Below are 115,343 nucleotides of genomic sequence, written 5' to 3'. Positions count from 1 at the left end.
ACACCGGATGTCAACGGTATCGAAGGCTTCCTTCCCAATAAAAATGACGGGGTATGGCCGATCTATCCGGCGGTTGCACCGGAGGGCATGAAGTCGGATGACGCCTTCTTCAAATATATGCTCAATGGCGGCGATCTGAAGGCGGTCATCGCGGATTTGAACAAGCGTTATAATGCTGCGCTGGACAGCGCCATTGCCAATGACGGAATCAAGGCTGAGCCGGATGCAGGCTTTGATCCGGCCGGCCTGGGCGGCAAGTTCGCCAAGTAACCGGAAGGCGAAACATAGAGAAACAGGTCAGATGACGGGGATGGGGAAGCTGCGTTCTCCACCCCTCTGCTCTGACCGTAAGGGAAAGGAGCCGGAAGAAATCAGATGAATAAAACAAAAAATGCCTTATTCTCATACAGCTTTATCTTTCCAAGCGCCCTTCTGACTATTGTGCTCGGAATCTACCCGATTGCCTGGGCGTTCCGCTACATGTTCTATGACTATAAGGGTTATGGAACGGCCCGGTTTACCGGTCTGGACAATTTCAGCCGCATTCTGAAGGATACCCAATTCTGGGATTCGGTGGTGAATACCTTTGTCTATGCAGGCGGCAAGCTGTTGATCACGATTCCGCTGGCTCTGCTGCTGGCCGCAATCCTGAACCGGGGGCTGCGGGGCAGACAGCTGCTGCGGGGGATTTTTTTCATGCCGACCGTCATCAGTACAGCCGTTATGGCTGTCGTTTTTTTTACCATTTTTAACTCGTATAACGGGATTCTCAATCAGTTCCTGATCAAACTCGGTCTAAGCGATTCCGGGATTGACTGGCTGGGTCCGAAGTATGCCATGCTCACCGTCATTCTGGTTGCGGCCTGGGGCGCGGTCGGGAACTATATGCTGCTCTTCCTCGCCGGTCTGCAGAATATTCCTGAGGATGTGTATGAAGCCTCTGCCCTGGACGGGGCAAGCAAAATCCAGCAGTTCCGCTACGTGACGCTGCCGATGCTCGGACCTGTAATGCAGATGGTTATTATGCTGGCGATCATTACCGCCCTGAAGGGCTACGAGAGCATTATGGTTCTGACCGAAGGCGGCCCGGTAGGCAAGACGGAAGTAATGTTCCTGTATTTATACAAATTATTCTTCCCTATAGGCGGGGGGAGTGCCGGAGTTCAGGTACAGGAGTTCGGATATGGAAGTGCGGTCGCCTTTGTGTCCGCGATAATCGTCGGGATCATATCACTCATTTATTTCTACGCCTCCCGGCGGATGAATCAGACCGATTGAGGAGAGACGCGAGATGCGAATAAGAACCATATTGGGCAACACTGTACTGTGGATTTTTCTGCTGGCCTTTGCTTTTATCACCCTGATTCCGGTCGTCATCACCGTGCTGGGCTCCTTCAAAACGAATGCCGAGCTGACCACCGGAGCGACCTTCCTGCCAAGCAGCTGGCACTTCTCTAACTATGCTGAAGCCTGGCAACAGGCGAATTTCTCCAAATATACGCTAAACAGCCTGATTATTTCACTGTCGGCGGTAGTAGGCACTTTACTGGTTTCTTCCATGGCAGCTTATGTGGTGGACCGGATGGACTTTTTCGGCAAAAAAATATATATCGGCCTGCAATCCTTCACCATGTTCGTGGCCGTGGGGGCGGTGGTGCTGCGTCCGCAATTCGATCTGATGGTTAAGCTTCATCTGCACAGCAGCCTCTGGGGCGTAATTCTGATCCTGATCTCCGCACACGCGTCGATATTCTTCATTCTGTTCAGCTTCATGAAGGGAATTCCCCGGGAGCTGGACGAGGCGGCGCTGATCGACGGCAGTTCGCTCGGCCGGACCTTCTGGCGGATTATTCTGCCGCTGCTCGGACCCGGACTCGGCGTAGGTGCGCTGTTCACCTTCCGCGGCGCGTGGAATGAATATCTGCTGCCGCTCGTGTTCACGATGACGAAGCCGGAGCTGCAGACGCTGACTGTCGGGCTGGCGAACCTGAAATACGGGATTTCGGCCGCTTCCCAGACCCACTATATGATGGCGGGCGCCTGCTTGTCCATTCTGCCGATTCTCGTGGCCTATCTGTTCGCCAACAAATCCTTCATGCAGATGACGGCCGGTTCCCTCAAAGGGTAGCGGTCCGGACCTGCGCAACCCATATTCCATATTTAACATTCAAGGAGGTTCACCCCATGACTCAACACGCTCCGGCAATTCTGCAATCTGCCCCGTTCATCCGGCGGTATCCGGGCAATCCTGTGCTGGATGCAACGAAGGTTCCTTACCCCACCGCACTGGTATTCAATGCAGGTGTAACGAAATTTAACGGCAAGTATGTGATGATCTTCCGTAATGATTACGGCTCACTGGTCGATCAGACGCTTGAGCCGCACCACACCACGGATCTCGGCATTGCTTACAGTGACGATGGGCTGAGCTGGACCGCCGGCCCGAAGCCAGTGTTCAAAATGCATGACGAGGAAATTATCCGCGCCTACGACCCGCGCCTGACCGTGATCGGCGGCCGTTGTTATATGTGTTTTGCCGTGGATACGCACCATGGCATTCGCGGCGGAATTGCCGTTACCGATGATCTGGAACACTTCGAGGTGCTCAGCCTGTCTACACCGGACCTGCGCAATATGGTACTGTTTCCCGAGCCCATCGGCGGCAAGTATGTCCGGCTGGAGCGTCCCTTCACGGTATACAGCCGCGGCGGCCGGGACCGCTTCGATGCCTGGATCTCCGAGTCGCCGGACCTGAAGCATTGGGGCAACTCCAGCCTGCTGCTCGCCGTCGAGCAGGTGCCGTTTGCCAATGACAAGGTTGGCCCGGCCGCACCTCCGGTCCGGACGGATAAGGGCTGGCTGACCACCTTCCATGCGGTGGATGTGGACCCGGCCAGAGGCAAGCAAGGTTGGGAGGACACCTGGAAGAAGCGCTATACCGCCGGAATTATGCTGCTGGATCTGGAGGACCCCCGCAAGGTGATCGGCATGAGCAAGCATCCGCTGCTGGCACCGGAGACAGACTATGAGATTGGCGGGGGATTCCGCAATCATGTGATTTTTCCGGGAGGGATGATTCTAGAGGATGACGGCGAGGTCAAGATCTATTACGGCTCTGCGGATACGGTGGAATGTCTGGCAACGGCCCATGTGGACGATCTGCTCCGGCTCTGTCTGGAGCCGGAGCATAGATAAGAGTGTTTTCTAAAAAATATGAAAGAGGTGTTCATTTATGCTAAAAAAGTTAAAATTATTAAGTTTAATTGTTTGTATGCTCGCCAGTCTTTTAGCTGTCGTTCCTTTGACAGCAAGTGCAGCGGGTACAATTGTAAGTTATCCGTTACCGTCGATATATACCACGACCAATCAATACACGGTAACAGCAGACTCTACCAATATACCGGTAATCGACACTTCGGAGGTATTTGTAAACTATAATTATTGTAATTTCTCTTTTTCAGGTACGACTACAATCACAATTACAGCAAGCGAGCCAATCAATACCTATAATATTTCCCCCAAAGCTTTGGGAATCACTGCAGCCAAGAGCGGAAATACACTTACCTTTACACTTTCATCACCAACCTATCTTATCGTTAAAATCAATAACCTGAAAGATCTGGTGATTGCGGCAGATGCTCTTGAAACCAATGTTCCGGCTTCATCCGGTACAGGGATATACAATGTTAAAACCGGGTACGGTGCCGACAGTACCGGTGCCACTTTGGCTACAACTGCCATACAAAACGCCATTAATGCGGCTAACGCAGCAGGCGGCGGTATAGTATACGTTCCAGCCGGCGTGTACAAGAGCGGTAACATTGTTCTAAAAAGCAATGTTTCGGTTTATCTGGAGGGTGGTTCTGTGATAAGGGGTTCAGGAAATCCAAGCGATTACACTACCCATTTCCATAAGAATTCTCTGAATAAGGATGGAACCTGGTTTATTTATACCGAAACCAATGCCAACAATATTAAGATATACGGCAGGGGAACGATTGACGGCAATGGCCATTATATGAGAAATACAAACAATTATTTGAACAATATTCTTGTACCCTTGCAGTGCAGCAACTTCACGGTTGACGGCATAACCATCAGAGACAGTGGTGGCTGGGCTACAATCGTTACAAGATCTAATAACGTAACCTTCCAGAATACCAAGCACTTCAACAACAATGAACTTGATTATGAGAATGATGCAATAGACATTCAAGAGAGCCAGAATGTACTCATTAAGCACACTGTAGCAGTATCGGAGGATGACACATACTCATTTAAGACATGGGATGTAGCCACTACGGATATCGCTGCAAACTGGCCGGGAACTCCTGAAAACCAGTCAAATGTAGTTGTCGATGATGCTTTGGCTTGGAGCAGATGTGGAGCATTCAAGGTTGGAGATGGAGTGAAACAGCTTCAGGATGGCATAGTTGTTAAAAACTCTTATGTATACAGATGCTGGCGCGCTTTAGCAGTCGGTCATCTCTATGGGACTCCAGCAGCACAAAACATCGTATTTGACAATATAGATGTAGAAGGCTTCTGGCCAAGATCCGGTGTTCACTCCAGATGGTTGGATCTTTCGGCAAAAACCGGTCCGATCAAAAATGTGGTTTATAATAATATCAATTTACGCGCTTTAGGTGAAGTTTCAATAATGAAGGGTTGGAGTGACACATCTACGGTCTCCGGAGTGACATTAAACAATGTTCGCGTCGGTGGAGTTGCGGTAAATAATTTGACAGATTTGAAAATAACAGATACGAACAGCTATGCTGCAGAGCCAAAATTCAACACATTGAAATTTGAAGCGGAAGGCTATAACCTTAGTTCAGGTGTTATGTCCTATGAGTCAAGCACGGACGGCGGGCTGGATGTGGGTGGAGGCAGTAATGGCGACTATATAGCATTTAAAAATGTAGACTTTGGCAGTACAGCTAAAACAAGTATTGATATGAAGGTTGCATCCGCTAATTCCGGCGGAAGGATCGAATTCCACTTGGATAGCCCTACAGGCACTATGCTGGGTTATTGGACGGCCGAAAGCACAGGCGGATGGCAGACATGGTCCCTCAAGAATATCCCGCTTAATGCCGGGACAGCGGTAGGAACCCATACGGTATATGTTACTTTTGTGAAGTCAGACTCAACCACAGTTGCAAATTTAACTTGGTTCCAGTTCAAATAGACCAACTAACACAAAAAACAGCAAGTCTCCTAAGTGAAGTGAAATAGGGACTTGCTGCAGGCATCCAAGTGGAATACACAATATGAGGTTGAATTCTGTATTAATCCTGGAATTTGTATAGAGGCCATCTTTTCCAACAGTCGTAAGCTCAGTTCTACAGATACGCAGTTACTGAACTAACGAAGAACGAGCAGTGATACAAAATGACGAGGGATTCTAACGTCGAACAACTTAAACAAAGGATAACGAAAGACGTTACAGAATATATAATCCATCATCTGTGGCAGGTTGAAGAGGTTGAAGATATCATCGGGGTAATGGAGTTAAGGGAGAAAGCTGGAATCTACGAGAACCCGTATCATTTAACAGTGCTCTATTGCTTAACAGGTGATTTGGAACAAGCACAGGCACGTATGACCAAAGTGTATAACGAACTGAAATTGGATTCTCAAAAAGAATTCTCCGCAGGATTGGCTCTGCGGTTAGGGCTGCATGTGTAAACATGGCTATAGCTGGGGGAACAGTCGAAGAACTAGCCAGAAGCATACAAGAAATATTTTCTTCCAGTTATGGCGAACCCTTTGGGTATGAGGAATGCTTTAATGTAGCAAAGCAGATATGGAAAGTAAAATAAGGTTTTTTATTTATAAGGTATTAAATTGAAGTAGTGGTGCCAATAAAAAAGCTCATGGTGATAGCCAATGAGCTTTTTTCTATGAGCCGGAACGTTGTCTTAGCGTAAGCCGCAGATTCTTAATATTCATCAACCAACGAGTGTATAGATGAGATGAATCATTTTGAATCCTACAGCATCTACGCTTTATTCTAATTTTCTAATTTAACTTTTGGAGTAAGGTTTCTTTTGGTTCGTTCGATTAAGCAAATAGTCAGTACTCGTCATATGAAAGTCTGCCAGCTTGATAAGAATCGCCGTGGGGATATCGACATCACCGCGTTCATAATTACTATAGATTCGCTGGCTGCATTGCAAATACTCCGCCATTTGAGTTTGCGTCAAATCCTTATCTTCGCGTAAATCCCGGATACGTTGATACATATCGAACACCTCCAACGCAAGCATATCTTAGCGAATTATTCGCTATTGATTTTTAGCGAAAAACTCGCTAAAATAATCAAGAAGATGATGATTTGGGAGGGGGTATAAGTGAGTCTTTTAGAGGACTGCTGCCTATACTCTTGGCTTCATAATGGGAGCAGCGATGCTCGTAGAAGTATTGGAACATGAGGCAGAACTTATACAGACTAAGGAGAAGTTGATTTTGGAATAAATAAAGTCGGATAGGAGAGAGTTATGAGACTTCTAATTCTAAGTTGCCTATGTTGATAGACGAGCTTCTTCAGGCAGAAAGTTGGGGCACTGTTCAAGAGAGGTGGATTCCTGCTATTAAGGAAGCTATTGCCTTGGCAGAGGTTGAAAAGCTGATTGAGCTTAGAGGTAGGTTTCCATATTCTTTCGAGAATTCATTAAAGCAATTGAAAAAAGCGGAGCGGGAATTTGTTCGAAATAGCCTGAAATAAAACAAGCCGGTGCGTGAGTGGTTATACGCATCGGCTTGTTTTTATTTTGTTAAGATTCAGGCTTGTCTTGTGTAGAATAGTTTGATTTGGGGAGAGGTATGTCCATTTCGGCCTCGTTTTGGTTGTTTCGGCTAATGAGTTCAGCAACATGTTCATGGAATTCTCTTAATGCCCCTATAGGCTATATGAAGAGGTGGCTTCAGGGGAAAAGATCGAGGCCCGGAAGGAAATGCAGAAGTTATTTCGGCATGTCGAAGACAAATTATATGATGGTGTGGTCGTCATGGATATTGACCGTCTAGGCCGTGGAGAAAATAAGGATTGGGCACTCATTAAAGATACATTTTTGAACTCGGAGACAGTGATCATTACACCAAGCAAGATATACGATCTGGAAGTGGACAATGACGATGTATCGTTTGATTTTATGTCTATCTTCGCCAGAATCGAGTATAAAACGATTAAGCACAGAATGAAGCAAGGGAAAGAAGCAGGAGCCAAGAAAGGCATGTGGACGAACGGTAAGCCACCATTTCCCTATTATTATGATAAGAACACAAAATCGGTACGGGTGGATGAAGGCAAGCGCCCTATTTATCGAGCCATAGTTGAATAATATCGGAGTGGAATCAATCTTGGGCATATTGCGATATGGTTAACGGATAACAAGATACCTACGCCATACAACATTAAGCCGGATGGAAGGGACAAGGGATGGTCCAATGTGACTGTGCAGAGGCTGCTTTTGAGCGAGATTCATCTTGGCTACATCACCTACGGAAAAACACGAACAAAACGTGGTCAAGTGGAGATTGTCCCTGAAGAGGAACGAATCAAGGTCATGGGAACACATGAGAAATTGAAGACCCAGGAAGAACATGATGCCATTGTAGAACGTTTAGTGAAGAACAGGCTGATGAATCCCAATATCGAAGAAATATATTTCCCCTTTCGGGATTGCTCTACTGTGAAAAGTGTGGCTGTAGAATGCAGTTCAGAGTGGCCAAAGCAAGAAGCAAGGTCAATACTGGAGCGCGTTATGCTATCACCATTATAAGGATGGCAGCAAATGTGAGCAGAAGGGCAAGGTGCTGGACGAAGAATTTTTTGATGCTTTATATGAGCGGATTATTAATGTAGACCAGAACATGTTGCAGGAGATCGAGCTGCAAGGTCGTGGTTATAACGATACGAAGACGATGATTTCCGTGAAGGAGCAGGAGCTGCAAAAGCATAAACGGGCATTAGATAAATTACATGAATCCATTGAAGAGGACATTATTACGAAGCAGGTATTTATGGAGCGAAAGGTGGTTAGAACAAGACAGATTCAGAAACTGGAGGAAGAATTGCTGAATTTGCGAAAGGTGGTAGTATATGAAGGAAATTATCCTACGATGGAGCAGATCGTTGAGCGGATTGGGCAGTTTAGGGAGTTGTGGAGTGAAGCGGTGACTAGTGAAGAGAAGAATTGGGCGTTGAAGAAGTTGGTGGAGCGGGTTGTGTATAATCGGGAAGGGAATCGGGTGGAGTTGACGGTTTGTTATAAATAGTATGCTTCCTTTTTAAGCAACAACCCTTATGTTAAATTCACATGAAGGTTGTTGCTTTTCCATAATTATTATTTTGATGACAAGAAATGACAGTAATCGACATGAGTCTTTGTTTATAATGAATATAAGTCTGAGGAATTAGTATGGGCAATAAGACGTATTCTTTTTACTATATCTGTGACATTTGGGTGAGGGTCGAATATGAGTGCAATTGAATTTATTCAGAAAAATAATAATAGAAATCTTGTTTTATTTGTTCATGGTTTTACTGGGAGCAATGAAACGTGGATCAATGACTTTGGGCAAGAATTCCCTAGAATGTTGCTTGAAGATAGTCAAATATCCGATAATTATGATTTTGCTTATATTAGTTATTATACAACTCTAGTTGATATGTATGGTCTAAAAGTGAAAACAAATTTTTTGAAAAGAATGTTTAATCTTGAAACTGAGGTTGCGAGGAAAAACTTAGGGATTAATCAATTAGGGGAATTTATTCAGTCAGTAATTCAATTCAATTGCGATCACTATGAGAATATAATCATTATTGCACATAGTATGGGTGGACTTGTTACCAAATCATTTATTTTAAATGAGATTAATAAAGATGTGCCATCAAATAAAGTGAAGTTGTTTCTTTCATTAGCCGTACCTCACAATGGTACTGAATGGGGGAAATTAGGTGAAAAGTTATTTAGTAATGTGCAGGCAATTGATCTAAAACCTCTAAGTCCAGTGCTCTCACAAATCAATCAAAATTGGGTGCATTGTAAATCATTACCTCGGACAGTCTGCTTTTATGGACAATATGATGAAATAGTTGATGAGAGTAGTGCTTTACTTTTTCAAGCTGAGAAACCAGAAAAGGTGCCTTGTGATGACAATCATAATACTATCACTCGTCCAAAAGATAAAAGTAGGCATGTTTACGTAGCTATTCAATCAATTCTCCGGAAGTTTGCACAAGAAGTTTTGTTAGGTGAACCATTTCAAGTTAGGCCTTTTATTGATCAAGGACAACTTGATGATGAAATTTTTGTTTTAAGGCTCCTCATTGCAGATGTACATAATATTCATATTAACAGTGCAAAACAAACTTTCTTTAATGCAGAATATATGAGGAAAGTTTTAGTGAATCAAGGCGAACATGCAATAGCCACTCTTTCAGATTTATACTCAAGAATAGAAACGTTTTATTCTATTGCGTTTGGGAAATTAATGAGCGGTGAATTAAACGATAGCAACCACTTGGTAACACATGTCCATGAAAAATTAACTAATGAAACAGATTTTTTAAAGAGTGCAATTCCTTTACTCGGAGGATTTCAAAAGATGGGAATGCTTCATCAGTTAATGAATATGATGGAAAAAGATTTATGGTGGGCCCAGCAACAAAATATACAAACAATAGAACAATTCAGAAAGGCCAGAGGGATATGAATACACTTCCTTTTATTGTTCCAGAGAATGAGTCTAACGTAAGGTTAGCAAGATTGTTGATTCTTATTCAGTCCTTAGGTGTGAGCAAAAAAGGAAAGTTGCTGCTCAATATAGAGAAATTATCCATATATGATTATTTAGTGAGAAATCCTGTTTTACTACAAAGACTGCTTGAAACTGAAGACCAAGGTAAGCTGATGGATTTGCAGGAAAAAGAGATTGATTCAATTGAATCGTTATTTCCCAATAGAGCTTCTTTATATGACTATAGTACTATAAGAAAAATAACTTACACTTTGATTTATAATGAGTACATTTCTGTTGAACATAATAAAGAAGGTCATATTTTTTATTTTGCTACTGAAAGTGGTATTGAGTTTGTTGAACAATTAGAATCAATATATTTTAACAGGATTAAAGAACTCAGCAAGGTACTTATCCCATTGCAGAAATTCTCTGCTTCTCAGTTACTAAAAACATTAAAAACAATTAATTATGGAGTGGTATATAAATGAAAAAAAACAAGTCTCCTCGATTAATATTAAAAAAACTTATACTGGTGGGTAGAGAGAAAAATTACATAGTTCCATTTAATTTGGGATTAAACATTATATATGGAGATTCAGATACAGGGAAATCTAGTATTCTCAATATAATTGATTATCTACTTGGTGCAAGTGAGGTTTACTTATATGATGAAATAGAGGTTCATGGAAAATATGGATTATTGGAACTAGAATTAAACGGTGATATTTATACAATCAAAAGAGATATTTTTAATCCAAGGTCTCATATCGAAGTTTACCATTCAAGTATTGAGCAAATGGAAGGTGTCTTCCCAAAAGAATACAGCTCTAGTTTTGCGAAGGAAGGTCCAGCTGGCTTCTTTTCTGATTTTATGTTAGAAGCTTTGAATATCTCATTAGTAAAATTAAAGCAAGCACCTTCCAAAGCAGATTCAAAAATGTCCTCATTAAGCTTTCGGGATATTTTAAAATTTTGTTTTTTAGATCAAGACGATGTGGGGAATAAAGATATTTTAGATCAGAAAAATCCTGTAGTATTTGTGAAAAATAAGGAGACATTTAAATTTCTGCATAATCTATTGGATAGTCAAATTACTGAATTGCAAGAGGATATTGCAGAAAAGACTCGAATTAAAAATGGGATTATTCAACAATTTACTATTATTTCTTCTTTCCTAAGGGAAGCTCAACTGGAAACAACAGAATCCTTAGAAGGGAAATCCCAAAAATTGTCTGAAGAGTTGAAAGCAATTGATACCGAAATATTTCAGTTAACACATAGCATGAAATCGAATTCGGATCATGATAATGAACTCAGAGAGATAATTGTTACTAAACAGAGTCATCTCGATAATCTAACCTTAAATAAAATGTATAAAGAAACACAACTTGATCAGAATTTACGGTTGAAGAGGGATTATCAACAAGACATTGATAAATTATTGGCATCAGTTGAGGTGATAAAAAAGCTCCCAAATCATGAAGGTCACTATGTTAACTGTCCTGTTTGCGATAATGAACTAAACGCATCTAAGTTTAATGAACTTTTTAGCCAATATGACTCAAGTTCAATTGAACTGGAAATAAAAAGCCTGAAAAACCGATTTAAAGAAGTGTCTTTATTGATAGAAAGAGATAGGGAAAGTATTTTAGGAATAATTGAAGAAATAACTTCGCTTAGTGCAGAAATAATAAGAGCAAAAGATATGTTAGATTTAAAAACTCGTGAATTTGTTTCTCCATTTATGTCGCAAAGGGATTTGCTCAACACAAGGAGAGGAGAGCTAAACGAGGAAAACAAACGTATTGATTATTTGCTTAAGCTTCGAAATCAACTGAATGAATTAACTAAGAGAACTGATGTATTAACCGAACAGATTTCTCAATTAAATAGTAGAATGATAACCCTAGTTGAGGGGGCACCATCTGTTGATGGTGTTTTGGGAAGTATTGCGGATTGGCTAAATGAATTCCTTACTTTTATACCAATACGTAACCCGTATGGAATTAAAATTAGTGATAAAACATTCTTGCCAGTAGTCAGAGATAGAGACTACTCAAAACTGACTTCTGGTGGCTTGAGAACCTTAGTGTCCATAGGTTACTTGTTTAGCTTGTTGAGGAATAGTTTGAATACAGATACTAATTATCCTAGCTTAGTTATGATTGATACTGTAGGTAAATACATTGGTAAAACTAAGGCTAAGTATTTGGAGAATACTAATCAATCAGATGATAAATTAGAAGGTATTAACGATCCTAAAAAGTATAAAAATATATATAGTTATTTGAGTTTATTAAGCGATGAGTTGGTTGAAAATTATGATTTTCAGGTGATTGTAGTAGATAATGACCTACCTGAGTCAATGGAATCCCAATTGGATAAATATATCGTTAAGAAATTTAGTGCGGACGAAAGAGAAGGGTTTGAAATTGGTTTTATAAATAATGCTTCACCTAGGGTTTGAAAATTTTCATCTGTTTTTAATACGAAATACTTATTAAGGTAACTCTGATGTTCGGGGTTACCTTTTTGATTCACTATGACTGTAAGTCCTTTTAGGTAATTTTTCTTAATTTCTCTTGTGGAGAGGGGCATAAGTAATGAATTCAAATTGGTTAAAGAGAGTGGAAGGCAACATTTTTCCAGTGAGTTTTGAGCAGAATGACGTAAGAAGAGCATTAAATGAGTGGGTCTATCAAGGTAATATGTATGATGTAGAAGATGCTGATGAGACATGCGAGTTGTGTGATCAACCACACATTAGATATCAATTTGAAATATTTAATATTATAAATGCAAATACACTTCAAATAGGTTCAGAATGTATTAAAAGATTTAAAATTGGAGTTATGGATAATCGAGGCCACATTTTGTCAAATGAATTAGCTAGAAAGAAAGTTAATAAGGACAGGAATAAGCTTATAACTGATGCAAAAATAAAGAGTGTGATAAACTCTTTAATAAACTTGGCACGAATAGATGATAGTTTCGAGATCGAGAGTTTTATTAAATTTTTTAAAGACAATAAAACTTTTACTCCAAAACAATTGACTATATTAATTTGGAGACTGGATAAGTATAAAGTAGAACATAATAAATCCCATTTTAAAATGACTATCAAGAAAAATAAAGACAAAGAACAATTACTTCAAATGGAAGAATGGAAAGTACAAAAAATATGGGGTTGTTTGTCTAAAACACAGAAAGAGTATTATAAAGATAATAAATGAAAAAAATCCTGAAATATAAAAGAAAATGAGAAAGTGTTTAAGATACAGTTTTAAAATTTTATATGAAGATATTATAGTGAATATTAAGATGTTTAATTATGTTTGAGCCCTCCTCCACCTTTTTGGGTAAACTAACCCTAAGCAGTACTTTACCCAAATTAGCCGAAACGAGGTGATGCCCCATGACAACTCACAAAGTACCCAATAGATTAGCCAAGGAAAAGTCGCCGTATCTGCTGCAACACGCGCATAACCCGGTGAACTGGTTCCCTTGGTCGGAGGAGGCTTTTGAAGTCGCCAAGCGCGACAACAAGCCTGTCTTCTTATCTATTGGGTATAGCTAGTTGTTGATTCACACGTACTTGCCATTGGTGTCACGTAATGGAACGCGAATCCTTCGAAGATTCAGAAGTCGCGCAGCTTCTCAACAACAACTACGTAGCCATCAAAGTCGACCGCGAGGAGCGGCCGGATATAGATGCGCTGTATATGTCGGTCTGTCAGGCGCTGACGGGGAGCGGGGGATGGCCGCTGACGGTGCTGCTGACGCCGGAGAAGAAGCCGTTCTATGCCGGAACGTATTTCCCAAAGCGGCAGATGTTTGGCCGGATCGGGCTGATGGATGTGCTGGAGCAGATCCATACGAAGTGGGAGCAGGACGGCGAGGCACTGAATAAGCTGGGCGATGATCTGCTTGAAGAGCTGCATACGCTCGATCGTAAGAATGCGTATAACTCGGCTGATGTAGACGGCGGTATCCCGGGCGATGAGCTGCTGCATGAGGCGTATGAGCAGTACCGGCGCCAGTTCGATGAGGAATATGGCGGGTTCGGCAATGCACCGAAGTTCCCTTCGCCGCATAATTTGTCTTTCCTGCTGGCCTACAGCCAGGTGCACAATCAGCCGGAAGCGCTCCGCATGGTGGAGAAGACGCTGGAGTCGATGTACCGGGGCGGCATGTACGACCATGTGGGCTTCGGGTTCTCGCGCTATTCCACGGACCGGGAGTGGCTGGTTCCGCATTTTGAGAAAATGCTCTACGATAACGCACTCCTGGCGAACGTCTATCTGGAAGCCTTCCAGATTACCGGGAAACCGCTGTATGCGGAGATTGCACAGCAGATCTTCACCTATGTGCTGCGCGATATGACTTCGCCCGAAGGCGCTTTCTACTCTGCGGAGGATGCGGATTCGGAAGGCGTGGAAGGGAAGTTCTACGTCTTCTCCCGTGATGAGATTGAGGAGGCCCTGGGGCTGGAAGACATGCATTCGTATTGCCATGTCTACGGGATTACCCCGGAAGGCAACTTCGAGGGTGCCAATATCCCGAATCTGCTGCAGGGACTGCCGGAAGAAATGGCGGAGCGCATGGGCATGAACCCGCTGGGTCTGCGGACCCGGATGGAGGAATGGCGCGGGAAGCTGTTTGAGTACCGGGAGCAGCGCATTCATCCGCTCAAGGATGACAAGGTGCTTACCTCGTGGAACGGGCTGATGATCGCGGCGCTGGCTCAAGGAGCCAAAGCGCTGCAAAAGCCTGAATATGCCAAGGCCGCCGAAGCGGCAGCAAACTTCATCTGGGACAAGCTGCGGCGCGAGGATGGCCGGCTGCTGGCACGTTACCGTGACGGGGAGTCGGCGATTCCCGCTTATGTGGATGATTATGCCTTCCTGATCTGGGGAATGAGCGAACTATATGAGGCAACGGGTCAGGCTGTCTATCTTGAACGTGCTCTGATTCTTAAGGATGGTCTCCTGGAGCTGTTCCACGATTCCGATGGCGGCGGCTTCTTCTTCACCGGCCATGACGGGGAAGAGCTGCCTATCCGCTCGAAGGAATTGTATGACGGGGCTATTCCATCCGGGAATTCGGTAGCGGCGAAGCTGCTCTGGAAGCTGTCGGTGATTGCCCAGGACGTGGAGCTCAAAGGCATCGCCGAGCGTACCGCTGCGGTGCTCTCCTCTGCAGCAGCGGAGTATCCGCCGGGTTATGCGATGTATTTGCAGGCCCATCTGGCGATGACCTCGGGCGGCAGGGAATGGGTGCTCTCCGGCAAAAAAGAGGACCCGGCGCTGCACGGCATGCTGGCTCAGGTGCAGCAGGCCTATCTGCCTGACGCTGCGCTAATCGTCAATTGGGATGGGGATAGCGAAGGCATTCTCCGACTCCTGCCTCATTTGGCGGACAAACCGGCGGTCCGCGGCGATGCGACAGCCTATGTGTGCCGTAACTTTGCCTGCCGTGCGCCGGTTACGAATATGGAGGCGGTCCGGGAGCTTTTGGCCTCCGGTAATCGCGAAGGGTAGTATATAACACAAAGAGCAGCCTGCGGTTTGGGCTGCTCTTTGTGTTAAGCATTCTTCCAAGATCATCTTATCTGACGAAAGGGGCATAGAAAGAATCCGCAGGAATGGCCTGTGCGGCTCTACGCATATGCTCGTTCATTGCGGCGATGATCACTTTACCCGGCCAATGGTCCGGCAGCAGCTCATCCGGGAGATAGGGATCGGCCATAAACAGCCCGCTTAATTCCTCACCCATCTGCAAATATAGCAGGAATAGCTGTAGAGGCTGCCCCGCCTGAAGTGCCTCCAGCAAGGACGGAACATACTCCTCCTGCAGCCAGTCCGATTTCTTCTGATATAAGGCTTCGATTTCATCCAGCTGCCAGATCGCTTGTGCTTTCTGTGGCGTAATGGAGCCTTCCTGGAATTGGCCTTGCAGGATGGACACCTTGCCTTCCAGCTCCAGCTTCTGGATATATGCTGCGACTTCATCGCGATAGTTCCATGGTGAAATGTACACACTGTTATATAGAAGACCATAGCCCAGCTGGCCGAGCGCCGTACGGAACTGGTCGCGCTTCTTGCGTTCAGACTCAGGAACCTCCAGCATGACCACATCCCAGGTGTGATCCCACTGCTCCTGATACCGGGCGGGCTTGCTGTTAATCGCCTTAATGTAGGCGAGGCCCTCGGCAGTAACGTTGTACCAGGAGCGTGACGGGGAAGCGATATAGCCTTCTTTTTTCAGACGGGACAGGGCATTGCGGATATAGGTGGAGGTGTACCCCCTTTGCTCGTAAATCTCAACAAACTGCTGGGCGCCCATCTGCTCCACCTTGGACAACAGGAACAGCATGGTTTTCTCAACGGACAGCAATGTTCTTCACACCTCTCTTGACAGCTGGCAGAAATGAATATATCATAAAAACTAACGAACGTATTATAATTTGTTATATTGTAAAAATTCACTAGCATGTCTGGTTTCAGAGCAGCTTGGTGTCATTGTAACGTAAACTTTGGGTTTTTGCACGATTTCAATCCCTGAAGGCCCATTGAAATTAACAGCGAAGAGGAGAGAAAATCAATGAAAATTATCTACCATGGCCATTCCTGTGTTCAAATCGAGGTGGGCGGCAAATCGCTGATTATCGATCCTTTCATTAGCGGCAATGCTGCAGCGGTGACGAAGGTTGAAGATATTAAGACAGATGCGGTGCTGCTGACTCATGCCCATATGGATCACATTCTGGATGCCGCGCCGATTGCCAAAAGTAATAATGTTCCGATTGTAGCTATTGTGGAGTTAGCCTCCTACCTGGAGGGTAAGGGCGCCCAGACGATTGGCATGAACATCGGGGGGACGGTGGTTCTTGGTTTTGCCAAAGCGACGATGATCCATGCCTTCCACACCTCAAGTATTACACTTGAAGATGGACAGAGTATCTACGGCGGGACGCCTGCGGGCTTCATTATTGAAGCTGAGGGACGCACCATTCTGCATGCAGGGGACACCGGACTGTTCGGAGACCTGAAAATGTTCGGGGAGCTGTACGAGATTGATCTGGCTATTCTGCCGATCGGCGGACATTTCACCATGGGGCCTGAGCATGCACTCATCGCCGCTAAGTGGCTGGGAGCGAGACATGTACTTCCGGTACACTACAATACCTTCCCGCCGATCCGTCAGGATGCAGGTGCTTTCGTTCAGGCGCTGGAAGAAGCGGGAATCAGAGGCTCGGCGCTTGGCTATGGTGAGACGCTGGAGCTGTAAGGTTGTATACAGAAGGATTAAGGATGAACTAACGGATACGTGATTTAAAATGTAAAATGACTAAACAGCCGTTTTTTTGCTTCCGCAAAGAAACGGCTGTTGTTATATGGCGGATGATTACTTGGCGAACCGGGACAGCTCCAGGTTGAATTTGTCGCGTTCGTCATAGAATAATCCGTGTCCGCTATTCTCGAAGGGGATCAGTACCGAATTGCGGATACCTTGATGCTGTGCCTCGGCCAGCGGGAAGAAGCATACCTGATCATGAATACCGTGCAGAATCAGCGTAGGCACCTGTATCCGTGGGAGGTCATTAAACAACTCTTCCTCGAGCCAAGCCTTGGAGACAGCGATGGTAGACCAGCTTGCGGCCTCAAGCCCTAATTGGAAGAACCAGTCTGAGAACGGCTGGGATACTTTTTGATAGAAAAATATATCGCCGAAATCATGCAGCATCTTGGGCCGGTCCTTATAGGTAGCCTCAATGATCTGCTCAATAGCTTCTCTGGTCGTCCCGTAAGGGAAGCCCGGCCGCTGAATCAGACTGGGGGCTGCCGAAGCGAATAGCGCAAGCTTGGAGACACCATATCCCTGGTGCCGGGTCATATATCGGATCGCCACGGCTCCGCCGGTTGAGTGTCCGCCGAGTATAATATCCTGCAGTCCGAGTGCCCCGATCACACAGCGGATATCATCAGCTAAGCGGTTATAATCGTACCGGCCCAGCGGTTTATCCGAATTGCCGAATCCCCGCATGTCCATCCCGATGCAACGGTAGCCCATAGGCACCAGCTGGTTGTACTGATATTCGAACATCTGGTGGTTAGCAGGCCAGCCATGGACGAAGAGAATCGTTCTGCTGCCCAGCGGGTTGATATCATTAACATAAATCTTCACGTTCGGTTCGACTCTGATCCAATGTTCCATATAGCTTCCCTCATTTATCCGTTGTATGGTTTAATTGGTTTATATTATTCAGGTATCTGAGGAAAGTGCCTAGAATACAAGCAATTGGATTGACAGCAGCTGCATAATGACAAGCGAACAAGAATCAGTCAACGGAAAGGAAGATTCATAACCATGAATAATGTTCTAAGCAATATCCGCTGGAAAGAGCAAAGTGCGGAATATGAGGCGATTCTGCAAAGGGCAGATGCGGCGGTCATAACCCCGCTAGAGGGCGGGCTAGAAGCCGAGGTATACAGAGTTACACTGCCGGATACAGAGCTTGTGTTCAAAATATGGAACCGGGATTCCCGCCCGGATATCTCTATCCAATATAAAGTGCTGGAGCAGATGTACCGGCAGGGCCGTGCGGTTTCGCTGCCTTATGCCTGGGGCTTGGACCCCGGGGACAATCAGGTGCTGTTAACCAGCTTTGACGGTGTGCCTCTCACGGAAGCGAATACCTCCGTTCTTACAGCCATAGCAGAAAATCTGCTGGATATACATAGGCTTCCAATTGATTCCATAAGCGGTATAGAAGTACCCGCATATGATTTCGCAGATTACTTCTTCCCGGAGTGGGGAGGTCAGCCTGAGATCAGAAGGCTGGCGCTAGGGCTGGCGGACAAGGCTGGAATAACCTCGCATCATCTGATCCATGGAGACTATCATGCGGGCAATATCCTGGAGGCAGCCGGAGCCTACACCATTATAGACTGGACGAATGTCCAGCTGGGCGATCCGAGATATGATATAGCGTGGTCTATTCTAATTATCCGGGTCTATGCGGGGGAGCATTATGCAGAAGTCTACCGTTCAGCATTTCTTGCAAAGAGCAGTTACACTGCAGCAGAGCTTGAACTATTCGAGGCGCTGGCTTGTCTGCGCTGGCTCCAGCTGTATAGAACTACTGGTATTCCGCTGCAGCCGGATACGCTTGCGATGATGCAGGCTATTCTGGAGCGCAACGGGCATTTGCCGGAAGGTTTGCTCTAAAGGTGCCGTAAATGATATTGGAATTTGACTGTGGTATGATCAGGGCAGACAAGGTATCAATTTCAAATCGGGAGGCGGAAGCAGGGAATGAATACTAGAATGCTAGGCGGTAAACTGCAGGTGTCTGCACTTGGACTCGGCTGCATGGGGATGTCCGATTTCTATAGCGGCCGGGATGAAGCGGAGTCCATCCGCACGATTCACCGGGCCATGGACCTGGGAGTTACTTTTCTGGATACGGCAGATATGTATGGTGTGGGACGGAATGAAGAGCTGGTCGGCAAAGCTGTCAAAGGCAAACGGAACGATCTTGTGCTGGCGACCAAATTCGGCAATGTACGCAGTCCGGAAGGGCAGATGCTCGGCATAAATGGCCGTCCGGAATATGTGAAGTCGGCTTGCGACGCCAGTCTCCTGCGGCTTGGCGTAGATCATATTGATCTATACTATCAGCACAGGGTAGATCCGAACACGCCAATTGAAGAAACCGTTGGTGCGATGGCCGATCTCGTTGCAGCAGGCAAAATCCGCTACATAGGGCTGTCTGAGGCAGGGCCCACTACCATCCGCCGCGCTCATGCCATTCATCCGGTAACGGCGCTGCAGACCGAATATTCCCTGTGGAGCCGTGAGGTGGAGGACGAAATTCTGCCGCTTGTCCGCGAGCTGGGCATTGGCTTCGTTCCGTACAGTCCTCTGGGGCGCGGTTTCCTGACCGGGCAGATTCAGAGCTTCGAGGATCTGGCCGAGGATGATTACCGCCGCAACTCCCCCCGTTTCCAGGGGGATAATTTCAAGAAGAATCTGGATCTGGTGGAACGTATCAAGCAGATTGCTGCCGGGAAGGGCTGCGAGCCCTCTCAGCTTGCGCTGGCCTGGCTGCTGAAGCAAGGGGAGGACATCGTGCCGATCCCGGGAACGAAACGGACGAAGTATCTGGAAGAGAACGTAGGTGCACTGGACATAGAGCTGACCGCTGAGGAGCTGCAGCAGATTGATGAGGCTGCGCCTCAAGGGGCTGCCTCCGGCATGCGTTATCCGGAGCAAAGTATGCGAAGCTTGAATCTGTAGCAGCTGCACTTAGAGAACCAGCTAAGAATGTGCGTTGTATGATAAAAGAGGAGCCGCGTAAGGTATGCGGCTCCTCTTTTTTTGGATGCGGTAATGTTCAGCTGCTGCCCATTAAGGGCAAGCTACTTATTGCGTTCAGGGTTCTGCGGCTTCACGCGGGCGGGTCTGGATACCCAATTGCTGCGGTTCATCGGTTTCACCGTATCAATCCGCGGATTCGGAGTTTCCTCAGCACTGATGCTCTCTGCCGCAGCCGTCTCTGCTGTACCTTCGGATTCTACGTTAGCGGGGGTCTTTTTGGACAGGCCGGCACCATTATGTTTGCCTCTGTTCCACACTTTGTTCTTGCTCATCGTTACACTCCATTTCTATTCACTTATGCATAAACCATATCATAAGACGGGAAGTTAAGAAAGAACCTGATGCAGCTATTAATAGTCGCAGAGAGTAACAATCCTTCAGGCAGAATAGTCTGCTGAGCTGTGAAAAATAGCACTAAGCACAAAAAAACGCTTTTGACAAGTTATAAATTGTACTATTGGTTTACATAAAAGGTGACTATACTAGTATAGAATTGAAAGGAGAGCACTCTGATGCCCATCAAGATTATAACGGATAGCGGTTCCGATTTACCCCCAGATTACGTAGAGCAGTACGACATTTCTATTGTCCATTTGCCGGTTCATTTCGGACATGAACTCATGCCTTATGATACGGACGCGAAGACTTTTTATGCGAAGATGCATGAAGCGAAGGAATTGCCGACTACAGCTAGCCCAAGTCCGCAGGTATTCCTGGACAATTTCAAACAAGTGGAAGCAGGCACTGACATTATGGTCATTTGCATGTCCTCCAATATCAGCAGTACTTATCAGACCGCAATGATTGCCAAGGAGATGTACGAGGAAGAAGGACATCCGAATGCGATTGAAATTATAGATTCTAAGCTTTTTTCAGGCGGACTGACACTGATTGTGGCTATGGCAGCGAAATGGTCGCTGACGGCAGCAAGTCTGGCTGAATTGAAAGATAAAGTGATGCACAAGGTTGAAGAGACCACCGCTTATTTCACACTGGATACTCTGGAGAATGTGATCAAAGGCGGGCGGCTGAGCCGGATCTCCGGTGCCGTGGCTTCTGTACTGAACATTAAGCTGCTGCTGAAGATCAGCGATGAGGGAACTGTTGAAGTGGTCGAGAAGACCCGGGGACTTCCTAAGGCACTGAGTCATCTGCTGGCCAAGCTGGATCAGAAGCAGCATGATTATGAACAGGCGGTCATCGCCATCGTCCATAGCAATTGCGAGATGCTGGCGCTGGAAATTAAGGAGCGTATTCTGGAGAAGCATCCCTTCAAAGAAATTCTGCTGTCCACCATGGGACCTGTGATGGGTACATATGCAGGACAGGGCGGAATCGGCGTTGCTTTTTAGGCTGCTGCAGCAGATTTAATGGAGAATAATTGAATAACTAAGCCGTATACAAGGACTTTCCGGTGTACGGCTTTTTAGTTTGCTTTTGTATAGAGGCGGAGGAATTACAGCAAGCGGGGTGGAGGATGGCAGCGGGCTAGGCACCCTGGGCTGGGCATGTGCATAGAATGTAGCAAATCCATTCATACGGAGGTTAAACATTCATGTCGACATATCATAGTGGCCCGCAAACAGCGGTTATCTATCAGGCTGACCCTGCGGTGGTCCAGCATCTGCACGGTGTCCGCGATTCTCTGCACCAGTCCTGCAAGCCTTATTTGAACCATAATGTGAAGGTACAGACCATCGATGGACAGATGCATGAAGGCACCATTGCCGGCATGGACAGCAAACATCTGTACCTCACGGTGACTATAACTACAGAAACGGGACGCGGATACTACAATCCGTATTACAAGCCTTATCCAGGTCCAGGTTATCCGTATCCGGGGCCGGTGAATAATAATGTCATCCTGCCGCTGGTATTATTCGAACTGCTGGCAATTTCGTTAATCTGAGCCGGGTGCGGGCCGGAGAGTTGCCCGGATGCGTGCTTGACCGCTGCGGCTATTGTAATAAGTAGAGTAAGTAGAGGGAATAACCTGCTCATGCAAAAATAACCGGATCAGCATCTTGCCGATCCGGTTTTGTGATGCGGTTTCTGCAGCCCCATGCTTTGTGCGGGTGCTGCATGTAATAAGCTGCCGGATGATTTATCTGGCAGTTGAAGTGCTGCTGACCGGCTTCAGCGCAGAACCTGATGTGAGGTCAGGCTGGAGCCTGCAGGGTGGAATGCTGCGAAGTTCCCGGCAGTATTACTTATTTGCTGCCGGAATCACCGCTGCTGAGGCTGATGCTATCGGCTTGAGCTGTGCCTGATTTCAGCGTGTACTGGATGATGTCGCCTGCCTTGAGCGTGGACAAGGCGATCGTAGCCTCTGTACGCTTGCCATCGGTAAAAGTAATAGAGATAAGCTTCGTATCCGATGTCACCGTAATAACGGTGGTCTCTTCCGAGAAGCTCATCTGCGCGCCGCCCTGTCTCTGGGGCCTGCCGCCTTGACCGCCACTGCCCTGGCCGCCTCCGGCTCCCGGCTCGGCGCTTGGTCTGCCCGAAGGCTCCGCACCTTGCGGGCCTCCCGCGTCCGCTGCTCCATCCTGCGGAGCAGCGGATGGCGCTTCGGCTGTATACAGAGTAATCTTGCTGCCGCTGATACTCTTGATCTTGCCGAAGCTCATGGCGGCGCCGGGAGTCCTCCCGCCGCTGCCACCACCATCTGCGGCAGCTGGCTTCGCGCCAGCTGCCGGAGTTGCCGCGGGCTTCGCGTCCGCGGCAGGCTTGCTGCTAGCGCCCGCGCTGGCGCTGGGCGCAGGGGAAGTGCTGGCCGCAGGCTTCGCGCCAGCGGCCGGGGTTGCTGCCGGCTTCGCGCCCGCGGCAGCCCCCGGCTTGTCCGGCGCGCCTGCGGGAGCGCCGCCAGCACTGCCCGGAGCAGCGCCGCCCGCTGCTCCGCCTCTGGCACCCGCAGGCGCGTCGCCCCCGGGTGCTCCGCCTGCAGGCCCGCCGTCTGGGCCTCCGGCGGGCCGTTCGCCCGCCTTGCCGTCCTGCGGCGGGGCAGCCTGTCCGTCCGGGTGCCCAGCCGGAGTCTGCTGCGGCTTCACGTCATCTCCCGGGCCGGGCAGCGGGAGAGGGCTGGCGCTGGCATCCGGCGCCGCCGTCAGCCCGCCCCCACCGGCAACAAATCCGCTCTGCAGCTCAATCCTTGAAGCAGTTAACGTACCTTCGGTCAGCGTGACTGTAAGGACGTCACCTGCTTGCAGATCTGCCAGAGTCAAAGCACCGGCAGCTGCTTCAGAAGAGGAGCCGGTTTCTCCGGTGCCGGACTTGACCACGTATTCCGTATTCTCATCCACTGTAATAACCACTGTCTCGTCAGTAAACTGGAGAGCGGGCGAAGAAGTACTGCTGCCTGCGCCACCGGCCTCACCCTCACCTGCGGCAGAACCGTCCACTTCATCTGCCGCATTACTCCCGCTACCCGTGTTACTGCCAGCTGTACCACCAGTACTCCCGTCCGCCGCCGAAGTTGCAGCATTACTACTCCCGCCAGTTGTACCACTAGTACTCCCAGCCGAAGAACTTTCCCCAGCACTGTTCCCGCTACCCGCCGTATCCACCCCGGCCGGATCAGCTTCAGCAACTCCGGGCTCTTGGATACCGCCTGATTGAGCCTTATAGAGCGTAATTTCGTTTCCGCTGATGCTGATGATTTTTCCGGTGAAGCTCTGGACAGCGGTAGTTTCTGCACTATCCGGACTGGCTACCGGAATAGTCTCTTCCTGCGCCTTGTTGCCGCAGCCTGACAAGAGCAGTGCAGACAGCAGCATGCCTGTGCACAGGCATTTTGTTAATCTCGACATGATCTCTGGTCCTCCTAGACATAATGTGAGCCCAAGCCTGAATATATGTATTCGTACAAAGTTGCTTCAGGGCTATAGACTCTCAGTTTGTGAGCTTTTGCAGTGCCATCAAGCTTCGCTCATACCCTGCGTCATTAGCTGTGACTTCTCCGGCAAGCAAATGTTCTGAGATAATATACCAGCTGTTCCTGAAAGAAAAATGAAAGGTGCATGCTCACTGATTCGCTGATAACAGAAGTCTCGGGATTTCTCTCCAGAGCAATGATAGTTGGAAATAAGGCACTTATTACTCACGTCTCATGCTTTTTGCAGACTGTAGATGGAAATAAGGCACTTAATTCAACACATATTCCGATAATTACGATTTTGCATATCATTAAGTGTTGTTTTTCCAACTATTCCGGCGATAATAATGACTTCGCCAGTAATAGATGCTGTTTTTCCACTTAGTCCCAAATCAAGCTTCAGCGCGAACCCCAACCCCAACCCCAATCCCAACCCGCCAGCACAAAAAAACCGCCCGCTGAATGCATCAGCGGACGGCGTATGAGTTTTACATAGTGACAACAGCGGTGATTTCTTCGTCCAGCTCCAGGCGTACATTTTCACGGTAAGCGCGGATACCGTATTCGCTGTGCAGATAACGCAGAATCGATTCAATCAAATTGGATTCGACCAGGAACTGGCTGCGGCCCTGAACCCAGACCTCTGCGGTGTAACCGGTGTCTTCATCCCAGCTAAGCTCCACCCGGACTTCCTCCACCCGTACAGCTTTGCGTTCAGCCATATGCAGGCAGATTGCATTGATAATCTCGTCCATACTGAGTACGGTAACACTCATTAGTAGCGCCCGTCTCTTTCCTGCATTCTGCGCCGTTCCTGTCTGCGCCGGAAGAAGGACATGATCATCATAACGACAAGATAAATGGCCAGCATGTTAATAAAGAGGCCGATGATATTGCCGAAAGCGCCCATGCCGGAGAACATTCCGCCGAAGAGGAAGCCGGCGATCCCGCCGATCATCAGGCCTTTCATCAGGCTGCCGCCGCTGAAGAATCCGCGGTTTGCATTCGTTGTACTTCCGGCTGTGGTGCCTTTGGTGCTATCACTTTGTTTCACATTGTTTGTTGTTGATTTCTTCGGGGTAGTGGTGAATCCCCGGCTACCCGATTTGAAGCCGCCGCCACGGCGGGCATCTGCAAAGTCAGGAGCAGTTACGGCAAAGAACAGAGTGAAGGCCATGACGATCATCATTACACGTTTCATTGATTTCATTTAGTACGAGAACCTCCCAGAAGTGTGGTAAATACAGACATTCCAGAATCTGCAGCGGACAAAACCATTCTTTTAACGATTAGCATCCGTCTTGTTCACATTAGTTTCTGTGTGTCTGCCCGGTAATACGCAGGTTATCCTCAGGAGGTTTCAATTTTTAATAATCACAAATAGAAATGTTAACTGGCTTCAAGGTTCCGGCAGGCAAAAAAAAGTGCGTGGATCCAGGATCCACGCAAACAGCAGTTTCAGAGAGTTGCCTTATGCTCCGCGTATCCATCCGAGACAAGCTCAAGCGCTCCGGTTGCCGGATCGATGATCATGCCGTGAATAGGTACGTTTGGGGGGAGTAAGGGATGGCGCTTGATCAGCTCCACAGTCTGAATTACCCCTTCCTCCACATTGTCAAACCCGCGCAGCCATTTGGTCAGCTTAATTCCCGAATTCTCCAAAGTATCGAGCACCTGCTCCGAAACGCCGCGTTCCTTAATAGAATTGATCATCCGGTCCGCATTCAGGGAGGCCATGCCGCATTCATAATGCCCGACGACGATAACTTCATCCGCATCCAGCTCATACAGCGCAACCATTACGCTGCGCATTACGCTTCCGAACGGCTGGGAGATGACGGCTCCGGCATTTTTGATGATTTTGACATCGCCGTTCTTGAAATTCATCGCTTTGGGCAGAAGCTCAACTAACCGGGTATCCATGCAGGTGATGATCAGCATTTTTTTATCCGGAAAGCGGCTGGTCAGATAGGCTTCGTATTCTTTTTCCTCAACAAAATGCTTGTTAAATTTCATAATTTCTGTGACCTGACTCATGAGCATGCTGCCTCCTCAAAGTTAAATGATAATAGACTTCTTCTGAAATCCCCTCGTACAGCTCCCCCTTGGGAAGCTTACGCAATAAGTTGTTATTCATTCTACATCTTCTTGCCGCGAACTTAAAGTCAGTAATCAGAATTCCCCGGGTTCACGGTATTCATTAGAATATAAGTATTTCAAATTGAAGATGTCTATTCTGAATTTGATTATAGCCATTAATAAAAGTATCATCAAGAGGAGTGGATAAATTAGACAAGGGCAGGTGCTCAACCAATGGAACAATTGGTCAAAGAAGAATGGGATAAATTTAAAGAGCTATTATCCAAAATCAGAGGCTATTATGAAGCTATTGGGCTCCTGGGCTGGGATTTGCGTACAGGTGCGCCGCGTAAAGGTGTGGAGATGCGATCAGCTACGCTTGGCATGCTGAGTGCAGAAGCGTTCAAACTGCAGGTATCGGAGGAGATCGGTGCTTTTACCGAATTCTTCAGCCGTCCGGAAGTGATGAGCCAGTTAAGCGATAATGAGAACAAGATCGTGAAGGATACCCGCAAAGAGTACAGCCGCAGTAAGAGCATTCCTTCCAAAAAATTCGAGGAGTACTCTGTCCTGACCGCCCATGCCCAGACCATCTGGGAAGAAGCCAAGGATAACAATGATTTTGCCTCCTTCGAGCCTTACCTGACCAAGATTGTTGAGTTCAAACAGGAGTTCATCGATTATTGGGGAGTAGAAGGCTCACGTTATGATACGCTGCTGGATATGTATGAACCGGATCTGACGGTGGCCAAAGTGGACGACATCTTCAGCCGTCTGCGCAGCCGTCTTGTTCCTCTTGCCGAAGCGATCAGCGCGTCGCCGAACAAGCCGGATACGGAATTCCTGAGTCAGATTTTCCCCAAAGAGCAGCAGGAGAAGTTCGGCCTCTTCCTGCTTGAGCAAATGGGCTACGACTTTGAGGCAGGACGTCTGGATGAAAGTGTACATCCGTTCGCTACGGGCCTGAATCCCGGCGATGTACGCATCACAACAAACTATTTGCTGGATAATGTGACGAGCTCGATCTTCAGCTCATTGCATGAGGGCGGACATGCCCTGTACGAGCAGAATTTCGGTGAAAAGATTATCGGTACACCGCTGGCTCAAGGCGCATCCATGGGGATTCACGAGTCCCAGTCCAGACTATGGGAGAATATGATCGGCCGCAGCCGGGCCTTCTGGCAGCGTTACTACGGCGATCTGCAGCAGCATTTCCCGGAACAGCTTGCTAATGTGGAAATGGAGGATTTCTACCGCGCCATCAACAGTGTAGGCAATTCCTTCATCCGCATCGAAGCCGATGAGCTGACTTATAACCTGCATATTATTGTACGCTACGAAATCGAGAAGCTTATTTTCAACGAAGGGCTTGAAGTGAAGGATCTGCCGAAGACCTGGAACGCGAAGTATCAGGAATATCTCGGTATAACCCCTCCTACGGATGCGCTTGGCGTACTGCAGGATGTTCACTGGTCGGGAGGAGACTTCGGATATTTCGCTTCTTATTCACTGGGCAACATGTACGCGGCCCAAATGCTGAATACGCTGCGCAAGGAGCTGCCGGAGTTCGAGGAGCTGATTGCTGCCGGGAACCTGCTGCCGATCAAAGAATGGCTTACCGACAAAATCTACCGCTACGGTCAGAGCCTGACACCCTCGCAGATTATCGAGCAGGTAACAGGGGAACCGCTGAACCCGGATTATCTGGCGGATTATCTGGAAGCGAAGTACACTGACCTGTACAAGCTGTAACCGGAGAAGTAATCCTTGCGGCTGCCGTAAGCTGGAAGGACCTCAGGGAAGGAGCTATAATAGAAGGAAACCGCAAATGGAAGGAATAGTGGGATGGCTAATACTCACACTTACAGCCGCAAGGAAGAGGTTGCGAACGCGATTACACACGGGATTGGTGCAGTATTAAGTATTGCTGCTCTGGTTCTGCTGGTCGTATATGCTGTCCAGAATGGTACGGCCTGGCATGTTGTCAGTTTCTCCATATATGGGGTAACTATGCTGTTGCTGTATTTTAATTCAACAATGGTGCATAGTCTCAGGGACGGCAAGGCGAAGGACTTCTTTGAATTCCTCGACCACTCTTCAATTTATTTGTTTATCGCCGGAACGTATACACCTTTTATGCTGGTGGCGATCCGGGGGCCGCTGGGCTGGACTTTATTCGGAATCGCCTGGGGAGTAGCGGTATTCGGCGTCTTTTTCAAAGCGTTTTTCGTCAAAAAGTTCCTGTTCATGTCGACCATATTCTACATCGCCATGGGCTGGATGATCGTGATCGCCTGGAGCCCTCTGTCTGAGGTTGTAGCCAGCGGCGGCATGACTCTGTTGATGGTAGGCGGTCTGCTGTACACGCTTGGCACAGTTTTTTATGTGTGGCGCGGCTTCCCGTACCATCATGCCATCTGGCATTTGTTCGTGCTTGCAGGGACGATTCTTCACTTCTTCGTTGTATTCTTATACATCCTGCCGATTCACTAAGCAGGCCGGAATTTACCTCCGAAATGCCGGTTTCGGGCAAAGAAAAAGATGACAAGCAAAAAGGCTTGACATCTTTCTTTGTTTTCGGTATCATAAGGGACGTTGTGAAGCTGTAAAGTGTTTTTCCTTGACGAAGGGAGTGCCCTTAATGAGTCAGGAGAATAGGCTCGAGAAAACCAACCGGATCAACCTGCTATTTGCTTTCTACGAACGGCTGCTTACTGACAAGCAGCAAACGTTTCTCAAATATTATTTCCACGATGATTTCTCCCTGGGAGAGATTGCTGCGGAATTTGAAATCAGCCGTCAAGCTGTGTATGAGCATATTAAGCGGGCGGAGCAAGTTCTTGAGAATTATGAAGAGAAGCTTGGACTGCTGTCCAAGCATGAAGACCGCAACAGATATTTAGAAGAACTGCGCAGACTGCCGGACAATGGGATGCTGCCTGAGCAATATAAACTGCGGTTCACGGACATCGTGGATCGTTTGCAGAGATTAGAGTAGCATGAAGGGAGCAAGCCGCATATGGCATTTGAAGGTTTAACCGGAAGATTGCAGAATGTGTTCAGCAAACTGCGCGGCAAAGGGAAAGTATCCGAAGAAGACGTAAACGAAGCCATGCGCGAAGTGCGGCTGGCCCTTCTGGAAGCCGATGTTAACTTCAAAGTCGTCAAGGACTTCGTGTCCAAGGTGAAAGAGAAGTCCGTCGGCAAGGAAGTGATGGACAGCTTCACGCCAGGCATGGTCATTATCGACATCGTTAACAAGGAACTGACTGAGCTGATGGGCGGAAGCCAGGCGAAGCTGGCGAAGTCGAACAAGCCGCCGACCGTCATTATGATGACGGGTCTGCAAGGTGCGGGTAAGACAACCACTTCGGGTAAGCTGGCGAAGCTGCTGCAGAAGGGCAATCACCGCCCGCTGCTCGTAGCGGCTGACATCTACCGTCCTGCGGCGATCAAGCAGCTGCAGGTGCTGGGAGAGCAAATCAAGGTTCCGGTCTTCTCGCTGGGTGATCAGACAAGTCCGGTGGAAATCGCCAGACAAGGTGTTCAGCATGCGAAGGACAATAACCTCGATTATGTCATTATCGATACTGCAGGCCGCCTGCATATTGATGAAGAGCTGATGGAAGAGCTGAAGCAGATACATAACGTCGTAACTCCTGACGAAGTGCTGCTTGTAGTCGATGCCATGACCGGTCAGGATGCCGTGAATGTGGCTGACAGCTTCAACAAGCAGCTGGAGCTTACTGGCGTAGTGCTGACGAAGCTTGATGGTGACACCCGTGGTGGTGCCGCGTTGTCCGTTAAGGCCGTAACCGGCTGCCCGATCAAATTCGCCGCTCTTGGCGAGAAGATCGACGCGCTGGAGCCGTTCCATCCGGAACGTATGGCATCGCGGATACTCGGCATGGGCGACATGCTGTCGCTGATCGAGAAGGCTCAGGCCAATATCGATACCGAGAAAGCGAAGGAAATGGAACGTAAGATGCGTAATGCGGAATTTACGTTCGATGATTTCCTGGAGCAGATGGATCAGGTCAAGAAGCTTGGCCCGATCGACCAGATTCTTGATATGCTGCCTGGCATGAACAAAGCCAAGGGCATGAAGGATCTGAAGGTTGACGATAAGCAGATGGGACGCGTCGAAGCCATTGTTCATTCCATGACCAAGGCCGAGAAAGCCCAGCCTGAGATCATCAACCACAACCGCCGCAAGCGTATCGCTGCCGGCAGCGGTACCAACGTCGCCGAGGTTAACCGGCTCATCAAGCAGTTCGATGAAATGCGCAAGATGATGAAGCAGTTCTCCGGCATGATGGGCGGCGGAGGCAAGGGCGGCAAGAAGAACGCCATGAAGCAGCTTAAAGGCCTTGGCGGCAAGGGCGGTATGAAGTTCCCTTTCCGTTGATCTCTAGTCTCTAATCTTTGATTTTTTAAGTTTCTTATCCTTTATGGTTTACCATAGATCAGATATAGTACAACATCAGATGATCGAGAATGGTTTTGATCTTAATCTTTTGACGTAGTCCTTAAATCTCTTCCCTGTATCAAGGTAACGCCGCAGTTAAGCGTATCCCGCAGGGAGGAAAAGCGGTCTTACCCCGAACAACTCCAGGTCCCGCCAGTCTGAACGCCTACGCTAGTTGCACTTAGACGGGTGTCCAGAGGGCAGAGCCCTTGGGGCCCTCCCTTGGAAGGGAGGGTTTGGGAGGGATCGAAAAAGGTTTGTCCCAAAGGTTAATAATAATTCCGATATTCTTATAAGGAGGTGAATTTCGTGGCAGTACGTATTCGTTTGAAAAGAATGGGAGCACATAAAGCGCCTTTCTACCGTGTAGTGGTTTCCGATTCCCGGTCCCCTCGTGACGGTCGTTTTATCGAGGAAATCGGTTATTATAATCCGATTGAAGTACCGGCAGTCGTTAAGATTGATGAGGAAAAAGCTCTTAAATGGCTTCAAACAGGTGCACAAGCATCTGATACCGTCCGCAACCTGCTTTCTAAGGCTGGCGTGATGAAGAAGTTCCATGAGCTGAAGCAACAGAAATAATGACTGATTGCGAGGGTCCTCTATGGAAGAATTAGTTGGTGTTATTGCTAAGGCTTTAGTGGATCATCCAGAGGATGTGACCGTACGGACCGTGGAGAAGGATCACCTGATTGTCTATGAGCTCTCCGTACATCCTGATGATGTCGGTAAGGTCATCGGCAAGCAGGGGCGGATCGCCAAAGCGCTTCGTACCGTAGTTACATCTGCAGCAGTCAAGAGCGATAAACGCGTTACCGTAGATATTTTATCTTAAGTGTGCGTACAATGAGGGGCTAGGGATAGTATATCCCGGCTCCTTTTTGTTGAAATATATAGATATTCGAAACTTGTCAAAGGAGAGGATCACATGACGGAAGAGTTAACAGTAGGCAGACTGGTGAATACCCACGGTATCCGCGGAGAGGTCAAAATCCTGTCGCATACCGATTTCCCAGAAGTGCGCTTTGCACCCGGCAAAAAGCTGCTGCTGATTCCGGCGGACGGAAGCCCGAGATTCGAGGTGACGGTAGAATCCGCGAAAGAACACAAAGGTATGTATATAGCCAAGCTGAAGGGCTATACCAATATTAATGAGGTTGAGAAATATAAGGGCAGTATGCTTAAAGTGCCAAGCGATGACCTGGTGGAACTGCCGGAGAATGAATATTATTTCCACCAAATCGTTGGCTGTGAAGTGTACACCGATGAAGACGCCAGCCAGCCGCTGGGTACAATCACGGAGATTCTGCAGCCGGGTGCCAATGATGTCTGGGTGGTGAAGCCGGCCAAAGGCCAGGATATTCTGATTCCGGTCATCAATGATGTAGTGCTTGACGTAGATATCGAGGCCAAAAAAATCACGGTGCACATTATGGAGGGGCTGCTTCCATGATCCGGATTGATGTGCTGACACTCTTTCCGGAAATGTGTGAAGGTGTATTCGGCACAAGCATACTCGGCAAAGCCCGTGACAAAGGCATCGTATCACTGAATGCGGTGAACTTCCGTGATTTCTCAGGAAACAAGCATAACAGCGTGGATGATACGCCGTATGGCGGAGGCGGAGGGATGGTGCTTAAGCCAGACCCGATCTTTGCGGCGGTAGAGCATGTGCTGGCCGAGACCAGCGCTGAAGCAGGTACGGCTGAATCCGCTATAGACCCGCCGGTGAAGCCGCGGATTATTCTCATGTGTCCGCAGGGCCAGACGTATAATCAGCAGATCGCCGAGGAGCTGGCGCAGGAGCAGCATCTCATCTTCATCTGCGGCCATTATGAAGGCTATGATGAGCGGATCCGCGAGCATCTGGTGACGGACGAGCTATCGATTGGCGACTATGTACTGACCGGCGGTGAATTGCCTGCCCTGACCGTCATTGACTCGGTAGTGCGGCTGCAGCCGGGGGCGCTGGGTAACGAGACCTCTGCAGTAACCGACTCCTTCAGCACGGGGCTGCTGGAATATCCGCATTATACCCGTCCTGCAGAATTCCGCGGCTGGAAAGTGCCGGATATGCTTCTGAGCGGACATCATGCCAACATTGAGGTGTGGCGGCGTGAGCAGGCGCTGCAGCGCACACTTGAGCGCAGACCGGACCTGCTGGAGACAGCAGAGCTTTCTGCGAAAGACAAGCTGACACTGAAGCGGCTGCAGGAGCAGACAAGCCTGAATAACAAATAAATGAAATTTGGGCCCGGAGAAGAGTCATAGATAGCGTCTTTTTAACGTATATTACGTTAGGGAGGCGTTTTTTGCTATGTGCTGAGAAGTGGAGACTGATCAAATCCATAGAATAAATTAGCAGACACAGAAGATTCACACAAAAATAAGAGCGGATGTGCGTTAATGCCCTTTTTTTAGGGTAATGAATAGAGGTGCCGCGATCATACATGCAGCTTTAGACGCAGCTAGCTTAATTATCGAAAGGAATGACTGAAAGTGACTACGAATACGCATGAACCCTTCAAGCCAGCCGTGGACACTGTCCACAAGGAGGCGGAGCCGCTCCGCACAGTAAGCGATATTATTGATTTCTATAAGAATCGTAAATCGTAATCCTCTAACTCAAGGAATGAACAAGACCCTGGCAGCAGGTTCCATAGGCTCAGTGATACTGTAGCAGAGCACACAAATAACCGCTAAAGACAGACGGACCTAAGGTACGCTGGCTTTAGCGGTTATTTATTTCGTGATGGAGTGTAGAGAAACAGATCTATAGACATAAACAAACCCGTCTACGTTCTGATCCCATAAAAAAAGACCGTCCGTAGACGGTCTTTCTACCCGAGGCGCTAGTTTGTTACTTTGATCCGTATCCCGCGCCACCAGGGCCAGTGATTCAGCCGTTGGTCCGGGTAAGGGATACGTTCAGCATGTCATGCTTGATGTGAACGCACCTCCTTTCCTTGTGCCAAGAGTATAGCATAGCTTATATGAAAAATCCATAAAATTTGAATAATAGTTTAAAATAAATATATAATGTACTTCTGCGGTATATATAAAATATAACCAGGAAGTAACCGCTTTCCGGCATAATGTTAAAAGAAGGCGCGTATCTTATTTCGAAGGCAGGCATACATAGATGTCGGGGTATAGCGCAGCCAGGTAGCGCGCATCCTTGGGGTGGATGAGGCCGCAGGTTCGAATCCTGTTACTCCGATCAAAAAACACTTCCGTCAGGGCCGTAAGCTCTGTGGAAGTGTTTTTAACTTTTATACGAATAACGCCGGTTAAGCTCTGCCCCTGTCCCTATCCTGGCGGGTAAGCATGATGATCCCGGTGACCAGCGAATATACAGCAACAACCATAAGCAGTACAATAGCCCAAGTGTAATTGCGCACCGTGTAGGTGAGCGATGTGAATATGATGAACCAGGCGATACGAAGTACTCCTTCATTAATGAAACGTCTGCCTGCTGTGCTCATGATTCCTGCCTCCTTATGAATTGTAGATTATTGTTCACAATCGTAAGCGCTTCAATTCGTATTATTATCTTAATAATACCCCTTTTCTTCGAAAAATGATACACAATGTTCACAAGTTCTTGATTTCACAGCTAAAATAATTATAGACATTTGCCGCGTGGCGATTGCCGTTACCGGCTTATCCCTCCCGTCATAAGATACAGAAACACGATTGAGGAGGAATCAGCAGATGGAAGCTTATTATAACTGTCTCCATTGCAAAAATAAGCGGGTGCGTATTATGACCAATGACGGCAAACGTCATGAAGGAATTATTGTAGATGTGGACCAGAACAATGTGTACCTGAAAACAAAAGGCAACGGCAAAATGAAAACTTCGGCATTTTATCCGGGAGGCTCGGGGAATTATTATGGAGGGTACTTCGGCTATGGCAGCGAAATCCTTACACTCAGCCTGTTTACATTGCTGGCCATTGCGCTGATCTGATAAGAGCACAATTTAAAAAAAAGTGGGCTCCTGGAAAACAGGAACGCCCACTTTTCTAATTATTAACGGATATTGCTCCAATCTGGGTAGTTAGCGTTACCAGCGGACCGCCGCCGTTATAATCCTGCTTGCCGCCTGCAGCACCGGTTATATGCCCCAGCTCACTCTCAGCTTCCACAGTACATTGAACTGAACTGGCGAGATCGGCGGATATTTTACCTATATCGCTTGTCGCCTTAAGACTGCTGCCGCTATCCATTCCGGATATACCAAGCTCGATACTTCCTGTATTAGACTTAATAGAAGATTTGCCTGTGAAAACAGTATCCTGAAGGATGATGCTTCCGACATTGCTGACGATATCAAAGGTACCCTGCAGACCGCGGAGCTGTGTGGAGCCTACATTATTATTGATCTCAACATAGTTCACTGTATCCGGAAGCTCAACTACATAATTAATACTGAAGTCTGAATGCCCGTATTCCTTCTGTGACCAGTCCCAAAGATTCTTCTTCGGGCTATCCTCTCCGTGAGTGGAAACGGTCAGCACGCCACTTTTATGTTCAATCGATACTTCAGCGTGGTCAAGTACCTCGGAGGCGGCGTTATACGAACGATCATGGACAACAATGGTGGCTTTGACAACAATCTCGTCCCCGGAAGCGGGAACTAAGCTGACTTCACCCAGAACATTATCAAGCTTAAATTCAGAGGCTGAACCTGCCGGCAGGGAGGTGGAGAATTCTCTGCTGATACCCTCATCATTAATCTTTTGTTCAATCCTTTCCGTTGTCGTCTGGACTGCATCTCCTAGCGTGACGGTTGCCTTGCCGATGCTCTGCTTAACCGCCTCTGCGGCTTCCTGCTGGAAGCTTCCGGACAGACGCTGCTCCAGCTGATGATCTGCCGCCTCTTTGCCGGGAAGCTCCTTGCATCCTGCCAGTAAAGCGATGGAGAAGACGGCTACTGCTGCAATAATTGCGGTGTTGTGATTTTTCTTCAATATATATACCCTCCTGAAGGTTAGTGATTTGCTTATGTATATTTAATATTATATATTATGGAAAATATATGGATAACGGGCTGGCGGCGGGTTGCTGTACTGGACCATAGTCCAGTAAGCCTGTTGACTACATTTTGATGAAGCAATATGTTAAACTAGCGTTAGATCTAAAGACCGGAATAATCAATCCTGGCAGCTGGAACAGACCGGCATAGAAGGTAAGGCGGAACCAGGTCTGTTTACTATTTTGACTGATGAAGTCAGAGGAGCGGATGAGCCAAATGCAATATGCGGCGGTCTTCATTATTTTGTTGGTTGGTGCAGTTGTTTATGTAATTTCCCGCAACCGGATGAACAGGGAGCAGCCTGAGGCACCAAGAACGGTTAAAGCCAGCAACGTAATATCTATGGAAGGGCACCGCAAAGCTAAGCAGAATGCTGCAGATCAGCTTTGTTCTTCCTGTAAGAAGAAAAACGGCAAGCTGGTTTTTTATGCCCAGGATAACGGAAGTGTGGTCGGACTCTGCAAGGATTGCAAGGTCAAAGCGAAGAAAAGGGATATGCTGCCACTCTAAACAAGTAGAAACGCTATGTCGTCCTTAACAGGACGGTACCGTTTCAGCGAGAACTAGAAGGGGAATTTATAGTGCGAAGCATATATATTCTTCTATTTCGGATTTTATACTTGTCTTTATTTCTGCCGTGTGGTAATATTATTTCTGTTGTGTGGAATACGGTGGTCCTCTGCGGATAATGAGGGAGAGCAATGGCTCTCCGGAAGAGGCAAGAACACCTGTACGGAAGGAGGAAGTCCTAAATGAATATCCTACAAGCAATTACGCAAGAGCAACTTCGCAAAGATATCCCGAGTTTTCGCCCGGGTGACACTTTGAAGGTGCATGTAAAAGTTATCGAAGGAACTCGTGAACGGATCCAGTTGTTCGAAGGCGTTGTAATCAAACGTCGCGGCGGTGGTATCGGTGAGACTTTTACAGTTCGTAAAATCTCTTATGGTGTTGGTGTGGAAAGAACATTCCCAATCAACTCCCCTAAGCTCGAGAAAATCGAAGTGGCTCGCCGTGGTAAAGTTCGTCGTGCGAAGCTGTACTATCTTCGTGAACTTCGCGGTAAAGCTGCAAGAATTAAAGAAATCCGTCGCTAGAATAGCGGCAAGTGAAAGGGGCTTGAATTCAAGCCCCTTTCGTTTATTCTTACTATGTAATCAAAACATTCAACTAAGAAATATGTGCCTTAGGAACAGCTTCTCCGAAAAGGCCTCCTGAAGGAGTAATCGCGGGGGAGTTTTTGGCAGGAGTTTTTTTGTATTGTATAGTGGAGATAACAACATATGGAGAGGACGGTGAACTATGCAGCAGGATTTGCAGCCAGGGCAAGGCGAGATTACAGAATCTAACAGCCAGAGCCCCCAGAAGCCTAAGAATGAAGTCCTGGAATGGATTAAAGCGATTGCGATTGCATTGGTTCTGGTTATTCTAATACGCTGGCTTTTGTTCAAACCGTTTATCGTGGACGGACCTTCCATGCAGCCTAACTTCCATACTGGCGAACGGGTTATTGTTAATGAAATTCTCTATGATATTCGTACACCTCAGCGTGGTGAAGTCATTGTATTCCATGTGCCGTCTGAAGGCAGAGACTTCATTAAACGTGTCATCGGTGTAGCGGGCGATACGGTAAAAGTTGAAGGGGATGTCGTAACTGTGAACGGCGAACCGGTAAATGAAACGTATATCCAGGGCGCAATTGATGATGCGCATAATAACAACTCTTTGTACAACAATAAGAACTTCCCGAATGAAGACTTTACGGATGGCACAGTGCCCGAAGGACATGTGTTTGTGATGGGGGACAACCGCTCAGACAGTACAGACAGCCGGATGATCGGTTATGTGCCGCTGGGTGATATTGTCGGCCGTGCGGACCTTATTTTCTGGCCGGTCAAAGATATTACATTAATTAACCATTAAGCTGACAGAAGTCAAAGGAGGTGACGGCAATGGCCATTCAATGGTTTCCTGGTCATATGACGAAGGCTAGACGGCAAATTGAGGATAAGCTGAAGCTGATTGATATTGCAATAGAACTGCTTGATTCCCGTCTGCCGCTTTCCAGCCGCAATCCGATGATTGACGATATTTTGCGGGATAAGCCAAGGCTGATTATTCTGAATAAAGCGGATCTGGCCGATCCGGAAGCAACGCGCAAGTGGCTTGCTTACTTCAAGGAACAGGGCCATGTTGCCTATCCTGTGGATGCTTCTACCGGGACAGGCATTAAGGAGATTCCTGAGCAGGTCAAGCTGCTGCTGAAGGAAAAGATTGACCGGCAGATTTCCAGGGGAATTAACCCGCGGGCAATGCGCGCATTGATCGTCGGCATTCCCAACGTAGGCAAATCGACACTCATTAACCGGATGGCGGGCAGAAGTATCGCGATTACCGGAGACCGTCCAGGGGTCACCAAGGGCCAGCAATGGATAAAGACAGGCGGGAATCTGGAGCTTCTGGATACCCCGGGTATCCTGTGGCCGAAATTCGAGGACCAGGTTGTAGGCTATAAGCTGGCGGTAACCGGAGCGATCAAGGAAGAAATCCTGAACATTGAGGATATCGCGTTCTATGCGGTGAAATATCTGGTGAAGGATTACGGCAGCCGGTTCCAGGAGCGTTTTGGTATCGACAAGCTGCCTGAGGATCTTGAGAACCCGGACGAAATCGTTGCCGTGATGGAAGCGGTAGGACGTAAACGGGGCTGTCTGCTCAGCGGCGGACGCGTAGATCTGGAGAAAGCTTCACGCGCACTCCTGCATGAACTGCGCGCCGGCAAGCTTGGACGCTTTACGCTGGAGACGCCTTAACGTGTAACTTAAGAATGAATTGTGGAATGGAAGAGCCATCCGTGTTTGTGGACTGGCTCTTTTTTGCGTGGCAGCACGGGGAGTTGACGATGAGGGTGAATGCGGAGAAATGTTGTACTTAATGCAACTTTGGGTTATGCACAACTGGGTATTCTGCTGGATTGTTGTAGGAAATACAACAATAATCCCGTTAAGTCGCTTGGAGGAGGGAAAATGCTGCAATTTATACAACATTTGTGGTGTGGAGCGGAAATAATGAAGGGAATGTTGTATTTCGTGCAGGATTGTTAGGTGGGAGACTGTTACGATGCAGCGGCTAACCCGGCTATTTAATGGCAAGCAAGGCTAGATAGCAACGCAAAAGAATAACGAAAGCGAAAAGAAGTGTTTTGGACTTGCAGGAGCGACAGCGAGCAATTGTGTTAACCAGTTTCAACTGCGGATAGAGGATTAGATCAAGTAAACCTGTGTTACCAAGCGGCCGGAAATTCAAATATTCACCGCAGGGACGATTGAGCTTCAAGTCAAAAAATCATTATAATGACGGATGACCATAATGGCCGCTTATGTTAAGCTGGCTAGTAGAGGAACCGGATAAATTGTTGATTGGCAGGTGGATGAAGTGAGCACGATAGATATGCTGTTGTATGAAAAAGAAGGCTGGGAATTGTCTTACCAGCACATTGCCGGTGTCGATGAAGTGGGCCGGGGCTGCTTGTTTGGGGATGTGGTGGCTGCTGCGGTAATTTTGCCGGCCGGGCTGATTATTGAGGGTGTGGATGATTCCAAGAAGCTGACGGCTAAGAAGCGTGACGCCTTGTATGAGATTATTATGGATCAGGCACTGGCGGTAAGTGTGGGGCATGTAGAATCGACGGTGATCGATGAAATAAATATTAAGCAGGCTTCTCGTCTAGCTATGCGCAAGGCGGTTGAAGGATTAATCCAGCAGCCCGACTATATACTGATTGATGCAGAGAAAGTGGACTTGCCCTTGCCGCAGCGTTCGATCATCAAGGGGGATGCCAGCAGCCAGTCGATTGCTGCCGCCTCGATTGTAGCTAAGGTTACACGCGACCGGCTCTGTGAAGGCTTGTGGGAGGAATTATACCCGGATTACGGGATCAAATTACATAAAGGATATGCAACCAAGCTGCACCGGGAACAGATCAAGACGCTGGGTGTAACGCCTATGCACCGGCGCAGCTTCATCGGTAATATTCTTGCCGAGCAGCAGACATTGTTCTAAGGACATACGCAGTTATCAAAAGGACAGATAATTCCGATATTATATAGAAAAGACAGGAGGCGGACAACATGAATATCGGATCACTTATTCGCGGCTTGCTCGGAGACAGCAAGGCGGGAGAGCCTAAATCTGTAGAGCTCAAGGAAGGTCAGGTTGTTCGCGGCGTTGTACTCAGCGTGTCTGATTCGGGCAAGGAAGCCATGGTGCAGATTCAGGGGACGCCTGTCCGTGCTGAACTGGAAACACCGCTTACGCCTGGACAGACCCTGAACCTGCAAGTGGGTACACCTGGTGAGAACGGATTGCCGGTGCTGAAGCCCGTCTCTCTTGGTGAAGCGGCCCTCGCCTCACCGCAGAGTATGGGGGAAGCTATTGAATCGCTTGGCCTTACGAATTCGAAGGCAGGGCGGGAGATTGTTCAGGCGATGCAGTCCGGCGGATTGGCATTGACCAAAGAGACGGCGGCGAAGCTGGATGCCGTCATGAATGCCAAGCCGCCTGGTGTGCCAGCCTCGGAATGGCTGGAAGCGGCCGTCATCTCTGTGAAGCGCGGATTGCCGGTTACGGCTGAGACGGTGAAGGGGCTGCAGCAGGCGGTATTCGGTCCGAAGCTGCACCAGCTGCTGGCCACGCTGGAATCGGAGCTGAACGTGTGGGCTCAGCAAGGTGATGCTGGTAAGAGTGCAGAGTCGGCAGGAGGAAATAAACCTGCGGCAGGAGTGCTCACAGGCGGCACCACAGCTCCTCTGACCGGAAATACGGTAACGGCTGGTGTGCTGCCGGGAGCCAATACAGATGCTGATCTTCCGGCATCGAAAGCTGGCGCAACAGGTAATAATGCTCCTTCGGGGGCAGCCGGTTCTGTAGAGACCCAGTCTGGATCAGGAATGGTAAGTAACACTGGGAGTAATAATGGTAACGTCAATGCTGGCAATACTCAAGCAATTGGAAGTGCTGGACAGGCTGCAGCAGCTTTGAATGCAGATTCTGCAGCAGAGGGGGAAGTGCCTGGAGGCCTGGCGCAGAAACTGCCGTTGTCCGAGGCGGCGTCCGCCAATAAGGCTGTGTCCGCAGGAGATGCAGAGCCTGCTGGTGCCGCGCCTGCTGGAGCAGGAGCTGCCAAAGGAAGCGGCAGCACTGACCCGGCAGGCTCCCGCGCTGCTGCGGCTGGTCAGAATGAGGCCGCAGCAGCACGGGAGGGCTCGGGAGCCGCTGCGGCTGGCCGGACCGAGGCCGCAGGAGCTCGGGAAGGTGCGGGTGCTGCCGCGCCGGTAAACAGTGCTCTGCAGCCGCAGAGCACTGCCTCGGGGACCGCCCTGCTCGCGAAGCTGCAGGGCGTGCTCACCGAGCTGCGCGGCACGCTGCCGCAGCTCGCTACAGCTCCGCCCGCCTCCGGCGCGGCGGGCGAAGGCCCTGCGGCCGCGCAGCCGCCGCAGGGCAATGCCGCCCCGCCAGCACCGGCGGGGCAAGGGCAAGTCCCCGCTGCGCCGCGCGGGGACGCCTCTGCTGCGGCTGCGCAGCCGCAGCAGGGCACGGCGCCCGCCCCCGACACGGAGTCGTGGGTGGGGCGGGTGCTGAAGCTGCTCGGTGCGGAGCACGAGCAGCAGGCCGTGCGCGGCGGCGTTGCCGCGGCTGCGCACGGGCGTGAGGCAGCGCTGCCGGCTGCGGCGCTGCAAGGGGCGTCCGGCGGCGCGGAGGATGCCGCCGGTACGCTCAAGGGCGTGCTGCTGCAGGTTCTCGGCAGCAGCGAGGTCCCGCCCGCGGTCAAGGAAGCCGCGGGCCAGCTGGTGCAGCAGCTGACTGGCCAGCAGCTGCTGCTGAATACAGACCGCACCGCGCCGTTCGCGCAGGTGACGATGTTCCTGCCGCTGCGGGGGCAGGACGGCCAGGAGACGGCTTCCGTCCATATCCAGTCCCGGCGCGGCCGCAAAGGCGAGCTGGATGCGGCGAACTGCCGCCTGTGGTTTGATCTGGATATGAAGCAGCTCGGCCAGACTATGGTAGACGTACAGGTCGTTGACCGGATTGTCAGCCTTAAGCTGCATAATAATGAACCCTGGGTGCTGGAGCTGCTGGAAGGGCGCCGTGAGGACATTAAGACAGCGGTTGAATCTATAGGGTATCAGCTGTCCAGCCTGCGCACGGAGCCGTTGCCCGAGCTGAGTACGGCTGCAGCTCCTGCCAAACAGTCCGATTATGTTCCCGATTCCTACAAAGGAGTCGATTACCGCATATGAGTGAGTCTGAACATAAGGTTTCACAGAACCTCAAAAAGGCGGTTGCCCTTAAATATATCCCCGGCCAAAGCGAAGCCCCGGTTGTTGTTGCCAAAGGACAAGGCTCGGTAGCCGATATCATTCTGCAAAAAGCCAAGGAAAACGGGGTTGCTGTGCAGGAGGATGCCGCGCTGGTGGAGGTCCTCTCTAAGCTGGATCTGGATCAGCAGATTCCGCCTCAGCTATACCAGCTGGTCGCGGAGATTCTGAGTTATGTATATCAGAGTGACCGTTCTGCCGGGGAACGGAGACCGAAGTGAGTCACGGGGCGGACAGGACGAATTATACCCGCAGGCAAAAAGGGACTGCTGCCGAGCAGGCGGCAAGTCTGTATCTGTCCTCCCGGGGATACATAATCAGGGAGTGCAACTGGCGCTGCCGCAGCGGAGAGCTTGATATTATTGCAGAATATGAAGAGGGGATTGTCTTCATTGAAGTGCGCAGCCGGAGCGGGGCTGGTGTGCAGGGAACCCCGGAGGAGTCAGTGGATGAACGCAAAATCCGCCAGGTGAGAAATACAGCCCAGGTGTATTTACATATGCGGGGTCTGAATAACCCGGTGATTTCGTTTGATGTAATCGCCGTACAGCTAAATAGAGATTTAAGTATTGCTTCATTACGGCATATCCGTGAGGCATTTTAGCTCTTTTTTTGCCTGTGTTCAACGATTTTGCTTATTTATCCTTGACATATCATGGGCTCCATGGGTCATTTCTCGAAAGAAATGGGTAAACATTAGTGTAACTTTTAATGTCACCATGAGGAGGGCTGTCCGAGTGAGAAATCAACCGATTGATATACAGGTAAGTTTTACTTGCCAGCATTGCGAGCACAGAGTCGTAGCGGAATTGGGCGGAGAGCCTCTGTCCGTTGTCTGCTGCAGCAATTGTAATAAGACATTTACCGTTATGCGGCCTGCAATAGCGGAAGAGATATTAATTGACTGGGAGCATGAGGCTTTATTCCATAAAATGCGTGCGGAAAAAACAGAAAGCAGCAACAGCAGCCTGTTGTCACTGGTCATCAATGTCATCGAACTGCTTACCTGGAAGGATAAGGGGAACGGTCAGGTAGAGGCCATTAAGGAAATGCGTCAATGGCTGATCGAGCATGAGGAAACCCCTCCTTTGGCCGAATTGATTCAGGTTGACGTGAATCGGCGTCCGTCCAAGAGAAACTGGAATAAATGAACCATTCCTGAAGTACTTGAAATGGGGGTGCTGTTTTGACTAATGTCTTTTTCACCTCGGATCATCATTTTGGCCACAAGCTGATCATAGATTTCGAATCCCGTCCCTTTGGCAGTGCCGCGGAGATGGACCAGTCGATGATTGCCAGCTGGAACGCTGTGGTGGGTAAAGGGGATAAGGTATTTCATCTGGGGGATTTCTCCTTCTTGAATCAGGAGGCTACCCGGAATATTATTTCTGCGCTGAACGGCTACAAAATCCTGATTCTCGGCAATCATGACCGCGGACGCGGGCGTAATTGGTGGCTGGAAGCCGGATTTGACGAGGTAAGTGAATACCCGATCATTTATAAAGAGTTTTTTATGCTCTCCCATGAACCTATGTATATGAACAAGCATATGCCTTACGTAAATGTGCATGGCCATATTCATGGACAGAAATATGAAGGCAAAAGCCATTTTAACATTTGTGTAGAGCATTGGAATTATGCGCCGTTGTCCTTTGAACAGATCAGGGATGCCGTTGTGGCCAGTGAGGAAGGCTGAACAAATTGATTCTCTAGTCATAGATGCACAATTATGCAAGACGGATGGGAATTGGGATTTGTGCAGCAGCTTGTGCGTAATAGTCCTTGCATGATAGCAGGGGCTATAGGTATACTCAACATAATAAAGCTAACGGAAAAAAGAGGAAGCACCCTTTTTCTTGGAAATAAGCGCCCGTTCCGGGCGTATTTCAGGAGGAGAGGTGTTTTTTTGTGTACGGAAAGATGCATAGTGCATGTTTGTATGGGATTGAAGGCGTAATGATCGGCGTGGAAATTGATCTGGCGAACGGGCTTCCGCAGACGATAATCATCGGATTGCCGGATTCTGCTGTGAGGGAAGCGGTAGAGAGAGTCCGGGCTGCGGTTAAAAACTGCGGCTACAGCTATCCTCAGCAGCGCGTTACAATCAATCTGGCACCTGCAGATCTGCGCAAGGAGGGATCGGCGTTCGATCTGGCCATCGCCCTGGGGATTCTGACAACAAGCGGCCAGCTTATTATGCCGGATGCCGGGAAAATGCTGCTCATCGGAGAATTGGCGCTGGACGGCAGTCTGCGTCCGGTTAATGGGGTGTTACCTATGGTTGAGGCAGCGCGCCGGGCAGGCTTTCAGGCAGTCCTCGTACCACCGGGAAATGCTGCCGAAGCAGCGCTGATTACGGGAATCCGTGTATATACAGCCGGACATTTGCGCGAGTTGTCACCGTCAGCAGCCGGTGTTCCGGCTTCTCTGTTTGCGGAAGAGCCAGCTCCAGGACTGGAGCCGCGATTACCTACAGAAGTGCCTGATTCAGCCGTTCCGGAACTATCCACGCCGCAGACAGAGCTGCCGTTTCCGGTATCGGTTAGCAATGAGCCGTCCCCGAGGAACCGCCCGCCAGTTCAGGTGCTGACGCTGGACCATCTGAGATATCAGCCGGAAGGGAACAAGGTTATTGCCCCGAGCCGGGAGGATTATCTGATGAAGGAGGATTACAGTGATGTCATTGGACAGAATCACGTGAAGCGCGCGCTCACTATTGCCGCTGCCGGAATGCATAACATCCTCTTGATTGGCCCTCCGGGGACAGGCAAAACGATGCTGATTAAACGACTTCCCGGCATTCTCCCAGACCTGAGCGATGATGAATCGCTTGAAGTGATGAAGATATTCAGTGCCGCCGGTAAGCTGAGGGACAGCAATGGAGGCCTGATGCGCCTCCGCCCGTTTCGTTCCCCGCATCACACGATTTCGGCTGCCGGACTGATTGGTGGAGGGGGAATACCGAAGCCGGGTGAAGTCAGCCTGGCACACCGCGGAATTCTGTTTCTGGACGAGCTGCCTGAATTCTCCCGCACGGTTCTTGAGGTTCTCCGCCAGCCGCTGGAGGACGGGGTAGTGACCATCAGCCGGGCCAGGGCGTCGTTTACCTTCCCGGCCCAGTTTCTGCTCGCCTGCTCTATGAACCCCTGCATGTGCGGATTTCTCGGGAACGGCAGCTCACAGCAGCGATGTACCTGCAGTCCGGCACGAATCGCCCAGTACCGGGCCAAAATCTCAGGACCGCTGCTGGACCGGATGGACATGCAGGTTGATGTTCCCCGCCCGAAAGAATGGGACCGGAATGTGCCGGCATTGTCTACAGCGCGGATGCGTGAGGACGTTCTGCGGGCTCAGGCTATTCAAGCTAAGCGTTACCGGCACCTGCCGATCTCCTGGAACAGTGAGCTTTCCGGAGCAGCGTTACGCCGTTACGCAGTTCTGAGGCATGAAGAAAATTTGCTGCTGAACCGGATTCTGGAGAGTCTTGGCCTCAGCATGCGGGCGCATGACCGGATCATTAAGCTGGCCCGCACCATCGCCGATCTGGAAGGGGCAGAGGAGATTGGTTCTGCGCATCTTGCCGAAGCTGTCCAGTACCGTAATCTGGACCGCCAGGTGACGGCAGAGGAGGAATACTAAGTGAGCGTTATCTTGTTCATTCGAGCCCGAAATGATCGGGAACTGGTCATCTAAAGGATTCTGAGTCTGTTTGACATACAAATCTGCCGTATCTGCATATATAAAGGAATTTCACTCCATCAGCTGGTAGTCACCCAAGAGTCGTGCTGAGTTTCCGCCGGGAAACGCACATCAGTAACTCTTTTGAAAGTTAATTGTAGTGCGGGTTAGATAGAATAATCGAAGACAAATGGATAGATTAACACGGGACCCAAAGCATAAAGTTTGCCGATCAACGGCAAACACCCTGCCCGGGGCCGCCGGACAGGGCGTTTACTTTAAAGAAAGTATGGCTATATAAAGGGCAGGCTGGGGATAGAACATGTATACCCGGTCTTGTAATTATACTGAGCAGTATGTCTTACAGCACATTCAGTTCAACTTCAATATTGCCGCGGGTTGCGCGGGAGTAAGGGCATGCGCCGTGAGCCGCTTCTACCAGCTGGACTGCAGTTTCGTGATCTACGCCTTTGACCAGAACGTCCATCTTCACGGCAATGCCGAAGCCGCCGTCTTCGACTTTGCCAAAGCTTACCGTTGCTGTTACTTCACTGCCCTCGATCTTGATTTTACCCATACGGGCAACCATATTCAGTGCGCTGTCGAAACACGCGGAGTAGCCTGCTGCGAACAGCTGCTCAGGGTTAGTGCCTTCACCGCCGGCGCCGCCCATTTCGCGTGGTGTGCTGATGGTAAGGTTTAGCTTAGGACTTTCAGATTCGATATATCCTTGTCTTCCGCCAACCGCTTTTACTGTAGTTTCATACATTTTCTGTTGAATAGTCATCATTATAAATCGCTCCCGTTCGTTTTCATATTGTATTGTACACAACTTAATTTAACACAATTAAAATAAAAGTCAATATATTTTCCGCTATTAACATGATATTGTGAATGAATTGTGTTAAACTAATGTCACAAAGGCAGGTGAAGATGATATGCAAGAAGAAACTATGACTCCTCCGGAGCTAATGCTCGAGAACCAGCTCTGCTTTACGATTTATGCCTGTTCGCGTGAATTTACGAAGCTGTACCAGCCTCACCTGGACAAGATCGGATTAACGTATTCGCAGTACCTGGTTATGCTTGTCCTCTGGGAGAGACGGCAATGTACGGTCAAGGAGCTTGGTGAAGCTCTGTTCCTGGACTCCGGTACGCTGACTCCGCTGCTCAAGAGACTGCAGGCTGCAGGCCTGATTCTGCGCGAACGTTCTTTGCAGGACGAGCGGAAGGTGTTAATTTCATTAACCGCACAAGGTTTGGCACTGCAGCAGGATGCGATGTGCATTCCCGGCAAAATGGCCGAAGGCACCATGCTCTCCCCCGAGGAGTTTGTTGGACTGCTTGGCCAGTTCAAAGACCTGCTTGCCCGTGTTCATGAGAGCAATATTAGCAATTCGAAATAGTCTATCAGCACAAAGTCAATGCAATCGTTCGCATTCCGGCATGAAATCGAGCGAAAATGTATGTATAAATAGTGAAAGTTTTTAAGGAAAGCGCTTATAAAACATGTTACAATATTCTGGGTTTCACATTCTGGCATATAGGTAATTATAGATATCACTCTGTAATATGTTCTATATGCCACTAGCAGAAAACTGTACCGTTTGCGGATTTAATATTCAGGCGGCGGTTTTCTGCATGTGCCGGGATATTGCCAGTTTTCACCGGTCTGGACCCGGCTTTGGACAATCAAAACGGAATGCGGAATGGCCGCAGGCTGCCTGCACAGGTCACCGCAACACTTTAGGAGGCTTCCGGTATGAATATCCACGAGTATCAGGGAAAAGAAGTACTTAAGAAGTACGGCGTAGCCGTACCGAACGGAAAAGTAGCTTATACAGTGGAGGAAGCAGTGGAAGCTGCCGCAGCGCTGAGTACACCGGTAGTTGTAGTCAAAGCTCAGATTCATGCAGGCGGACGCGGTAAAGCCGGAGGCGTCAAGGTGGCGAAGAACAGTGATGAGGTTCGTGCCTATGCGGCTGAAATCCTCGGCAAGACGCTGGTCACCCACCAGACGGGACCCGAAGGCAAGGTAGTGAAGCGGCTGCTGATTGAAGAGGGCTGCCAGATTGTTAAAGAGTATTATATCGGACTGGTTGTAGACCGTGGTTCCGGGCGGGTAGTCATGATGGCTTCCGAGGAAGGCGGTACAGAGATCGAAGAGGTGGCGGCCACACATCCGGAGAAGATTTTCAAGGAAATCATTGATCCGGCAGTGGGACTGCAGACCTTCCAGGCGCGTAAACTGGCTTACAGCATAGCCATACCTTCAGAGCTGGTAAATAAAGCGGTCAAGTTCATGCAAGCGCTATATCTGGCTTTTGTGGATAAAGATTGCTCCATCGCGGAGATTAATCCGCTGGTTGTAACGGCTGACGGAAATGTGATGGCGCTTGATGCCAAGCTGAATTTCGATTCTAATGCGCTGTTCCGGCATAAGGATATTCTGGAGCTCCGTGACCTGGACGAAGAGGATACCAAAGAGATTGAAGCTTCCAAATACGATCTTAGCTATATCGCGCTTGACGGCAACATCGGCTGTATGGTGAATGGGGCGGGGCTTGCGATGGCTACCATGGATATTATTAAATATTACGGCGGAGAGCCGGCCAACTTCCTGGATGTAGGGGGCGGCGCAACCACAGAGAAGGTAACCGAAGCTTTCAAAATCATCCTCTCGGATGATAAGGTAAGCGGGATTTTTGTTAATATTTTCGGCGGAATCATGCGCTGTGATGTCATTGCTACCGGTGTAGTTGAGGCAGCAAGACAGCTCGGGTTAACGAAGCCGCTGGTTGTACGTCTTGAAGGCACGAATGTAGCACTGGGCAAAGAAATTCTCGCCGGATCGGGACTGAATATTGTTGCTGCCGATTCCATGGCTGACGGTGCCCGTAAAATTGTTGCTCTGGTGTAATATTCGACAATAAAAGTGAGGATGTGACCTGACGCATGAGCATTCTTGTAGATAAACATACAAAAGTCATCACACAGGGAATTACGGGCGCTACGGGCTTATTTCATACTAAAGGGGCACTGGATTACGGCACCCAGATGGTAGGCGGGGTAACCCCGGGCAAGGGAGGAACCTTTGTTCAGATCACTCTTGAAAATGGCACGGAAGCCAGTCTTCCGGTATTTGATACGGTCGTTGCCGCCAAAGCTGCCACGGGTGCAACCGCGAGTGTGATTTATGTTCCGCCGGCTTTTGCTGCAGATTCGATTATGGAAGCTGTGGATGCTGAAATGGAGCTCGTCATTTGTATCACAGAAGGCATTCCCGTGCTGGATATGGTTAAAGTATCAAGATATATGGAGGGACGTTCTACTGTATTAATCGGTCCCAACTGTCCGGGGGTAATCACGCCTGGAGAATGTAAAATCGGGATTATGCCGGGTTATATTCATATGCCGGGTTATGTAGGGGTTGTCTCGCGGAGCGGAACCCTGACCTATGAAGCTGTACATCAGCTGACGGAGCGTGGTATCGGCCAGTCTTCGGCTGTAGGTATCGGCGGAGATCCGGTCAAGGGATCGGAGTTCATAGATATTCTGAAGCTGTTTAATGATGACCCGGGCACCAAAGCTGTCATCATGATCGGAGAGATCGGCGGGACAGCGGAGGAAGAGGCGGCTGAGTGGATTAAAGAGAATATGACAAAGCCTGTAGTCGGCTTTATCGGGGGCGTTACTGCACCTCCCGGCAAACGGATGGGCCATGCCGGGGCGATTATTTCAGGCGGCAAAGGAACGGCCAGCGAGAAGATCGCTGTGCTGGAGTCCTGCGGGATCAAGGTCGCGCCAACGCCTGCGGAGATGGGCTCTACACTCGTCAGTGTGCTTGAGGAACGCGGCATTCTGAATGCTTTCACCACTCACTAGAGCTCAGCCTGCAGAATCACACAAAGATCACTGCTTTTACCGCTGATTCATGTATAATCATTTTAAAGGTAAGCAACCTTTTGTCCCGGAGTACCGGGGTGAAGGGTTGCTTTTTTTGTCTTTTTTCGGCAGTTTATGTAATCATTAAGGAAGGCTGGCCCTTCCGTATAGGAGAGAATGCATATGGAAACGCGGGATCTGCTGTTCGGTTTAAATGAAGTAGAAGGCATTGGATGGAAAAGTATGGACAGAATACGCCAGGCGGGACTTTTGACGAATGAAGCTTTGTCCTGTTCCGTTACTGATTGGGAGCGGGCCGGAATCAGCGGCAAAATGTCGGCCAGGCTTAACGCTGTCTTTAATGAAGAATGGATTCTGCAGCGCCGCTCTTTAATGGAAGCAAGCGGTGTTTCGATGGTGACTTTGCTGGATGAAGGGTACCCTGTCCAGTTAAAGGAAACCCCCCAGCCGCCTTGGGTTTTATATTATCGCGGCCGTCTGGAGCTGGCTTCCCGTCCTTCTGTAGCTATGGTTGGAACCCGTGTGCCTACTGCCTATGGACGCAAGATTGGTGAAATGCTGGCTGAACAGCTCAGTGCGGCCGGTCTCACGGTTATAAGCGGCCTAGCGAGAGGGATTGACAGTGTCTGCCACGAAGCAGCATTATCGGGAGCCGGAAGTACCATTGCTGTGGTCGCAACGGGGCTGGATAAGGTCTATCCGCCTGAGAACCGTGAGCTGGAGCAGCAGATTTCACGTGTCGGGCTTGTGATTAGTGAATATCCGCTCGGTACCCCGAGCCATCCCGGATTATTTCCGCAGCGCAACCGGATTATCGCCGGACTGTCGCTCGGCACGGTGGTGGTCGAAGCAGACAGCCGCAGCGGTTCCCTGATTACCGCCGACGCTGCGCTAGAAGCAGGAAGGGATGTGTTTGCTGTCCCGGGTCCGCTCACCTCGCCCAAGAGCAGAGGCGCATTAGAGCTGATTAAACAAGGTGCGAAGGTGGTGACAAGCTCCGCGGATATCGTGGAAGAATACATAGCTTATCTGCCTGGAAAGGGTACTTCAGGGACTCCGGCAAGCGGTTCCGGGCCTTCCGATGGAGATGGCTTAATCGAAAAGAAATTGACAAGTGAGGAGTTGCACCTTTACCATATACTGCATCAAGGCCCCTTTACACTCGATGAGCTCCTGGCGTCCACGAGGTGGGATTTTGGACATTTGCATTCAGTTCTGTTATCTTTAATCATAAAAAAAGCGGTAACACAATTGCCGGGTGCAATTTATAAGGTAATTTAATATAGAAGTAACCGTGTTAAGCATAGACTCTTGATTTCCGCCGGGCCTGAGGGCAGGTTCAGGAGGATGTATGCTTACAAACTTTTGGGAGGAAAACCTATGGCAGATGCGTTGGTTATTGTAGAGTCACCGGCAAAAGCAAAAACGATTGGTAAATATCTGGGCAGTAAATATATTGTAAAGGCATCAATGGGACATATCAGAGATTTGCCGAAAAGTCAGATTGGTGTGGAAGTGGAGAATGATTTCAACCCCAAATATATAACGATCCGCGGCAAAGGCTCTATCTTGAAGGAACTCAAGGATGCCAGCAAAAAAGTAAAAAAAGTCTATCTCGCAGCTGACCCGGACCGCGAAGGTGAAGCTATTGCCTGGCATTTGGCGCATGCGCTGGATTTGGACAACACACAGGAATGCCGGGTTGTCTTTAATGAGATTACGAAGCAGGCTGTGAAGGATGCTTTCAAGACACCGCGCAAAATTAATATGGATCTTGTGAATGCCCAGCAGGCCCGCCGTATTCTGGACCGGCTCGTAGGATACAAGATTAGCCCCCTATTATGGAAGAAAGTCAAAAAAGGCCTGTCCGCAGGACGGGTACAATCGGTAGCTGTGAAGATTATTATGGACCGCGAGAACGAAATCTCTGCTTTTGTTCCCACAGAATACTGGAGCATTACTGCGAAGCTGGGCATCCGCGATTCCTTGTTCGAAGCCAAGTTCCACAAGCTGAATGGCGACAAAAAAGAGCTGGGCCAGGAGAGCGATGTACAGGAAGTATTGTATGCTATTAAGAATTCCGCCTTCCAGGTTAAAGAGGTAAAAGAGAAGGAAAGACAACGGCATCCTTCCGCTCCGTTTACAACAAGCTCACTGCAGCAGGAAGCTGCCCGTAAGCTGGGCTTCCGCGCATCCAAGACCATGTCTGTTGCTCAGCAGCTCTATGAGGGGGTTGAGCTGGGCAAGGAAGGCACTGTCGGTTTAATTACCTATATGCGTACGGATTCCACCCGTCTGTCTGCTACGGCCCAGGAAGAAGCTAAGGAGCTGATCCTCTCCAAATACGGTGAGAGGTTCGTTCCCGAGACACCGCGCCAGTATTCCAAGAAAGCTGCGGGAGCCCAGGATGCGCATGAAGCGATCCGTCCAACCTCGGCGCTCCGTGAGCCTGACATGGTCAAAGAATTCCTGAGCCGTGACCAATTCCGCCTGTATAAGCTGGTTTGGGAGCGTTTTGTTTCCAGTCAGATGTCTTCAGCCCTGCTTGATACGCTGTCTGTGGATATCACAGCAGGCACTGCGATTTTCAGAGCCGTCGGGTCCAAGGTTTCTTTCCCGGGCTTCATGAAGGTATACGTAGAAGGCAATGATGACGGCACAACGGATGAGGAGAAGTATCTGCCGCCGCTTAAGGCAGGCGATGACTTAACCAAGCATGATATTGAGCCGAAGCAGCATTTCACTCAGCCGCCTCCAAGATATACGGAAGCGCGTCTGGTCAAAACGCTGGAGGAACTGGGGATCGGCCGTCCGAGTACGTACGCGCCAACGCTGGAGACGATCCAGAAGCGCGGATATGTAGCGATTGAAGAGAAGAAGTTCATGCCAACCGAGCTCGGTGAGCTGATCATAGAGCAAATGGAAGAGTTCTTCCCGGAAATTCTGGATGTGGAATTCACAGCCCATATGGAAGGGGATCTTGACCATGTGGAGGAAGGTGCTGAGGACTGGGTGAAAGTGCTGGCCCAGTTCTATGAATCTTTTGAGAAACGTCTCCTCTACGCCGAAGAAGAAATGAAGGAAATTGAGATTGAAGATGAAGTTTCCGACGAGCTATGCGAGAAATGCGGGAAGCCGATGGTCTACAAGCTGGGCCGTTTCGGTAAATTCCTGGCCTGCTCCGGATTCCCGGACTGCCGTAATACGAAGCCGATCATTAAGGATATCGGAGTAAGCTGTCCGAAATGTCATGAGGGTAAGGTTGTGGAGCGCCGCAGTAAGAAAGGCCGTGTCTTCTACGGCTGCGATCAGTATCCGGGCTGTGACTTTGTATCCTGGGATAGACCGTCGGTTAAACCATGTCCTGTCTGCGGCTCCTGGATGGTAGAGAAGCGCAACAAACAGGGAACTAAGCTGCAATGCACTTCTTGTGATCATACCGAGGCAGTGCTGGACAACGAAGAGCTGGCAGAATAATAGTGTTACAGGAGGAAAGGAAATTGACTGATATAGCTAAAGTAACCGTGATTGGAGCCGGACTTGCCGGTAGTGAAGCCGCCTGGCAGATTGCCTCGCGCGGGGTTCCGGTCAGATTATATGAGATGCGTCCGGTTGTGAAGACACCGGCGCATCATACGGACCAGTTCGCCGAGTTGGTCTGCAGTAACTCTCTGCGGGCCAACGGCCTTGGCAATGCGGTAGGTGTGCTCAAGGAGGAAATGCGCCGTTTGGACTCGCTGGTACTGGGTGCAGCCGACCGGCATGCGGTTCCGGCCGGAGGCGCACTTGCCGTAGACCGCGATGGATTCTCCGGTGAGATTACATCGATGCTGCATAATCACCCTCTGGTAGAAGTCATAAATGAAGAACTTATGCATATACCGGAGGAAGGGATTGTTGTCATTGCGACAGGCCCGCTGACCTCTCCGGCACTCTCCGCTGAGATTAAAGGCCTGCTTGGCGAGGAGTATTTCTACTTCTATGATGCGGCTGCCCCGATTGTTGAAAAGGACACCATTGATATGAGCAAGGTGTATTTGGCCTCCCGATACGACAAAGGTGAAGCTGCATACCTGAACTGTCCGATGACGGAAGAGGAATTTGATGTTTTTTATGATGCACTGATCTCGGCTGAGACTGCCGCACTCAAAGATTTTGAGAAAGAGATTTACTTCGAAGGCTGTATGCCGATCGAGATTATGATGAAGCGCGGCAAGCAGACAGCACTCTTCGGGCCGATGAAGCCTGTAGGTCTGATGAATCCTCATACAGGGAAGCTTCCTTACGCGGTTGTGCAACTTCGTCAGGATAATGCAGCGGGAACGCTTTATAACCTGGTTGGCTTCCAGACGCATTTGAAGTGGGGCGAGCAAAAACGCGTGTTTTCACTTATCCCCGGTCTTGAGAACGCAGAGTATGTCCGTTATGGTGTCATGCACCGCAATACATTTATCAATTCTCCCAAGCTTCTGCATCCCACCTATCAAATGAAGGGACGGGAAAGACTGTTCTTTGCCGGCCAAATGACAGGGGTTGAAGGTTATGTGGAGTCTGCGGCTTCTGGTATGATTGCCGGTATGAACGCTGCCAGAGCGGCACTCGGTGAGGACGGTCTGATCTTCCCGCAGGATACCGTGCTGGGCAGCATGCCGGCCTACATCACTTCTGCAGATCCCGAGCATTTCCAGCCGATGAACGCCAACTTTGGCTTGCTGCCAAAGCTTGAAACGAGATTCCGCAGTAAAAAAGAGAAAAACGAACGCCTGGCTTACCGTGCGCTGGACAGTCTTGCTGCCTATGCTGCAGACAAAGGCCTGGCCTATACTGAGCCGGAGGTCGTAGAACCTCAGCTTACCGAAGCGGAAAGTCCGGCACAATAAAACTTAAACGCAAGCTTCCGGGACGGGTTGTCCGAAGCTGGTCCGGAATGCTTATGCCACAACACTAAGTGTATGCTTCCGGATCAGGTTTCTTCCAACCTGTTTCGGGATGCTAACGCTCACAAAACTTTAGGAGGGTGCCCATTATGTTACCCAGCTTTCATGCGACTACGATTTGTGCGGTAAGACATGACGGTCATGCCGCGATTGCCGGCGATGGTCAGGTTACATTCGGAGAGAGTGTCATTATGAAGACGACGGCCAAGAAGGTCCGCCGCCTGTACAGAGGACAAGTAATTGCCGGTTTTGCGGGCTCCGTAGCGGATGCAATTACTTTGTTTGAGAAGTTTGAGGGTAAGCTGGAAGAGCATCACGGCAATCTGCAGCGGGCAGCAGTAGAACTGGCCAAGGACTGGCGCCAGGATCGTATCCTGCGCAAGCTGGAAGCGCTCATGATCGTAATGGACAAGGAAGGCATGCTGCTTATTTCCGGAAACGGCGAAATTATTGAACCTGATGATGACGTGCTGGCAATTGGCTCCGGCGGCAACTTTGCGCTGGCTTCCGGACGCGCGCTCAAACGTCATGCATCGCATCTGGGCGCAGCGGATATTGCCAGAGAAGCTCTGCAGATCGCTTCCGAGATCTGTGTGTATACCAACTCCAATATTATTGTCGAACAATTATAGGCATGGTGCCATAGAAAGAGGGAGGAAGTCACAATGGTGAATCAATCGCTTACACCCCGCCAGATCGTAGCAGAGCTGGATAAATATATCGTAGGTCAGAAACAGGCTAAGAAATCGGTGGCCGTTGCTCTCCGCAACCGGTATCGGCGCAGCCTTTTATCCGAAGAGCTCCGGGATGAGGTTGTTCCTAAGAATATTCTCATGATTGGTCCTACAGGTGTCGGCAAAACGGAGATCGCACGGCGTCTGGCCAAGCTGGTCAATGCACCGTTCATCAAAGTGGAAGCCACTAAGTTCACGGAAGTCGGCTACGTAGGCCGTGATGTGGAATCGATGGTCCGTGACCTGGTAGAGACTTCAATCCGTATGGTGAAGCTGGAACGTACCGAGAAGGTGAAGGACCGTGCTGAAGAACTGGCGAACGACCGCATTGTAGCCATACTGGTTCCTTCGACCTCTAAGGGCAAATCGCAGCGCAATCCGTTCGAGATGATTTTTGGCGGCAATAACGGCGGTGCAGAGGAAGCCAAAGAAGAGCCGGAGGACGGTAGTCTGAGCGAGCGCCGCAGAGGCATTAAGTTCAAGCTGCTGGCGGGTCAGCTCGAGGACGATATCATTGAAATCGATGTGGAAGACACCACTCCTTCGATGATGGATATGTTTGCCGGCCAAGGCAATGACCAGATGGGCATGAACATGCAGGAAATGTTCGGCAGCCTGCTGCCTAAGCGTACGAAGAAGCGCAAGCTGCCGATCCGTGAAGCCCGTAAGGTGCTGATTCAGGATGAGGCTGCCAAGCTGATTGATACGGATGATATGATTCAGGAGTCGGTAGCCCGCGCAGAGCAGTCCGGTATTATTTTTATCGATGAGATTGATAAGGTGGCCAGCCAGGGTAAAGGCTCCGGTCCGGATGTATCCCGTGAAGGGGTGCAGCGCGATATCCTGCCTATCGTTGAAGGTTCCACTGTGATGACCAAATACGGGCCTGTGAAGACGGATTACGTATTATTCATTGCTGCAGGAGCTTTTCATATTGCCAAGCCTTCGGACCTAATTCCTGAGCTTCAGGGACGTTTCCCGATCCGTGTGGAGCTGAGCAGTCTTACTCTTGAGGATTTTGTCTCTATTCTGACCGAACCGGAGAACGCGCTGACGAAGCAATATGTTCATCTGCTGCAGACCGAGAACATCGAAATTCAGTTCCAGAAGGAAGCGATTCAGGAAATTGCCAAAATCGCCGCTTCCGTGAATCAGAATATGGAGAATATCGGGGCCCGGCGCCTGCATACGATTCTGGAGAAGCTGCTGGAGGACCTATCCTTCGAAGCGCCGGAGCTGACACTGGAGACAATGGTCATTACTCCGGAGTATGTTCGCGAAAAACTGGCAGGAATCGCCCAGGATCGCGATTTAAGCCAATATATCCTTTAAAGCGACAGAGTGTTATCCCGCTAAATTAGGTATTAAGAATTATTGCTATGCAAATTCGATTCGAAAATCATGCATAAAGAGTTAAATAATAGTAATTAAAAGAATTATATGGAATAAAAAAGGTAGAATATTGTAAAAACATGCTTTAAGCCCTCTCTTTTCAGAAAAGATAGGGCTTATTTCTTATTGTAATAATATACAAATTCTAAGAGAATCAATGTATGTGAGATTGACATAAGAATCATCCATCGACAGCGTTCGACCTGCCCTCGACAAATTAATGAAAATTTTAGCTTTTTTTGTCGAAAGTAAGCAGGAATTCGGGGGAAGTTGTGGAATTCTTTTCATTATGATAGGTTTGGAAGGGGGATTACCATGGGTTTGCTGAACAGTGTCAGTTTTCAAAGATTACAGGGAGGCCTAGATGCCGCCACCAAACGACAAAGTGTTCTGGCTAATAACGTTGCAAATGTTGATACGCCGAATTTTAAACGCTCTGATGTCAGTTTTGAAAGTTTCCTGAGACAACAGGAGAGCGGTGTGAAACCTACGCTGAGTGCGAAAGTATCAGACTCCCGGCATTTCCAATTCGGAACAGTAACTGGCGTGCCGGCTGCTGTTGTCAGTACAGATGAGACTACTTCTATGAATAACAACGGCAATAATGTGGATATGGACCGCGAACAGGCGCTGAGCGCCGAGAACCAGCTGAGGTATAACTCTTACGTTGAACAGTTGAACAGTCAGATTACTATGATGCGTACAGTTGTGCAGGGAGGGTAATAAATAATGAACTTTGGTAGCAGCTTTGGAATAAGCGCCTCGGCATTGACTGCCCAGCGCCTGCGGATGGATGTGATTTCCTCCAATATCGCCAATGCCGAGACAACCAGGGCTTCCGTGGTTGACGGCAAAGCCGTACCTTACCGCCGTAAGCTTGTAGTGCTGGAAACAGCCCAGGCTGATAGCTTCTCTAACATACTCGATTCAAAAATGAGCGGCGGCAGCGAAGGTGTTAAAGTGAAGTCGATTATTGAGGATACTTCACCGCTGAAGCCCGTATACAATCCAAGTCATCCGGATGCTGATGTTGACGGATATGTGTACATGCCGAATGTGGATCTTACGAAGGAAATGGTGGACATGCTGTCTGCCTCACGTTCTTATGAAGCGAATGTAACGATGCTTAATGCGTCCAAAGCGATGGTGGGTAAGGCGCTCGAAATCGGCCGTTAATTGAATTGATTGATTAGGAGGAGAATAATTGATACAGAACTTATTGATTGGAACTCAGGCTGTACAGCCGCTGGCTATGAAACCCGTAGCTTCAGAAGCTTCAGCCGTCTCCGAAACGGGACAAAGCTTTGGTTCATACTTGGAGAATGCCCTTAATCAGGTGGCAAACCAGGAACAACAGGCTAAAGACATGAGTAACAAATTTGTTTTGGGAGAAGTCAACATTGATGAAGCTATGATTTCGTCCCAACAGGCATTGCTGAGTTTGCAGTTGACTACACAAGTCCGGAACAAAGTAATTGAAGCCTATCAGGAAATTATGAGAACTCAAATCTAAATAATCCTAGCTACGTTTCGGATGGGGTGACACTGTGAATGAAAGATTGGCCCAGTACCGGGAGAAGATCACCCTGTATTGGAACAGATTCAGCGGTAAACAGAAAATATTATTTTTCTCCACTCTGTTTATCATCATAATAATAATCGTAGTTTTGACCATGCAATTATCAAAGACAGAATATGAAGTTGCTTTTCAGGATCTGGACAGTACCGATTCAGCGGGAGTTATGACTTATTTGGATACTTCGGGGATTCCTTACCGTTTAAGTCCGGATGGAAAGAGTATATCAGTACCCAGTACTGACGCCGCGCGCATCAAGATAGCCATTGGCTCGCAGGGGATCGTACAGGAAGGTTCGATCGGGTACAAAGTATTTGATGAATCTTCTTCGATGATTGGGACTACAGACAGTGAATTCAACGTGAAGTACAACAATGCCCTGAACGGCGAAGTTGAGCAGCTGATGAGAAGAATGCAGGGGATTAAAGATGTCAAGGTTCTGATTACCCTGCCGAAGGAAACTGTGTTTGCCTCTCAGGAGGATCAGGAGAAAGCGTTGGCTTCCGTGGTGCTTAGCTTCAATCCAGGATTTAGGCCTACACAGGATAATATCGACGGGTACTTCAATCTCGTAAAGACCGCTGTGCCGAATTTGCCGATTGACAACATTACGATTACTAATAATGAAGTCGAATTGATGCCGACAGCCAAAGGCGGACAAGCTGGCGTGTCCAGCCAGGTTGAAGAGAACTTCGCTTTGCAGAAGAAATTCGAAGATGATGTCAAGAAAGATGTCAAGCAATTCCTGAGTACGCTCACGGGTCCCGATAAAGTGGATGTTCTGGTGTTCTCCAAGCTCAATTTCGATAAGGAGAACCGTCAGGAAGAAATCGTACTGCCGGTAGATGCGGAGAATATGAAAGGGATTGAGATCAGTTCGCAAATTATCAGCAATACTTATTCGGGTCAAGGGAATACATCCGGTGGGGTTGCTGGTACAGGGTCGGAAGATGTCTCTGGATATCCTTCGGGGACTGACACGGGTACTTCTTCTTCTGAGGAATCGTCGGAGACCAGGAACTATGAAGTGAATCGAATCACTAAAGATATTATTGCAAGCCCATATACTGTTAAAGATTTAACCATTAATGTAGCAGTTGAACCACCTAATGGGCAAACAACTTTGGATGATACAACTTCAGCGGCGATCCAGAATATTCTGGTCAATATTGTCCGTGCTTCGTTGGCAGATTCAGGTATTACTTATACAGACGCCGATTTAACCAAAAAAGTTTCGGTATTCTCGCAACAATTTGGCAGTACTGCGGCGGATGCAGCATCCGGCGGACTGGCTAGCTGGATGATCTGGGCAATTGGCGGAGCCGCATTGCTGGTCGGTGCGGGCGGCGGTTACCTCATCTACCGCAGCCGCAAGAATAAGCAGGAGGAAGAAGCGGAAGATGATATTCCGCTGCAGGTTCCTACCGAGTTTCCTTCTATTAATATGGAGAGCGTGACGAATGAAAGTCAGGTCCGCAAGCAGCTGGAAAGTCTGGCGAAGAAAAAGCCGGATGAATTCGTAAACCTGCTGCGTACATGGCTTGCTGAAGAACAGAGGTGAAGGAATGGCAAAAGCTAGCCAGCAGGGACTTAGCGGCCGTCAAAAGGCGGCGATCCTGCTTATCACACTAGGGCCTGAAGTATCGGCACAAATATTTAAACATTTAAGAGATGAGGAAATCGAGCAGCTGACTCTGGAAATTGCGAATGTCCGTAAGGTGGACAGCGGGGAGAAAGAGTCGATCATGTCAGAATTTCATCAAATCTGTCTGGCTCAAGAATATATCTCTCAAGGCGGCATTAACTATGCCAAGGAGATACTCGAGAAAGCACTGGGTTCAGCCAAAGCGCTTGAAGTTATTAACCGATTAACGGCGACGCTGCAGGTAAGACCGTTCGATTTTGCCCGCAAAGCGGACCCGAACCAGATTCTCAACTTTATCCAGAACGAAAATGTCCAGACTATTGCACTAGTACTCTCTTATTTGCAGTTTGAACAAGCTGCCTCTATCCTGTCTTCCCTTCCTCAGGAGAAGCAGGCCGAGGTTGCCCGGAGAATAGCGATTATGGACAGCACCTCTCCTGAGGTTGTTACGCAAATTGAACGGGTTCTGGAACAGAAGCTGTCGGCTACAGTTACCCAGGATTATACAAATGCCGGCGGTATTGAATCGATTGTACAGATTCTGAACGGTGTTGACCGTGGTACGGAACGTACCATTCTCGACTCGCTGGAAATACAGGATCCGGAGTTGGCGGAAGAAATCAAGAAGCGGATGTTCGTCTTCGAGGATATCGTCAATGTGGACAACCGTTCAATCCAGCGCATCATCAAGGATATCGACAATGCGGATTTGCAGCTTGCGCTCAAGGTGGCCAGCGAGGAAGTGCGGGATGTTATTTTCCGCAATATGTCCAAGCGTATGGCCGAAACCTTCCGCGAAGAAATGGAATACATGGGTCCTGTGCGGCTGCGTGATGTGGAAGAAGCACAGACCCGCATCGTAGGCACGATCCGCAGACTCGAAGAGTCTGGTGAAATTATCATCGCCCGTGGCGGAGGAGATGACATTATTGTCTAAGCTGATCAAACATTCTCAATATGTTCCGGTAGATGTACTGAAGCGGCTGGAGCAGGCCAGACATCATGCAGGGCTTACCGAAGATCCTGTTGCCGAGGAGGCTCCAGGCGAAGTCCACTATCAGGATCCCGCCAGGGAAGCGGCAGAGCAGGCACGCAAGCAAATGCTGAAAGATGCCCAGGAGTTTGCTGAAGGGCAGGTCCGCAGTGCATCTCAGGAAGCCGAGAATATTATGGAATCAGCACGGAATGAAGCGGAAGAATGGTGGCGGCAGCGCAGGGAGCAGGATGAGCATCTTGTGGAAGCCGTCAAGTCTGAAGGATTTCAGCAAGGCTACCAGGAGGGTCTTGCCCATGCGGAGCAGGAGATGTCCCAGCGGCTTGCCGAGATGATGGAGGAAGCAAGAACTGTACTTCAGGAAGCTTACCGGGCAAGAAATGTAATTATTCAGGAAGCTGAACCTTTTCTGGTAGAGCTGAGCTGCGATATCGCCGAGAAAATAGTGGACAAGCAGCTGACCGTGGAACCGCAATTTGCAATGGAACTGATCCGCAAGAATCTGGCCCGTAAGCGCGAGCAGGGATTGATTTCCTTATGTGTCTCTCCGGCGCAGTTCGCGTTTGTCAACGCGGCGCGAGAAGAGCTTTCACTCGCCGTGGACTCACAGGCTGAGCTGCAGATTCTTCCGGATTCAACGGTTAAGGATCAGGGCTGTGTCATCCGCTCCTCCTTTGGCAGCATCGACGCACGTGTGGATACCCAGCTGGCTGAGATCAAAAAAGAACTGCTGCGAATCGCCCTGGACGTAGGTGAACACAGAAATGGGGAAGACGATGCTTGACAGCGGAAGGTACAAAGAACAGCTGCGTAATTTTGACCCGGTCCGGATTAACGGCAAGGTTACCCAGGTCATCGGACTGATGGTGGAGTCGGAAGGTCCGGATGCCAGCATCGGTGATGTGTGTTTTATTTATCCCGCCAAAGGAACTAAGCCGCTTCAGGCAGAGGTCGTAGGATTTCGTGACAACAAGGTGCTGTTGATGCCGCTTGGAGAACTGCAGGCCATCGGGCCTGGCTGTGATGTTGTCGGCACAGGTAAGCCGCTGAGTGTGCAGGTGGGCTCGGAGCTGCTGGGCAAGGTGCTTGACGGTTTGGGCCAGCCGCTTGACGGCTCACTCATTCCCGCCCGTATGCCGCACAGTTCGACCTTCAATATTCCTTCCAATCCGCTTAACCGTCCGCGTGTAGCTGAACCTATCAGCATCGGGGTCAGGGCGATTGACGGACTTCTCACCATCGGTAAAGGACAGCGGGTCGGCATTTTTGCAGGCTCTGGCGTCGGCAAGAGCACACTGATGGGAATGATTGCCCGTAACACTTCGGCAGATGTGAATGTTATTGCCCTTATCGGTGAGCGGGGCAGGGAAGTGCTTGATTTCATTGAGCGCGACCTGGGGCCGGAAGGGCTGCAGCGTTCGGTGGTTATCGTGGCTACTTCGGATCAGCCGGCGCTGATCCGGATCAAAGGTGCCTTGATCGCCACTACAATCGCCGAATACTTCCGTGACCGCGGACTGAATGTCATGCTGATGATGGACTCGGTTACCCGTTATGCCATGGCCCAGCGCGAGGTTGGGCTGGCGGTAGGTGAACCTCCTGCAATGAGAGGGTACACCCCGTCGGTGTTCGCCAGTCTGCCTAAGCTGCTGGAACGGGCCGGAACAGGCCCCACAGGGTCCATCACCGCATTTTATACAGTGCTGGTTGACGGTGACGATATGAACGAGCCGATCGCCGATGCTGTGCGCGGTATCCTGGATGGACATATTGTCCTGAACCGGAATATCGCGAATAAAGGACATTTCCCGGCAATCGATGTTCTCTCCAGCATCAGCCGTGTGATGAAGGATATAGCACCGGAAGAGCAGATTGCTGCAGCAGAGAATGTAAAGCGGCTTATGGCGGTCTATAAGGATTCCGAGGATCTGATCAATATCGGAGCTTATCAAAGAGGCTCGAACGCCCAAATCGATGAATCGATGCATTACATCGACAGCATCTGGGATTTCACCAAGCAAAAAGTGAATGAGAAGGTAACCCTTAGCGAAGTGCAGCAGTCTTTAATTTCACAGTTCTCGAGGAGTTGATTGATCATGAGATTCCATTATACTTTTCAAAAAGTGGTGGACTTGAAGGGTAACGAAAAAACACAGGCAGAGTGGATGCTCTCAAGCGCGCTCGGAGAACTGCAGGCACAGGAAAAAAGCCTTGATGAATTAATTATACAGCGCAATGCGGTAATGTCGTCTTTACAGAGTGCAGCTGAGCAAAAGACACCTATGGCTAAGCTTCGCGAAATGCAGGATTATGTGGATTATCTGGATAAGTGCATTGCCCGCAAGCATTCCGATATCAGCCGGGCGCATACAGAGGTTCAGAGCAAGCAGGACCATCTCAGTACCAAGGTTCTGGATGAGAAGGTATGGCTCAAGGCCAAAGACAAAGCACAAACAGCATTTCTGCAGAATATGAGTTTACGGGAACAAAACGAACTGGATGAGATGGCTACCGTCCGCTTCGCGATGAAATCCCTCTAACCCGGGAGGTTTCCGCTAGTGGCAAATAATCAAATGGAACTTGAAGATGAAGGGTCGGCAGGTAAATTTGAGCGTTTTTTATTCTTGATGATTCCGATCATCTTCACGCTTGTACTGCTTGGAGTACTGTTGACCCTATTTAATATGGACATCCGGAATAATGTCCTTGAGATTGCGAACAAGATTCCTGTGGTGGAGAAATGGGTGCCTGAACCTGCCCCGGATCCGGATTCGGATACCGCCGGAGAAACCGCAGATGATCCGCAAGCTGAAAGTAAAGAGCAGGCTGCGAGTTCGGAGAGCACGATTAAAGAGCTGAAGTCTCAGCTTAACGCGCAGGCAGCGCAGCTGAAACAGGCAGAAGAAGACAAGGCGTCCGAGGCTAACAAAGCTGAGGCGCTTCAGAAGCAGATTGACGGGATGAAGGAAGCGGCGGCGACAGTTGCAGCTACTGAGGAAGAGGAAGATCCATATCTCAAGCAGGTTACGGATCTGGCCAAGCTGTATGCGGGAATGAAGGCCTCCAAAGCTGCACCGATTATGGAGAACTTGACCACAGATGAAATGGTCCAAATCTTCAGTGTGATGAGCAATGCCAGCAAAACGGCCATCCTGGAAAAAATGGACCCGAAAAAAGCTGCGGATGTGTCTATAAAGCTAAAAGAAACAACGAATTCAACCGATATGGCTATTGCAGCCCTTCAATCGAGACTGAAACAGGATGAAGCCGGTACAACCACGGCTGCAGCCTCAGCCAATCTTGATCAGGAGAAGCTCAGCCAGACTTTTACCTCAATGCCTGCTGCTGACGCGGCTACACTGCTGGGTTCGATGTACAGTATTAGCCCGGATAAGGTCATCACCATACTGAATACAGTCAGTGATACTGTCCGCTCCTCTATCCTGGGGGAGATGACCAAGAATGACAGCGCACAGGCAGCCAAAATTGTAAACCGGCTGATGGGCGGTAAATAACACTTGAAGGGAGGTGAAAAAGATGAGTTTAATCGTACAAACATTAAGTGCAGGTAACCTGGCTGCTGCCGGTGGAACGTCAACGGGTACCAGTGGAACTGCCAGTACGGCTACACCTTTTGCCCAGACGCTTGTACAAAGTATGGGAGGCACTGCTGCTAAAGGGACGGAAGCACCTGTATTAGGCAATCTGGCTTCCTTGCTGCAGGGTCTTCTGAACGCGGTACAGACGAAGGGTGAAGAGTCCGCCAGTACGGACGCCAAGAAATCAGAACTTCTGGAAGGCCTAACTCAGGACATGGAGAATCTGGATGCAAGTCTGGAGGCTGATCCCGCACTGCTTGCTGCTCTTCAAGGGTGGATTCTTCAAGTGTCGGCGCTCTTATCCGGTAATACTCCGGCTGAACAGACAGATGCATCAGACACTGGAGCAGTAGCATCAACAGGTCTGTCGCCACTTGCCCAGAACCCGGAAACCCTGCGCTTTGCAGTCCAGGATGAGCTGAACAGCCTGGTCCAACTGGTTCAGGATGCAGCTGTTAGCGGAAGTGAAGAAACAGCAGCCAAAGGTGCTGCACTGTTGAATCAATTCTCGGCTATTCTGGCTGGAAGCGTGCCTGCCGATAACAAACCCAAGCTCAAGACAGTAAGTACAACAGAGGCTTCGTCAGCATCGCTTAAGCAGGCATCCGGAACAGAAACCAAACAGAATGTTGATGATAGCAGAAGAGTAGCTTCAAACATCCGTACATTTTTGGATGCCGCAGTTAAGGCGGAATCTGCTCCAGTACCAACAGCAGTAAACGGTACAACCGTAACTGCAGAAGAGAGCCCTCAGGTTCCCTCCACGGGGATAGCTACAGTCAAGGAGACGGCAACTGCCGAGGAAGCTTTGCCGGCCGTCAAAACATCAGCTGGCGAGCTTGAAATCGTTACAGCAGGCCAGTTATCGCTTAGTAACGGAATTTCAGCACCACTGAAAGCAATATCCTCACCAGTGCCGGTTCAGCAATTCGCTCAGGAAATGAACACTTTTATCAGCGGTAAATTGGAAATCGTCAAAAAGGGCGGAGTAGCTGAAGCTACAATCACCTTATTTCCGGAGAATCTTGGACAAGTCGATGTGAAAATATCGATGCAAAATGGTAATCTGGTTGCCCAATTCCTGACCCAGCATAGCGGGACGAAGGATATTCTTGAGCAGCAGATGAACCAGCTTCGTTTAGCTTTACAGTCCCAAGGCCTACAGGTAGAAAGACTTGAGGTAACCCAGAACAACCCATCGGCTCAGTCACAATGGACCGGACAGCAGGGTCAACAGACGGGAGCTGGCGGACAACAGCAGGGCAGACGCTCTAGAGAGCGCCAGGAAGAATCAGCAGATGCGGTGCTAGCTGCAGAGCTTAATGGAGAATGGAAAGACTGGGTCTCGGCAACGCAGCAAGATAATAATCAGAACGGCAGTTTTTCGGCCAAAGTATAATAACTGGACAAGCGAGGTGAAATGAAATGGCAACAACGAATCCCGTTTCCGGCAGTAACTCATGGAATTACGTTTCGGATAATTCAACTACCAAGACAACAGGCAACTCTACACTGGGCAAAGATCAATTTCTTAAAATATTGATTACCCAGCTGCAGAATCAGGACCCGATGCAGCCGATGGAGGATAAGGAATTTATCGCTCAGATGGCCCAGTTCTCATCTGTCGAACAGTTAATGAACATTTCCACCCAGCTTACGGCGCTGAATCAGTCACTAGGTTCTGTATCCGGTCTGATCGGCAAAGATGTCACTTGGACAGATGCCCAAACCAAATTACCGAAATCAGGCAATGTAGAATCCATTGTTGTGAGCAGCGGTGTACAGTACGCGGTAGTAGGCAGTGAGCGGATCGCCTTAACAGATATCACACAAATTCAGAATCCTTCTGCTGAACCGGCAGCGGGCAGTGATACTTCAACGGGCGGCGGGGAGAGCGGGGCGACCACATGAGCGACAGACTGACAATAGGCCAGCTGTATCCGGCGAGTGTACACCCTTCAACGCTGCAGCGTCAGCAGTCAGCCAAGAGCTCTGTAAGCTCTGAAGCTTCATTTGAGAGCGTGCTGCAGAAGAATATGCTGAAGTTCAGCAATCATGCGGCAAAGCGGCTTGAACAGCGGGGAATCGAGCTTGGCAGCCGACAATTGGATCAGATCTCGTCTGCGGTAGACAAGGCAGCGGCCAAGGGAAGCAAAGAATCGCTGATCCTGATGAAAGATATGGCGTTAATCGTAAGTGTTGCCAACCGCACCGTAGTTACAGCTATGGATGGAAACTCTATGAAAGATAATGTATTTACGCAGATTGACAGTGCAGTAATTATTTCATAAACCGGCTGGTCCTAACTGGAGAGCCGGAATGTCCGCCGACCGACTGACGCGGGCATCACTCCAATTTCCATCATTCTAATTTTAAGAGTCTTCAAAGACTCTAAATCCGGGAGGACGACAAATAATGTTAAGATCTATGTATTCAGGAGTATCAGGTATGCGCGGGTTCCAGACTAAGCTGGACGTTATCGGTAACAATATTGCCAACGTCAACACCATCGGTTTCAAATCAGGCCGTGTAATGTTCAAGGACATCATGAGCCAGACGGTATCCGGTGTTACGGCACCTGTTGATGGCGGACAAGGCGGGGTTAATGCCAAACAGATTGGACTAGGGGTAAGCATTGGTTCTGTGGACACGATGCATTTGGCGGGCAGTGCCATGACAACTAATAACCCTACGGATCTGCGGATTGACGGAGACGGATTCTTCCTGGTAAAACTCACGGATGATCAGGAGACGCCTTTCCTTACACGCGCAGGAGATTTTCATGTGGATTCTAACCGTAATCTCATTACTTCCGATGGTCTTCATGTCGTGAGTGTTGATGGGGAATCCATTCAATTGCCTGAAGAGGCTACCGCTTTCTCTATTTCAAGTGACGGTACCATTGTTCAGACGATGGCTGACGGGACGACTGAACAAGGGGTTCAAATCGCCGTTGCCAAAGTTAGCAATCCGCAAGGTCTTGAGAAAATCGGCGGCAATCTGTACCGGATGACGTTGAATGCCAACGCAGAGGGGGCGCTGGAACCGACTACTGCCAACAATGCTGAAGTGGGAACAGGCTCAATTGTTGCCGGCCAGCTGGAAATGTCTAACGTCGATCTGACGAACGAGTTCACGGAGATGATCGTGTCACAACGTGGTTTCCAGGCGAACTCACGTATTATTACAACTTCAGATGAAGTACTCCAGGAAGTTGTTAACCTCAAGCGTTAAGTTTTTGAGAATATGAGGGTTAGTCATAAACTTGCTGTATAATAGTAACTTTCCGCCTGAGGCGGTATTGTTATTATAGTCGTGGGGGGGACTCCTCCCCCTATTTTGTTAGGAGGCCTGTTATGATTTCGGTAACAAGATTGAATGGGGCGGCGATGTGGTTAAATGCCCTGCTGGTTGAAATGGTTGAAGAATCCCCGGATACGTATATCACGCTCGTAACCGGCAAAAGGCTGATTGTGCTTGAAAAGGCTGATGAAGTCATTGAGAAGATCAAGGAATACAACAGGGACATAGGCACACATGCTGCCACCATTAAAGTCCAATCGATGGAGGAGCTTTCATGAAGAAGATGATGCCATGGCTCATTACGATTTTACTGGCGATTACGCTCATTGTAGTAGCCGCATTTTTACTAATGGACAGGTTTTTCCCCAGTGATGCGAATGATGTAAACCAAGCTGTCCAGAACGTGGAAGCTAAGATACTAAGCGCGGATGAAATCGTCGCCTTGACGGCGGAAATCACTGATATCAAAACTAATCTTGCCGATCCCGATTATATCCTTTCAGTTGACATCGCGTTTCAGCTAGATTCTGCGAAGTCCAAGGAAGAATTCGAAAAGATAAAAGCTATTAAAATTACACCGCTTATTATCAAAGCGATTGCCGATGCCCGGCCTGAGGATTTAAACGGGGCCAGCGGCAAAGATCAATTCAGCAGCAAACTGGTGAACATAATCAATAAGAATTTGACTGAAGGCACGATTACCCAGATCGAATTCACCAAATTCATCTTGGCACCAATGTAACTGCTGGCGGGATAATTCTTTGATGGGGGGGTGATTGAAATTGGTTGATGTACTATCACAAAATGAAATTGATGCTCTGCTTGCTGCACTCTCATCCGGTGAAATGGATGCCGATGAACTAAAAAAAGAAGAAACCCAGAAAAAAATCCGCTCTTACGATTTCAAACGGGCCGTACGCTTCTCCAAAGATCATATCCGCAGTCTTACCCGGATCCATGATAACTTTGCCCGCTATCTTACAACGTACTTTTCGGCCCAATTGCGCACTTTTGTACAAATCAGTGTCGTTCAAGTAGAGCAGCTCCCTTATGATGAGTTTATCCGCTCTATTCCCAAAATGACGATACTGAATATTTTTGAAGCTGAACCTTTAGAGGGCCGAATGGTTATGGAAGTGCATCCGAATATTGCCTTTGCCATGCTGGACAGACTGCTTGGCGGATTTGGTACAGCACCTTCGAAGATTAACGCCCTGACTGAAATCGAAACGACAATTATGGAGAGAATTTTCAGCAGATGTTTCGAAAGTCTGCAGGAAGCCTGGAAGACAGTTCTGGACATTCATCCACGGATGGAAGCACTGGAAACGAATCCGCAGTTTATGCAAATTGTATCGCCAAATGAAACGATTGCTCTTATCTCCCTCAGTACCAAAATTGGAGATACCACCGGGATGATCAACCTCTGTATCCCTCACGTTGTTCTAGAGCCGATTATGTCGAGGCTGTCTGTTCACCAGTGGTTTGTATCCGAGAAGAAGGTGCGGGATGAGGTTGAGCTTGAAGCCATCCGGGCAAGAGTTCACCGGGCTCAGCTTCCGATAGTAGCAGAGCTGGGTGAATCGAGGTTATCCATTGCTGAATTTCTCGGGCTCAGTGTCGGCGACGTGATTTCTCTTAACAAGACTGTGGATTCCGGACTGTCAATCAAGGTAGGGGACAAGCTGAAATTCATCGGAAGTCCTGGGATAATCAAAGAACGAGTGGCTGTGCAAATAGACGAGATTGTCAGCGAAGGGGTTGAAGAGTTTGACGAGTAAAGATTATTTGTCCCAAGAAGAGATAGATGCTCTTCTTAGACAGTCTGCGGAAGGTAACCTGGCTCCCTCGCCGAAGACAGTGGATGATTATTTAACACCTTTTGAACAGGATGCTCTGGGAGAGATTGGGAATATTACATTCGGCAGTGCAGCGACTGCGCTGTCCACTCTGCTCGGCAAAAAGGTTGATATCACGACTCCAAAGGTATCGATTATTACCCGCAGTGAGTTCGAGGAAGCATTCCCTAAACCTCATGTCGCAGTTCATGTACAGTATGTGGACGGTTTCCAGGGGATCAATTCACTGGTCATCAAGATCAGGGATGCACAGGTTATTGCCGATTTAATGCTTGGCGGTGAAGGTGAACCCAAAGACGAGGAATTGAATGAAATTCATATCAGCGCCGTGCAGGAAGCCATGAATCAGATGATGGGCTCATCCGCTACTTCCATGTCGACTATATTTAACAGATTCGTTAATATTTCTCCTCCAGGCATCGATATTCTAAATATGTCCAGTGGAGAAGGGGTTGGAAGCCTGCCGGATGATGAAACATTAATCCAGATTTCGTTCCGGCTGAAGATCGGCGATTTGATCGATTCCACGATTATGCAGCTGCTGCCGGTACCGTTCGCCAAAGACATGGTGACCATGCTATTGGGCGATGTCAGCCAGGCTGACCAGGAAGCGGCGGTTGCATCGACCACAACACCTCCCAAACCCGCCGCTGCACCAGAACCTGCTCCGGCAGCACCTCCGGTACAGCAGCAGATGCCGGCACCTGACCCAGGAGGGATCCCTCCTCAATATCCGCCGCAGGGGATGCCGCCATATCCGGGAATGCCTGAAGGTGGCTATTATTATCCTCCGGCCGGTATGCCAGCCTATGGAATGCCGGGTATGCCGCCTTACGGAATGCCGCCTCAAGGAACGCCATATCCGCAGGCGTCACCGCAGAATTCTGCACCTAATCGCAATGTGAATGTACAGCCGGTACAATTTGCCAACCTCAGTGCAGGGGCTTTTGGCAATATTGACGAAAATAATTTAAATTTATTGATGGACATACCACTGAGAGTGACCGTAGAATTAGGAAGGACCCAGAAGCAGATCAAAGATATTCTGGAAATGTCGCAAGGTTCGATTATCGAACTGGACAAACTGGCGGGCGAGCCTGTTGACATTCTGGTTAACAACAAGCTCATTGCCAAAGGGGAAGTCGTAGTTATAGACGAAAACTTCGGTGTCCGCGTTACGGATATCGTCAGCCAGTGGGACCGTATACAAAAATTACAATAAGCATACTTAGGGAGGATTTTGTAAAAATGGCTAACCGAATTCTAATCGTGGACGATGCAGCATTTATGAGAATGATGATCCGGGACATTTTGTCGAAGAACGGATTTGAGGTAGTGGGTGAAGCCCAGGACGGTTCACAGGCTATAGAGAAATTTAAGGAACTGCGTCCGGATCTGATCACGATGGATATCACCATGCCTGAAATGGACGGAATCGCCGCCCTAAAAGAAATCAAAAAAGTAGATGCCAATGCCAAAGTCATCATGTGTTCAGCCATGGGTCAGCAGGCTATGGTCATTGATGCAATTCAAGCCGGAGCGAAGGACTTTATCGTTAAGCCTTTCCAGGCTGACCGTGTAATTGAAGCTATCAATAAAACGTTGGGTGTGTAGGAATCAGGTATGTTAGCCAATTCCGGAACGCTCGGAGACGGTAGTAATGCCCTGCTGAATTTGCTCAAAGTTGTTTTCGTTCTTGCAGTAATTGTCATTCTTATCGTGCTGCTGATCCGATTTCTGGGACGCCGCAATCAGACAATGATGAGCGGCCGTTCCATCCGTACACTTGGTGCGATGGGGCTCGGTCCGAATAAGTCGATTCAGATCATCGAACTCGGCGGCAGCCTCTATCTGATCGGAGTGGGTGAGAATATATCTATGATGGATAAAATCACCGATCCGGCAGAAGTTGCTTTAATCATTTCCGCATTCGAAGATCAAACGTCAGGAACTGACAACTTTATTACACCGCTTATCGCCAAAATCAAATCCAAGCTGCGCGGTGAAGTCCCGTCCCAGGAAATTGAACTTAATGAGACTTCGTCTTTCTATGAGACGCTGCAGTCCAAGCTTGCGCTTGCGCCTGAGCGTAAAGAGAAGCTCGAAGAGCTGCTGCGGGATGATGACCTTAAGAATGAGTCGAGGGATTTATGAAAAAAAAGCTGATTCTTTCGTTACTGCTTCTAGGTATATTCAGTATTGTTCTTCTGCATCCGGTTCACGCAGATCCTATTCCCAACATTAGTATTCAGGTTGGTGATAACGATGCCTCAAGCGGAGGTACCAGTTCTATCTCTATATTGCTTCTCGTAACGGTTCTGAGTATAGCCCCGTCATTTCTGGTGCTGATGACCAGCTTTACCCGGATTGTAATCGTTCTGGGGTTTGTAAGAACATCGCTAGGTACCCAATCAATGCCTCCAAACCAGGTGCTTGTGGGACTGGCTTTGTTCCTGACCCTGTTCATTATGTCACCGACATTGGCAACAGTGAATGAAACGGCCTTACAGCCGTATATGAAAGGCACGCTGACCCAGAGCGAGGCACTCAATAAAGCGCAGGAACCGCTGAAGGAATTTATGTTCAAGCAGACCAATACCAAGGACCTGCTGCTGTTTATGAACTATACCGGTAACAATGCTTCGGTCAAACCGGCCAGCTACAATGATATTCCTTTGACAGTTATGGTACCTGCTTTCGCTATCGGTGAGATGAAAAAGGCTTTCACAATGGGATTTATGATTTTCATCCCGTTTCTGATCATTGATATTGTCGTAGCCAGTACCTTGATGGCCATGGGGATGATGATGTTACCACCGGTTATGATTTCGCTGCCGTTTAAAATTTTACTCTTTGTATTGGTGGACGGATGGTACTTAGTAATCAAATCATTGCTGCTTAGTTTTAACACCTGACGCTACATAGGAGGCATAAGGGATGAATACGGAGTTTATTATCGGTCTAGCCGGCCAAGCCGTATATTTGGTGCTGGAAACCAGCGCCCCAATGCTGATTCTTGGTCTGGTGGTAGGACTGATAGTCAGTATATTTCAAGCCACGACCCAAATTCAGGAGCAGACCTTGGCCTTTATCCCCAAAATTGTTGCTGTAATGCTCGCTTTGCTGATTTTCGGACCATGGATTATAACGAAGCTGGTGGATTTCACCAGTCAAATTTTGGGCAGTCTCTATATGTATATCGGTTAAGATTATGAATATAGAGACCCTGCTGCAAAGTTTTCCTGTCTTTCTGCTGATTTTTTGTCGAATTACTGCCTTTTTTGTTGTCGTTCCTGTCTTTTCTTCGCAGGGGGTGCCGACAACATTCAAAATTGGTTTGTCTTTTTTTGTATCTATGGTCATCTTTAGCTCAGGCGGGATGAACATCACCGTTGCGCAGGATCTCAATTTTATTCTACTGATTGTCAGAGAGGCTTTAATCGGTCTGCTGCTTGGATTTATTGCTTACCTGATGTTTATGACGATTCAGACAGCGGGTTCTTTTATTGACATTCAGATCGGGTTTGGTATCGCCAATGTAATCGACCCGATGACTGGCGCATCAGCCCCTATCATCGGTAATTTTAAGTATATGATTGCGCTACTGTTGTTTCTGACGATGAACGGACATCACTATTTGCTGAATGCTATTGTTTACAGTTACAAATGGGTACCGATCGACAATGACCTGTTTCTCAAAATGATTGACGGAAGCTTGTCGGAATTTCTGGTCCGTACTTTCGCACAATCTTTTATGCTGGCCTTTCAAATGTCTGCGCCGCTGGTTACCGCACTTTTCCTGACGGATGTGGGTCTGGCGTTCCTGGCGAGAACCGCTCCACAATATAATGTGTTCGTCATCGGGGTTCCGCTCAAAATCATTGTAGGTCTGGCGCTGCTTCTTATACTAATGCCGGGGCTGGCAGTGCTGTTCCAGAACCTCTTCGATATTATGTTCGAGTCCATGCAGAATTTGCTTCACCTCATGGGGAAGAGTCCTTAGGTAACGGCAAGGAGAGAGTGTAATGGGTAAGCCAATTCGTTATAAACTGAATCTTCAGCTTTTCGGGGGGGACAAGACAGAGAAGGCAACTCCGAAGAAACGGCAGGAAGCCCGCAAAAAAGGGCAAGTTGCCAAAAGTGCGGAAATTTCAGGGGCGGTGGTACTCTTCTCGGCGTTATTGTCACTGCGAATGTTCGGAAGCTTTATGAAGGAACGTTTCATGAAGCTGTTCACTGATGTATTGCAGAATCGGATGTTGATGGACGTAACGCCGCAGAATGTAGCTGGTCTATTCAACCAGTATGGGCTTCAGATTCTGATTCTGATTGCTCCGTTGATGCTTGTTACTTTCGTTCTGGCGATTGTTGTGAATTATGCACAAGTAGGTTTTATGGCTACTGCAGAAGGAATAACGCCAAAATTCAGCAAGATTAACCCGATTAAGGGATTAAAAAATATTTTCTCCATGCGTTCACTTATGGAATTCTTCAAATCTGTCTTCAAGCTGGTAGTGATTTCCTATCTGGTTTACAGTACGCTTTGGGGAGAAAAACAAAGTTTTGCTGCACTCTCACATGTCAGTTTGGAAGGTGTCTATCGGTTCACTGCCGATCTGACAATGAGCCTCGGCATCAAAATTGCAGCGGCTCTATTTATAATGGCCATTGCAGATTATATTTATCAGAAATATGAGCATGAGAAAAGCCTGAAAATGTCCAAGCAGGACATCAAGGACGAGTACAAAAAGATGGAGGGTGACCCCATCATAAAAGGTAAAATCAGGGAACGCCAGCGCAGAATGGCGATGCAGCGGATGATGCAGGAGGTCCCCATGGCCGATGTAATCATTACTAACCCGACCCACTTTGCGGTTGCCCTGAAGTACGATGGTTCCAAAATGGAGGCTCCGCAGATTATAGCCAAGGGCCAGGATTATGTGGCGCTCCGCATCAGGGAGCTGGCCAAGGAGCATGGTGTTGTAACTATGGAGAATAAGCCGCTGGCACGGGCGCTATTCCAGAGAGCGGAAATCGGTGATGTGGTTCCAGCCGATTTGTTCCAGGCAGTTGCCGAAGTGCTGGCCTATGTATACAAGCTTAAAGGCAAGAGGAGATAAGACGGGGGAGGTTAAGGACATTGAAAGCTAGAGATCTAACAGTTCTACTGGGCGTTATCGGCATTGTGCTTATGATGATTCTGCCCATCCCTGTCTGGCTTCTGGATGTACTTTTAATTGTCAATATTTCAATAGCCCTGACCATTATATTGGTCGCAATGAATACGACGGATCCGCTGCAGTTCTCGATTTTTCCTTCATTACTTTTGATCACTACACTGTTCCGGTTAGCCTTGAATATCTCCACCACCAAACTGATTCTTGGTGATGGTCATGCCGGTGAGGTGGTAGCTACATTCGGGAGCTGGATTGCGGGGGGACAAATCGCTATCGGTTTCATCGTCTTTCTGATTCTGGTAGTTGTGCAGTTCATTGTAATCACCAAAGGTTCTGAACGCGTTGCCGAGGTGGGAGCACGCTTTACACTGGATGCGATGCCCGGTAAACAGATGAGTATCGATGCGGATCTGAATGCAGGGATGATCAATGAGCAGCAGGCACGCGAACGCCGGCGTAATGTTGAACGCGAGGCGGATTTCTTCGGATCCATGGATGGTGCGAGTAAATTCGTTAAAGGTGACGCCATTGCCAGTATTATCATCCTGCTGATCAATCTGATCGGCGGTTTTATTATCGGGATGACAATACACGGAATGTCCTTCCAGGATGCACTTTCGACCTATTCCATACTGACGATCGGGGATGGCCTGGTCAGCCAGATTCCGGCACTGCTTATTTCCACAGCTGCCGGTCTCATCGTAAGCCGGGCGGCTTCGGAAGGCAATCTGGCTGAGGATTTGACTGGACAACTACTGTCTTATCCAAAGCTTCTGTACATTGTAGCAGTGACCATTGCTTTTCTGGGTTTCTTCACCCCAATCACGGTTATGTCTACATTGCCTCTGGCCGGACTGATGGCTTATGCGGCTTACAGCATGGGCAAGAAGGCCAGCAGGAAGCAGATTGCTGATGAACAACTGGTAGAGGAGAAGCAGATTGAAGAAGTGCGCAGTCCCGAAAGTGTCATTAATCTGTTGACAGTTGACCCGATCGAGTTCGAATTCGGCTATGGCCTGATCCCTTTGGCCGATACGGGACAGGGCGGCGACCTGCTCGACCGTATCATCATGATTCGACGGCAATGTGCGCTTGAGATGGGTCTAGTCGTGCCGGTTATTCGTATTCGCGACAATATTCAACTAAAACCGAATGAATATGTCATCAAAATTAAAGGAAATAACGTTGGCGGCGGTGAATTATTACTTAATCACTATCTTGCCATGAGTCCCGGTTATGATGACGAGTCGATTAGCGGGATTGAGACTATCGAACCATCGTTTGGATTACCTGCATTATGGATTGATGAATCTGTTAAAGAACGGGCGGAGTTATCCGGTTATACCGTAGTGGATCCGCCTTCTGTTGTAGCCACGCATTTGACAGAGCTAATCAAACGTCACGGTCATGAGCTGCTGGGACGTCAGGAGACCAAACAGCTGGTCGATAATCTTAGAGAGAACTATCCTGTTCTGGTTGACGAACTTATTCCTTCCATACTGGCGGTTGGTGATATTCAGAAAGTCCTTGGCAAGCTGCTCCGTGAGAAGATTTCCATCCGGGATCTGGTAACGATCTTCGAGACTCTGGCGGATTATGGCACATACACCAAGGATCCTGATGTTCTGACAGAGTATGTCCGGCAGTCCCTGTCCAGGCAGATTACACAGCAATTCTCACAATCGGGTGAAACATTGCGTGTAATTACGGTAGGTCCCACACTTGAAAAGAAGATTACCGAAAGTGTTCAGCAGACAGAGCAAGGCAGCTATTTGGCACTTGATCCTGTTTCCACTCAAACCGTCTATCAGCGGCTTACGGAGCAGATCAACCGTCTCCTGCAATCCGGACAGCAGCCGATCGTCTTGACATCTCCTACCATTAGAATGTACTTGCGGCAGGTGATTGAACGGACGATGCAGGATATCCCGGTATTGTCTTACAGCGAGCTCGAGCCAAATATTGAAATTCAAAGCGTTGGGGTGGTGAATTTATGAGAGTGAAGCGTTATGTGGTCGATACGATGCCTGACGCCATGCATTCCATCCGCAGCGAACTTGGAAGCGACGCCGTCATTTTAAGCACCAAAGAGGTTAAAGTCGGCGGATTTATGGGCATGTTCACCAAAAAGAAAATTGAAGTCGTGGCAGCCGTTGAGAATACGCAGAAGCCGGCCGTGCCGGAGAAAGCACCTGCTCAACCGATGAATATACCACGAAGCGCTGTTCCGCAAGCTTACCAAAAGGCGGCTTTAGCATCTGCTCCTCAGGCTGGGCCGGTGAAAGAAACAACATCAGCCCGATCATTTGCAGAGATTGCCGCTGCACTCTCCGATCCTGGTGATCAGGGCGGTGGAGGGGTTGCTGTGCTCCCGGCCCTGTCTAAGACAGAGGAGCCGGACATTACGGCAGTTGAACCCGCCAAAGAGCCGCAGCCTGTTCCAAATCCGGAGGAGAGCCGCAGAGCTCTCTCGGCAATCTATGATTCACTTGCCGCGGAAGAGCCTGCCCCTGGCGGTGTTCCTGCACAAGAGAGCGATGTCCTTCGAGAAATCCGGGATATGAAGCACTGGATGGAACGTATCGCACGTTATTCCTCCGGGGCAGCTGAATTGCCGGATGCGCTGGAAGTGCTCAAAGGCCGTCTGATTGATCAGGAGACAGACGCTGTACTTGTGGATGAATGGATTGGAAATGTTCTGGAGCGCTACCGGGGAGAAGGCAGCGGCTGGAGTTCGGATCGCTTTGGCGAGGCGCTGGAAGAGCAAATCGGTGAATTCCTGGCTGGACGCATCGGCAAAGGAATTGCTCCCGATACAAAGATCGTATATATTGCCGGACCTACAGGTGTAGGTAAGACAACGACCATTGCCAAACTGGCGGCGGAGCAGCTGTTTAAGCAGGGCCGCAAAGTGGGACTGATTACCTCGGACACCTACCGGATTTCAGCAGTCGAGCAGCTTAGAACATACGCATCTATTCTGAATATGCCGCTGGAGGTTGTCCAGTCGCCCGGGGATCTGCAAAGAGCCATGTTCCGCCTGGAGGGCTGTGATCTGGTTCTTATGGATACTGCAGGCCGGAACTACCGCAACGAAATGCTGGTGGCCGAACTGCAGAGTCTGCTTGCCAAGGAGCTCAAAAGCGAAACCTTCCTGGTGCTCAGCCTGACCTCCAAAAGCCGCGACATGAAAAAGATCGCTGAGCACTTTGGCAGATACCCGCTGGATAAGGTTATTTTCACGAAGCTGGATGAAACAGGCAGCTATGGCCCGCTCTTCAATGTTCTGAATGATTTTCCGCTAAAGCTCTCTTATATTACGAATGGCCAGAATGTTCCTGATGATCTTCTGATGGCTACCAGAGAGCAGATTACCGGAATGCTGCTGGGAACAGGGGGCGAGTGATGGATCAGGCGCAAGCTTTAAGACGGTTAGTATCCAGCCAGGATTCCAGGCAGCTCACCGGCAGCGGAGTCTCTGCCCGGATCATTACCGTATGCAGCGGAAAGGGGGGAGTCGGAAAGTCGAATTTCACCCTTAACTTTGCACTTGCACTGAAATCCCTGGGGCGGAGAGTTCTATTGTTCGATGCCGATATCGGCATGGCTAACATTGACGTGCTTATGGGCGTGTCAGCGAAATACAATCTGTACCATCTGCTTAAGCGGGAAGCCGATATTGGACAGATCATTCAGTTGGGTCCGGATTCTTTACCTTTTATCGCAGGCGGTTCCGGAATGGATGAGCTGTTCTCACTCTCAGAAGCTGATCTGGACTACTTTACCGCTCAGATTGCGCAAATTGCCGACACGATGGACTTTATACTCTTTGACACAGGGGCTGGATTGTCGAAGGAAACGATGAAGTTTATCACTTCTGCAGATGACTGCCTGGTTGTCACGACACCTGAGCCTACCGCCATTACGGATGCATACGCGCTGATGAAAGTTGTTCATAATTCGCATCCTGAGGTTTCATTCCGGCTGATTGTCAATCAGGCGGGGGATGAACGGGAAGCAAGAGTGACCAGTGATAAAATCCGTATGGCCGCCAGCCGGTTTCTCCAGCTCGAACTCCCGTTTTTGGGCTATATAAGCAGTGATCCCCATGTAGTTCAGGCAGTGAAGAAACAAATTCCATTCTCAGTGGCTTTTCCGAACAGTATAGCAGCTAAAGATGTGCACCGGCTTGCGCTGAGCTATCTGGCTGTTGATTCAGTAGAAACCGCTAAAGTACAGGGCATCAAGGGATTTATCAGCAAGTGGTTGAAACGAAACAAATAATTGTTCTGAATTTGAGGGACAGAGGTGGAAATGCTATGAGGCCATACAAGGTTTTGGTCGTTGATGATTCCGCTTTTATGCGTAAAATCATTTCCGATTTAATTGAAAATGATCCTGACTTTCAGGTTACAGCGACGGCGTCCAACGGCCGTGAAGCTATCGAGAAAGTGAATGAGCTCCGGCCGGATCTGGTAACCATGGATGTGGAAATGCCAGAGATGAATGGTCTGGAAGCGCTGAAAATAATAATGGCCGAGCGGCCGCTTCCAGTCATTATGCTGTCAGGCATTAATGAAGAGGGGATGAAGGAAACCATTCTGGCTTTGGAATGGGGGGCTTTCGATTTCATCCGAAAGCCGTCCATTTCAAACTCCCAGGATATTATCGCAGTCGGGGAGTCACTCCGTGAGCAGATGAAGGAAGCCATGCTGGCGCGCGAACAGCGTGAAGCACGCGCTTCTGCTCACAAGGCTCCTGAACTGCCGCCTGTTGATCAGACGGTTCTGCCAGCGCCGCCTCCTGCTCCGAGAACGGTCATAGAACCAGTGAAACGGAAGGCAGAGCCGCTGAAGAAAGAAACGGAATCCCTGCGCAAGCCGGTCCAGAGTACACTGAAGCCAAAAGGGAAAGCACCTCTGGAGCTGGCGGCAGAGAAGAATCCGCCAGTGAAAGGCCCTGGCAGTGAAGTTACGAAGCGGCTGGGCAAGCCGGCTCCGGCAGTGCCACCACCTGCCTCCGAACGCTTCAGAAGCCGGACCCGAGGGGATGCGGGAGCAGTATTGCCTGATCTGCGGGCTGTTGCCGCTGAGACGGCCGCAGGAGGCTTCATTGATCCTCCTGTAGCGCATGCAGGCCCTGTGAACGGAAACAGGGGTCTGCGCAAGCTGGTTGCTGTAGGATGCTCTACCGGCGGTCCCCGGGCGCTGAAGGCGTTCCTGGAGAACATTCCCGGTGATTTTCCGGCACCGATTGTCATTGTTCAGCATATGCCGCCTAATTTCACCAAATCGCTGGCCCAGCGGCTGAATACCTTCAGCGCACTGGAGGTTGCTGAAGCGGAGCATGGCATGGTTCTGCGGCAGGGGGCTGCGTATATTGCTCCCGGCGGATATCATCTGAAGGTTGTTCCGGCGGCCGGTGGCCAATATGTGATTGAGCTTACCAAGGAAGAAGCGCGCAACGGACATCGGCCTTCTGTAGATACGCTGTTCGAATCGGTACTGCAGCTTACCTCGCTTGAACGTCATGCGGTCATTATGACCGGGATGGGCAGCGACGGGGCTCGTATGATGAAGGCACTCTATGACTCGGGTGTGACGTCAACCTTTGCCGAGAGTGAAGAGACCTGTGTCGTTTACGGAATGCCGCGGTCAGCAGTGGAGCTACAGTGCGTGAAACATGTCCTGCCTTTGCAAGAAATTGCTCCAAGGCTGGTGCAAGCCGTTAAATAAAGGAAAAGCGAACTCGAAGGGGAGGTGCTCGTTAGTGGACATGAACCAATATTTATCCATGTTTATTGATGAGTCAAATGATCATCTGCAGTCATTGAACGAAAGCATGATGGGGCTGGAAGCAAATCCTGAAGATCTGAGTATTGTCCAGGTGATTTTCCGCTCTGCCCATACCTTGAAAGGTATGGCGGCTACAATGGGTTTTGAGGATTTGGCTTCGCTTACGCACCAAATGGAGAATGTGCTTGATCTCGTGCGTAACAATAAACTGCGGATGCAGGATTTCATTTTTGACACCCTGTTCAAGAGTATTGATGCTCTGGAATCCATGGTGGAGGACATCACAGGCGGAGGAGAGGGGAAGGCTGATGTATCGGCAATTGTAACCTCCCTCCAGGCTATCGTACGGGGAGAAGTTCCCGCTGCCGCCGGCGGAGCTGCTGCAGAAGTCACCGCGGCTGCTGCCGGCAATGCCACGGATGCCCAGGTGTTTCTGGATGAATTCCAGTACTCTGTGCTGGAGCAGTCACTGCAGGAAGGCCATCAGGTGCTGTATGTTGATGTTGCCATCCGCAAGGACTGTCAGCTCAAGGCAGTGCGTGCATATATGGTCTTCGACCTTCTGGAGCGTTCAGGAGAAGTTGTTAAGTCCTTCCCTTCGGTTCAGGACATAGAGCAGGAGAAATTCGATTACGGATTCTCCCTCTACTACATAACCCAAAAGGATGCCAGTGAAATTCAGAAGATGATCCTGAATTTGTCGGAGATCGATACGGTTACAGCCGTAGCACTTGATCAGGAATCCCTGCGTCAGATGGGGCAGGAAAGTGTTGCAGCTACCGCAGAAGCGCCTGCCACTGCTCCGGCGCCGGAGGCTGCTCCTGCTGCCTCTAATGCTTCACCGGCTGCTTCCGCACATGGCAAGGAAGAGAGTAAGGCAGCACCGGCCAGAGCAGGCGGAGCGCCTTCTCCTTCCCGCACGATCCGTGTGGACATCGAGCGTCTGGATGTACTCATGAATCTGTTCAGTGAGCTGCTCATTGACCGCGTTCGGCTGGAACAGCTGGCTTCCGAAGTGCAGAACGGGGATCTTACCGAAACGGTTGAACATATGGGCCGGGTCAGCGGGGATCTGCAGAACATAGTGATGAAGCTGCGCATGGTGCCGGTGGATACCGTATTTAACCGGTTCCCGCGGATGGTGCGCGATCTGGCCAAATCGCTTGACAAGAAAGTTGATCTGATCGTTACCGGTGCTGAAACAGAGCTGGACCGTACCGTAATTGATGAGATTGGTGATCCGCTTGTGCATTTGCTGCGTAATGCAGTAGACCACGGTGTGGAGTCCATAGCGGACCGTGTCGCTGCCGGCAAGCCGGAGACAGGGACCGTCCACCTCCGGGCTTTCCATAGCGGCAACCATGTCTTTATTGAGATTGAAGAAGACGGCAGGGGCATCTATCCGAAGAAGATTTTGGGGTCTGCAGTTAAGAAAGGCGCCATTACCCAGGAGCAGGCCAATGCGATGTCTGATGATGAAGCGTATCAGCTTCTGTTTGCACCGGGCTTCAGTACCGCAGAGGTGATCTCTGACGTATCGGGCCGCGGCGTCGGTCTGGATGTAGTCAAAGCAAAGATCTCCTCACTGGGCGGCAACGTCACCATTTACTCTACACCGGGTAAAGGGACGAACTTTTCCGTTCAGCTCCCGCTGACCCTGTCGATTATCGCAGCCATGCTGGTTCGTCTGGGTTCAGAGAAATATGCAATTCCGCTCTCTTCCATAGTAGAGACTGGGATTGTCAAACAGTCGCAGATCCGTACCATTCACGGTAACAGAATGCTGGAATTCCGGGGCAGCCATATTCCGCTCGTTTCACTGAGCAAGATCTTCTCTATTCCGGACTATGATGAAAGCACCGAAGAGGAAACAGAGATTGTGGTTGTACGTAAGGGAGAGCGCCTGGTTGCCTTGGCGGTTCAAGACTTTATCGGGCAGAATGAGATTGTTATCAAGAATCTGGGCAAGTATCTGCCTGATGTTCAAGGAATTTCCGGAGCCACTATTCTTGGTGATGGACAAGTTGCACTTATTATCGATCCGAATGCTTTTATTAAATAATCAGGATAGAACAGGGAGGTTCATTCCATGGCTGAAGATATCAAAGTCATAGTATTTAAGCTTGGCACTGAAGAATACGGCATTGAAGTGGAGAAGGTCCAGACCATCGAGCGTATGATGCCCATTACCCGCGTGCCCAAGACCTATTCGTTTATCAAAGGTGTAATCAATCTGCGCGGTGTAGTCATCCCCGTTATTGATCTGCGCGGCCGTTTCAGTATTGAGGAAGCAGAGCATACAGACCAGACCCGGATCATTATTGTGAATGTGAATGAGATGGAAGTAGGCTTCATCGTTGATTCTGCGAATGATGTTATTGATTTGAACCGTGACATTATTGATACACCACCGGATGTTGTAGGCGGGATCAAAGCGAAGTATCTGGACGGGGTGGCCAAAATTGGAGAAGACCGTCTGCTGATTATGCTTAACTTGTCCGAAGTGCTGAACAAGGGCGAAATCGTGCAACTGGAAAGCCTGGAGGGCTAGCCAGTGGAGCTATTCAAAAACTTCAAGGATTTCAAAATGGATGTGCTGAAAGAAGTCGGGAATATTGGAGCCGGCAACGCCGCCACCGCGTTATCTCAGCTGCTGAATAAGCCGATTGATATGGCTGTACCCAAGGTGCAGCTTCTCAGTTTTGAGGAGATTACCGATAAGGTCGGCGGAGCTGAAGAATTGGTGTATGCTGTATTCCTTCGTGTAGAAGGTGAAGCTCCGGGCAACCTGTTCTTCATTCTCTCTCCGGAAGCAGCGACCAACCTGCTCAGCCGGATTGCTGGGATTGAGATTTCAGGCGGTGAAGAACTCAGTGAAATGGAGTTATCCGCTCTGAGCGAAATCGGCAATATCCTTGCCGGCTCCTACCTTTCATCACTGGCTGACTTTACCTCACTCTCTATGTATCCGACAGTGCCGGCGCTTGCTATGGATATGGCCGGGGCGATTCTTGGATACGGGCTGCTGCAGTTCGGTCAGATGGGTGATGATGCACTGCTGATTGATACGACGTTCCTGGAAGGCCAAAATGAGATTGAAGGGCAATTTTTCCTTATTCCCGATCCCGAATCATTCCCCAAAATATTCAAGGCATTAGGAGTACCGTTTGATAATGATTGAAGAACAGAGCATTATTAAAGTAGGCATGGCGGATCTTAACATTGGCAGCCAGGACAGCCTTATCCGTACGACCGGTCTTGGTTCCTGTGTTGGCCTGACACTGTTTGATCCCGGCAAAAGACTTGCAGGTATGGCACATGTCATGCTGCCCTCGTCAGATATTGCCCGGGAAGGACAGATGAATATTGCCAAGTTTGCCGATACCGCTGTGCCAGAGCTTTTATCCCGCCTGCTGGCGTTAGGGGCGGTCCGGAGCCGGATTGTGGCCAAGATGGCCGGAGGCTCGCAGATGTTCGCATTTGCCGGGGGGAGTGACACCATGAGGATCGGGCCTCGTAATGTGGAATCCTGCAAACTAGCACTGGACGCTTTGAACATTCCGCTGATCGCGGAGGATACGGGTGGCAATTATGGACGTACGATAGAAATCGCCTGCAATACCGGGGTGCTCTTTATCCGCAGCGTTCAAAAAGGCCCAAAGGAAATATAACTATGAGCAAGAAGATAATATTAAGCACAGGGCTCGGGTTGATTGGATTTGTATTTACTTTTCTTACAAACTACGGACATAATTTAGTAGGAACCAGCTTGATCCGGGGAATATATGGGTTTATTATCTGGTTTGTGCTTGCTTTCCTTCTAAGATGGGTATTGGGTGTTATTATTGGGAAATCCTCTGAATCTTCAGACCTTGAAGCCGGACTTGAAGATAACGGTGAGGCACTTGGTGCCAAGCTTGATATTCAGACACCGGAAGAGGATCAGGAATTGAAGGACCTGCTGACACCGAAACCGGAAGCGGGAAGTGTGGACTTGAGTGGTTTCACACCTCTGCAGCCTCCAAAACTGGTCTCTATGAAAGATCCTGAAGAATTGGCCAAGGCCGTTCGTCACCTGAAAGAAGAATAAGCGAGTGCTGCGGCGAAAGTCCGTAATCTTGCGCCGCGTGGTACCCGCTGACTAAACTTTGGGAAGGGTGAAAGCCGTTGAACGAGCATAAAGCTGCTCAGTCAGAAACAGATGGACTATGGGAACAATGGAAAGAGCAAGGTGATCCTGAGGCCAAAAAAAAGCTGATTGAGAGTTATCTCCATATTGTAGATTACGTATCCAGCCGTCTGGCAGTAGGACTGCCCAAAAATGTATCCAAAGATGACTTGGCCAGCAATGGTGTAATGGGACTGATTGATGCCATCGAGAAATTCGACTACAAGCGGGGACTGCAATTTCAGACCTACGCTTCCTGGCGGGTAAGAGGAGCGATCCTTGACTCTCTGCGGCAAAGTGACTGGGTTCCCAGATCCGTGCGCGAAAAAGCGAAAAAAATCGAGGATGCCTACCAGCAGCTGGAACAGAAGTATTTGAGATCCGTTAGTGACGATGAAATGAGCCAGTATCTGAACATTACTGAAACGGAGTTTCAGACTATGCTGCAGGATGTTGCTGTTATGTCGCTCTGCTCGTTAGAAGATCCTATCCGTGAGGAAGAATCAGAGACACGGATGTCTATTCTGGTGGATGATAAGGCTAAGAATCCGGACCGCAAAGTGAATGAGTTTTATCTGCGTGATACGCTGACTAAAGGTATCGAGAAATTAACAGTGAAAGAACGGACCGTTGTGTCCCTTTTATATTATGAGGATTTATCTTTAAGCGAGATCGCTGAAGTGATGTCACTCTCTCCTTCGCGGATCTCACAGCTTCATTCGAAGGCTATTTTGCGGCTAAGAGGAACACTTGAGAAGAACCGTGATCTTCTTATGCAAAATGATTAACCGGGCGCCGGTGACAAGGGGGAGCAGAATTTGATCGGTCAATATGTTTTGGGCCAATACCTGAGTATTACGTTTTCGGATGATAAAGGGGTTGCTTACCTCCAATTCATCAAGAAGGATGAGAATTTCTCCTGTACAATTGAAGATCTTGAAAGCTTCCTGGTCAGTCACAACATTCGATTTGGCATCCAGCGGGATATTGTTCAGCGGATCTGCAGCAACCCGGAAGAATATTTCTGGAACAGGGTGCCGATCGCAATCGGCCAGCCTGCTGTCAACGGCAAGGATGGACAGATGGTACTGACCGTAGATCTGGAGGAAGACCGTAAGCCGCTGGAGAAAGAAGATGGCAAGGTCGACTATAAGGATCTGGTCCGGCTTCACAATGTGAGGAAGGGTCAGCTTATAGCCAGAATCATACCGGCAGAGAATGGTGTAAGCGGAAAGACAGTAACTGGGGAGGAGCTTCCGTATAGAGCAGGGAAGCAAGCCCATTTCAAGGTTGGCAAGAATGTACTGGTGGATCAGGAAGAGACCTCGATGTATTCGGCGATAGATGGATTGGTTACGCTGACAGACAAGGGCAAGATCAATGTATTTCCTGTATATGAGGTCAATGGTGATGTGGATTACAGTACAGGGAATATTGATTTTGTTGGGACGGTTGTCATTCGCGGCAACGTGCTTACCGGCTTCACCGTCAAATCCGCCGGAGATATCCGAGTGGTTGGCGGGGTGGAAGGTGCTGAGCTGATATCCGGCGGCTCCATCGAGATTACCGGCGGAATTATCGGCTATAACAAAGGTCTCGTAAGCGCCGGGAAAAATGTCAAAGTCTCATTTATCCAGGATGGCAATGTGGTGGCCGGAGAAGATGTAATTGTCTCGCAAAGCATTATGCATTCCAACATCCGCGCAGGCCGTGATGTGCTCTGCAACGGTGCCAAAGGTTTGATTGTAGGCGGGATAGTACAGGCAGGCGATAAAGTTGTCGCACGGACCATCGGCAATACGATGTCGACGGCTACAGCGGTTGAGGTGGGCGTTGTTCCCGAGCTGAGAAATGAGATTAATGAGCTGCGCCAGGAATTGCGTCACCTTCTTGAGAATGAAGACAAGACCAATAAGGCATTATACCTTCTCAATCAGTTGGCGAACAACGGTCAGCTTTCCCCGGATAAGGTGGCGCTCCGCGTGAAGCTCAATGCGACCAAGCAATCCCATATGCGTGATGAAAAGAGAATCAAAGAACGCGTACTGGAGATCGAGCGGATGCTTGAGGATACAGGCAGGGCACGGGTGGATGTGATCAAAACAATCTATGGAGGATCAAAGATTGTTATTGGCAGGTATACCAGATTCGTTAAAGATCCTACAGAACGGGTATCCTTTGTTTACAGTGAAGGGGATATATCGATAATACCGTACATTTAAGCAGGCAGGCAGCGGGAGCGGCCTGCTATTCCTTGATTTCTATATGGACTATGGGAGATGAGATCTGATGAGTCTGAAACCGGTGGAACTGCAAATCGCCCTGCCCCGGACACATGATGCGGCTAAAGTTCAGAACAGCCAGCAGCAGCGTCCGGCGCTTGACCAGCAGCAATTGGCAGGCCAGAACGTCAAGCATAGCCAGGAAATCGCCATGCGCAGCAGTGAGGTGGACGAATCTTCGGAATCAGCACTGCGGGACGGGGGTAAGGAGAAGCAGCCGGACAGTCACGCTGATCCGCGTCAGCCAAGGAAGCACGAGACCGTCCACGATGCCGAGCATCCTTATAAGGGACACCGGATAGATTTCAGTCTTTGAGTACAGTTAAGCTATTGAAAGAGTAAGCTTCTATGAATTGATTGTAAAAGGAGATTAGACACTTGGACCCATGGGTATATATCGTGCTGGTAGGCGCTGTCGCTATCGTTTATGCCCTGAGACTGCCGGCAAAGGCCAGCAAGGAAGACTCGGATGAGAAGAAGAGCCTCAAGGAGACGGAGGCCGCGCTGGAGTTATATATGGCAGATATCGAACATGAGAATACAGAACTGCTTCAGCTGGTCGGCAGCATCAAAGCGCAGTCGCAGAGTAACAAAACAGCCCTGCAGGAAGAGATTGGCACACTGCGTGAGCAGGTGACTGAGCTTAGTAAGAGCCTGCTGCTTCTGGATGCCCGGCTGACGGCTGAAGAGAAAGGCCTGCTTCAGCTTGCTGCAACCTTCTCAAGGGAACCTTCGGCTGCCCAGTCTGCGGAGAATGCTTCTGCAGCCCCAACTGTTGAAGCTGAAATTCAGCCTGCCAGGCAAAAGCCGGTCAGCTCCATAAAGCTGAGGTATCCGCGATTGTTCGAACTGCATGAACAAGGCAAATCGATAGATTCTATCGCCAAGACTGCAGGTCTCCAGCGGGGCGAGGTCCAGCTGATTCTGCAGTTGGCCCATCAGGAGGAATCGGTATGATCAAGAACCGGTTTTTCATGCTCGGGTTAGGTGTCGGGCTCATTATCGGCGCACTGCTGCTGCAGCTGATGATTGCCGGGAAGGCTGATCCGCTCACCAAAGAACAGCTGATCAAGGAAGCGGAGCGACTGAATATGACTGTGGTGGATCACGCGCAGGCCACAGATGAAGGGACGGGCAGCGGGGAAGAGGAAGCACAGGAAGGCACTTCTGCGGGAACGCCTGAGTCTTCCCAGGTTCCCGCAGAGCTGGCTGCAACTGCTTCTCCAGCTCCTGCGGCCACACCTAAAGCCGCAGTGGAGCCGAGTGCAGCTGTGACTCCCGGCAAGCTGTCAGCGCCAGTACAGCCGGAGAGCAGTGCTGCAGACACGGGTATTGTAGCTCCAGCCAGTCCGGAAGCGCCTGCGGTTGCAGTGAACGGCGATATTTCTGTGCGTATTCCTACAGGAATTACACTCGCCCAAACTGCGGATGTGCTGGCCGGTGCCGGAGTTATTCAAGATAAAGCGGAGTTTCTTAAGAAGGCGAACAGCCGTAAAGTGAACAAGATTATCCAATACGGCAGCTACAATTTTGCCAAGGGCGAGAGCATGGATTCTATTATTGATAAGCTGATTACTGTGAAGAAATAAGTGTTTTACGATAAGAAATTTATAAATTCACAGTAATCGTTGCATAGAATAACTTAATATGGTATAGTAATTGACGGTGTTAAAACACACGCCGGTTGATTTCGACAAGAGGTGCTTTCTTCTGAAGAAAGTCTTGTAGAAAGATGACACGCGGCGGAGGAGACACACAATAAACCAAAATTAGGAGGTGTGTGAAGATGGCAGTAATTTCCATGAAGCAGCTTCTCGAAGCTGGGGTACACTTCGGTCATCAGACTCGTCGTTGGAATCCAAAGATGGATCGTTATATCTTCACTGAAAGAAACGGAATTTACATTATTGACTTGCAGAAAACAGTCAAAAAGGTAGAGGAAGCTTACAACTTTGTAAAAAGCGTCGCTGGCGACAACGGCACAATCCTATTCGTAGGAACAAAGAAACAAGCACAGGATTCCGTAAAAGAAGAAGCTGAACGTTCGGGTATGTTCTTCATTAACCAACGTTGGCTGGGTGGTACCCTGACTAACTTCCAGACTATTCAGAAGCGTATTGACCGCCTGAAGAAATTGGAAGCTTGGGAAGAAGACGGTACCTTCGCAGTATTGCCTAAGAAGGAAGTTATCCTTCTCCGCAAAGAGAAAGATCGTCTTGAGAAATTCCTGGGCGGTATCAAGAACATGAAAGGTCTTCCAAGCGCGCTGTTCATCATTGACCCGCGTAAAGAGCGTATTGCTGTAGCAGAAGCTCGCAAATTGGGTATTCCTATCGTAGCTATCGTTGATACTAACTGCGATCCGGACGAAATCGACTACGTAATTCCAGGCAATGACGACGCTATTCGCGCCGTGAAGCTCTTGACTGGTAAAATGGCTGACGCTGTTGTTGAAGCTCATCAGGGCGAAGACACAACTACTGCTTAAGTAGTATCCGGGACATAAACAAGAACTTAAATGAAAAGGGTGGTTGGCAGGTGGATAACCTCTCACTGCCCTTTTTTTAGGATAATGGGCCTTGAGCCCGCGTATGACAACGACAATTATCTGGAGGGAATAACAATGGCAGTAGATGCAAAGGCAGTAAAGGAACTTCGTGAAAGAACAGGAGCAGGAATGCTCGATTGTAAAAAGGCACTTGAAGAAGCAAACAACGATATCACAAAAGCAGCTGAATTGCTTCGTGAAAAAGGTCTGTCCGCAGCAGCTAACAAAGCTGGACGTATCGCTACTGAAGGTACAGTAGAATCTTACATCCACGCTGGCGGCCGTATCGGCGTTCTGGTAGAAATCAACTGCGAAACTGACTTCGTAGGTAAAACAGATTCCTTCAAAGATTTCGCACGTGATATCGCAATGCAAATCGCAGCAGCGAACCCGCTGTATGTTCGCCGTGAAGAAGTGCCGGCTGCAGATGTTGAGAAAGAAAAAGAAATTCTTAAGAACCAGGCGCTGAACGAAGGCAAGCCTGAAAAAATCGTTGAAAAAATGGTTGAAGGCCGCATCAGCAAGTTCTATGAAGAATATTGCCTGCTTGAACAGCCTTTCGTTAAAGACCCAGACAAGACTATTTCCCAATTGCTGAACGAAAAAATCAGCACTATTGGCGAAAACATCTCCATCCGCCGTTTCGTTCGTTACGAGCTGGGTGAAGGTCTTGAGAAGAAAGTCGATAACTTTGTTGAAGAAGTAATGGCACAAGTGAACCAATAATAGCTGAGAAGCATTTTGTAATAAGAACTGAATAAAGGCAAGCATCAAAAGAGCGGAACACATATCACGTAGTGTTCCGTCTTTTGTAAGAAAGTGAGGGTATACAATTGGAACAGCCGGTATTTAAGAGAGTAGTCCTTAAGGTTAGCGGTGAATCACTTGCCGGACAGAATGGCTATGGCATCGATGCCGAAACGATCATCTCCATCGCGGAGCAGGTCAAGGAAGTCGTTGAGCTTGGAGTTCAGGTTGCCATTGTGTGCGGCGGAGGTAACATCTGGCGCGGAATCGCGGGAAGTGCAAGCGGCATAGACCGTGCGACAGCGGATTATATGGGAATGCTGGCAACCGTCATGAACTCGCTGGCACTGCAGGATGCCCTGGAGCAGATCGATGTTCCTACACGGGTTCAGACCTCCATTGCCATGCAGCAAATTGCTGAGCCTTATATCCGCCGCCGGGCAATCCGGCATCTGGAAAAGGGCCGTGTAGTTATTTTTGCCGCAGGAACAGGGAATCCGTTCTTCTCGACTGATACAACGGCAGCGCTGAGAGCGGCCGAGATTGAAGCCGAAGTGATTCTGATGGCGAAGAACAAGGTAGATGGTGTCTATTCCGCGGATCCGTTCAAGGACAGCACTGCCGTGAAATACGAGCAGCTTACTTACATGGATATTCTGAACAAGAACCTGGGTGTTATGGATTCCACCGCTTCCTCTCTCTGCATGGATAATAATATACCGCTCATTGTGTTTGCTATTACAGAGCAAGGCAATATTAAACGTGTCGTTCTCGGCGAAAAGATCGGGACGATTGTTAAAGGGAGTGTAAATTAATGCCACAATCGGTGAAGAAAAATGCCGAAGAGCGTATGGAAAAAGCGATTTTGTCGCTAAAACGCGATTTGGCTACGCTGCGGGCAGGACGTGCTTCGACGTCACTGCTGGATCGCATTCAAGTGGAATACTACGGTGCTCCGACTCCTCTTAATCAGCTGGCTAACATCAGCACACCTGATTCCCGGACACTGCTGATCCAGCCGTGGGACAAAACATCGATGTCTGACATCGAGCGGGCGATTATGAAGTCTGATATCGGGATTACACCTGCCAATGACGGTACAATCATCCGTTTGTCCATTCCACCGCTTACTGAAGAACGCCGCGGCGAGCTTGTAAAGTTCACCAAGAAGTTCGGAGAAGAAGCGAAGGTAGCCATCCGTAACATCCGCCGCGATGCGAATGATGATATCAAGAAGATGGAGAAGAACGGCATTTCGGAAGACGAATCACATGGACATCAGGAAGATATCCAGAAATCAACGGATAAGTTCATAGCTGAAGTCGATAAAGTGCTCTTGTCCAAAGAAAAAGAGATTATGGAAGTATAATGAAATTCAAGAGACTTCAGGCCCCTCCGTCTATGGTGGGGTTTGTCTCTTTCTGATAAGAGCTTGGAGGAAACGGAAATGATCAAACGGATTCAAGAATGGCTGAGCCGTAAAGACAGGCAGGAGCCAGTCGAGATTTCACCGGATAATATTCCCCGGCATGTAGCTGTAATTATGGATGGCAACGGACGCTGGGCGAAACGGCGCGGCTTGCCCCGTATTGTGGGCCATCAGAACGGGATGAAGGCGGTCAAACGTGCGACAATCGCGGCGAATGACCTGGGAGTAGAGTTCTTGACCATGTACGCTTTCTCCACGGAGAACTGGAAGCGGCCGAAGGATGAGGTTGATTTCCTGATGCGCTTGCCTGTGGAATTTCTGGCCATTGAACTGGATGAACTGATTGAGAAGAATGTACAGGTACGTGTAATGGGGGATACCGAGGCTTTGCCTTCCCATACCCGCAGGGCTATGGAAGAAGCGGTTGCCCGGACCGAAGGGAATACCGGACTTATACTTAATTTTGCGCTGAACTACGGTGGCCGTAAAGAGATTGAAGACTGTATGCGCGGCTTGGGCAAGGATATCCAGGCAGGTATTCTGACGCCTGATGAGATTACTTCAGCACTGATAGACAGCAGACTTTTATCCGGCGGACTGCCTGACCCTGATCTGCTGATCCGTACGAGCGGCGAAATGCGCCTCAGTAACTTTATGCTCTGGCAGATTGCCTACAGTGAATTATGGTTTACAGATGTGTACTGGCCGGAGTTTGACAAGACGCATCTGATGCAGGCTGTGGCGGAATATCAGCGCCGCACACGCCGTTATGGTGGATTGAAGTAGCCTGATGGGAGATGGGAATCTTTGAAGCAGCGATTGATTACCGGAATTGTTGCCGGAGCCTTGTTTTTGGGCTTGTGCTTTTTGGGAGGCTGGCCGTATCAGCTGTTGCTGACTGCCATGGCCCTCATCGGCTATTATGAATTTGTAAAAATGACAGGTACAGCAACCTTCGGAGGGACTGCTGTACTTGGCTATGCGTCCGTAGTATGCTTCATGATCCCCTGGAATCTGCTGGGGACTTCCGAGTTATTATCGTGGGAGCAGGGAATCTGGCTGCTCATGCTGTTATTCCTGCTGGTTACGGTCTTCAGCAAGAACAAGCTGGATATTAAGATCACCGCTTTGATGTTCACCGGCATTGTATACATAGGGATGGGCTTCTCTTATATGGCTATCGCCCGCGGTGCGGGAGATGGACATGGGCTTCTCTGGACGTTTCTGCTGCTGTGCTGCATCTGGGGAAGTGATGCCGGAGCGTATTTTGTCGGCCGAAGCTTCGGACGCAATAAGCTCTGGCCAGCGATTAGTCCTAATAAAACTATCGAAGGTGCCCTTGGCGGAGTAGTAATCTCAGCCGTGTTATCTATTGTTTTTGCCCTTTTGGTTCCTGATCTGCTGACAATCGGACGCGCACTGCTTATCGGGGTTTCCTGCGCCGTTCTGGGTCAGCTCGGAGATCTTGTACAGTCTGCTTATAAACGGGTGTACGGTATTAAGGATTCAGGCTCGTTGCTGCCTGGTCATGGAGGCATCCTGGACCGCTGTGACAGCTGGATTATCGTATTTCCTTTCGTACATATCGTAATGCTGATGCCTTACTATTAACGACAGGAAGAAGGTTTCAACTGTGAAAAGAATCAGTATTCTCGGCTCTACGGGTTCCGTCGGCACCCAGACACTCGATGTCGTGGCCATGCATCCGGAAGCCTTTGTAGTGGACGGGCTGGCAGCGGGATCGAATACCCGGCTGCTCATGGAGCAGGTCCACCGCTTCCATCCGCGCCGTGTTTCTGTGTCTACACCGGAGCTTGCTGCGGAGATCAGATCCAGTCTGCCTGCCGGCGTAGAGCTCTACAGCGGACGTGAAGGTCTGGTGGAGATTGCCGCCGGCGGTGACGCTGAGACGGTTGTGACTGCCCTTGTGGGCAGCGTGGGGCTGCAGTCTACAATGGCGGCTATTGAAGCCGGTAGACATATTGGACTCGCCAACAAGGAAACGCTGGTTACCGCCGGACACCTGGTTACGGAGCTGGCGGGCCGCAAAGGCGTTAAGCTGCTGCCGGTTGACAGCGAGCATTCAGCCATTTTTCAATGCTTAAACGGTGAGAACCGCGAAGATGTGGCCTCGATTACCATCACAGCATCCGGAGGATCTTTCCGTGATTATACGCGAGCACAGCTTAAGAATGTTACTGTAGAGGATGCGCTGCGCCACCCGAACTGGAGCATGGGGGCTAAGATTACGATTGATTCGGCAACCATGGTTAACAAAGGGCTGGAAGTTATCGAAGCGCATCATCTATTTGCCCTCCCGTATGAACAGATTAATGTGCTGCTGCATCCGGAGAGCATTATTCACTCCTATGTGGAATTCCGTGACAGCAGTATCATCGCGCAGCTGGGAACGCCGGATATGCGGGTTCCGATTCAATATGCGCTCACTTATCCGGACCGCTGGCAGTCGCCTGCTGAGCGGCTGTCGCTGGCCAAAGTGGCCAGTCTCACTTTCCGTGAGATGGACTACGAGCGGTTCCCGGCCTTGAAGCTGGCTATCGACTGCGGCACCATGGGAGGTACGGCTACAACCGCCTTCAATGCAGCGAATGAGATTGCCGTTGCCCGTTTCCTGCGCGGAGAGATTCCGTTTCTGCGGATTGACGAGATTATTGATGAAGTCCTTCAGCGCCATGAGAATGCGGCTCATCCGAATCTGGAGCAGATTCAGCACTGTGATACGGTGACCCGGGAACTTGCGGCTGTGCTGTAAGCGGACAATGCACATTTTGTATTCCGGAAATATTTGTTATGCCCTGAAAAATAGGGGTGGACTGTTGATTCTCTTGTGCCTTACCTTGGAATAATGATAAATTAAGAGGACATACTTCGGTCTTACACCTAAAGGGGGGAATGTTTCGCAATGGAGATGGTAAGAGTCGTTTTTTTGACGGTATTTATGTTCTTTGTTCTGGTGACCGTCCATGAATGGGGACATTATTATTTTGCCAAACGCGCCGGAATTCTTGTGAGGGAATTTGCTATCGGTTTCGGTCCGAAACTGTTTTCTTATAAACGCAATGAAACCCAGTTCACGCTTCGCCTGCTGCCGTTTGGGGGATATGCCCGGATGGCCGGCGAGGATCCGGAAATGATTGAGATTGGTCCCGGACAGACCATTGCGGTCAGACTGGGCCAGGATAATAAGGTGAAGAATATTTACCTGGATTCACTGGATACACGCCGAAATGTTATCCGCGGTGAAGCGCAATTCACGGATCTTGAGAATGAGCTGAAAATCCGTCTGGACGTGGATGGTGAAGTAACCACATACGACGTACATCCGCAGGCGATGATGATTAAGGGAAGCCAGCAGACGCAGATCGCGCCCAAAGACCGCCAGTTCGGCAGTAAAAGCGTAGGCCAGCGCGCAGTGGCGATTTTGGCCGGTCCGGTGATGAACTTCATTCTGGCGTTTGTGCTGTTCGCACTTCATCTGCAAATGGCCGGCATCCAGGTGGAGAATCCGACCTATGTGAAGATCGGCGATGTAAGCGAAGGAATGCCGGCTCAGGAAGCCGGTCTGCAGAAAGGCGACATTGTCGTAGCCGTTAACGGCGAAACTATCGGTGGAGATTACCAGAAGATGATCTCGCTCACCTCCGCGTCCAAAGGCAAAGAGATGAAATGGACACTGCAGCGCGGCGATGAAACGCTTAATGTAGCTATGATTCCCCGCAGTATGGAAGGGGAGGAAGGCGGCAAAGTCGGGATCACTCCGGAGCTTCCTACTCGCAAGGCCGGGGTTGGTGAGACTATCACCAAGTCAGGAACTGCCATGGTGGATACCACGAAGCTGATCTTCATCGGCTTCAAGCAGCTGATCAACAAGTTCAATATGGATGATATCTCCGGACCCGTGGGAACCTTCCAGCTGACCGGGCAGATTGCCCAGCAGGGGATTCAGTATTTGACTTATTGGGCGGCTATTCTCAGCCTGTATCTCGGGATCTTCAATCTGCTGCCGATTCCTGCACTTGACGGAAGCCGGCTCGTGTTTCTCGGCGTGGAGGCGCTGCGCGGTAAGCCGGTGGACCCGAACCGCGAAGGCATGGTCCATTTCGTAGGCTTTGCGCTGCTGTTCCTGGTGATGATTGCTGTGACTTATAATGATATATTACGCCTCATAAGCGGCTGATTTGTTCACATTACATTCTTTTGGGGTCCCCGCAAAGCTCTTGACAGCTTCACTATTTATCCGGCGCTTTGCGGGGCGAATTTAGGAGGATCTCTTTACATGGCAAAAGACAAGCAGTTCGTTACGGAAATCACGCCGCAGGGCGAAGATTTCTCACGCTGGTATATTGATGTGATCAAAAAAGCGGACCTGATGGATTATTCTCCGGTCCGCGGCTGTATTGTGTTCAAACCGGACGGCTACGAGATCTGGGAACATATCCAGGAGGAGATGAACCGCCGCCTCAAGGAAACCGGACACCGCAATGCCTACTTCCCGCTGTTTATTCCGGAGAGCTTTTTCCAGAAGGAGAAAGAACATGTTGAAGGCTTCAATCCGGAGCTGCCTTGGGTGACTGAGGCTGGAGGCGATGTGCTGGAAGAACGTCTGGCAATCCGTCCTACTTCCGAGACTATGTTCGGCCACATGTATTCCAAATGGATTCAGTCCTACCGTGACCTTCCGGTGCTGATTAATCAATGGGCTAATGTAGTCCGCTGGGAAAAGCGTACACTGCCGTTCATCCGTACTACGGAATTCCTCTGGCAGGAAGGCCATACCGCGCATGAGAATGAGACGGAAGCGCGTGAAGAAACGATGAAGATGCTGGATAACTACCGTGATTTCGTAGAGACTTTTCTGGCGATTCCGGTGGTTACCGGACAGAAGACACCATCCGAGCGGTTCGCCGGTGCGGTAGATACGTATTCCATTGAAGCAATGATGAAAGATGGACGGGCTGTGCAGGCAGCTACCTCGCATTATCTGGGTACCAAGTTCGCAGTTGCCTTTGATATCCAATACTTAAGCCGTGATAATGTACTTGAATATGCACATACAACCTCATGGGGCTCTACCACACGTCTAATCGGCTCACTGATCATGGTGCATGGGGATGACCGCGGACTGGCTTTGCCGCCGAAGGTAGCGCCTACTCAGGTCATTATGATTCCGATCGGGCCGCCTAAGACCCGCGAAGCAGTGATCGGGCGCACAGATGAGCTGTTCAAAGAGCTGAAGAGTGCCGGAATCCGCGTACGTGTTGACGACCGCGCTGATGTTACACCGGGCTGGAAGTTCAATGAATACGAAATGCGCGGTGTACCGGTACGTCTGGAGCTTGGACCGCGTGATATGGAGAACGGAGTCTGCGTAATCGTATCCCGGATCAGCGGAGAGAAGAAGATTATCCAGCAGGAGAATCTGGTTGAAGAAGTGAAGGCTATGCTGGAGCAGGTTCACCAGGAAATGTTCGAGCGGGCTCTGAAGTTCCGTGAGGATCATTTCTATTCTGTAGATACCCTAGAGCAAATGAAGGAATCCATGGAAGAGAAGCGCGGCTTTGCACTTGCAGGCTGGTGCGGCTCGGAGGAATGTGAATCCAAGGTGAAGGAAGAAACAGGCGCAGGCAGCCGTAATATTCCGTTCAATCCGTCCGAAACGAAAGAGACTTGTATTTGCTGCGGTGAGCCGGCCCTGCATACAGTTGTATTCGCCAAAGCGTATTAAGCGGAAGCGGCAACTTCAATTTTTATTTGATCCTTTATATTAGCTTCTGGCGAGAGGAGTCGGCGGGCCGCAATTACCCAATGCTTTTTGAACCGGAAGCTTTTCTTACTATAATAGAATTATGGTATGGGTATAGCTAATTATTGCCGAGTTAGGTGGGGAAACCATGGAGCTAAGCGTGGAGAGAAGAAAAAGGTTCGAGCTGTTAATGAAGCAGGGGGAAATTCCGCCGGCCATCATTGATCCCTACTTTTTGGACGGGCAGATCGAGCGTGTGGAAATCAGCCGCGGTAACCGTGACTGGCATATTGTAATTGCGAAAGACAGCCTGGTTCCGGCCCAGACCTACCGGACCTTTGTCCTTAGAATGCGTGAGAAGCTGCAGCATATTGCCAAAGTCAGCTTCTTGTTCCTATATGATGACACAATCAACAGAGCGGATATTGTACAGGAGTACTGGGGAATGTTCCTCGAGTGGGTCCAGCGTGAGATCCCATCCGTTAACGGATGGCTGACGCGCTCCAGTCAGGATCTGCAGGACGGTACGCTTTTGCTTAGCCTGAGCGATTCCATGTCTCTTGAACTGGCCCGTAAAAAGGGCATCGAAGCAGCCATTATTAAATATTATGATAAATATTTCGGGCTTACCCTTAAGGTGAAGCTGCAGATTGCCGAGAATGAGAACAAAGCGGATGCCTACGAAGAATTCCAGCAGAAGCTCCAGCAGGAGCAGCGTGAACTGGTTGAGATGATGATGATGGCCAGTGAACCGGACGAGCCCGAGGAACCCGGTGATCCGAATGAGGTAATTAAGCTTCAGATCGGATATGAGATCAAAGAACAGGCCGTATCGATTCTGGACATCCAGGATGAAGAGAAGAAGATTACGATTCAAGGCACGATTTTTGGACTCGACACCAAAGAGCTGCGTAACGGCAACACACTGTATACCTTCTGCATCACCGACTTCACCGACTCTCTGCAGATGAAGATGTTTGCGAAGACCAAGGAAGACCTGAAAGTGATGGGGCAGCTGGCCAACGGTAAGTGGGTACGGGCACGCGGCAAAGTTGAATATGACCGCTTCATGCAAATTCCGGAACTGGTGATGATCCCGTCGGATTTGTCGGAAGTCTCTGCACCGCCTGCACGTAAGGACAATGCCAAGCAGAAGCGGGTGGAATTCCATCTGCATACCACAATGAGTACGATGGATGCAGTGGCAACCATCACCGATTATGTCAAAACCGCTGCGAAATGGGGACACCCGGCACTGGCTGTTACGGATCACGGTAATGTCCAGAGCTTCCCGGATGCGAACCATGCCGCACATAAGCATAAGCTCAAAATGCTCTATGGTGTGGAAGCCAACGTTGTAAATGATGCAGTAAACATCGTGGAGAATGCACAGCCCCTGGAGCTCAAAACAGCAACCTATGTCGTATTTGACATCGAAACCACCGGTCTGTCGATCACGCGCAACAATATTACAGAGCTTGCAGCAATTAAAATGTGCGAAGGCAAAGAGCTGGATCGTTATACAACCTTCGTTAATCCGCATGAAAAAATTCCCTACCATATCCAGCAGCTGACCAACATTACCGATGAAATGGTCAAAGACGCTCCTGATCTGGAACCTGTACTTAAGGAGTTTGTCCAGTTTGTTGGTGACAGCATTCTGGTAGCCCATAATGCACGGTTTGATATGGGGTTCATTCAAGCTTCCCTGAAGAAGCTGGGCCAGCCGCCGCTGCCGAATCCTTCGCTGGATACGCTGGAGCTTGCGCGTTTGCTCTTCCCGACCATGAAGAACCACCGGCTCAATACACTCGCTGACAAGTACAAAGTGCTGCTGGAGAGCCATCACCGGGCGGTGGACGATACGATTGCCCTGGGTGGTATCCTCAATGGATTGCTCGCGGATGCGGAGAAGATGAAAGGGTTAACCCGGCTGGAACGGCTGAATGATTATGTAGGCAATGACCTCTCGAATGTACGGCCGTTTCACTGTGGCATTTATGCACTGAATCCGACCGGCAAAAAGAATCTCTACAAGCTGATCTCCATGTCGCACACGGAGTATTATAAACGGGTACCCTGTATCCCCAAATCGAAGCTTGAGGAACACCGGGACGGGCTGATTGTCATCTCCGGCTGTGAGCGCGGCGAGTTTTTTGAAGCGGTGCTGAACAAGACGGTGGAGGAGGCCATTGAGGTCGCCCAGTTCTATGATGTTCTGGAGATTCAGCCGCTGACCATGTACATGCATCTGGTGGATAAAGGCTTCGTGGCCAGCGCCGAGGATTTACGCGGTGTTGTGCGCAAGATATGTGAAATCGGCGACCAGATGAACAAGCCGGTCATTGCCACCGGCAACGTGCATTACCTGGAGCCGCGTGACAAGCTGTTCCGTGATATTACCATTCACGGGATTACCGGCTTCAGTCCGCTTAAGGACCAGCGCAAACCAGATGCCCATTTCAGGACCACCGAGGAAATGCTTACGGAATTTGAGTTCCTGGGCCCGGAAAAAGCGATGGAGGTCGTGGTCACCAATACCGTGGAGCTGGCCGAACGTTTTGAGGAATATGATCTGTTCCCGAGCGAGCTGTTCACCCCGATTATTGATGGAGCGGATGATGAGATCCGCAATACCTGCTATGAGACAGCCAAATCAATTTACGGTGAGGAATTGCCGGAGGTTGTAGTAGCCCGTCTGGAAAAGGAACTCGCGCCGATTATCAAATACGGCTTCTCTGCCAACTATCTGATCTCGGAACGGCTCGTTAAAAAGTCGAATCAGGATGGATATCTCGTCGGCTCCCGTGGATCGGTAGGCTCGTCCGTTGTTGCAACCTTCCTTGGTATTTCTGAGGTTAATCCGCTGCCGGCCCACTATATCTGCACGAATTCGGAGTGCAGGCATAGTGAATGGTTCCTTGACGGCAGCGTGCCGAGCGGTTTCGACCTGCCGGACAAGGCCTGTCCGGACTGCGGCGGTAACCTGAAGGGGGAAGGCCAGGATATCCCGTTTGAGACGTTCCTGGGCTTCAAGGGGGATAAGGTTCCCGATATCGACCTTAACTTCTCCGGGGAGTATCAGCCGAATGCCCACAATTTTACCAAAACGATGTTTGGACCTGACAATGTATTCCGGGCAGGCACCATCGGTACAGTAGCTGAGAAGACCGCCTTCGGGTTCACGAAGAAATATGAAGAGCATCACCAGAAACGCTGGCGCGGAGCCGAGATAGGCCGTCTGGCGGCCGGCTGCACGGGTGTGAAGCGCAGTACGGGGCAGCATCCCGGCGGTATCGTTGTTTTGCCGGATTATATGGAGATTGAAGATATTACCCCGGTGCAGTTCCCGGCGGATGATGTTACGGCAGAGTGGAAAACAACCCATTTTGACTATCATGCCTTCGATGCCAACCTGCTGAAGCTCGATATTCTGGGCCATGATGATCCGACCATGATGCGCATGCTGCAGGATCTGACCGGCGTGGACCCGACCACCATTCCGATGAATGATCCGAAGGTGATGAGCATGTTCAACTCCACAGATGCGCTCGGGGTAAGACCGGATCAGATCCGGACCCCTGTAGCCACCTACGGAGTGCCGGAAATGGGGACGAAGTTTGTCCGCCAGATGCTCGTAGAAGCCAAGCCTTCCAGCTTTGCCGACTTGCTGCAGATTTCAGGCTTGTCCCACGGGACCGGCGTGTGGCTGGGGAATGCCCAGGAGCTCATCAAGAACAATACCTGCAACATCAAGACGGTTATCGGCTGCCGTGATGATATCATGCTCTACCTGATTTATAAGGCCGATATGGATGCCAGCCTGGCCTTCAAAATTACGGAAAGTGTGCGTAAAGGGAAGGGGCTTCCTGCCGAGTGGATCGAAGAGATGAAGAAATGCAAGGTGCCGCAGTGGTACATTGATTCCTGTCTCAAAATCCAGTACATGTTCCCGAAGGCGCATGCGGCAGCGTATGTCATCTCTGCAGTGCGGACCGCCTTCTTCAAGCTGTATTATCCGATTGAATATTATGCGACTTACTTCTCTGTCCGTGCCGCTGATTTTGATATTGATCTCTGCTGCAAGGGATATGAGGCTATTGGGCGCCAGATCGTAGAGATCGAGCAAAAAGGCTTCCAGGCGCTGCCGAAGGAAAAAGCGATGCTTCCGGTTCTGGAAATGGCACTGGAGATGACTGCCCGCGGCTTCACCTTCAAAAATATCGATCTGTACCGTTCCGATGCCACCAAATTCACGGTTGACGGCACCAGCCTGATTCCGCCGTTCTCTTCGCTTGCGGGTATTGGTGACAATGCCGCGATCAATATTGCGGCAGCCAAGGATGCCGGCGAATTCCTCTCCATTGAGGACTTCCAGCAGAAATCCAAAGCCAGTAAAACGGTGATTGAGCTGCTGAACGGAATGGGCTGCTTCCGCGGTCTGCCGGAGAGCAACCAGCTGTCATTATTCTAAATTTCGCTGCAAATCATGCTTTGAAATAAGGGAGTCAAGGGCTGGTACTTGTCAGTGCAGACTCACTATGGTATAATTTTTTTGGTAATAATGAGATAAGTCCGTTGTGTAAAGAGTGGGGAAACCCACTCTTTATCTTTGGTATATAGCAAAAGACAAGTTCGTGGAGGTAATCTTCTTTTGAGCACACCCAAATCCAAAATTAAACAGACGGTAGAGCAGCTGCTTGGGTCCTATCTCGAGGACAATGGTTTCGAACTGGTGGACGTTGAATACGTGAAAGAAGGCTCCAATTGGTTCCTGCGCGTATTCGTAGATAAAGAAGGCGGCATCGATATCGATGACTGCGGCACCATCAGCGAATATATCAGCCAGAAGCTGGATGAGAATGATCCGTTTCCCGAAGCTTATTTCCTTGAGGTTTCCTCGCCCGGAGCTGAACGTCCGCTCAAGAAAGCTGCGGATGTTGCCAAAGCGGTTGGCAAGGATGTATATGTAACGGTGTATGAGCCGATTCAAGGACTCAAAGAATTCGAAGGTCGTTTGCTCTCGTTCGAGAACGAGGAACTGCTCATCTCCGCGGGCAAAAAAGAACATCTAGTACCGTACGCCAAGGTCGCCAGTGCGAGATTGGCCATTATTTTTTAACGTCTTGAAAGGGGGACCGGAATTTCATGAGTATGGAGTTTATCGAAGCTATGAATGAACTGGAAAGGGAGAAAGGCATCAGCAAGGATGTGCTGTTTGAAGCCATCGAAGCTGCGCTGATCTCCAGCTATAAACGCAATTTCAATGCGGCGCAGAATGTGCGTGTGGATATGAACCGCAACACAGGCGTAATCAAGGTTTTTGCCCGCAAGCTGATTGTGGAGGAGGTTCTGGACTCACGGACAGAGATTTCTCTGCCGGGAGCCCGGGAGATCAATCCGCATTTCCAGCTGGAGGATATTGCCGAACTCGAGGTTACACCGCGTGATTTCGGGCGCATTGCTGCCCAGACTGCCAAGCAGGTTGTTACACAGCGTATCCGCGAAGCGGAACGCGGACTTATCTATAACGCTTTTATTGACAAGGAAGATGATATTGTTACCGGCCTTGTCCAGCGTCAGGATATGCGCAACATTTATGTGGATCTTGGTAAAATCGAGGCGGTTCTGCCGCTGGGCGAGCTTATGCCGGGCGAGAAGTTCAAGCAGAGCGAGCGTATCAAGGCTTATATCACCAAGGTGGAGAATACGACCAAAGGACCGCAGATCATGCTGTCCCGCAGTCATCCGGGTCTGCTGAAGCGTCTGTTCGAGCTGGAAGTACCTGAGATTTTTGACGGAGTAGTTGAGATTCGTTCCGTTGCCCGCGAAGCCGGCTTCCGTTCCAAAATCGCCGTGTTCTCGCGTAATCCCGAAGTCGATCCCGTTGGTTCCTGCGTAGGCCCAAGAGGTACACGTGTTCAGACCATCGTAACCGAACTTCGCGGCGAGAAGATTGATATCGTACGGTATTCCGAGCTTGTGCAGGAGTATGTGGCCAATGCGCTCAGCCCGTCCAAAGTACTTGAAGTTCAGGTCTTTGAAGCTGAGAAAATGGCGCGTGTCATCGTTCCTGATTATCAATTGTCGCTGGCGATCGGCATCAAGGGGCAGAATGCCCGTCTTGCTGCTAAGCTGACCGGCTGGAAAATTGATATCAAGAGTGAGACTCAGGCAGAGCAGGAATACGGCAGACCCAGAACTTCTAATGATGAAATGCATCAGGATTCCGTCTCCATCGATTAATGAATCTGCTGACTGACGGGAGGCGCTACTATGAAGCAAAGAAAGGTGCCGCTGCGCAAATGCGTTGCCAGCCAAGAGATGATGCCCAAAAAAGAGCTGATTCGCGTGGTGAGAACGCCTGAGGGTGAGGTGCTCATTGACCTGACGGGCAAGAAGTCGGGCCGTGGCGCTTATATCTGCGGTAAACTGGAATACTTTAAGCTGGCACAAAAGACCAAAGCACTTGACCGAGCATTGAAATGTCAAGTGAGTCCTGAAATCTATGCCCAGCTTGCCCGGGATTTTGCATCCGTGGAGGAGCAATTTTTGGCAGCGAAGGATAGTGAGGACAATGAGTAAGACTCTTTCTTATTTAGGGCTTGCGATGAGAGCAGGCAAGATTGTCACCGGCGACGAGGCTGTGCTTAAGGCAGTGCGGTCTTCAGAGGCGAGGCTGGTCGTCCTGGCAGGTGACGCTTCAGATAATACCCAAAAGAAGTTCCGCGATAAGTGCGGGACCTACGATATTCCACTAGTAATCGCATTTCACCGGGATGAACTCGGTGCAAGTATTGGTAAAGACCAGCGCGTAGTGCTGGCCGTTACGGATAAAGGATTCGCGGAAATGATCTCCAGAACGCTTGGAGATACTGTCGGAGGTGGAGTTATTGACTAAAGAAGACAATAAGGATAAACTGCGCGTGTATGAATACGCGAAGTCTCTGAACATGAGCAGTAAAGAAATCATTACAATTCTGAAGCGTTTGAATGTCCCTGTGAATAATCATATGAGTGTCATGGAGAATGGCTCCGTGAACAAAGTTGAACAATTCTTCAAGGACATCAAGTCAAACGCTGCAGCCAAGCGGGACACCGGCACCAGCAGCCGTCCGGTAACCACCGGCGCGGTAACAGCCGAACCCCAAAGTGCTCAGAATGCCAACAAAAATCAACCGGAAAAGCAGGTAGGTATGAACAGTAACCAAAACAACAACCAATCGACGACGTCCCCAAGGCCCCAAAGCGGACAAGATTCCCGCAGAACACAAACAACAGGTACAGCGCAAAATTCACGCCCGCAAGGCAGCTCCACCACTGGCAGCCGCCCGCAAGGCAGCTCCACCACTGGCAGCCGCCCGCAAGGCAGCTCCACCGGCGGCAGCCGTCCGCAAGGCAGCTCCACTGGTGGCAGCCGTCCGCAGGGCAGCTCCACCACTGGCAGCCGTCCACAAGGCAGCTCCACCGGCGGTAGCCGTCCGCAAGGCAGCTCCACCACTGGCAGCCGCCCGCAAGGCAGCTCCACCGGCGGCAGCCGTCCGCAGGGCAGTTCTACCACTGGTAGCCGTCCGCAAGGTCAAGGCGGCGCACCACGTACAGGTGACCGTCCACAAGGTCAAGGTACTGCACCACGCACGGGCGACCGCCCGCAGGGTCAAGGCAACGCAGGCGGAGATTTCTCCCGCGGCGGTGACAGAGGTCCGAAGAAGAATGCTACTGGCGGCAGACCGAACAATAACAGCGGCCAGAAACGTTTTGATGACGGCAAAGGCGGCAACTTCCGCGGCCGTGGCGGCAAGAACAACCGCGGCAGAAACCAGCCGATGGTACACCGTGAGAAGATTGACAACACACCGAAGAAGATTATTGTCCGCGGCAGCATGACGGTTGGTGAAACCGCGAAGCTGCTTCACAAGGATGCTTCGGAAGTGATTAAGAAGCTGATCTCGATGGGCGTTATGGCCACGATCAATCAGGAGCTTGATATCGACACAATCCTGCTTCTGGCCGGCGAGTTCGGTGTAGAAGTAGAAGTGAAGATCCCGGTAGATGAAGACAGCTTCGAAACCGTGGAAGAGAATGATTCCGACGATGATCTGCAGTCCCGTCCACCGGTTGTAACAATCATGGGTCACGTTGACCATGGTAAAACAACCTTGCTCGATGCCATCCGTTCCACGAACGTAACTGGCGGAGAAGCAGGCGGAATTACACAGCACATCGGTGCGTACCAAGTCGAAATCAACCACAAGAAAATCACGTTCCTTGATACACCGGGCCATGAAGCGTTCACCGCTATGCGTGCCCGTGGTGCCCAGGTTACGGATATGACGATTATCGTTGTAGCTGCCGATGACGGTGTTATGCCGCAGACGGTAGAAGCGATCAACCATGCCAAGGCAGCCGGACTTCCGATCATTGTTGCAGTTAACAAGATCGACAAGCCAGGTGCGGACCCTGACAAAGTGAAGCAGGAGCTTACAAGCTATGAGCTGGTTCCGGAAGAGTGGGGCGGCGATACAATCTTCGTCAATCTGTCGGCCAAACAGCGCATCAACCTGGAAGAGCTGCTGGAAATGATTCTGCTCGTTGCTGAAGTAAATGAGTACAAAGCGAACCCGGACAAACGGGCACGCGGTACTGTTATTGAAGCTGAGCTTGACAAAAACCGTGGACCGGTTGCCCGTATTCTCGTACAGAACGGTACGCTGAAAGTCGGCGATGCCTTTGTAGCAGGTAACTGCTTCGGACGCGTACGTGCCATGGTCAATGACAAGGGACGCAAGATCAAAGAAGCAGGACCTTCCACACCAGTGGAAATTACCGGTTTGACTGAAGTGCCGCAGGCGGGCGATCCGTTTATGGCCTTTGAAGATGAGCGCAAGGCCCGTGCGATTGCGGACAGACGTTCGACTACGCAGCGCCAGTCTGAGCTGAACACGAACACCCGTGTAACATTGGATGATCTGTTCAAGCACATCAAGGACGGAGAGATCAAAGATCTCAACGTGATTATCAAGGGTGACGTACAAGGTTCGGTAGAGGCGCTGAAAGGCTCCCTGGCCAAGATCGAGGTTGAAGGTGTTCGCGTGAAGATCCTTCACAGCGGTGCCGGAGCGATTACGGAATCCGACATTACTTTGGCAGCAGCATCCAACGCTATTGTTATCGGCTTCAATGTTCGTCCGGACACCCAGACGAAAGCTGCAGCAGAGCAGGAGAAAGTGGATGTGCGTCTGCATAACATCATCTACAATGTAATCGAAGAAATTGAAAGTGCCATGAAGGGGATGCTTGATCCCATCTACAAAGAGAATGTTATCGGCCATGCTGAAGTGCGCAATGTGTTCAAAATCAGCAAAGTGGGTACCATCGCAGGTTGTATGGTTACTTCCGGCAAAATTGCCCGCAACGCTGAAATGCGCCTGATCCGCAGCGGTATCGTTGTCTTCACAGGCAAGATCGACACCTTGAAACGTTTCAAAGATGATGCCAAAGAAGTGGCGCAGGGTTATGAATGCGGCATAACTTTGGAACGCTATAATGATGTCGTTGAAGGCGACATTATCGAAGCGTTCATTATGGAAACGGTAGAGCGCTAAGCGAAGAGGTGAATATAGATGTCTAAAATCAGAGCCGGACGGGTTGGCGAACAGATTAAGAAAGAACTGAGCCAGCTCATCCAAAGCGGACTAAAGGACCCGCGCGTCGGGTTCGTAACTGTAACTGGCGTAGATGTGACAAACGATTTGTCACAGGCCAAGGTATACCTGAGCGTATTCGGGGACGAGGAGCAGAAGTCAGACTCGCTCAAGGCGATTGAGAAAGCTAACGGCTTTCTCCGCTCGGAGCTTGGCAAAGCAATCCGCCTGCGCCATACTCCTGAGCTGATCTTCAAGATTGACGAATCCGTTGCTTACGGAAGTCATATTGAGAAGCTGCTCGGCGAAATCGGCAAAACCGAATAGAGCTACGGAACATAAAGGAGACGGCGAATGCAGAGCTATGAACAAAGTCTCCAGCAGACCCGTAAGTTTCTGCTGGAACACGACGATTATCTTGTAGTGTCGCATGTTCAGCCGGACGGAGATGCAGTCAGCTCCACCCTCGCGGTGGGCTGGCTTCTCTCATGTCTGGGCAAAAAATATTGTATGCTGAACGAGGGCCAGATTCCGCAGCGTATGGAATATTTATGGCATGCCGATCAAATTATCAATCTGTCTGCTGCGGGCGAACTGCCGCGCCAGTACAGCAATGTCATTTGTGTCGACTGTGCGGATTTTCAGCGTGTAGGACTTACCCAGCGTCATTTCACCAGTGATGCACTTATCGTAAACATAGACCATCATCCCACCAATAATGGTTACGGTGCCGTAACGCTTATCAAGCCAGATGCGGCTGCGACAGCAGAGATTCTGTTCGACCTGCTGAAGACGTTTGAGGTGGAATGGGATATCGATATTGCCACGGCCATTTATACCGGACTCTTAACAGATACCGGCGGTTTCCGCTATAACAACACTTCGCCTAAAGTGATGGCAGCTGTATCCGAACTGCTGGCATTGGGCGTGAATGGACCTGAACTGGCTGAGACCCTGCTTGAAGAGATGACTCTTCCGCAGGTCAAAGTGCTCAACCGGGCACTCAGTACACTGCAGCTCAGTCCTGAAGGGGATATTGCCTGGGTGTATGTTACACCGCAGGATATGCTGGATTGTAATGCGGCCAACGAGGATCTTGAAGGGATTGTCAATTATCCGCGTAATATCCGCGGGGTTGAAGTGGGCATTCTGTTCAAGGTAATTGATGAGCATGCGGTGAAGGCCAGCCTGCGTTCAGCAGGTAAGGTCGATGTCGCGGCGCTGGCGCAGGTCTTCGGCGGCGGCGGGCACACGCGTGCTGCAGGAGCCCGCATTACCGGAAGTCTTGAAGAGGCGGTAGCGCAGGTGCTTGAGGAGGTTAAACGTCATCTATGAGTGAACTTACAGGTGTTCTGGCCGTATATAAGCCGGCAGGGTTCACTTCACATGATGTTGTGGCCAAGGCGCGGCGGATTCTCGGCATGAAGCGGATAGGACATACCGGTACACTTGATCCCCAGGTGACCGGAGTGCTGCCGCTGTGCCTGGGACGGGCCACGCGGGTGGTTGAGTACATCCAGGAGCTTCCCAAGGAGTATGTTGCTACGCTGCGGCTGGGATTTGCCAGTGATACAGAGGATTTAACAGGGACGATTACGGAATCAGTTGAAGAGGTTCAGGTTACGGAAGCTGAAGTGCTGGCTGTCCTGAATTCCTTCAAAGGTGTGATTTCACAGGTTCCCCCAATGTATTCAGCAGTGAAGGTGGATGGTAAGCGTCTGTACGAGCTGGCCAGAGAAGGCAAGACGGTGGAACGTAAGAGCCGTGAAGTGGAAATTTATGAGATTGAAATGCAGGATATGGTCTGGAGCGGCAATTATCCCGATATCACATTCCGGGCATTATGCTCCAAAGGAACGTACATCCGTACCCTATGCGTGGATATCGGGCGTGCGCTTGGAGTGCCGGGGGTGATGGTGAAGCTGGAGCGGACCATGTCGGCAGGGATATCTACCAGTCATTGCCTGACCCTGGAGCAAATTGCCGAACATAAGGAAGCAGGTACGCTGGAAGAGCATTTAATTGCCGCCGATGAGGCGATTTCGCATTTGCCCAGACATACCGTAGCCGAGGAGAAGAAGAAAGCCGCCCTGCAAGGGCAGCGACTATCGCTCCGCTTTGTGGCACCTGAAGTGAAGAGCAACGGAGATTTCCGGCTCTATGATCTGCAAGGGGAGTTTCTGGGCATCTATGCTTTAGAAGCTACTGGTGCAATTGCTCCTGTTAAAGTGTTCGCACAGGCTTAAATTTAATTTATTTTTGAATGTAGGTGAGAAACAGCGTGAGAACCGTAACCTTAAGCTATCCAATGTTGCCGGAGACGGCAGCAGAGTGGGCGCAGCCTCAAGTAGTCGCCCTGGGGCAGTTCGACGGACTGCACCGCGGACATGCCAGCGTCATAACATCTGCTGTAGCTCTTGCCCGCCAGGCAGATGTACCTGCAGCTGTCATGACCTTTTATCCCCATCCTAAGGATGTTATGGGTAAGGGTGATTATGAAGGATATTTGACACCTTCCAGGGACAAGCAGGAGCTGCTTGCCGGGATGGGCGTTGATATTTTATATATTATTGCATTTAATGAAGAACTCTCCCGGGTTAGCCCGGTGGACTTTGTCTCTGTAATGCTGCTGCCGCTGCAGATTGTAACCGCCGTTGTCGGTTTCGACTTCCGGTTCGGCTACAAGGGTGAAGGTGATGCGGATACGCTTCGGGAGCTGGGGCAGGGTGTTATGAATGTAGAAACGGTCTCCCCGTTTCTTCTCGAAGGGGAGAAGGTCAGCAGCTCCGGCATCCGCAAGTGCCTGCTGACCGGTGAACTGGATAAAGCCAATGCCTGGTTTGGACGTTGTTATCACCTGCGCGGAATTGTAGGTCATGGAGAGAAGCGGGGCCGGACCATCGGATTTCCAACGGCCAACCTGCAGCTCGAAGACCGCTATGTCATTCCGGCCAAAGGCGTGTATGCCGTCAAGGTATTTTACAAGGAAGACGTATTGTACGGTGTGATGAATGTCGGCGTGAAGCCTACGTTTCATGACGGGATGATTGCTCCAAGCTTCGAAGTGCATCTGTTTGATTTTGCGGGAGATATATACGGGCAGGAGCTTAAGGTAGAGCTGGTCTCCTTTATCCGTTCTGAACGCAAGTTTGAGTCCATCCAGGCCTTAATCGCCCAGATCGGCGCAGATGCCGAGACAGCCAAAGGACTTCTGGGATATCATTCCTAATCTTTCCCGGACATGCCGTTTACTTTTGTCTTTGAAGGTGCTATACTGATTAACGTTGCTGGAATGACAGCAGCATAACCTTAGCTTGGTTGCTTGTTCTCACCGACGGTGACGAGGCTACTGGCGATTATAATGAAGGAGGTGAACAGGATGGCATTGACTCAAGAACGTAAACACCAATTGATCGACGAGCACAAAACTCACGAATCCGATACTGGATCCCCTGAGGTGCAAGTTGCTATCCTTACGGAGAACATCGTTAATTTGACTGACCACTTGCGTACGCACAAGAAGGATCATCATTCCCGTCGCGGACTGCTGAAGATGGTTGGACAACGTCGTAAACTGCTGGCGTATTTGAAGAACAAAGACATCAGACGTTACAGCGCCCTGATCGAAAAACTGGGATTGCGTCGTTAATATTCCATAAGTAGAGCCCTAAAGCAGCCTGGTTGTATACCGTATGTCCTTCTTACGAGCGACAGCGGGACAGCCGGGTTGCTTTTTGAAAATTTAGGGTAAACTTTTACAGTAGATAAGTGGATATTATTCGCAAAAAACGGCTAGATCACCTCATGGAGGACAAGCCGTTTTTGCTTGTAGAACATACAGAACAAAATTACTATCATTCAAGGAGGGGTTTTATGGAACAACGTGTGGAAATGCAGCTGGGCGGAAGACGCCTTGTGCTGGAAACAGGCCGTCTGGCCAAACAAGCGAACGCAGCCGTTATGGTGCGGTACGGAGATACTTCAGTATTGTGTACGGTTACAGCATCCAGTGAGCCTAAAGATCTGGATTTCTTCCCGCTTACGGTGAACTATGAAGAAAGATTATACGCAGTGGGTAAAATCCCGGGCGGATTCATCAAGCGTGAAGGACGTCCAAGTGAAAAGGCGATCCTGTCGAGCCGTCTGACCGACCGTCCGATTCGTCCATTGTTCCCGGAAGGGTTCCGCAATGACGTGCAAGTCTTGAACCTGGTTATGAGCGTGGATCAGGACTGTGCGCCTGATATCGCAGCTATGATCGGTACTTCTGCTGCTCTGAGTATTTCCGATGTGCCTTTCAACGGTCCAATCGGGGGCGTAGCTGTAGGCCGTATTAATGGTGAATTCATCATCAACCCTGATGTAGCCCAGCAGGCAATCAGCGATATTTATGTCGTTGTAGCCGGTACTAAGGACGCTATCATGATGGTGGAAGCTGAAGCCAATGAAGTCACTGAAGATGTAATGCTTGAAGCGATCATGTTCGGACATGATGAAGTCCGCAAGATCGTAGCTGTGATCGAGCAGCTCGTCGCCGTTGCCGGCAAAGAAAAGATGGCTGTGAAGCTGCATGCGGTTAACGCTGATGTAAACGCACAGGTTCGCGCTTACGCAGAGAGCCGTCTGGTTGACGCCGTGAAGATTGCCGAGAAGCATGCCCGTCAGGATGCTATCGATCTGGTTAATAATGAAACGGTGGAGTATTTCGCAGAGAAATACATAGAGACACCAGAACTTCTTAAAGATGTTAAGGAAGTGCTGCATGATATCGTCAAGGACGAAGTAAGACGTCTGATCACGCATGATAAGGTACGTCCGGATGGCCGTAAGCTGGATGAGATTCGTCCGATTGAATGCGATACAGCGCTGCTGCCGCGTACACACGGTTCCGGTCTGTTCACACGCGGACAAACACAGATCCTTAGCGTTTGTACACTGGGCGCGCTGGGGGATGTACAGATTCTTGACGGAATCGATCCGGCTGAAACCAAGCGCTTTATGCATCATTACAACTTCCCTCCGTTCAGCGTAGGGGAAGCCCGTCCGCTGAGAGCACCGGGACGCCGCGAAATCGGCCACGGCGCACTGGGTGAACGCGCATTGTCCAAAGTGATTCCAAGTGAAACTGAATTCCCGTACACCATCCGTCTGGTATCGGAAGCCATTGAATCCAATGGTTCGACTTCCCAGGCGAGCATCTGTGCCAGTATCCTGGCGATGATGGATGCAGGGGTGCCCATCAAGGCGCCGGTTGCAGGTGTTGCTATGGGTCTGATCAAAGACGGAGAGCATGTCTCCATCCTGACAGATATTCAGGGTATGGAAGATCACCTCGGCGATATGGACTTTAAGGTAGCGGGAACAGCGGAAGGCGTAACGGCGATTCAGATGGATATCAAAATCGACGGCATCGACCGTAAAATTCTGCAGGATGCGCTCCAGCAGGCCAAAGAAGGACGTATGTTCATCTTGGGTAAAATGAATGAAGCGATCTCTGCGCCAAGAACAAGCCTGTCCAAATATGCTCCAAAAATCATTATCATCAACATCAATCCGGACAAAATCCGCGATGTTATCGGTGCTGGCGGTAAGATCATTAACAAAATCATTGAAGAAACCGGCGTAAAGATCGACATCGAACAGGATGGCCGTGTCTTCATCGGCTCCTCCAACGAAGAGATGATCCAGAAGGCCCGCGGCATTATCGAAGGTATTGTGCGTGAAGTACAGGTCGGCGAAATCTATGTCGGTACAGTTAGACGTATCGAGAAATTCGGCGCATTCGTTGAACTGATTCCGGGTAAAGACGGCCTCGTGCATATTTCCCAGCTGTCCACAGAACGTGTGGCTAAAGTGGAAGATGTTGTTGCCATCGGCGATACCATTACCGTTAAGGTAACCGAAATCGATCAGCAGGGCCGCGTCAATCTGTCGCGCAAAGCTGTGCTGACTTCGGAAAGCGGAGCGAAGGCGTAAGAAATAGCCTCGCCTGCGGTTTTCCGGTAATCTAATTAAATGTATGAGGAAGAGACAGAAGCATTACCGTTCTGGCTCTTTTTTTCTAGCAATTAACCGGCAGTACTCAGCTGCGGATTGTATATGGCAGTGGGCTACACTCTATGCGTTTATGCATATTCGGCGTTTGTCATACATAGGCTGGGACAAAGCGTCCTTGCACTTCTACCCTTGTGCCGGGACGGATCAGACCGTTTCTGCCGGGGAGGAAAGACGTCAATGAAGACGGACAAAGCAGCGCTTGTGCTGGCCTGCATTGCAGTAGTAATCGGGATCGGCAGCACGAATGGACCGGTCAAAGAGATGATTGCCGGGCTTAAGCCGCAGGCTGATAAGGCCGTGCTGAGCTATGCGCCAAAGCAAACGAACGATGAATTGCGCGCGCAGATTGCCGGCAAGGCAGCGGAGCTGAATGCGCAGCCTGTTGATGCTGTCGTTGACCGGGTGTGGAAAGCCATACCGGGGTACAACGGTCTTGAGGTGGATGTGGAGGCAACCTACCGGAACGCGCTTTTGCGGGGGCCGGCGGACAGCCTCAAACTGGTGTACCGCCAGACAGAGCCGAAGGTATCGCTGAGTGATCTGGGAGCGCAGCCGATCTACCGGGGCAATCCGGCCAAGCCGATGGTGTCGCTGATGATTAATGTAGCGTGGGGGAACGAGTATATTGTGCCGATGCTGGATATTCTGGATGCGGAGAAGGTCAAGGTGACCTTTTTTCTGGATGGAAGCTGGCTTAGTCATAACAAGGAGCTTGCAGCCGAAATGCTGAAGCGCGGACATGAAGTGGAGAACCACGCCTATACCCATCCCAACATGAGTACACTCAGCCGCGCGCGGGCAACGGCCGAGATTGAGAAGACACAGAAGCTGCTGAAGGATAGCCTGGGGGTAACCAACAAATGGTTTGCTCCGCCTTCAGGAGATTTTAATCAGCAGACGGTGGAGATTGCAGCCTCACTGGGACTAAAAACGGTATTATGGACACTTGATACGGTCGATTGGCGCCATCCTTCTCCTGATTCGGTTATTGCCAAGATCAGCAGCAAAGCGGAGCCCGGAACCCTGGTACTGATGCACCCTACAGACTCCTCTTCCCAAGCACTGAGGGGAATGATCCGCGGGATTAGAGCCAAGGGTCTGCAGCTGGGAACCGTCAGTCAGACACTCTCAACAGAGCGTATTACACCTCCGGAAGTTGAGTGAACGGACTATTTCTGATAGGATAAGAGGCGCGAATAATAAATACAGACAGATACAGGGGCTGTGCCAGGAGGATTTTACATTGGACAAAATATTATTATCGAACGGACTTCGGGTGGTTACCGAGAAAATCCCGACCGGAAGATCCGTATCCTTCGGAATCTGGGTCAAGACGGGCTCACGCAATGAGAACCCGCTGAACAACGGGATTTCCCATTTCATCGAGCATATGCTCTTCAAGGGGACTGACCGGTACAGCGCGAAGGAGATCGCCGAACAGTTTGATGCGATTGGCGGCAACGTCAACGCGTTTACCTCGAAGGAATATACATGCTATTATGCCAAAGTGCTGGATGAGCATCTGCCGATTGCTGTGGATGTGCTGGCGGATATGTTTTTCCGTTCACGGATGGATGCCGAAGAGCTGGCCAAGGAGAAGAATGTCATTCTGGAGGAAATCTCCATGTGCGAGGACACGCCGGATGATCTGGTCCATGAGCTGATGTGTGCCGCTGCCTACGGCGAACACCCGCTGGCTTACACAATACTCGGACTCAAGGAACGTCTGCTGGAAATGACGCCGGATGACCTGCGTGCATACATGAAAGAGCAGTATACGATCGAGAATACAGTCATCAGTGTAGCCGGAAATATTAATGACGGGCTGATTGAGTTGCTGGAGCAGCATTTTGGCTCGTTCGCGAACCACGGTGAATCGCCTTCGCTGACTGAACCGGATTATCAGGGGGAACTGGTCTTCCACAAGAAGAAAACAGAGCAGAATCACATCTGCATCTCCTTGCCCGGTGTGAAGAGCGGCGGCCCGCTGCAGTATCCCATGGCTCTCTTAAACAATGCCTTCGGCGGCGGCATGAGCTCGCGGCTGTTCCAGGAAATCCGTGAGAAGCGCGGTCTGGCGTACTCCGTATTTTCATATCACAGTGCCCAGGCCGACAGCGGCTTGTTCACCGTATATG

The 115,343-nt window shown here is 49.6% G+C and carries 120 protein-coding genes and 1 tRNA gene (2 of these 121 cut by a window edge); 110 read left to right on the top strand and 11 right to left on the bottom strand.

What is annotated here, in order from left to right; genetic code table 11:
* From GC101_RS03815 to GC101_RS36880, 7 genes are all read left to right on the top strand, one after another.
* A protein-coding gene (locus GC101_RS03815) for an ABC transporter substrate-binding protein (RefSeq protein WP_042138230.1) crosses the window boundary here: on the top strand, positions 1–270 show its 3' portion. It extends 1,119 nt beyond the left edge of the window; 270 of the gene's 1,389 nt are visible here — the last part of the coding sequence; its start codon lies beyond the left edge, outside the window; it ends in the stop codon at positions 268–270.
* Between the two features lie 105 nt (positions 271–375).
* The gene (locus GC101_RS03810; protein WP_171716130.1) at positions 376–1,278 is read left to right on the top strand and encodes a carbohydrate ABC transporter permease; all 903 of its coding nucleotides are present in this window, start codon (positions 376–378) and stop codon (positions 1,276–1,278) included.
* A gap of 13 nt (positions 1,279–1,291) precedes the next feature.
* Positions 1,292–2,128: a carbohydrate ABC transporter permease gene (locus GC101_RS03805; protein ID WP_171716129.1), complete on the top strand. Its 837-nt coding sequence runs from the start codon at positions 1,292–1,294 to the stop codon at positions 2,126–2,128.
* A 56-nt stretch (positions 2,129–2,184) separates the two neighbouring features.
* On the top strand, positions 2,185–3,195 hold the full coding sequence (locus GC101_RS03800; RefSeq protein WP_171716128.1) for a glycoside hydrolase family 130 protein: 1,011 nt from the start codon (positions 2,185–2,187) through the stop codon (positions 3,193–3,195).
* Between the two features lie 37 nt (positions 3,196–3,232).
* Positions 3,233–5,191, top strand: a complete 1,959-nt coding sequence (locus GC101_RS03795) for a carbohydrate-binding protein (RefSeq protein WP_171716127.1) — start codon at positions 3,233–3,235, stop codon at positions 5,189–5,191.
* Between the two features lie 203 nt (positions 5,192–5,394).
* Positions 5,395–5,691: a hypothetical protein gene (locus GC101_RS03790; RefSeq protein WP_171716126.1), complete on the top strand. Its 297-nt coding sequence runs from the start codon at positions 5,395–5,397 to the stop codon at positions 5,689–5,691.
* 2 nt (positions 5,692–5,693) lie between these two features.
* Entirely contained in the window at positions 5,694–5,825 is a 132-nt protein-coding gene (locus GC101_RS36880) for a DUF1871 family protein (RefSeq protein WP_171716125.1), read from the top strand.
* A gap of 204 nt (positions 5,826–6,029) precedes the next feature.
* Here the strand turns inward: GC101_RS36880 and GC101_RS03780 are convergent, their stop codons facing one another.
* On the bottom strand, positions 6,030–6,248 hold the full coding sequence (locus GC101_RS03780; protein ID WP_036733492.1) for a helix-turn-helix domain-containing protein: 219 nt from the start codon (positions 6,246–6,248) through the stop codon (positions 6,030–6,032).
* A 675-nt stretch (positions 6,249–6,923) separates the two neighbouring features.
* On the opposite strand from GC101_RS03780, the gene GC101_RS03775 reads away from it, so the two are divergent.
* The 9 genes from GC101_RS03775 (at position 6,924) to GC101_RS03735 (ending at position 15,290) form a co-directional block, all read left to right on the top strand.
* Entirely contained in the window at positions 6,924–7,346 is a 423-nt protein-coding gene (locus tag GC101_RS03775; protein WP_171716124.1) for a recombinase family protein, read from the top strand.
* Between the two features lie 12 nt (positions 7,347–7,358).
* Positions 7,359–7,787, top strand: coding sequence for a recombinase family protein (locus GC101_RS03770; RefSeq protein WP_171716286.1), 429 nt, complete (start codon positions 7,359–7,361; stop codon positions 7,785–7,787).
* Positions 7,788–7,818: 31 nt separating this feature from the next.
* On the top strand, positions 7,819–8,283 hold the full coding sequence (locus GC101_RS03765; RefSeq protein WP_171716123.1) for a hypothetical protein: 465 nt from the start codon (positions 7,819–7,821) through the stop codon (positions 8,281–8,283).
* Between the two features lie 201 nt (positions 8,284–8,484).
* A complete protein-coding gene (locus tag GC101_RS03760) occupies positions 8,485–9,723 on the top strand; it encodes an ABC-three component system protein (RefSeq protein ID WP_171716122.1) in 1,239 nt (412 codons plus the stop codon).
* Entirely contained in the window at positions 9,720–10,238 is a 519-nt protein-coding gene (locus GC101_RS03755) for an ABC-three component system middle component 4 (protein WP_171716121.1), read from the top strand. Before GC101_RS03760 ends, GC101_RS03755 begins: the two co-directional genes overlap by 4 nt.
* On the top strand, positions 10,235–12,217 hold the full coding sequence (locus GC101_RS03750) for a coiled-coil domain-containing protein (protein WP_171716120.1): 1,983 nt from the start codon (positions 10,235–10,237) through the stop codon (positions 12,215–12,217). The genes GC101_RS03755 and GC101_RS03750 overlap by 4 nt, the downstream gene beginning before the upstream one ends.
* Positions 12,218–12,353: 136 nt before the next feature.
* A complete protein-coding gene (locus tag GC101_RS03745) occupies positions 12,354–12,983 on the top strand; it encodes a hypothetical protein (RefSeq protein WP_171716119.1) in 630 nt (209 codons plus the stop codon).
* A gap of 182 nt (positions 12,984–13,165) precedes the next feature.
* Positions 13,166–13,327, top strand: coding sequence for a DUF255 domain-containing protein (locus GC101_RS36475; RefSeq protein WP_074108930.1), 162 nt, complete (start codon positions 13,166–13,168; stop codon positions 13,325–13,327).
* Positions 13,328–13,364: 37 nt separating this feature from the next.
* Positions 13,365–15,290, top strand: a complete 1,926-nt coding sequence (locus GC101_RS03735; RefSeq protein ID WP_171716118.1) for a thioredoxin domain-containing protein — start codon at positions 13,365–13,367, stop codon at positions 15,288–15,290.
* Between the two features lie 67 nt (positions 15,291–15,357).
* Here GC101_RS03735 and GC101_RS03730 read toward each other — a convergent pair whose 3' ends face one another.
* Complete coding sequence (locus GC101_RS03730) at positions 15,358–16,146, bottom strand: PaaX family transcriptional regulator C-terminal domain-containing protein (protein ID WP_171716117.1); 789 nt, start codon at positions 16,144–16,146, stop codon at positions 15,358–15,360.
* A gap of 207 nt (positions 16,147–16,353) precedes the next feature.
* Here GC101_RS03730 and GC101_RS03725 point away from each other — a divergent pair, with 207 nt between their 5' ends.
* Entirely contained in the window at positions 16,354–17,040 is a 687-nt protein-coding gene (locus GC101_RS03725) for a metal-dependent hydrolase (protein ID WP_171716116.1), read from the top strand.
* Between the two features lie 117 nt (positions 17,041–17,157).
* Here GC101_RS03725 and GC101_RS03720 read toward each other — a convergent pair whose 3' ends face one another.
* Positions 17,158–17,967 carry an alpha/beta fold hydrolase gene (locus GC101_RS03720; RefSeq protein ID WP_171716115.1) on the bottom strand — a complete coding sequence of 270 codons (810 nt, stop codon included), beginning with the start codon at positions 17,965–17,967 and terminating at the stop codon, positions 17,158–17,160.
* A gap of 153 nt (positions 17,968–18,120) precedes the next feature.
* On the opposite strand from GC101_RS03720, the gene GC101_RS03715 reads away from it, so the two are divergent.
* A complete protein-coding gene (locus tag GC101_RS03715) occupies positions 18,121–18,981 on the top strand; it encodes an aminoglycoside phosphotransferase family protein (protein ID WP_171716114.1) in 861 nt (286 codons plus the stop codon).
* Between the two features lie 87 nt (positions 18,982–19,068).
* Positions 19,069–20,052 carry an aldo/keto reductase gene (locus GC101_RS03710; RefSeq protein WP_171716113.1) on the top strand — a complete coding sequence of 328 codons (984 nt, stop codon included), beginning with the start codon at positions 19,069–19,071 and terminating at the stop codon, positions 20,050–20,052.
* 122 nt (positions 20,053–20,174) lie between these two features.
* Here the strand turns inward: GC101_RS03710 and GC101_RS03705 are convergent, their stop codons facing one another.
* Entirely contained in the window at positions 20,175–20,405 is a 231-nt protein-coding gene (locus tag GC101_RS03705) for a hypothetical protein (protein ID WP_171716112.1), read from the bottom strand.
* A gap of 240 nt (positions 20,406–20,645) precedes the next feature.
* Between GC101_RS03705 and GC101_RS03700 the strand changes: the two genes are divergently transcribed.
* Both GC101_RS03700 and GC101_RS03695 read left to right on the top strand, forming a co-directional pair.
* Positions 20,646–21,485 (top strand): DegV family protein, encoded by an 840-nt coding sequence (locus GC101_RS03700; RefSeq protein ID WP_171716111.1) that lies wholly within the window; start codon positions 20,646–20,648, stop codon positions 21,483–21,485.
* A gap of 203 nt (positions 21,486–21,688) precedes the next feature.
* Entirely contained in the window at positions 21,689–22,042 is a 354-nt protein-coding gene (locus GC101_RS03695; RefSeq protein WP_042138203.1) for a hypothetical protein, read from the top strand.
* A gap of 301 nt (positions 22,043–22,343) precedes the next feature.
* Here the strand turns inward: GC101_RS03695 and GC101_RS03690 are convergent, their stop codons facing one another.
* The 4 genes from GC101_RS03690 to GC101_RS03675 all read right to left on the bottom strand — a co-directional run bounded on the left by GC101_RS03690 (position 22,344) and on the right by GC101_RS03675 (position 26,044).
* Positions 22,344–23,942 carry a hypothetical protein gene (locus tag GC101_RS03690; RefSeq protein WP_171716110.1) on the bottom strand — a complete coding sequence of 533 codons (1,599 nt, stop codon included), beginning with the start codon at positions 23,940–23,942 and terminating at the stop codon, positions 22,344–22,346.
* A 553-nt stretch (positions 23,943–24,495) separates the two neighbouring features.
* The gene (locus GC101_RS03685; RefSeq protein ID WP_039309385.1) at positions 24,496–24,783 is read right to left on the bottom strand and encodes a YxcD family protein; all 288 of its coding nucleotides are present in this window, start codon (positions 24,781–24,783) and stop codon (positions 24,496–24,498) included.
* Complete coding sequence (locus GC101_RS03680) at positions 24,783–25,208, bottom strand: membrane protein (RefSeq protein ID WP_039309423.1); 426 nt, start codon at positions 25,206–25,208, stop codon at positions 24,783–24,785. The genes GC101_RS03685 and GC101_RS03680 overlap by 1 nt, the downstream gene beginning before the upstream one ends.
* Before the next feature lie 257 nt (positions 25,209–25,465).
* Positions 25,466–26,044: a beta-class carbonic anhydrase gene (locus GC101_RS03675; RefSeq protein ID WP_039309384.1), complete on the bottom strand. Its 579-nt coding sequence runs from the start codon at positions 26,042–26,044 to the stop codon at positions 25,466–25,468.
* Positions 26,045–26,320: 276 nt separating this feature from the next.
* Here GC101_RS03675 and GC101_RS03670 point away from each other — a divergent pair, with 276 nt between their 5' ends.
* From GC101_RS03670 to GC101_RS03630, 9 genes are all read left to right on the top strand, one after another.
* Entirely contained in the window at positions 26,321–27,838 is a 1,518-nt protein-coding gene (locus GC101_RS03670) for a carboxypeptidase M32 (RefSeq protein ID WP_171716109.1), read from the top strand.
* Positions 27,839–27,931: 93 nt separating this feature from the next.
* Positions 27,932–28,579 carry a PAQR family membrane homeostasis protein TrhA gene (gene trhA, locus GC101_RS03665; RefSeq protein ID WP_039309379.1) on the top strand — a complete coding sequence of 216 codons (648 nt, stop codon included), beginning with the start codon at positions 27,932–27,934 and terminating at the stop codon, positions 28,577–28,579.
* A 148-nt stretch (positions 28,580–28,727) separates the two neighbouring features.
* Positions 28,728–29,084: a putative DNA-binding protein gene (locus tag GC101_RS03660; protein ID WP_039309377.1), complete on the top strand. Its 357-nt coding sequence runs from the start codon at positions 28,728–28,730 to the stop codon at positions 29,082–29,084.
* A 21-nt stretch (positions 29,085–29,105) separates the two neighbouring features.
* A complete protein-coding gene (ffh, locus tag GC101_RS03655) occupies positions 29,106–30,494 on the top strand; it encodes a signal recognition particle protein (RefSeq protein ID WP_042138192.1) in 1,389 nt (462 codons plus the stop codon).
* A 369-nt stretch (positions 30,495–30,863) separates the two neighbouring features.
* A complete protein-coding gene (rpsP, locus tag GC101_RS03650) occupies positions 30,864–31,136 on the top strand; it encodes a 30S ribosomal protein S16 (protein ID WP_019910363.1) in 273 nt (90 codons plus the stop codon).
* Between the two features lie 22 nt (positions 31,137–31,158).
* A complete protein-coding gene (locus tag GC101_RS03645; RefSeq protein WP_019910364.1) occupies positions 31,159–31,389 on the top strand; it encodes a KH domain-containing protein in 231 nt (76 codons plus the stop codon).
* A gap of 93 nt (positions 31,390–31,482) precedes the next feature.
* A complete protein-coding gene (rimM, locus tag GC101_RS03640) occupies positions 31,483–32,007 on the top strand; it encodes a ribosome maturation factor RimM (protein ID WP_042237185.1) in 525 nt (174 codons plus the stop codon).
* Positions 32,007–32,795, top strand: a complete 789-nt coding sequence (gene trmD, locus GC101_RS03635; RefSeq protein ID WP_171716285.1) for a tRNA (guanosine(37)-N1)-methyltransferase TrmD — start codon at positions 32,007–32,009, stop codon at positions 32,793–32,795. Before rimM ends, trmD begins: the two co-directional genes overlap by 1 nt.
* Before the next feature lie 905 nt (positions 32,796–33,700).
* Positions 33,701–33,774: transfer RNA gene (locus tag GC101_RS03630), tRNA-Pro, on the top strand.
* 70 nt (positions 33,775–33,844) lie between these two features.
* On the opposite strand, the gene GC101_RS03625 is transcribed toward GC101_RS03630, so the two are convergent.
* On the bottom strand, positions 33,845–34,039 hold the full coding sequence (locus tag GC101_RS03625; RefSeq protein WP_039309369.1) for a hypothetical protein: 195 nt from the start codon (positions 34,037–34,039) through the stop codon (positions 33,845–33,847).
* A gap of 229 nt (positions 34,040–34,268) precedes the next feature.
* Here GC101_RS03625 and GC101_RS03620 point away from each other — a divergent pair, with 229 nt between their 5' ends.
* Positions 34,269–34,526 (top strand): LSm family protein, encoded by a 258-nt coding sequence (locus GC101_RS03620; RefSeq protein ID WP_171716108.1) that lies wholly within the window; start codon positions 34,269–34,271, stop codon positions 34,524–34,526.
* Positions 34,527–34,581: 55 nt separating this feature from the next.
* Here GC101_RS03620 and GC101_RS03615 read toward each other — a convergent pair whose 3' ends face one another.
* Positions 34,582–35,529 (bottom strand): hypothetical protein, encoded by a 948-nt coding sequence (locus GC101_RS03615; RefSeq protein ID WP_171716107.1) that lies wholly within the window; start codon positions 35,527–35,529, stop codon positions 34,582–34,584.
* Positions 35,530–35,801: 272 nt separating this feature from the next.
* Here GC101_RS03615 and GC101_RS03610 point away from each other — a divergent pair, with 272 nt between their 5' ends.
* From GC101_RS03610 to GC101_RS03560, 11 genes are all read left to right on the top strand, one after another.
* Positions 35,802–36,104, top strand: coding sequence for a hypothetical protein (locus tag GC101_RS03610; RefSeq protein WP_152679912.1), 303 nt, complete (start codon positions 35,802–35,804; stop codon positions 36,102–36,104).
* 242 nt (positions 36,105–36,346) lie between these two features.
* Entirely contained in the window at positions 36,347–36,691 is a 345-nt protein-coding gene (gene rplS, locus GC101_RS03605) for a 50S ribosomal protein L19 (protein ID WP_039309361.1), read from the top strand.
* 205 nt (positions 36,692–36,896) lie between these two features.
* Positions 36,897–37,517 carry a signal peptidase I gene (lepB, locus tag GC101_RS03600; protein WP_171716106.1) on the top strand — a complete coding sequence of 207 codons (621 nt, stop codon included), beginning with the start codon at positions 36,897–36,899 and terminating at the stop codon, positions 37,515–37,517.
* 29 nt (positions 37,518–37,546) lie between these two features.
* A complete protein-coding gene (gene ylqF, locus GC101_RS03595; protein ID WP_039309356.1) occupies positions 37,547–38,407 on the top strand; it encodes a ribosome biogenesis GTPase YlqF in 861 nt (286 codons plus the stop codon).
* A gap of 637 nt (positions 38,408–39,044) precedes the next feature.
* Positions 39,045–39,656 (top strand): ribonuclease HII, encoded by a 612-nt coding sequence (locus GC101_RS03590; protein WP_171716284.1) that lies wholly within the window; start codon positions 39,045–39,047, stop codon positions 39,654–39,656.
* 68 nt (positions 39,657–39,724) lie between these two features.
* Positions 39,725–41,893 (top strand): DNA ligase, encoded by a 2,169-nt coding sequence (locus GC101_RS03585; protein ID WP_171716105.1) that lies wholly within the window; start codon positions 39,725–39,727, stop codon positions 41,891–41,893.
* A complete protein-coding gene (locus GC101_RS03580; RefSeq protein ID WP_039295123.1) occupies positions 41,890–42,192 on the top strand; it encodes an EscU/YscU/HrcU family type III secretion system export apparatus switch protein in 303 nt (100 codons plus the stop codon). Before GC101_RS03585 ends, GC101_RS03580 begins: the two co-directional genes overlap by 4 nt.
* On the top strand, positions 42,189–42,575 hold the full coding sequence (locus GC101_RS03575) for a YraN family protein (protein ID WP_171716104.1): 387 nt from the start codon (positions 42,189–42,191) through the stop codon (positions 42,573–42,575). The genes GC101_RS03580 and GC101_RS03575 overlap by 4 nt, the downstream gene beginning before the upstream one ends.
* Positions 42,576–42,708: 133 nt before the next feature.
* Entirely contained in the window at positions 42,709–43,122 is a 414-nt protein-coding gene (locus tag GC101_RS03570) for a hypothetical protein (RefSeq protein ID WP_171716103.1), read from the top strand.
* Positions 43,123–43,157: 35 nt separating this feature from the next.
* On the top strand, positions 43,158–43,667 hold the full coding sequence (locus tag GC101_RS03565) for a metallophosphoesterase (RefSeq protein WP_171716102.1): 510 nt from the start codon (positions 43,158–43,160) through the stop codon (positions 43,665–43,667).
* 212 nt (positions 43,668–43,879) lie between these two features.
* Positions 43,880–45,610, top strand: a complete 1,731-nt coding sequence (locus GC101_RS03560) for a YifB family Mg chelatase-like AAA ATPase (protein ID WP_171716101.1) — start codon at positions 43,880–43,882, stop codon at positions 45,608–45,610.
* Between the two features lie 400 nt (positions 45,611–46,010).
* On the opposite strand, the gene GC101_RS03555 is transcribed toward GC101_RS03560, so the two are convergent.
* On the bottom strand, positions 46,011–46,439 hold the full coding sequence (locus GC101_RS03555; RefSeq protein WP_042214922.1) for an organic hydroperoxide resistance protein: 429 nt from the start codon (positions 46,437–46,439) through the stop codon (positions 46,011–46,013).
* A 148-nt stretch (positions 46,440–46,587) separates the two neighbouring features.
* Between GC101_RS03555 and GC101_RS03550 the strand changes: the two genes are divergently transcribed.
* The 68 genes from GC101_RS03550 to GC101_RS03215 form a co-directional block, all read left to right on the top strand.
* A complete protein-coding gene (locus tag GC101_RS03550) occupies positions 46,588–47,055 on the top strand; it encodes a MarR family winged helix-turn-helix transcriptional regulator (RefSeq protein WP_042138172.1) in 468 nt (155 codons plus the stop codon).
* A 356-nt stretch (positions 47,056–47,411) separates the two neighbouring features.
* Positions 47,412–48,569 carry an ADP-forming succinate--CoA ligase subunit beta gene (sucC, locus tag GC101_RS03545; RefSeq protein ID WP_171716100.1) on the top strand — a complete coding sequence of 386 codons (1,158 nt, stop codon included), beginning with the start codon at positions 47,412–47,414 and terminating at the stop codon, positions 48,567–48,569.
* A gap of 35 nt (positions 48,570–48,604) precedes the next feature.
* Positions 48,605–49,534, top strand: coding sequence for a succinate--CoA ligase subunit alpha (sucD, locus tag GC101_RS03540; protein WP_171716099.1), 930 nt, complete (start codon positions 48,605–48,607; stop codon positions 49,532–49,534).
* Between the two features lie 183 nt (positions 49,535–49,717).
* The gene (gene dprA, locus GC101_RS03535) at positions 49,718–50,836 is read left to right on the top strand and encodes a DNA-processing protein DprA (RefSeq protein ID WP_171716098.1); all 1,119 of its coding nucleotides are present in this window, start codon (positions 49,718–49,720) and stop codon (positions 50,834–50,836) included.
* A gap of 99 nt (positions 50,837–50,935) precedes the next feature.
* Complete coding sequence (topA, locus tag GC101_RS03530; RefSeq protein WP_171716097.1) at positions 50,936–53,032, top strand: type I DNA topoisomerase; 2,097 nt, start codon at positions 50,936–50,938, stop codon at positions 53,030–53,032.
* 23 nt (positions 53,033–53,055) lie between these two features.
* Positions 53,056–54,435, top strand: coding sequence for an FADH(2)-oxidizing methylenetetrahydrofolate--tRNA-(uracil(54)-C(5))-methyltransferase TrmFO (gene trmFO / locus GC101_RS03525; protein ID WP_171716096.1), 1,380 nt, complete (start codon positions 53,056–53,058; stop codon positions 54,433–54,435).
* A 146-nt stretch (positions 54,436–54,581) separates the two neighbouring features.
* Positions 54,582–55,124: an ATP-dependent protease subunit HslV gene (gene hslV / locus GC101_RS03520; protein WP_039295147.1), complete on the top strand. Its 543-nt coding sequence runs from the start codon at positions 54,582–54,584 to the stop codon at positions 55,122–55,124.
* 33 nt (positions 55,125–55,157) lie between these two features.
* On the top strand, positions 55,158–56,558 hold the full coding sequence (gene hslU, locus GC101_RS03515; protein ID WP_039295151.1) for an ATP-dependent protease ATPase subunit HslU: 1,401 nt from the start codon (positions 55,158–55,160) through the stop codon (positions 56,556–56,558).
* Between the two features lie 375 nt (positions 56,559–56,933).
* Positions 56,934–57,341 carry a flagellar basal body rod protein FlgB gene (flgB, locus tag GC101_RS03510; protein ID WP_039295153.1) on the top strand — a complete coding sequence of 136 codons (408 nt, stop codon included), beginning with the start codon at positions 56,934–56,936 and terminating at the stop codon, positions 57,339–57,341.
* 6 nt (positions 57,342–57,347) lie between these two features.
* Positions 57,348–57,794, top strand: coding sequence for a flagellar basal body rod protein FlgC (flgC, locus tag GC101_RS03505; protein ID WP_042138162.1), 447 nt, complete (start codon positions 57,348–57,350; stop codon positions 57,792–57,794).
* Positions 57,795–57,822: 28 nt separating this feature from the next.
* The gene (fliE, locus tag GC101_RS03500) at positions 57,823–58,131 is read left to right on the top strand and encodes a flagellar hook-basal body complex protein FliE (RefSeq protein WP_171716095.1); all 309 of its coding nucleotides are present in this window, start codon (positions 57,823–57,825) and stop codon (positions 58,129–58,131) included.
* Between the two features lie 34 nt (positions 58,132–58,165).
* Positions 58,166–59,755, top strand: a complete 1,590-nt coding sequence (gene fliF, locus GC101_RS03495; RefSeq protein ID WP_171716094.1) for a flagellar basal-body MS-ring/collar protein FliF — start codon at positions 58,166–58,168, stop codon at positions 59,753–59,755.
* Positions 59,756–59,759: 4 nt separating this feature from the next.
* On the top strand, positions 59,760–60,776 hold the full coding sequence (gene fliG / locus GC101_RS03490) for a flagellar motor switch protein FliG (RefSeq protein WP_036692485.1): 1,017 nt from the start codon (positions 59,760–59,762) through the stop codon (positions 60,774–60,776).
* The gene (locus GC101_RS03485) at positions 60,769–61,617 is read left to right on the top strand and encodes a FliH/SctL family protein (RefSeq protein WP_171716093.1); all 849 of its coding nucleotides are present in this window, start codon (positions 60,769–60,771) and stop codon (positions 61,615–61,617) included. The genes fliG and GC101_RS03485 overlap by 8 nt, the downstream gene beginning before the upstream one ends.
* Positions 61,610–62,923: a flagellar protein export ATPase FliI gene (gene fliI, locus GC101_RS03480; RefSeq protein ID WP_042242743.1), complete on the top strand. Its 1,314-nt coding sequence runs from the start codon at positions 61,610–61,612 to the stop codon at positions 62,921–62,923. The genes GC101_RS03485 and fliI overlap by 8 nt, the downstream gene beginning before the upstream one ends.
* Positions 62,924–62,929: 6 nt before the next feature.
* Positions 62,930–63,373 (top strand): flagellar export protein FliJ, encoded by a 444-nt coding sequence (gene fliJ, locus GC101_RS03475; RefSeq protein ID WP_171716092.1) that lies wholly within the window; start codon positions 62,930–62,932, stop codon positions 63,371–63,373.
* An 18-nt stretch (positions 63,374–63,391) separates the two neighbouring features.
* Positions 63,392–64,348, top strand: a complete 957-nt coding sequence (locus GC101_RS03470; protein ID WP_343049573.1) for a magnesium transporter MgtE N-terminal domain-containing protein — start codon at positions 63,392–63,394, stop codon at positions 64,346–64,348.
* Positions 64,349–64,370: 22 nt separating this feature from the next.
* Positions 64,371–65,831: a flagellar hook-length control protein FliK gene (locus tag GC101_RS03465; protein WP_171716091.1), complete on the top strand. Its 1,461-nt coding sequence runs from the start codon at positions 64,371–64,373 to the stop codon at positions 65,829–65,831.
* Positions 65,832–65,857: 26 nt separating this feature from the next.
* Complete coding sequence (gene flgD, locus GC101_RS03460) at positions 65,858–66,343, top strand: flagellar hook assembly protein FlgD (protein WP_171716090.1); 486 nt, start codon at positions 65,858–65,860, stop codon at positions 66,341–66,343.
* Positions 66,340–66,723, top strand: a complete 384-nt coding sequence (locus GC101_RS03455) for a TIGR02530 family flagellar biosynthesis protein (protein WP_042214883.1) — start codon at positions 66,340–66,342, stop codon at positions 66,721–66,723. The genes flgD and GC101_RS03455 overlap by 4 nt, the downstream gene beginning before the upstream one ends.
* Before the next feature lie 124 nt (positions 66,724–66,847).
* Positions 66,848–67,666 carry a flagellar basal body rod protein FlgG gene (flgG, locus tag GC101_RS03450; RefSeq protein ID WP_171716089.1) on the top strand — a complete coding sequence of 273 codons (819 nt, stop codon included), beginning with the start codon at positions 66,848–66,850 and terminating at the stop codon, positions 67,664–67,666.
* A 122-nt stretch (positions 67,667–67,788) separates the two neighbouring features.
* Positions 67,789–68,013, top strand: coding sequence for a flagellar FlbD family protein (locus GC101_RS03445; RefSeq protein WP_039295177.1), 225 nt, complete (start codon positions 67,789–67,791; stop codon positions 68,011–68,013).
* Positions 68,010–68,477 carry a flagellar basal body-associated FliL family protein gene (locus GC101_RS03440; RefSeq protein ID WP_171716088.1) on the top strand — a complete coding sequence of 156 codons (468 nt, stop codon included), beginning with the start codon at positions 68,010–68,012 and terminating at the stop codon, positions 68,475–68,477. Before GC101_RS03445 ends, GC101_RS03440 begins: the two co-directional genes overlap by 4 nt.
* A 40-nt stretch (positions 68,478–68,517) precedes the next feature.
* Positions 68,518–69,516 (top strand): flagellar motor switch protein FliM, encoded by a 999-nt coding sequence (fliM, locus tag GC101_RS03435; RefSeq protein WP_039295181.1) that lies wholly within the window; start codon positions 68,518–68,520, stop codon positions 69,514–69,516.
* A complete protein-coding gene (gene fliY, locus GC101_RS03430) occupies positions 69,506–70,816 on the top strand; it encodes a flagellar motor switch phosphatase FliY (RefSeq protein WP_171716087.1) in 1,311 nt (436 codons plus the stop codon). The genes fliM and fliY overlap by 11 nt, the downstream gene beginning before the upstream one ends.
* A gap of 26 nt (positions 70,817–70,842) precedes the next feature.
* Positions 70,843–71,208, top strand: a complete 366-nt coding sequence (locus GC101_RS03425) for a response regulator (protein WP_019910416.1) — start codon at positions 70,843–70,845, stop codon at positions 71,206–71,208.
* 9 nt (positions 71,209–71,217) lie between these two features.
* Positions 71,218–71,748 carry a flagellar biosynthetic protein FliO gene (locus GC101_RS03420; protein WP_171716086.1) on the top strand — a complete coding sequence of 177 codons (531 nt, stop codon included), beginning with the start codon at positions 71,218–71,220 and terminating at the stop codon, positions 71,746–71,748.
* Positions 71,745–72,509, top strand: coding sequence for a flagellar type III secretion system pore protein FliP (gene fliP, locus GC101_RS03415; protein ID WP_171716085.1), 765 nt, complete (start codon positions 71,745–71,747; stop codon positions 72,507–72,509). The genes GC101_RS03420 and fliP overlap by 4 nt, the downstream gene beginning before the upstream one ends.
* A 22-nt stretch (positions 72,510–72,531) precedes the next feature.
* On the top strand, positions 72,532–72,801 hold the full coding sequence (gene fliQ, locus GC101_RS03410; RefSeq protein ID WP_171716084.1) for a flagellar biosynthesis protein FliQ: 270 nt from the start codon (positions 72,532–72,534) through the stop codon (positions 72,799–72,801).
* 4 nt (positions 72,802–72,805) lie between these two features.
* Positions 72,806–73,597: a flagellar biosynthetic protein FliR gene (gene fliR / locus GC101_RS03405; RefSeq protein WP_171716083.1), complete on the top strand. Its 792-nt coding sequence runs from the start codon at positions 72,806–72,808 to the stop codon at positions 73,595–73,597.
* Positions 73,598–73,619: 22 nt separating this feature from the next.
* Positions 73,620–74,714: a flagellar biosynthesis protein FlhB gene (flhB, locus tag GC101_RS03400; RefSeq protein ID WP_171716082.1), complete on the top strand. Its 1,095-nt coding sequence runs from the start codon at positions 73,620–73,622 to the stop codon at positions 74,712–74,714.
* Positions 74,715–74,734: 20 nt separating this feature from the next.
* Entirely contained in the window at positions 74,735–76,768 is a 2,034-nt protein-coding gene (gene flhA, locus GC101_RS03395; RefSeq protein WP_171716081.1) for a flagellar biosynthesis protein FlhA, read from the top strand.
* The gene (gene flhF, locus GC101_RS03390; protein ID WP_171716080.1) at positions 76,765–78,177 is read left to right on the top strand and encodes a flagellar biosynthesis GTPase FlhF; all 1,413 of its coding nucleotides are present in this window, start codon (positions 76,765–76,767) and stop codon (positions 78,175–78,177) included. The genes flhA and flhF overlap by 4 nt, the downstream gene beginning before the upstream one ends.
* On the top strand, positions 78,174–79,055 hold the full coding sequence (locus GC101_RS03385; RefSeq protein WP_042138144.1) for a MinD/ParA family protein: 882 nt from the start codon (positions 78,174–78,176) through the stop codon (positions 79,053–79,055). The genes flhF and GC101_RS03385 overlap by 4 nt, the downstream gene beginning before the upstream one ends.
* A 35-nt stretch (positions 79,056–79,090) precedes the next feature.
* Complete coding sequence (locus tag GC101_RS03380) at positions 79,091–80,506, top strand: protein-glutamate methylesterase/protein-glutamine glutaminase (RefSeq protein WP_171716079.1); 1,416 nt, start codon at positions 79,091–79,093, stop codon at positions 80,504–80,506.
* A 34-nt stretch (positions 80,507–80,540) separates the two neighbouring features.
* Positions 80,541–82,628: a chemotaxis protein CheW gene (locus GC101_RS03375; protein ID WP_171716078.1), complete on the top strand. Its 2,088-nt coding sequence runs from the start codon at positions 80,541–80,543 to the stop codon at positions 82,626–82,628.
* A 27-nt stretch (positions 82,629–82,655) separates the two neighbouring features.
* Positions 82,656–83,117 (top strand): chemotaxis protein CheW, encoded by a 462-nt coding sequence (locus tag GC101_RS03370; RefSeq protein ID WP_039295214.1) that lies wholly within the window; start codon positions 82,656–82,658, stop codon positions 83,115–83,117.
* Between the two features lie 36 nt (positions 83,118–83,153).
* The gene (locus GC101_RS03365; protein ID WP_216626453.1) at positions 83,154–83,747 is read left to right on the top strand and encodes a chemotaxis protein CheC; all 594 of its coding nucleotides are present in this window, start codon (positions 83,154–83,156) and stop codon (positions 83,745–83,747) included.
* Positions 83,740–84,237, top strand: coding sequence for a chemotaxis protein CheD (locus tag GC101_RS03360; protein WP_039295222.1), 498 nt, complete (start codon positions 83,740–83,742; stop codon positions 84,235–84,237). The genes GC101_RS03365 and GC101_RS03360 overlap by 8 nt, the downstream gene beginning before the upstream one ends.
* Before the next feature lie 2 nt (positions 84,238–84,239).
* Positions 84,240–84,656 (top strand): hypothetical protein, encoded by a 417-nt coding sequence (locus GC101_RS03355; RefSeq protein ID WP_171716077.1) that lies wholly within the window; start codon positions 84,240–84,242, stop codon positions 84,654–84,656.
* A 77-nt stretch (positions 84,657–84,733) separates the two neighbouring features.
* Positions 84,734–85,522 carry a FliA/WhiG family RNA polymerase sigma factor gene (locus tag GC101_RS03350; RefSeq protein ID WP_042138136.1) on the top strand — a complete coding sequence of 263 codons (789 nt, stop codon included), beginning with the start codon at positions 84,734–84,736 and terminating at the stop codon, positions 85,520–85,522.
* A 30-nt stretch (positions 85,523–85,552) separates the two neighbouring features.
* The gene (locus GC101_RS03345) at positions 85,553–86,956 is read left to right on the top strand and encodes a flagellar assembly protein A (protein ID WP_171716076.1); all 1,404 of its coding nucleotides are present in this window, start codon (positions 85,553–85,555) and stop codon (positions 86,954–86,956) included.
* A 67-nt stretch (positions 86,957–87,023) separates the two neighbouring features.
* Positions 87,024–87,332: a hypothetical protein gene (locus GC101_RS03340; RefSeq protein ID WP_171716075.1), complete on the top strand. Its 309-nt coding sequence runs from the start codon at positions 87,024–87,026 to the stop codon at positions 87,330–87,332.
* Between the two features lie 62 nt (positions 87,333–87,394).
* Entirely contained in the window at positions 87,395–87,973 is a 579-nt protein-coding gene (locus GC101_RS03335; protein ID WP_171716074.1) for a hypothetical protein, read from the top strand.
* Positions 87,970–88,605: a hypothetical protein gene (locus GC101_RS03330; RefSeq protein WP_171716073.1), complete on the top strand. Its 636-nt coding sequence runs from the start codon at positions 87,970–87,972 to the stop codon at positions 88,603–88,605. The genes GC101_RS03335 and GC101_RS03330 overlap by 4 nt, the downstream gene beginning before the upstream one ends.
* 197 nt (positions 88,606–88,802) lie before the next feature.
* The gene (gene rpsB, locus GC101_RS03325; RefSeq protein WP_036692565.1) at positions 88,803–89,504 is read left to right on the top strand and encodes a 30S ribosomal protein S2; all 702 of its coding nucleotides are present in this window, start codon (positions 88,803–88,805) and stop codon (positions 89,502–89,504) included.
* 135 nt (positions 89,505–89,639) lie between these two features.
* Positions 89,640–90,290: a translation elongation factor Ts gene (gene tsf, locus GC101_RS03320; protein WP_039295244.1), complete on the top strand. Its 651-nt coding sequence runs from the start codon at positions 89,640–89,642 to the stop codon at positions 90,288–90,290.
* Between the two features lie 107 nt (positions 90,291–90,397).
* A complete protein-coding gene (pyrH, locus tag GC101_RS03315) occupies positions 90,398–91,126 on the top strand; it encodes a UMP kinase (protein WP_039295247.1) in 729 nt (242 codons plus the stop codon).
* Entirely contained in the window at positions 91,126–91,680 is a 555-nt protein-coding gene (gene frr / locus GC101_RS03310; protein ID WP_039295250.1) for a ribosome recycling factor, read from the top strand. The genes pyrH and frr overlap by 1 nt, the downstream gene beginning before the upstream one ends.
* 78 nt (positions 91,681–91,758) lie before the next feature.
* Entirely contained in the window at positions 91,759–92,526 is a 768-nt protein-coding gene (gene uppS / locus GC101_RS03305; RefSeq protein WP_039295253.1) for an undecaprenyl pyrophosphate synthase, read from the top strand.
* A gap of 21 nt (positions 92,527–92,547) precedes the next feature.
* Positions 92,548–93,351: a phosphatidate cytidylyltransferase gene (locus GC101_RS03300; RefSeq protein WP_171716072.1), complete on the top strand. Its 804-nt coding sequence runs from the start codon at positions 92,548–92,550 to the stop codon at positions 93,349–93,351.
* 22 nt (positions 93,352–93,373) lie between these two features.
* On the top strand, positions 93,374–94,513 hold the full coding sequence (locus GC101_RS03295; protein ID WP_171716071.1) for a 1-deoxy-D-xylulose-5-phosphate reductoisomerase: 1,140 nt from the start codon (positions 93,374–93,376) through the stop codon (positions 94,511–94,513).
* 150 nt (positions 94,514–94,663) lie between these two features.
* Positions 94,664–95,938 (top strand): RIP metalloprotease RseP, encoded by a 1,275-nt coding sequence (gene rseP / locus GC101_RS03290; RefSeq protein ID WP_042138122.1) that lies wholly within the window; start codon positions 94,664–94,666, stop codon positions 95,936–95,938.
* 99 nt (positions 95,939–96,037) lie between these two features.
* Entirely contained in the window at positions 96,038–97,486 is a 1,449-nt protein-coding gene (gene proS, locus GC101_RS03285; protein ID WP_076246925.1) for a proline--tRNA ligase, read from the top strand.
* Positions 97,487–97,652: 166 nt separating this feature from the next.
* Positions 97,653–101,978 carry a PolC-type DNA polymerase III gene (locus tag GC101_RS03280; protein ID WP_171716070.1) on the top strand — a complete coding sequence of 1,442 codons (4,326 nt, stop codon included), beginning with the start codon at positions 97,653–97,655 and terminating at the stop codon, positions 101,976–101,978.
* Between the two features lie 180 nt (positions 101,979–102,158).
* Entirely contained in the window at positions 102,159–102,626 is a 468-nt protein-coding gene (rimP, locus tag GC101_RS03275) for a ribosome maturation factor RimP (RefSeq protein ID WP_171716069.1), read from the top strand.
* Positions 102,627–102,652: 26 nt separating this feature from the next.
* A complete protein-coding gene (gene nusA / locus GC101_RS03270; RefSeq protein ID WP_039295270.1) occupies positions 102,653–103,750 on the top strand; it encodes a transcription termination factor NusA in 1,098 nt (365 codons plus the stop codon).
* A 30-nt stretch (positions 103,751–103,780) separates the two neighbouring features.
* Positions 103,781–104,089 carry an RNase P modulator RnpM gene (gene rnpM / locus GC101_RS03265; protein WP_036692616.1) on the top strand — a complete coding sequence of 103 codons (309 nt, stop codon included), beginning with the start codon at positions 103,781–103,783 and terminating at the stop codon, positions 104,087–104,089.
* A complete protein-coding gene (locus tag GC101_RS03260; protein WP_039295273.1) occupies positions 104,082–104,405 on the top strand; it encodes a YlxQ family RNA-binding protein in 324 nt (107 codons plus the stop codon). Before rnpM ends, GC101_RS03260 begins: the two co-directional genes overlap by 8 nt.
* A complete protein-coding gene (gene infB, locus GC101_RS03255) occupies positions 104,398–107,109 on the top strand; it encodes a translation initiation factor IF-2 (protein ID WP_171716068.1) in 2,712 nt (903 codons plus the stop codon). Before GC101_RS03260 ends, infB begins: the two co-directional genes overlap by 8 nt.
* A gap of 18 nt (positions 107,110–107,127) precedes the next feature.
* Entirely contained in the window at positions 107,128–107,475 is a 348-nt protein-coding gene (gene rbfA / locus GC101_RS03250) for a 30S ribosome-binding factor RbfA (RefSeq protein ID WP_039294844.1), read from the top strand.
* A gap of 27 nt (positions 107,476–107,502) precedes the next feature.
* Complete coding sequence (locus tag GC101_RS03245; RefSeq protein WP_171716067.1) at positions 107,503–108,483, top strand: DHH family phosphoesterase; 981 nt, start codon at positions 107,503–107,505, stop codon at positions 108,481–108,483.
* Complete coding sequence (gene truB, locus GC101_RS03240) at positions 108,480–109,394, top strand: tRNA pseudouridine(55) synthase TruB (protein WP_171716066.1); 915 nt, start codon at positions 108,480–108,482, stop codon at positions 109,392–109,394. The genes GC101_RS03245 and truB overlap by 4 nt, the downstream gene beginning before the upstream one ends.
* Before the next feature lie 35 nt (positions 109,395–109,429).
* Positions 109,430–110,377, top strand: coding sequence for a bifunctional riboflavin kinase/FAD synthetase (locus tag GC101_RS03235; protein WP_171716065.1), 948 nt, complete (start codon positions 109,430–109,432; stop codon positions 110,375–110,377).
* 150 nt (positions 110,378–110,527) lie between these two features.
* Entirely contained in the window at positions 110,528–110,797 is a 270-nt protein-coding gene (rpsO, locus tag GC101_RS03230) for a 30S ribosomal protein S15 (protein WP_019910460.1), read from the top strand.
* 224 nt (positions 110,798–111,021) lie between these two features.
* Positions 111,022–113,124 (top strand): polyribonucleotide nucleotidyltransferase, encoded by a 2,103-nt coding sequence (gene pnp / locus GC101_RS03225; RefSeq protein ID WP_039294832.1) that lies wholly within the window; start codon positions 111,022–111,024, stop codon positions 113,122–113,124.
* Positions 113,125–113,382: 258 nt separating this feature from the next.
* Complete coding sequence (locus GC101_RS03220) at positions 113,383–114,369, top strand: polysaccharide deacetylase family protein (RefSeq protein WP_171716064.1); 987 nt, start codon at positions 113,383–113,385, stop codon at positions 114,367–114,369.
* 79 nt (positions 114,370–114,448) lie between these two features.
* Positions 114,449–115,343: the 5' portion of a M16 family metallopeptidase gene (locus GC101_RS03215; protein WP_042138111.1), read on the top strand. The gene runs 371 nt beyond the window's last position; 895 of the gene's 1,266 nt are visible here — the first part of the coding sequence; its start codon is at positions 114,449–114,451; its stop codon lies beyond the right edge, outside the window.

Source organism: Paenibacillus phytohabitans (assembly GCF_013141775.1).
In the GTDB taxonomy this organism is placed as follows: Bacteria; Bacillota; Bacilli; order Paenibacillales; family Paenibacillaceae; genus Paenibacillus_AQ; species Paenibacillus_AQ phytohabitans.
The sequence above is the reverse complement of the archived record's forward strand: the minus strand, read 5'-3'. Positions and strand labels throughout refer to the sequence as shown.

What these genes read in the sequence shown, in the direction of transcription:
- lepB (WP_171716106.1), top strand. Translation starts at nt 36,897, where the DNA reads ATGCAGCAGGATTTGCAGCCAGGGCAAGGCGAGATTACAGAATCTAAC.
- GC101_RS03245 (WP_171716067.1), top strand. Translation starts at nt 107,503, where the DNA reads ATGCAGAGCTATGAACAAAGTCTCCAGCAGACCCGTAAGTTTCTGCTG.
- GC101_RS03680 (WP_039309423.1), bottom strand. Translation starts at nt 25,208, where the DNA reads ATGAAACGTGTAATGATGATCGTCATGGCCTTCACTCTGTTCTTTGCC.
- pnp (WP_039294832.1), top strand. Translation starts at nt 111,022, where the DNA reads ATGGAACAACGTGTGGAAATGCAGCTGGGCGGAAGACGCCTTGTGCTG.
- trhA (WP_039309379.1), top strand. Translation starts at nt 27,932, where the DNA reads ATGGCTAATACTCACACTTACAGCCGCAAGGAAGAGGTTGCGAACGCG.
- GC101_RS03465 (WP_171716091.1), top strand. Translation starts at nt 64,371, where the DNA reads ATGAGTTTAATCGTACAAACATTAAGTGCAGGTAACCTGGCTGCTGCC.
- GC101_RS03550 (WP_042138172.1), top strand. Translation starts at nt 46,588, where the DNA reads ATGCAAGAAGAAACTATGACTCCTCCGGAGCTAATGCTCGAGAACCAG.
- GC101_RS03755 (WP_171716121.1), top strand. Translation starts at nt 9,720, where the DNA reads ATGAATACACTTCCTTTTATTGTTCCAGAGAATGAGTCTAACGTAAGG.
- GC101_RS03675 (WP_039309384.1), bottom strand. Translation starts at nt 26,044, where the DNA reads ATGAGTCAGGTCACAGAAATTATGAAATTTAACAAGCATTTTGTTGAG.
- hslV (WP_039295147.1), top strand. Translation starts at nt 54,582, where the DNA reads ATGTTACCCAGCTTTCATGCGACTACGATTTGTGCGGTAAGACATGAC.
- flgG (WP_171716089.1), top strand. Translation starts at nt 66,848, where the DNA reads ATGTTAAGATCTATGTATTCAGGAGTATCAGGTATGCGCGGGTTCCAG.
- topA (WP_171716097.1), top strand. Translation starts at nt 50,936, where the DNA reads ATGGCAGATGCGTTGGTTATTGTAGAGTCACCGGCAAAAGCAAAAACG.
- GC101_RS03620 (WP_171716108.1), top strand. Translation starts at nt 34,269, where the DNA reads ATGGAAGCTTATTATAACTGTCTCCATTGCAAAAATAAGCGGGTGCGT.
- hslU (WP_039295151.1), top strand. Translation starts at nt 55,158, where the DNA reads ATGGTGAATCAATCGCTTACACCCCGCCAGATCGTAGCAGAGCTGGAT.
- GC101_RS03705 (WP_171716112.1), bottom strand. Translation starts at nt 20,405, where the DNA reads ATGAGCAAGAACAAAGTGTGGAACAGAGGCAAACATAATGGTGCCGGC.
- GC101_RS03585 (WP_171716105.1), top strand. Translation starts at nt 39,725, where the DNA reads ATGAATATCGGATCACTTATTCGCGGCTTGCTCGGAGACAGCAAGGCG.
- GC101_RS03700 (WP_171716111.1), top strand. Translation starts at nt 20,646, where the DNA reads ATGCCCATCAAGATTATAACGGATAGCGGTTCCGATTTACCCCCAGAT.
- GC101_RS03720 (WP_171716115.1), bottom strand. Translation starts at nt 17,967, where the DNA reads ATGGAACATTGGATCAGAGTCGAACCGAACGTGAAGATTTATGTTAAT.
- GC101_RS03355 (WP_171716077.1), top strand. Translation starts at nt 84,240, where the DNA reads ATGAGCAAGAAGATAATATTAAGCACAGGGCTCGGGTTGATTGGATTT.
- ylqF (WP_039309356.1), top strand. Translation starts at nt 37,547, where the DNA reads ATGGCCATTCAATGGTTTCCTGGTCATATGACGAAGGCTAGACGGCAA.
- rseP (WP_042138122.1), top strand. Translation starts at nt 94,664, where the DNA reads ATGGAGATGGTAAGAGTCGTTTTTTTGACGGTATTTATGTTCTTTGTT.
- rpsB (WP_036692565.1), top strand. Translation starts at nt 88,803, where the DNA reads ATGGCAGTAATTTCCATGAAGCAGCTTCTCGAAGCTGGGGTACACTTC.
- GC101_RS03790 (WP_171716126.1), top strand. Translation starts at nt 5,395, where the DNA reads ATGACGAGGGATTCTAACGTCGAACAACTTAAACAAAGGATAACGAAA.
- fliQ (WP_171716084.1), top strand. Translation starts at nt 72,532, where the DNA reads ATGAATACGGAGTTTATTATCGGTCTAGCCGGCCAAGCCGTATATTTG.
- ffh (WP_042138192.1), top strand. Translation starts at nt 29,106, where the DNA reads ATGGCATTTGAAGGTTTAACCGGAAGATTGCAGAATGTGTTCAGCAAA.
- fliP (WP_171716085.1), top strand. Translation starts at nt 71,745, where the DNA reads ATGAAAAAAAAGCTGATTCTTTCGTTACTGCTTCTAGGTATATTCAGT.
- GC101_RS03660 (WP_039309377.1), top strand. Translation starts at nt 28,728, where the DNA reads ATGAGTCAGGAGAATAGGCTCGAGAAAACCAACCGGATCAACCTGCTA.
- GC101_RS03810 (WP_171716130.1), top strand. Translation starts at nt 376, where the DNA reads ATGAATAAAACAAAAAATGCCTTATTCTCATACAGCTTTATCTTTCCA.
- flgB (WP_039295153.1), top strand. Translation starts at nt 56,934, where the DNA reads ATGGGTTTGCTGAACAGTGTCAGTTTTCAAAGATTACAGGGAGGCCTA.
- GC101_RS03610 (WP_152679912.1), top strand. Translation starts at nt 35,802, where the DNA reads ATGAGCCAAATGCAATATGCGGCGGTCTTCATTATTTTGTTGGTTGGT.
- flhF (WP_171716080.1), top strand. Translation starts at nt 76,765, where the DNA reads ATGAGAGTGAAGCGTTATGTGGTCGATACGATGCCTGACGCCATGCAT.
- GC101_RS03625 (WP_039309369.1), bottom strand. Translation starts at nt 34,039, where the DNA reads ATGAGCACAGCAGGCAGACGTTTCATTAATGAAGGAGTACTTCGTATC.
- GC101_RS03365 (WP_216626453.1), top strand. Translation starts at nt 83,154, where the DNA reads ATGGATGTGCTGAAAGAAGTCGGGAATATTGGAGCCGGCAACGCCGCC.
- GC101_RS36475 (WP_074108930.1), top strand. Translation starts at nt 13,166, where the DNA reads ATGACAACTCACAAAGTACCCAATAGATTAGCCAAGGAAAAGTCGCCG.
- sucD (WP_171716099.1), top strand. Translation starts at nt 48,605, where the DNA reads ATGAGCATTCTTGTAGATAAACATACAAAAGTCATCACACAGGGAATT.
- GC101_RS03455 (WP_042214883.1), top strand. Translation starts at nt 66,340, where the DNA reads ATGAGCGACAGACTGACAATAGGCCAGCTGTATCCGGCGAGTGTACAC.
- nusA (WP_039295270.1), top strand. Translation starts at nt 102,653, where the DNA reads ATGAGTATGGAGTTTATCGAAGCTATGAATGAACTGGAAAGGGAGAAA.
- GC101_RS03420 (WP_171716086.1), top strand. Translation starts at nt 71,218, where the DNA reads ATGTTAGCCAATTCCGGAACGCTCGGAGACGGTAGTAATGCCCTGCTG.
- flgD (WP_171716090.1), top strand. Translation starts at nt 65,858, where the DNA reads ATGGCAACAACGAATCCCGTTTCCGGCAGTAACTCATGGAATTACGTT.
- GC101_RS03715 (WP_171716114.1), top strand. Translation starts at nt 18,121, where the DNA reads ATGAATAATGTTCTAAGCAATATCCGCTGGAAAGAGCAAAGTGCGGAA.
- GC101_RS03340 (WP_171716075.1), top strand. Translation starts at nt 87,024, where the DNA reads ATGAGTCTGAAACCGGTGGAACTGCAAATCGCCCTGCCCCGGACACAT.
- GC101_RS03760 (WP_171716122.1), top strand. Translation starts at nt 8,485, where the DNA reads ATGAGTGCAATTGAATTTATTCAGAAAAATAATAATAGAAATCTTGTT.
- GC101_RS03795 (WP_171716127.1), top strand. Translation starts at nt 3,233, where the DNA reads ATGCTAAAAAAGTTAAAATTATTAAGTTTAATTGTTTGTATGCTCGCC.
- GC101_RS03260 (WP_039295273.1), top strand. Translation starts at nt 104,082, where the DNA reads ATGAGTAAGACTCTTTCTTATTTAGGGCTTGCGATGAGAGCAGGCAAG.
- truB (WP_171716066.1), top strand. Translation starts at nt 108,480, where the DNA reads ATGAGTGAACTTACAGGTGTTCTGGCCGTATATAAGCCGGCAGGGTTC.
- GC101_RS03695 (WP_042138203.1), top strand. Translation starts at nt 21,689, where the DNA reads ATGTCGACATATCATAGTGGCCCGCAAACAGCGGTTATCTATCAGGCT.
- GC101_RS03645 (WP_019910364.1), top strand. Translation starts at nt 31,159, where the DNA reads ATGGAAGAATTAGTTGGTGTTATTGCTAAGGCTTTAGTGGATCATCCA.
- dprA (WP_171716098.1), top strand. Translation starts at nt 49,718, where the DNA reads ATGGAAACGCGGGATCTGCTGTTCGGTTTAAATGAAGTAGAAGGCATT.
- GC101_RS03735 (WP_171716118.1), top strand. Translation starts at nt 13,365, where the DNA reads ATGGAACGCGAATCCTTCGAAGATTCAGAAGTCGCGCAGCTTCTCAAC.
- flhB (WP_171716082.1), top strand. Translation starts at nt 73,620, where the DNA reads ATGGGTAAGCCAATTCGTTATAAACTGAATCTTCAGCTTTTCGGGGGG.
- GC101_RS03370 (WP_039295214.1), top strand. Translation starts at nt 82,656, where the DNA reads ATGGCTGAAGATATCAAAGTCATAGTATTTAAGCTTGGCACTGAAGAA.
- sucC (WP_171716100.1), top strand. Translation starts at nt 47,412, where the DNA reads ATGAATATCCACGAGTATCAGGGAAAAGAAGTACTTAAGAAGTACGGC.
- GC101_RS03590 (WP_171716284.1), top strand. Translation starts at nt 39,045, where the DNA reads ATGCTGTTGTATGAAAAAGAAGGCTGGGAATTGTCTTACCAGCACATT.
- rpsO (WP_019910460.1), top strand. Translation starts at nt 110,528, where the DNA reads ATGGCATTGACTCAAGAACGTAAACACCAATTGATCGACGAGCACAAA.
- rplS (WP_039309361.1), top strand. Translation starts at nt 36,347, where the DNA reads ATGAATATCCTACAAGCAATTACGCAAGAGCAACTTCGCAAAGATATC.
- GC101_RS03425 (WP_019910416.1), top strand. Translation starts at nt 70,843, where the DNA reads ATGGCTAACCGAATTCTAATCGTGGACGATGCAGCATTTATGAGAATG.
- GC101_RS03380 (WP_171716079.1), top strand. Translation starts at nt 79,091, where the DNA reads ATGAGGCCATACAAGGTTTTGGTCGTTGATGATTCCGCTTTTATGCGT.
- rbfA (WP_039294844.1), top strand. Translation starts at nt 107,128, where the DNA reads ATGTCTAAAATCAGAGCCGGACGGGTTGGCGAACAGATTAAGAAAGAA.
- GC101_RS03685 (WP_039309385.1), bottom strand. Translation starts at nt 24,783, where the DNA reads ATGAGTGTTACCGTACTCAGTATGGACGAGATTATCAATGCAATCTGC.
- fliI (WP_042242743.1), top strand. Translation starts at nt 61,610, where the DNA reads ATGCTTGACAGCGGAAGGTACAAAGAACAGCTGCGTAATTTTGACCCG.
- frr (WP_039295250.1), top strand. Translation starts at nt 91,126, where the DNA reads ATGCCACAATCGGTGAAGAAAAATGCCGAAGAGCGTATGGAAAAAGCG.
- tsf (WP_039295244.1), top strand. Translation starts at nt 89,640, where the DNA reads ATGGCAGTAGATGCAAAGGCAGTAAAGGAACTTCGTGAAAGAACAGGA.
- GC101_RS03805 (WP_171716129.1), top strand. Translation starts at nt 1,292, where the DNA reads ATGCGAATAAGAACCATATTGGGCAACACTGTACTGTGGATTTTTCTG.
- GC101_RS03440 (WP_171716088.1), top strand. Translation starts at nt 68,010, where the DNA reads ATGAAGAAGATGATGCCATGGCTCATTACGATTTTACTGGCGATTACG.
- GC101_RS03280 (WP_171716070.1), top strand. Translation starts at nt 97,653, where the DNA reads ATGGAGCTAAGCGTGGAGAGAAGAAAAAGGTTCGAGCTGTTAATGAAG.
- uppS (WP_039295253.1), top strand. Translation starts at nt 91,759, where the DNA reads ATGATCAAACGGATTCAAGAATGGCTGAGCCGTAAAGACAGGCAGGAG.
- GC101_RS03580 (WP_039295123.1), top strand. Translation starts at nt 41,890, where the DNA reads ATGAGTGAGTCTGAACATAAGGTTTCACAGAACCTCAAAAAGGCGGTT.
- GC101_RS03800 (WP_171716128.1), top strand. Translation starts at nt 2,185, where the DNA reads ATGACTCAACACGCTCCGGCAATTCTGCAATCTGCCCCGTTCATCCGG.
- GC101_RS03780 (WP_036733492.1), bottom strand. Translation starts at nt 6,248, where the DNA reads ATGTATCAACGTATCCGGGATTTACGCGAAGATAAGGATTTGACGCAA.
- GC101_RS36880 (WP_171716125.1), top strand. Translation starts at nt 5,694, where the DNA reads ATGGCTATAGCTGGGGGAACAGTCGAAGAACTAGCCAGAAGCATACAA.
- GC101_RS03690 (WP_171716110.1), bottom strand. Translation starts at nt 23,942, where the DNA reads ATGTCGAGATTAACAAAATGCCTGTGCACAGGCATGCTGCTGTCTGCA.
- flgC (WP_042138162.1), top strand. Translation starts at nt 57,348, where the DNA reads ATGAACTTTGGTAGCAGCTTTGGAATAAGCGCCTCGGCATTGACTGCC.
- GC101_RS03725 (WP_171716116.1), top strand. Translation starts at nt 16,354, where the DNA reads ATGAAAATTATCTACCATGGCCATTCCTGTGTTCAAATCGAGGTGGGC.
- fliJ (WP_171716092.1), top strand. Translation starts at nt 62,930, where the DNA reads ATGAGATTCCATTATACTTTTCAAAAAGTGGTGGACTTGAAGGGTAAC.
- GC101_RS03555 (WP_042214922.1), bottom strand. Translation starts at nt 46,439, where the DNA reads ATGATGACTATTCAACAGAAAATGTATGAAACTACAGTAAAAGCGGTT.
- rimM (WP_042237185.1), top strand. Translation starts at nt 31,483, where the DNA reads ATGACGGAAGAGTTAACAGTAGGCAGACTGGTGAATACCCACGGTATC.
- fliR (WP_171716083.1), top strand. Translation starts at nt 72,806, where the DNA reads ATGAATATAGAGACCCTGCTGCAAAGTTTTCCTGTCTTTCTGCTGATT.
- rnpM (WP_036692616.1), top strand. Translation starts at nt 103,781, where the DNA reads ATGAAGCAAAGAAAGGTGCCGCTGCGCAAATGCGTTGCCAGCCAAGAG.
- GC101_RS03710 (WP_171716113.1), top strand. Translation starts at nt 19,069, where the DNA reads ATGAATACTAGAATGCTAGGCGGTAAACTGCAGGTGTCTGCACTTGGA.
- GC101_RS03745 (WP_171716119.1), top strand. Translation starts at nt 12,354, where the DNA reads ATGAATTCAAATTGGTTAAAGAGAGTGGAAGGCAACATTTTTCCAGTG.
- GC101_RS03750 (WP_171716120.1), top strand. Translation starts at nt 10,235, where the DNA reads ATGAAAAAAAACAAGTCTCCTCGATTAATATTAAAAAAACTTATACTG.
- proS (WP_076246925.1), top strand. Translation starts at nt 96,038, where the DNA reads ATGGCAAAAGACAAGCAGTTCGTTACGGAAATCACGCCGCAGGGCGAA.
- GC101_RS03445 (WP_039295177.1), top strand. Translation starts at nt 67,789, where the DNA reads ATGATTTCGGTAACAAGATTGAATGGGGCGGCGATGTGGTTAAATGCC.
- GC101_RS03220 (WP_171716064.1), top strand. Translation starts at nt 113,383, where the DNA reads ATGAAGACGGACAAAGCAGCGCTTGTGCTGGCCTGCATTGCAGTAGTA.
- GC101_RS03360 (WP_039295222.1), top strand. Translation starts at nt 83,740, where the DNA reads ATGATTGAAGAACAGAGCATTATTAAAGTAGGCATGGCGGATCTTAAC.
- fliG (WP_036692485.1), top strand. Translation starts at nt 59,760, where the DNA reads ATGGCAAAAGCTAGCCAGCAGGGACTTAGCGGCCGTCAAAAGGCGGCG.
- GC101_RS03670 (WP_171716109.1), top strand. Translation starts at nt 26,321, where the DNA reads ATGGAACAATTGGTCAAAGAAGAATGGGATAAATTTAAAGAGCTATTA.
- GC101_RS03330 (WP_171716073.1), top strand. Translation starts at nt 87,970, where the DNA reads ATGATCAAGAACCGGTTTTTCATGCTCGGGTTAGGTGTCGGGCTCATT.